The sequence below is a fragment of the Acinetobacter sp. CIP 101966 genome, from assembly GCF_000369725.1.
GTDB lineage: Bacteria > Pseudomonadota > Gammaproteobacteria > Pseudomonadales > Moraxellaceae > Acinetobacter > Acinetobacter lwoffii_Q.
In genome coordinates, this window is record NZ_KB850160.1 from 62,629 (window position 1) to 177,971 (window position 115,343).

General features: G+C 42.7%; 107 protein-coding genes, 1 rRNA gene, 3 pseudogenes and 2 riboswitches (1 of these 113 running past the window's edge). Of the genes and pseudogenes, 51 read left to right on the forward strand and 60 right to left on the reverse strand.

The window, feature by feature from the left end; all coding sequences use genetic code 11:
* Position 1 precedes the first annotated feature (1 nt).
* Positions 2-116, forward strand: a 5S ribosomal RNA gene (rrf, locus tag F891_RS06350).
* A gap of 396 nt (positions 117-512) precedes the next feature.
* Here rrf and F891_RS06355 read toward each other — a convergent pair.
* From F891_RS06355 to F891_RS06380, 6 genes are all read right to left on the reverse strand, one after another.
* Positions 513-1,094 carry a lytic transglycosylase domain-containing protein gene (locus F891_RS06355; protein ID WP_004647111.1) on the reverse strand — a complete coding sequence of 194 codons (582 nt, stop codon included), beginning with the start codon at positions 1,092-1,094 and terminating at the stop codon, positions 513-515.
* Positions 1,095-1,218: 124 nt separating this feature from the next.
* Positions 1,219-1,710 (reverse strand): GNAT family N-acetyltransferase, encoded by a 492-nt coding sequence (locus F891_RS06360; protein WP_005262770.1) that lies wholly within the window; start codon positions 1,708-1,710, stop codon positions 1,219-1,221.
* A gap of 113 nt (positions 1,711-1,823) precedes the next feature.
* Positions 1,824-2,876, reverse strand: a complete 1,053-nt coding sequence (locus tag F891_RS06365; RefSeq protein ID WP_005262771.1) for an acyl-CoA dehydrogenase family protein — start codon at positions 2,874-2,876, stop codon at positions 1,824-1,826.
* A gap of 23 nt (positions 2,877-2,899) precedes the next feature.
* Positions 2,900-4,186 (reverse strand): acyl-CoA dehydrogenase family protein, encoded by a 1,287-nt coding sequence (locus F891_RS06370; protein WP_171066352.1) that lies wholly within the window; start codon positions 4,184-4,186, stop codon positions 2,900-2,902.
* A 246-nt stretch (positions 4,187-4,432) separates the two neighbouring features.
* Positions 4,433-5,809: an ABC1 kinase family protein gene (locus tag F891_RS06375; RefSeq protein WP_004280475.1), complete on the reverse strand. Its 1,377-nt coding sequence runs from the start codon at positions 5,807-5,809 to the stop codon at positions 4,433-4,435.
* 160 nt (positions 5,810-5,969) lie between these two features.
* Entirely contained in the window at positions 5,970-6,278 is a 309-nt protein-coding gene (locus F891_RS06380; protein ID WP_004647105.1) for a hypothetical protein, read from the reverse strand.
* A 200-nt stretch (positions 6,279-6,478) separates the two neighbouring features.
* Between F891_RS06380 and F891_RS06385 the strand changes: the two genes are divergently transcribed.
* The 6 genes from F891_RS06385 to F891_RS06410 all read left to right on the forward strand — a co-directional run bounded on the left by F891_RS06385 (position 6,479) and on the right by F891_RS06410 (position 12,586).
* A complete protein-coding gene (locus F891_RS06385; protein WP_004647104.1) occupies positions 6,479-6,865 on the forward strand; it encodes a lysozyme inhibitor LprI family protein in 387 nt (128 codons plus the stop codon).
* Positions 6,866-7,068: 203 nt separating this feature from the next.
* Positions 7,069-8,076, forward strand: coding sequence for a 50S ribosomal protein L3 N(5)-glutamine methyltransferase (gene prmB / locus F891_RS06390; RefSeq protein ID WP_005246127.1), 1,008 nt, complete (start codon positions 7,069-7,071; stop codon positions 8,074-8,076).
* Between the two features lie 13 nt (positions 8,077-8,089).
* Positions 8,090-9,184 (forward strand): chorismate synthase, encoded by a 1,095-nt coding sequence (aroC, locus tag F891_RS06395; protein ID WP_004280471.1) that lies wholly within the window; start codon positions 8,090-8,092, stop codon positions 9,182-9,184.
* A 66-nt stretch (positions 9,185-9,250) separates the two neighbouring features.
* Positions 9,251-9,772 carry a GNAT family N-acetyltransferase gene (locus tag F891_RS06400; protein ID WP_005246131.1) on the forward strand — a complete coding sequence of 174 codons (522 nt, stop codon included), beginning with the start codon at positions 9,251-9,253 and terminating at the stop codon, positions 9,770-9,772.
* 125 nt (positions 9,773-9,897) lie between these two features.
* Positions 9,898-10,806, forward strand: coding sequence for an AEC family transporter (locus F891_RS06405; RefSeq protein WP_005262773.1), 909 nt, complete (start codon positions 9,898-9,900; stop codon positions 10,804-10,806).
* A gap of 312 nt (positions 10,807-11,118) precedes the next feature.
* Positions 11,119-11,206, forward strand: a riboswitch (glycine riboswitch).
* Positions 11,207-11,341: 135 nt separating this feature from the next.
* Positions 11,342-12,586: a D-amino acid dehydrogenase gene (locus F891_RS06410; protein WP_005262774.1), complete on the forward strand. Its 1,245-nt coding sequence runs from the start codon at positions 11,342-11,344 to the stop codon at positions 12,584-12,586.
* Positions 12,587-12,668: 82 nt separating this feature from the next.
* Here the strand turns inward: F891_RS06410 and F891_RS06415 are convergent, their stop codons facing one another.
* Entirely contained in the window at positions 12,669-13,322 is a 654-nt protein-coding gene (locus tag F891_RS06415; RefSeq protein WP_005262775.1) for an A1S_1983 family putative colistin resistance protein, read from the reverse strand.
* A 100-nt stretch (positions 13,323-13,422) separates the two neighbouring features.
* Between F891_RS06415 and ispF the strand changes: the two genes are divergently transcribed.
* Positions 13,423-13,911: a 2-C-methyl-D-erythritol 2,4-cyclodiphosphate synthase gene (gene ispF / locus F891_RS06420; protein ID WP_005262776.1), complete on the forward strand. Its 489-nt coding sequence runs from the start codon at positions 13,423-13,425 to the stop codon at positions 13,909-13,911.
* 2 nt (positions 13,912-13,913) lie between these two features.
* Here ispF and F891_RS06425 read toward each other — a convergent pair whose 3' ends face one another.
* From F891_RS06425 to F891_RS06435, 3 genes are all read right to left on the reverse strand, one after another.
* Entirely contained in the window at positions 13,914-14,438 is a 525-nt protein-coding gene (locus F891_RS06425) for a protein tyrosine phosphatase family protein (protein ID WP_005262777.1), read from the reverse strand.
* Between the two features lie 64 nt (positions 14,439-14,502).
* Positions 14,503-15,594 carry a 3-deoxy-7-phosphoheptulonate synthase gene (locus F891_RS06430; RefSeq protein ID WP_174766804.1) on the reverse strand — a complete coding sequence of 364 codons (1,092 nt, stop codon included), beginning with the start codon at positions 15,592-15,594 and terminating at the stop codon, positions 14,503-14,505.
* Between the two features lie 127 nt (positions 15,595-15,721).
* Complete coding sequence (locus F891_RS06435; protein ID WP_005262778.1) at positions 15,722-16,612, reverse strand: sulfite exporter TauE/SafE family protein; 891 nt, start codon at positions 16,610-16,612, stop codon at positions 15,722-15,724.
* 387 nt (positions 16,613-16,999) lie between these two features.
* Between F891_RS06435 and lpxB the strand changes: the two genes are divergently transcribed.
* Entirely contained in the window at positions 17,000-18,172 is a 1,173-nt protein-coding gene (gene lpxB / locus F891_RS06440; protein WP_005262780.1) for a lipid-A-disaccharide synthase, read from the forward strand.
* A 2-nt stretch (positions 18,173-18,174) separates the two neighbouring features.
* Here lpxB and F891_RS06445 read toward each other — a convergent pair whose 3' ends face one another.
* Positions 18,175-19,125 (reverse strand): AraC family transcriptional regulator, encoded by a 951-nt coding sequence (locus tag F891_RS06445; protein WP_005262782.1) that lies wholly within the window; start codon positions 19,123-19,125, stop codon positions 18,175-18,177.
* 187 nt (positions 19,126-19,312) lie between these two features.
* Between F891_RS06445 and F891_RS06450 the strand changes: the two genes are divergently transcribed.
* A complete protein-coding gene (locus tag F891_RS06450) occupies positions 19,313-20,527 on the forward strand; it encodes an alkane 1-monooxygenase (protein WP_005262783.1) in 1,215 nt (404 codons plus the stop codon).
* Positions 20,528-20,581: 54 nt separating this feature from the next.
* Here F891_RS06450 and F891_RS06455 read toward each other — a convergent pair whose 3' ends face one another.
* On the reverse strand, positions 20,582-22,405 hold the full coding sequence (locus F891_RS06455; protein WP_005262786.1) for an acyl-CoA dehydrogenase: 1,824 nt from the start codon (positions 22,403-22,405) through the stop codon (positions 20,582-20,584).
* A 78-nt stretch (positions 22,406-22,483) separates the two neighbouring features.
* On the opposite strand from F891_RS06455, the gene F891_RS06460 reads away from it, so the two are divergent.
* Complete coding sequence (locus F891_RS06460; RefSeq protein ID WP_005262787.1) at positions 22,484-23,464, forward strand: GlxA family transcriptional regulator; 981 nt, start codon at positions 22,484-22,486, stop codon at positions 23,462-23,464.
* Positions 23,465-23,470: 6 nt separating this feature from the next.
* Here the strand turns inward: F891_RS06460 and F891_RS06465 are convergent, their stop codons facing one another.
* Entirely contained in the window at positions 23,471-24,673 is a 1,203-nt protein-coding gene (locus F891_RS06465; protein WP_005262788.1) for an MFS transporter, read from the reverse strand.
* The gene (locus tag F891_RS06470) at positions 24,670-25,113 is read right to left on the reverse strand and encodes a MarR family winged helix-turn-helix transcriptional regulator (RefSeq protein WP_005262789.1); all 444 of its coding nucleotides are present in this window, start codon (positions 25,111-25,113) and stop codon (positions 24,670-24,672) included. Before F891_RS06470 ends, F891_RS06465 begins: the two co-directional genes overlap by 4 nt.
* Positions 25,114-25,378: 265 nt before the next feature.
* Between F891_RS06470 and F891_RS06475 the strand changes: the two genes are divergently transcribed.
* From F891_RS06475 to F891_RS17825, 3 genes are read left to right on the forward strand one after another with little or no spacing between them, the layout of a single operon-like run.
* Positions 25,379-26,824 carry a cytochrome ubiquinol oxidase subunit I gene (locus F891_RS06475; RefSeq protein ID WP_005262790.1) on the forward strand — a complete coding sequence of 482 codons (1,446 nt, stop codon included), beginning with the start codon at positions 25,379-25,381 and terminating at the stop codon, positions 26,822-26,824.
* On the forward strand, positions 26,821-27,825 hold the full coding sequence (gene cydB, locus F891_RS06480) for a cytochrome d ubiquinol oxidase subunit II (protein ID WP_005262791.1): 1,005 nt from the start codon (positions 26,821-26,823) through the stop codon (positions 27,823-27,825). The genes F891_RS06475 and cydB overlap by 4 nt, the downstream gene beginning before the upstream one ends.
* A gap of 9 nt (positions 27,826-27,834) precedes the next feature.
* On the forward strand, positions 27,835-27,942 hold the full coding sequence (locus F891_RS17825) for a hypothetical protein (RefSeq protein ID WP_004647088.1): 108 nt from the start codon (positions 27,835-27,837) through the stop codon (positions 27,940-27,942).
* A gap of 87 nt (positions 27,943-28,029) precedes the next feature.
* Here F891_RS17825 and F891_RS06485 read toward each other — a convergent pair whose 3' ends face one another.
* Positions 28,030-28,641, reverse strand: coding sequence for a thermonuclease family protein (locus F891_RS06485; protein WP_005262794.1), 612 nt, complete (start codon positions 28,639-28,641; stop codon positions 28,030-28,032).
* Between the two features lie 168 nt (positions 28,642-28,809).
* A complete protein-coding gene (locus F891_RS06490) occupies positions 28,810-29,727 on the reverse strand; it encodes a LysR family transcriptional regulator (RefSeq protein WP_005262796.1) in 918 nt (305 codons plus the stop codon).
* A gap of 94 nt (positions 29,728-29,821) precedes the next feature.
* On the opposite strand from F891_RS06490, the gene F891_RS06495 reads away from it, so the two are divergent.
* From F891_RS06495 to F891_RS06525, 7 genes are all read left to right on the forward strand, one after another.
* Positions 29,822-31,063, forward strand: coding sequence for an acyl-CoA dehydrogenase family protein (locus F891_RS06495; protein WP_005262799.1), 1,242 nt, complete (start codon positions 29,822-29,824; stop codon positions 31,061-31,063).
* Positions 31,064-31,114: 51 nt separating this feature from the next.
* Positions 31,115-32,236, forward strand: coding sequence for a phosphotransferase family protein (locus tag F891_RS06500; RefSeq protein ID WP_005262800.1), 1,122 nt, complete (start codon positions 31,115-31,117; stop codon positions 32,234-32,236).
* Entirely contained in the window at positions 32,233-32,931 is a 699-nt protein-coding gene (locus F891_RS06505; protein WP_005262805.1) for a histidine phosphatase family protein, read from the forward strand. Before F891_RS06500 ends, F891_RS06505 begins: the two co-directional genes overlap by 4 nt.
* A 52-nt stretch (positions 32,932-32,983) precedes the next feature.
* The gene (locus F891_RS06510; protein ID WP_004280440.1) at positions 32,984-33,727 is read left to right on the forward strand and encodes an SDR family oxidoreductase; all 744 of its coding nucleotides are present in this window, start codon (positions 32,984-32,986) and stop codon (positions 33,725-33,727) included.
* Between the two features lie 410 nt (positions 33,728-34,137).
* Positions 34,138-35,196 (forward strand): fatty acid desaturase, encoded by a 1,059-nt coding sequence (locus F891_RS06515; RefSeq protein WP_005100136.1) that lies wholly within the window; start codon positions 34,138-34,140, stop codon positions 35,194-35,196.
* Positions 35,197-35,412: 216 nt separating this feature from the next.
* Positions 35,413-36,123, forward strand: a complete 711-nt coding sequence (locus tag F891_RS06520; RefSeq protein ID WP_005262806.1) for an SGNH/GDSL hydrolase family protein — start codon at positions 35,413-35,415, stop codon at positions 36,121-36,123.
* A gap of 32 nt (positions 36,124-36,155) precedes the next feature.
* Positions 36,156-36,740, forward strand: coding sequence for a uracil-DNA glycosylase family protein (locus F891_RS06525; RefSeq protein WP_005262807.1), 585 nt, complete (start codon positions 36,156-36,158; stop codon positions 36,738-36,740).
* Between the two features lie 86 nt (positions 36,741-36,826).
* Here F891_RS06525 and F891_RS06530 read toward each other — a convergent pair whose 3' ends face one another.
* From F891_RS06530 to F891_RS06540, 3 genes are all read right to left on the reverse strand, one after another.
* Positions 36,827-37,309: a hypothetical protein gene (locus F891_RS06530; RefSeq protein ID WP_005246160.1), complete on the reverse strand. Its 483-nt coding sequence runs from the start codon at positions 37,307-37,309 to the stop codon at positions 36,827-36,829.
* A 160-nt stretch (positions 37,310-37,469) separates the two neighbouring features.
* Positions 37,470-37,907, reverse strand: a complete 438-nt coding sequence (locus F891_RS06535; protein WP_005262808.1) for a hypothetical protein — start codon at positions 37,905-37,907, stop codon at positions 37,470-37,472.
* Positions 37,908-38,075: 168 nt separating this feature from the next.
* Positions 38,076-39,632, reverse strand: a complete 1,557-nt coding sequence (locus F891_RS06540) for a phospholipase D family protein (RefSeq protein ID WP_005262809.1) — start codon at positions 39,630-39,632, stop codon at positions 38,076-38,078.
* Positions 39,633-39,753: 121 nt separating this feature from the next.
* Between F891_RS06540 and F891_RS06545 the strand changes: the two genes are divergently transcribed.
* The 3 genes from F891_RS06545 (at position 39,754) to F891_RS06555 (ending at position 43,176) form a co-directional block, all read left to right on the forward strand.
* Entirely contained in the window at positions 39,754-40,866 is a 1,113-nt protein-coding gene (locus tag F891_RS06545; RefSeq protein WP_005262810.1) for an S-(hydroxymethyl)glutathione dehydrogenase/class III alcohol dehydrogenase, read from the forward strand.
* 208 nt (positions 40,867-41,074) lie between these two features.
* Positions 41,075-41,605, forward strand: coding sequence for a hypothetical protein (locus tag F891_RS06550; protein WP_005262811.1), 531 nt, complete (start codon positions 41,075-41,077; stop codon positions 41,603-41,605).
* A 521-nt stretch (positions 41,606-42,126) separates the two neighbouring features.
* Complete coding sequence (locus F891_RS06555) at positions 42,127-43,176, forward strand: 3-deoxy-7-phosphoheptulonate synthase (protein WP_005262812.1); 1,050 nt, start codon at positions 42,127-42,129, stop codon at positions 43,174-43,176.
* 618 nt (positions 43,177-43,794) lie between these two features.
* Here F891_RS06555 and F891_RS06560 read toward each other — a convergent pair.
* The gene (locus F891_RS06560; RefSeq protein WP_005262813.1) at positions 43,795-45,129 is read right to left on the reverse strand and encodes an ISNCY-like element ISAba32 family transposase; all 1,335 of its coding nucleotides are present in this window, start codon (positions 45,127-45,129) and stop codon (positions 43,795-43,797) included.
* Positions 45,130-45,311: 182 nt separating this feature from the next.
* On the opposite strand from F891_RS06560, the gene F891_RS06565 reads away from it, so the two are divergent.
* A complete protein-coding gene (locus F891_RS06565) occupies positions 45,312-46,244 on the forward strand; it encodes an IS5-like element ISAlw1 family transposase (RefSeq protein ID WP_004278954.1) in 933 nt (310 codons plus the stop codon).
* A 71-nt stretch (positions 46,245-46,315) separates the two neighbouring features.
* Here F891_RS06565 and F891_RS18275 read toward each other — a convergent pair whose 3' ends face one another.
* On the reverse strand, positions 46,316-46,873 hold the full coding sequence (locus F891_RS18275) for a hypothetical protein (protein WP_005262814.1): 558 nt from the start codon (positions 46,871-46,873) through the stop codon (positions 46,316-46,318).
* Between the two features lie 578 nt (positions 46,874-47,451).
* Here F891_RS18275 and F891_RS06575 point away from each other — a divergent pair.
* Positions 47,452-48,651, forward strand: coding sequence for a PilT/PilU family type 4a pilus ATPase (locus F891_RS06575; RefSeq protein ID WP_005262816.1), 1,200 nt, complete (start codon positions 47,452-47,454; stop codon positions 48,649-48,651).
* 75 nt (positions 48,652-48,726) lie between these two features.
* Here the strand turns inward: F891_RS06575 and F891_RS06580 are convergent, their stop codons facing one another.
* The 10 genes and pseudogenes from F891_RS06580 to F891_RS06625 form a co-directional block, all read right to left on the reverse strand.
* Positions 48,727-49,902 (reverse strand): MFS transporter, encoded by a 1,176-nt coding sequence (locus tag F891_RS06580; RefSeq protein ID WP_005262818.1) that lies wholly within the window; start codon positions 49,900-49,902, stop codon positions 48,727-48,729.
* A gap of 240 nt (positions 49,903-50,142) precedes the next feature.
* A complete protein-coding gene (gene gcvH / locus F891_RS06585; RefSeq protein WP_005262825.1) occupies positions 50,143-50,517 on the reverse strand; it encodes a glycine cleavage system protein GcvH in 375 nt (124 codons plus the stop codon).
* An 82-nt stretch (positions 50,518-50,599) separates the two neighbouring features.
* Entirely contained in the window at positions 50,600-51,628 is a 1,029-nt protein-coding gene (locus tag F891_RS06590; RefSeq protein WP_005262827.1) for an AraC family transcriptional regulator, read from the reverse strand.
* 459 nt (positions 51,629-52,087) lie between these two features.
* A complete protein-coding gene (locus F891_RS06595) occupies positions 52,088-53,941 on the reverse strand; it encodes an ABC transporter ATP-binding protein (protein WP_005262829.1) in 1,854 nt (617 codons plus the stop codon).
* A 226-nt stretch (positions 53,942-54,167) separates the two neighbouring features.
* The gene (locus F891_RS06600) at positions 54,168-55,421 is read right to left on the reverse strand and encodes a mechanosensitive ion channel family protein (protein WP_034436448.1); all 1,254 of its coding nucleotides are present in this window, start codon (positions 55,419-55,421) and stop codon (positions 54,168-54,170) included.
* Between the two features lie 187 nt (positions 55,422-55,608).
* Positions 55,609-56,145 (reverse strand): DUF2058 domain-containing protein, encoded by a 537-nt coding sequence (locus F891_RS06605; protein ID WP_005100165.1) that lies wholly within the window; start codon positions 56,143-56,145, stop codon positions 55,609-55,611.
* A gap of 15 nt (positions 56,146-56,160) precedes the next feature.
* Positions 56,161-56,863, reverse strand: a pseudogene (locus F891_RS06610) (YoaK family protein).
* 42 nt (positions 56,864-56,905) lie between these two features.
* On the reverse strand, positions 56,906-58,102 hold the full coding sequence (sstT, locus tag F891_RS06615; protein ID WP_005262831.1) for a serine/threonine transporter SstT: 1,197 nt from the start codon (positions 58,100-58,102) through the stop codon (positions 56,906-56,908).
* 328 nt (positions 58,103-58,430) lie between these two features.
* The gene (locus F891_RS06620) at positions 58,431-60,179 is read right to left on the reverse strand and encodes a SulP family inorganic anion transporter (protein WP_005262832.1); all 1,749 of its coding nucleotides are present in this window, start codon (positions 60,177-60,179) and stop codon (positions 58,431-58,433) included.
* Between the two features lie 216 nt (positions 60,180-60,395).
* Positions 60,396-60,713, reverse strand: coding sequence for an ArsR/SmtB family transcription factor (locus tag F891_RS06625; RefSeq protein WP_005262833.1), 318 nt, complete (start codon positions 60,711-60,713; stop codon positions 60,396-60,398).
* Between the two features lie 281 nt (positions 60,714-60,994).
* Between F891_RS06625 and cysK the strand changes: the two genes are divergently transcribed.
* The 4 genes from cysK to F891_RS06645 all read left to right on the forward strand — a co-directional run bounded on the left by cysK (position 60,995) and on the right by F891_RS06645 (position 65,558).
* Positions 60,995-61,993 carry a cysteine synthase A gene (gene cysK / locus F891_RS06630; RefSeq protein ID WP_005262834.1) on the forward strand — a complete coding sequence of 333 codons (999 nt, stop codon included), beginning with the start codon at positions 60,995-60,997 and terminating at the stop codon, positions 61,991-61,993.
* Positions 61,994-62,178: 185 nt separating this feature from the next.
* Positions 62,179-64,878: a heavy metal translocating P-type ATPase gene (locus tag F891_RS06635; protein WP_155756695.1), complete on the forward strand. Its 2,700-nt coding sequence runs from the start codon at positions 62,179-62,181 to the stop codon at positions 64,876-64,878.
* Positions 64,875-65,285: a Cu(I)-responsive transcriptional regulator gene (gene cueR / locus F891_RS06640; RefSeq protein ID WP_005262836.1), complete on the forward strand. Its 411-nt coding sequence runs from the start codon at positions 64,875-64,877 to the stop codon at positions 65,283-65,285. The genes F891_RS06635 and cueR overlap by 4 nt, the downstream gene beginning before the upstream one ends.
* A 78-nt stretch (positions 65,286-65,363) precedes the next feature.
* The gene (locus tag F891_RS06645) at positions 65,364-65,558 is read left to right on the forward strand and encodes a heavy-metal-associated domain-containing protein (RefSeq protein WP_005100179.1); all 195 of its coding nucleotides are present in this window, start codon (positions 65,364-65,366) and stop codon (positions 65,556-65,558) included.
* 94 nt (positions 65,559-65,652) lie between these two features.
* Here F891_RS06645 and F891_RS06650 read toward each other — a convergent pair whose 3' ends face one another.
* Entirely contained in the window at positions 65,653-66,258 is a 606-nt protein-coding gene (locus tag F891_RS06650) for a TetR/AcrR family transcriptional regulator (RefSeq protein WP_004280405.1), read from the reverse strand.
* A gap of 499 nt (positions 66,259-66,757) precedes the next feature.
* Between F891_RS06650 and F891_RS06655 the strand changes: the two genes are divergently transcribed.
* Positions 66,758-68,539, forward strand: a complete 1,782-nt coding sequence (locus F891_RS06655) for an acyl-CoA dehydrogenase C-terminal domain-containing protein (protein WP_005262839.1) — start codon at positions 66,758-66,760, stop codon at positions 68,537-68,539.
* Positions 68,540-68,622: 83 nt separating this feature from the next.
* Positions 68,623-69,792, forward strand: coding sequence for a thiolase family protein (locus F891_RS06660; protein WP_005262841.1), 1,170 nt, complete (start codon positions 68,623-68,625; stop codon positions 69,790-69,792).
* Positions 69,793-69,981: 189 nt separating this feature from the next.
* Here F891_RS06660 and F891_RS06665 read toward each other — a convergent pair whose 3' ends face one another.
* Positions 69,982-71,049, reverse strand: coding sequence for a zinc-binding metallopeptidase family protein (locus F891_RS06665; protein ID WP_005262843.1), 1,068 nt, complete (start codon positions 71,047-71,049; stop codon positions 69,982-69,984).
* Positions 71,050-71,525: 476 nt separating this feature from the next.
* Between F891_RS06665 and F891_RS06670 the strand changes: the two genes are divergently transcribed.
* Positions 71,526-72,272 (forward strand): IS5-like element ISAba31 family transposase, encoded by a 747-nt coding sequence (locus F891_RS06670; RefSeq protein ID WP_005262844.1) that lies wholly within the window; start codon positions 71,526-71,528, stop codon positions 72,270-72,272.
* Positions 72,273-72,278: 6 nt separating this feature from the next.
* On the opposite strand, the gene F891_RS06675 is transcribed toward F891_RS06670, so the two are convergent.
* The 6 genes from F891_RS06675 to F891_RS06700 are packed head-to-tail and all read right to left on the reverse strand — an operon-like array spanning position 72,279 to position 75,372.
* A complete protein-coding gene (locus tag F891_RS06675; protein WP_005262857.1) occupies positions 72,279-72,668 on the reverse strand; it encodes a 2Fe-2S iron-sulfur cluster-binding protein in 390 nt (129 codons plus the stop codon).
* Positions 72,669-72,674: 6 nt separating this feature from the next.
* Positions 72,675-73,007, reverse strand: a complete 333-nt coding sequence (locus F891_RS06680) for a non-heme iron oxygenase ferredoxin subunit (RefSeq protein ID WP_005100194.1) — start codon at positions 73,005-73,007, stop codon at positions 72,675-72,677.
* Positions 73,004-73,774, reverse strand: a complete 771-nt coding sequence (locus F891_RS06685; RefSeq protein WP_005100196.1) for an SDR family oxidoreductase — start codon at positions 73,772-73,774, stop codon at positions 73,004-73,006. The genes F891_RS06680 and F891_RS06685 overlap by 4 nt, the downstream gene beginning before the upstream one ends.
* Complete coding sequence (locus F891_RS06690; RefSeq protein ID WP_005100197.1) at positions 73,771-74,295, reverse strand: flavin reductase family protein; 525 nt, start codon at positions 74,293-74,295, stop codon at positions 73,771-73,773. The genes F891_RS06685 and F891_RS06690 overlap by 4 nt, the downstream gene beginning before the upstream one ends.
* Before the next feature lie 47 nt (positions 74,296-74,342).
* A complete protein-coding gene (locus F891_RS06695; protein WP_155756696.1) occupies positions 74,343-74,717 on the reverse strand; it encodes a hypothetical protein in 375 nt (124 codons plus the stop codon).
* A complete protein-coding gene (locus F891_RS06700; protein ID WP_005262866.1) occupies positions 74,632-75,372 on the reverse strand; it encodes a PAS domain-containing protein in 741 nt (246 codons plus the stop codon). The genes F891_RS06695 and F891_RS06700 overlap by 86 nt, the downstream gene beginning before the upstream one ends.
* Positions 75,373-75,747: 375 nt before the next feature.
* Between F891_RS06700 and F891_RS06705 the strand changes: the two genes are divergently transcribed.
* Positions 75,748-76,635 carry a DMT family transporter gene (locus F891_RS06705; RefSeq protein ID WP_005100202.1) on the forward strand — a complete coding sequence of 296 codons (888 nt, stop codon included), beginning with the start codon at positions 75,748-75,750 and terminating at the stop codon, positions 76,633-76,635.
* A gap of 49 nt (positions 76,636-76,684) precedes the next feature.
* Here the strand turns inward: F891_RS06705 and F891_RS06710 are convergent, their stop codons facing one another.
* From F891_RS06710 to benE, 6 genes and pseudogenes are all read right to left on the reverse strand, one after another.
* Complete coding sequence (locus F891_RS06710) at positions 76,685-77,548, reverse strand: IS982 family transposase (RefSeq protein WP_004729973.1); 864 nt, start codon at positions 77,546-77,548, stop codon at positions 76,685-76,687.
* Between the two features lie 146 nt (positions 77,549-77,694).
* On the reverse strand, positions 77,695-78,474 hold the full coding sequence (gene pcaD, locus F891_RS06715; RefSeq protein WP_005262868.1) for a 3-oxoadipate enol-lactonase: 780 nt from the start codon (positions 78,472-78,474) through the stop codon (positions 77,695-77,697).
* 59 nt (positions 78,475-78,533) lie between these two features.
* Entirely contained in the window at positions 78,534-79,739 is a 1,206-nt protein-coding gene (gene pcaF, locus F891_RS06720; RefSeq protein WP_004731114.1) for a 3-oxoadipyl-CoA thiolase, read from the reverse strand.
* 133 nt (positions 79,740-79,872) lie between these two features.
* The gene (locus F891_RS06725; protein ID WP_004731112.1) at positions 79,873-80,529 is read right to left on the reverse strand and encodes a 3-oxoacid CoA-transferase subunit B; all 657 of its coding nucleotides are present in this window, start codon (positions 80,527-80,529) and stop codon (positions 79,873-79,875) included.
* A 19-nt stretch (positions 80,530-80,548) separates the two neighbouring features.
* A complete protein-coding gene (locus tag F891_RS06730; RefSeq protein WP_004731110.1) occupies positions 80,549-81,220 on the reverse strand; it encodes a 3-oxoacid CoA-transferase subunit A in 672 nt (223 codons plus the stop codon).
* A 37-nt stretch (positions 81,221-81,257) separates the two neighbouring features.
* Positions 81,258-82,286: pseudogene (benE, locus tag F891_RS06735) on the reverse strand (benzoate/H(+) symporter BenE); the annotation flags it as partial.
* A gap of 61 nt (positions 82,287-82,347) precedes the next feature.
* On the opposite strand from benE, the gene F891_RS17330 reads away from it, so the two are divergent.
* Positions 82,348-83,438 (forward strand): IS4-like element ISAba1 family transposase gene (locus F891_RS17330; RefSeq protein ID WP_085940413.1). Its coding sequence is split into 2 segments (ribosomal slippage): positions 82,348-82,888 and positions 82,888-83,438, totalling 1,092 coding nucleotides; the frame shifts between segments, so codons are not numbered across the junction.
* Here F891_RS17330 and F891_RS17335 read toward each other — a convergent pair.
* The 8 genes and pseudogenes from F891_RS17335 to F891_RS06780 all read right to left on the reverse strand — a co-directional run.
* Positions 83,401-83,667, reverse strand: a pseudogene (locus tag F891_RS17335) (benzoate/H(+) symporter BenE family transporter); the annotation flags it as partial. The gene F891_RS17330 and the pseudogene F891_RS17335 sit on opposite strands and share 38 nt — an antisense overlap.
* A 58-nt stretch (positions 83,668-83,725) precedes the next feature.
* On the reverse strand, positions 83,726-84,511 hold the full coding sequence (benD, locus tag F891_RS06750; RefSeq protein ID WP_005262877.1) for a benzoate diol dehydrogenase BenD: 786 nt from the start codon (positions 84,509-84,511) through the stop codon (positions 83,726-83,728).
* Between the two features lie 17 nt (positions 84,512-84,528).
* Positions 84,529-85,545, reverse strand: coding sequence for a benzoate 1,2-dioxygenase electron transfer component BenC (gene benC / locus F891_RS06755; protein ID WP_004731105.1), 1,017 nt, complete (start codon positions 85,543-85,545; stop codon positions 84,529-84,531).
* 93 nt (positions 85,546-85,638) lie between these two features.
* Positions 85,639-86,130 carry a benzoate 1,2-dioxygenase small subunit gene (gene benB / locus F891_RS06760; protein WP_004731103.1) on the reverse strand — a complete coding sequence of 164 codons (492 nt, stop codon included), beginning with the start codon at positions 86,128-86,130 and terminating at the stop codon, positions 85,639-85,641.
* On the reverse strand, positions 86,127-87,515 hold the full coding sequence (gene benA, locus F891_RS06765; RefSeq protein WP_004731101.1) for a benzoate 1,2-dioxygenase large subunit: 1,389 nt from the start codon (positions 87,513-87,515) through the stop codon (positions 86,127-86,129). Before benA ends, benB begins: the two co-directional genes overlap by 4 nt.
* A 71-nt stretch (positions 87,516-87,586) precedes the next feature.
* On the reverse strand, positions 87,587-88,507 hold the full coding sequence (gene catA / locus F891_RS06770) for a catechol 1,2-dioxygenase (protein ID WP_004731099.1): 921 nt from the start codon (positions 88,505-88,507) through the stop codon (positions 87,587-87,589).
* A gap of 154 nt (positions 88,508-88,661) precedes the next feature.
* Positions 88,662-88,952 (reverse strand): muconolactone Delta-isomerase, encoded by a 291-nt coding sequence (gene catC / locus F891_RS06775; RefSeq protein WP_004647036.1) that lies wholly within the window; start codon positions 88,950-88,952, stop codon positions 88,662-88,664.
* Between the two features lie 13 nt (positions 88,953-88,965).
* Complete coding sequence (locus F891_RS06780) at positions 88,966-90,075, reverse strand: muconate/chloromuconate family cycloisomerase (protein WP_005262881.1); 1,110 nt, start codon at positions 90,073-90,075, stop codon at positions 88,966-88,968.
* A gap of 115 nt (positions 90,076-90,190) precedes the next feature.
* Here F891_RS06780 and F891_RS06785 point away from each other — a divergent pair, with 115 nt between their 5' ends.
* From F891_RS06785 to F891_RS06795, 3 genes are all read left to right on the forward strand, one after another.
* Entirely contained in the window at positions 90,191-91,102 is a 912-nt protein-coding gene (locus F891_RS06785; RefSeq protein ID WP_004731096.1) for a LysR family transcriptional regulator, read from the forward strand.
* Between the two features lie 230 nt (positions 91,103-91,332).
* Positions 91,333-92,706, forward strand: coding sequence for an MFS transporter (locus F891_RS06790; protein WP_004731093.1), 1,374 nt, complete (start codon positions 91,333-91,335; stop codon positions 92,704-92,706).
* Between the two features lie 108 nt (positions 92,707-92,814).
* On the forward strand, positions 92,815-94,164 hold the full coding sequence (locus F891_RS06795) for a DcaP family trimeric outer membrane transporter (protein ID WP_004731092.1): 1,350 nt from the start codon (positions 92,815-92,817) through the stop codon (positions 94,162-94,164).
* Between the two features lie 48 nt (positions 94,165-94,212).
* Here the strand turns inward: F891_RS06795 and F891_RS06800 are convergent, their stop codons facing one another.
* Positions 94,213-95,634, reverse strand: a complete 1,422-nt coding sequence (locus F891_RS06800; protein ID WP_004731090.1) for an aminotransferase-like domain-containing protein — start codon at positions 95,632-95,634, stop codon at positions 94,213-94,215.
* Positions 95,635-96,012: 378 nt separating this feature from the next.
* Between F891_RS06800 and F891_RS06805 the strand changes: the two genes are divergently transcribed.
* The 4 genes from F891_RS06805 to F891_RS06820 all read left to right on the forward strand — a co-directional run bounded on the left by F891_RS06805 (position 96,013) and on the right by F891_RS06820 (position 100,785).
* Positions 96,013-97,650 (forward strand): long-chain-fatty-acid--CoA ligase, encoded by a 1,638-nt coding sequence (locus F891_RS06805; RefSeq protein WP_004731088.1) that lies wholly within the window; start codon positions 96,013-96,015, stop codon positions 97,648-97,650.
* Positions 97,651-97,948: 298 nt separating this feature from the next.
* The gene (locus F891_RS06810; protein ID WP_034439364.1) at positions 97,949-98,971 is read left to right on the forward strand and encodes a flavin reductase family protein; all 1,023 of its coding nucleotides are present in this window, start codon (positions 97,949-97,951) and stop codon (positions 98,969-98,971) included.
* Positions 98,972-99,013: 42 nt separating this feature from the next.
* Positions 99,014-100,180: a fatty acid desaturase family protein gene (locus F891_RS06815; RefSeq protein ID WP_004731085.1), complete on the forward strand. Its 1,167-nt coding sequence runs from the start codon at positions 99,014-99,016 to the stop codon at positions 100,178-100,180.
* Positions 100,181-100,434: 254 nt separating this feature from the next.
* Entirely contained in the window at positions 100,435-100,785 is a 351-nt protein-coding gene (locus F891_RS06820; protein ID WP_004731081.1) for a hypothetical protein, read from the forward strand.
* 69 nt (positions 100,786-100,854) lie between these two features.
* On the opposite strand, the gene F891_RS06825 is transcribed toward F891_RS06820, so the two are convergent.
* Positions 100,855-101,583 (reverse strand): HAD family hydrolase, encoded by a 729-nt coding sequence (locus F891_RS06825; protein ID WP_004731079.1) that lies wholly within the window; start codon positions 101,581-101,583, stop codon positions 100,855-100,857.
* 281 nt (positions 101,584-101,864) lie between these two features.
* Here F891_RS06825 and F891_RS06830 point away from each other — a divergent pair, with 281 nt between their 5' ends.
* The 4 genes from F891_RS06830 (at position 101,865) to uca (ending at position 108,142) form a co-directional block, all read left to right on the forward strand.
* Positions 101,865-102,758, forward strand: coding sequence for a LysR family transcriptional regulator (locus F891_RS06830; RefSeq protein ID WP_004280389.1), 894 nt, complete (start codon positions 101,865-101,867; stop codon positions 102,756-102,758).
* A gap of 207 nt (positions 102,759-102,965) precedes the next feature.
* Positions 102,966-103,077, forward strand: a riboswitch (guanidine-I (ykkC/yxkD leader).
* 28 nt (positions 103,078-103,105) lie between these two features.
* On the forward strand, positions 103,106-103,843 hold the full coding sequence (locus F891_RS06835) for an urea amidolyase associated protein UAAP1 (RefSeq protein ID WP_034439367.1): 738 nt from the start codon (positions 103,106-103,108) through the stop codon (positions 103,841-103,843).
* An 11-nt stretch (positions 103,844-103,854) separates the two neighbouring features.
* Positions 103,855-104,517: an urea amidolyase associated protein UAAP2 gene (locus F891_RS06840; RefSeq protein WP_005262889.1), complete on the forward strand. Its 663-nt coding sequence runs from the start codon at positions 103,855-103,857 to the stop codon at positions 104,515-104,517.
* 4 nt (positions 104,518-104,521) lie between these two features.
* Complete coding sequence (gene uca, locus F891_RS06845) at positions 104,522-108,142, forward strand: urea carboxylase (RefSeq protein ID WP_004731069.1); 3,621 nt, start codon at positions 104,522-104,524, stop codon at positions 108,140-108,142.
* Between the two features lie 23 nt (positions 108,143-108,165).
* Here uca and F891_RS06850 read toward each other — a convergent pair whose 3' ends face one another.
* The 5 genes from F891_RS06850 to F891_RS06870 form a co-directional block, all read right to left on the reverse strand.
* Positions 108,166-108,648 carry a TIR domain-containing protein gene (locus tag F891_RS06850; protein WP_004731067.1) on the reverse strand — a complete coding sequence of 161 codons (483 nt, stop codon included), beginning with the start codon at positions 108,646-108,648 and terminating at the stop codon, positions 108,166-108,168.
* Positions 108,649-108,653: 5 nt separating this feature from the next.
* A complete protein-coding gene (locus F891_RS06855) occupies positions 108,654-109,334 on the reverse strand; it encodes a hypothetical protein (protein WP_005262892.1) in 681 nt (226 codons plus the stop codon).
* Positions 109,331-110,299 (reverse strand): IS30 family transposase, encoded by a 969-nt coding sequence (locus tag F891_RS06860; protein WP_081398964.1) that lies wholly within the window; start codon positions 110,297-110,299, stop codon positions 109,331-109,333. The genes F891_RS06855 and F891_RS06860 overlap by 4 nt, the downstream gene beginning before the upstream one ends.
* 101 nt (positions 110,300-110,400) lie before the next feature.
* Positions 110,401-111,174, reverse strand: coding sequence for an SIR2 family NAD-dependent protein deacylase (locus F891_RS06865; protein WP_005262893.1), 774 nt, complete (start codon positions 111,172-111,174; stop codon positions 110,401-110,403).
* A 6-nt stretch (positions 111,175-111,180) separates the two neighbouring features.
* Positions 111,181-111,720: a toll/interleukin-1 receptor domain-containing protein gene (locus F891_RS06870; protein ID WP_004731058.1), complete on the reverse strand. Its 540-nt coding sequence runs from the start codon at positions 111,718-111,720 to the stop codon at positions 111,181-111,183.
* A 156-nt stretch (positions 111,721-111,876) separates the two neighbouring features.
* Here F891_RS06870 and F891_RS06875 point away from each other — a divergent pair, with 156 nt between their 5' ends.
* The 5 genes from F891_RS06875 to F891_RS06890 all read left to right on the forward strand — a co-directional run.
* Positions 111,877-112,251, forward strand: coding sequence for a type III-B CRISPR module-associated protein Cmr5 (locus tag F891_RS06875; protein WP_034439534.1), 375 nt, complete (start codon positions 111,877-111,879; stop codon positions 112,249-112,251).
* 488 nt (positions 112,252-112,739) lie between these two features.
* Positions 112,740-112,871, forward strand: a complete 132-nt coding sequence (locus F891_RS18400; RefSeq protein WP_004647016.1) for a hypothetical protein — start codon at positions 112,740-112,742, stop codon at positions 112,869-112,871.
* On the forward strand, positions 112,864-113,307 hold the full coding sequence (locus F891_RS06880) for a CopG family ribbon-helix-helix protein (protein ID WP_004731054.1): 444 nt from the start codon (positions 112,864-112,866) through the stop codon (positions 113,305-113,307). The genes F891_RS18400 and F891_RS06880 overlap by 8 nt, the downstream gene beginning before the upstream one ends.
* An 11-nt stretch (positions 113,308-113,318) precedes the next feature.
* Entirely contained in the window at positions 113,319-115,127 is a 1,809-nt protein-coding gene (atzF, locus tag F891_RS06885; RefSeq protein ID WP_004731053.1) for an allophanate hydrolase, read from the forward strand.
* Positions 115,124-115,343, forward strand: the start of a protein-coding gene (locus tag F891_RS06890) for an ABC transporter substrate-binding protein (RefSeq protein WP_004731050.1). It continues 803 nt past the right edge of the window; only the first 220 of its 1,023 coding nucleotides appear in the window; it begins with the start codon at positions 115,124-115,126; the stop codon falls past the right edge of the window. Before atzF ends, F891_RS06890 begins: the two co-directional genes overlap by 4 nt.

Genomic DNA, 115,343 nt, shown 5'->3' on the forward strand with positions numbered 1-115,343 from the left:
TGCTGGCGACCATAGCAAGAGTGAACCACCTGATCCCTTCCCGAACTCAGAAGTGAAACCTCTTAGCGCTGATGGTAGTGTGGGGTTACCCATGTGAGAGTAAGTCATCGCCAGCTCATTATTCGAAAATCCCCCTCCGCTAAGGCAGAGGGGGATTTTTTTATGTGGGGGATTTTAGATAAGATATTTAATATATCTATCTCAAAGCTGATCAGATTCTTCTGAGGCAGATGATTCCTGTCAATTTGTTTGACCTATTGAGATCTGTAAAGCTAGCACTATAAGAGTTTATAAGCTGATCTTGTAAATTTTGGCACATAAAAAACCAGCGAATCGCTGGTTTTTTATGGCAGGGTATTTTACCGAACACGCATATCACAACTGTAGTTAATATTTTCTAAATATGCTTTCATAGCAGAAATTTCAATAGGTATTATTTAATAACTACTAATTATCAAAGCTTTACATCAAATAGCCTAAGCATTATTAATTTAATTAGCTTAAATCAGTAATTATAGAGAGTCTTTCAGCATTTTTTTATGCTGTTTTACTTGTTTGGCATAACGTTTACCTTGTTTACGCATTTTACGATTATTTTCATAACCCGATGGACCTACATTATAATAGGCAAGCGCTTTCTTCCAGTCACCGGATGATTGATTATATTTAGAAAGAATATATGTACCACATTGGATATTACTGCTTTCATTGTATAAATCACCTGGACAAGTTTGTTGCCAATATCTCGGAATCACTTGCATCAAGCCTACCGCACCTGCTGGCGAAGTTGCCTGGCTACGATAAGTAGATTCCTGACGGATCATAGCCGCCACTAGAAGCGGATCTACACCCTGATTTTGTGCATGTTGAACAATTAAAGGTGAAACACGATTAGCTGTACTGGATGGGGTGGAATAAGCAGTTTGAATGCCTTTAGATAGTTTAGCTGCGCGCTTTTCTACCGGCCCTCCGCCCAAGGATGAGCAACCCACAAAAAGAAAAGTGCTCAATAAAATAGAAGAAAATTTAAAAGAATGAGAATTAAATAGTGAACGTTTAGATTTAATTAGATTGAATAAATGAGAAAAAAACAAACTGTGAATTCCATGCCTGAATAAACGTATTTCGATGTTAGGCAGCCTATATACAAGAGTCAAGCTTGCTGCTGATGAAAGCACTTTATTAATGTACAAATTTTATCTATTTACTAAAAAACCTCTAAGTTGAAAGGGTTTTCAGCATCCAGATTTCACAGGCTTCACTATGTCCGGTATTGCCTTCAGGCTGATCAAGATGCTGAAAACCTAATTTTTCATAGAGTTTCACCGCTTGCCAAAGCGCTTTAGTTGTTTCTAGATAGACTGACTTAATTTGATGAGTCTGTGCAAATTCAAAGGATAATTCTAAAATTTTCTTGGCAAAACCCTGCTTACGAATTTCAGGTAAAAAGTACATTTTCTGAATTTCTAAAATAGTTGCATCACCTTTTAATGGCGCAATTCCACCACCCCCGTAAATTTTATTTTGTTGATCCACAACAACCCAGTAAGCTGATTTCGGCTGTTGATAAACTTGATATAGCTCATCTAGAATAGAATCGCCTACTGCGAAACCAGATTCTGCTGCCAGCCCAAACTCTTGGGAAACACGACGAATAATGCTTGCAATTTGGGCATTATCTTCAGGCTGAATAGGACGAATAGAGTACATATAGAACTGATTTTATTTTGAAAAAACGATGAATTTTTATAACCTTAAATCCTTAAAAAATCCATCGTTTAATCAACTCATGTAAGTTTAATTCGCTATTTAATGAGCAATCATTATTTTAATTCGCTCGATGATTTTCCCAACTCCCGACGGGCAATAATCAGTTGTTGAATTTGCTGGGTGCCTTCAAAAATATCCAGAATCTTGGAATCACGTGCCCATTTTTCCAAAAGTTCAGTTTCGTTATAACCAATGGCTGCTGCCAGTTCGACACATTTTAAGGTAATTTCATTACCGATCCGACCGGCCTTGGCTTTGGCAATAGATGCTTCACGTGAATTTGGTTTGCGATTATCGGCCATCCAGGCGGCTTTTAGCATCAGTAAGCGTGCTGCTTCCCATTCCGCTTCCATACGATAGATTTGTGCTGCGATATTAGAGCTTTGTAAATACGGTGTGGCATAAGTGGAGTCCAGCTGATCCTTAAAAATCTCCTTGATGCGTTCCAGCGAGGCTTTCGCACAACCAATTGCCATGGCTGCAACCAGCGGGCGAGTATTATCAAAGGTTTCCATCACGCCAGCAAAGCCTTTAGCAACATCGATTTCTGCATGACCGAGCAGGTTTGCTGCAGGTACTCGACAGTTGATAAAGCTAATCGTGGCAGTATCGGATGATTTAATCCCTAATTTATGTTCCAGTCGTTCAACCTTCATTCCTGGAGTACCTTTAGTCACCACAAATGATTTAATGGCTGATCGTCCCAGTTTTTTATCCAAAGTTGCCCAAACGACTACTGCATCAGCACGTTCTCCGGATGTTACAAAAATTTTCTCGCCATTCAGAATATAGTCATCACCGTCTTTGGTCGCAGTGGTACGAATCGCAGCGGAATCTGAACCACAACCTGGCTCGGTAATCGCCATGGCTGCCCAAGTTCCATGAAAACGGTGCAATTGCTCCTCGTTGGCAACAGCTGCACCAGCATTCATGCCTTCACTACCTTGGTTCATGCCATCGACAACAGAAGCGAGCATGTCTAGCTCTATCGGATAAGCATGTTCAGCCTTGTCATATTTACGTGAAATCGGACGCAAAACATTGAGGGCAACTTCATGTGCTTGATCAATCAAAAGCTTAAATTTTTTTGGAGTTTGTAGATTCATTATTGTTCTTCTTTATGTTCTGATCAGGCATGCAAGCCAGAATGGAGAATGGCAGTGGCTCTCAGGTCTCTATACCAGCGTTCTACCGGATGTTCTTTGGTAAAACCATGACCACCCAAAATTTGTACACCATCGGTGCCGATTTTCATGGATTTTTCTGCACAGAGTAGACGTGCCAAATAAGCCTCACGATGAAAAGCTTGACCAGATTCAGCCAGGCTGGCGGCATTCAGGATCAGCATTTGCATCGCGTCAATTTCAATGGCCATATCGGCAATCATAAAGGCGACACCCTGACGATGGGAAATCGGTTTACCAAAGGCAATACGTTCATTGGCATATTGCACACAGTATTTTTTGACTGCTTCACAGGCGCCCACTGCCATCGCACACCACATCAGATTGCCCAAATCTACGAATGCACGATAATCAAAATCTTCATCACCCAGACGATGTGCCGGAGTATCTTCAAATTTGAGCGTAACGGTTTGAGTAGCTTTTAATCCCATAGCCGGCGATTTTTTTGCAGTAACCGTAATGTCGCGTTGCACCACAAAGACCTCAGCTTTTCCGTTTAGATCAGCACTGACCAGATAGAGATCGGCACTTTCTCCGAAGAGCACTAAGGTCTTTTGACCCCGAATCAGATAATGTCCCTGATGTGCAACAGCCTTGGTTCTAAGTTGCTCCGGGTTAAACGCTGCTGTTTCTTCCTGCACTGCAAAGGTGGCCTTTAACTCAGGATTCTCTGCGAAAGCGCCCAGATATTCTGACTGAATCTGCTCTGAGCCCCAGCGGGTAATGGCGTTAATGAAACTAAAAGTCGAAAGTAAGCCAGCCGTCAGACTGAAATCACCCTGAGCCAAATGTTGAGCGATTAAAATATTGCTGACAATATTCTGTTCCGATGCAACGCCCCCCAATGCTTCAGGCAGGGCATAGAAATTCAAGCCTAAATCAGTGCTGTATTGCCAGAGTTCATGGGGGAATAGTTCATGCTGATCTGCATCATGCGCCAAGGGATATAGCACCTCTTGGGCAAATTGCTGCATGGCATTACAGGTCATTTGCTGTTCTTCAGTCAGGTTCAGATCAAATAAGGATTTAGACTGATGCGGCAGACGCTGTTTTTGAATCTTCTGGCCAGATTTCAGGATTTTCTGGGTTTGACTCAGTGTTTTGAATCCTGCTTTTGAACTTTGATAAAGTGATTTTTCGACAAATTTACGCAGTTTTAATTGATCTAATACTTCGCTGCCCGCGATTTTGGTCAGTATGGATAAGCCAAATCCTTGGGCTTTATTCACCATATTACTCATTCTGATTATCCTAAAGGTGTTGTCACGTTATTTTTTTTAATACTGACATGCACTCAGAGATAAAACCATGTCATCCCTGACACGAATGATTGACAATTTTTAGGTTTCGGGGATTGAAGAAATGGAGGAATAAATTAATGAAAAATAAAAGAAAGATAAAAATATAAAAAATCGAATATGTCTAAAAATTGACCCGAATGACAAAATCATCCGGGTCTTTTTGATGCAGATTTTATTTTAAGAGAGATGATGTCTAATCATGGCACGCACATTGGTTTTGGCATCAATCACGGTCATAAAGGTATAGGCACCAATAAATTTACGGCTAATAAACATAAATTCTTTGGGTGGAACACTGAAATAACGTGAAGCCATAGATCTCGATGCCTGTTGCATCACACGGCTATGCAGCTGGCTTTTTTTCCAGTCATAGCGATTATGTTCATCCATGATGCCAGCTGGCAATTCTTGATTATTTAGCGGTGAACTAAACGCTTCGGTGGCCAGTAAAAAGACTTTGGCCATATCCGGTTTGATGCTTTGCGGAATCGAATCAAAAAACTCATAACCAGTCATCGCCTTGACCATCATATCCGAGTCATGATGATAGCCTGCCTGGATCAGGTTACGCGCAACACTGAGCAGATGCTGGTCAAACTGGCGGATCGCGCCAAAGTCGAGCAGAATGATCTTGTCGTGCACATCTGCGCCATTGCCCAGACGAACCAGATAATTACCAAAGTTCGGATCGGTTTGCATCTCGCCCCATTCGAAGATTTCACGCACTGCAATTTCCAGTGACGCTTCACCTAACAGGTTGCGGCGTTCTTGGGGCAGGGATAACATTACCGGGCTATTGATCGGCACACCACGTTCAAAAGTCATGCATAGCACACGATCTGAGCAATATTCATTAATAATGGTTGGGACGATATAACGAGGATCATCTTTTAAACGCGCCGCAAAACGACGCGTGGTATCTGCTTCAATCTGATAATTTACTTCACGGTGCATCATCTCACGGACTTCATCGAACCACTGGTCGAATTCGCGGGTCTGCGGCACGATGCGAGTCAATTTCAGCATGTTTTTAAACAGGCTCATATCCGAATCAATGGCTTCTGCCACACCCGGATACTGAATTTTTAACACCAGTTCCATGCCATCAGATTTTCGGGTAGCGCGATGTACCTGTGCCAAAGAAGCTGTGCCCAAAGGTTCATGATCAATGGTGAGATCGTCGAGTTTAGAGCCGAGTTGTTGCTGTAATTGGGTCTTGATGGCTGGCCATGCCAATGCTACCGTCTGATTGTTCAGAGTATTGAGGGCCTGAGTGACTTCTTCTGGCAGAAAATGCTCACCGTACAGCGCCATCATCTGGCCAATTTTAACGATAGACCCTTTCAGCTTGCCAATTTCTGCTACCAGATAATCGGCCTGTTCTTTCATGGCTTTTTTACGTTTTTTTTCTTTTTCTTCTTCGCTTGAGAACATGGAGCTTGCACTAGAAGCCGCCCAACGCGTGCCTGCCAGCAAGGATGCCTTTGCGATCGATAAGCGTCGATCCATAGAGGAGGTTTTCAGTTGTTTAAGCTTATCGTTCTGATCTGACATGTAAACTCGATCCTTTCATCATCAGCATGAAGCAGAATAAATCATTGTAAGGGATAGTAGCGTTTCTGCACGTATTAAAAAAGTTTAAGCCGCTGAATTCATAGTAAAAGCTAGGCAAGCTTTCATTTATTCACCAACTTGTATCAGTTTAGACAGGGCATTATGCCATTTGAAATTGGATTTTTAATTCGGATCGTTGTTGTAACTGTTGTTTATTTGTTTGAATATGTTGATGAATCAGGCGCTGTACGCTGTCATGCATGAAGCCCAAAGCATAGCCTTTTACAATCACAATACTTGGCAAGCCAAAAAACAGATATTTAGCATCGTCCAATGTCGCATTGGTAAATACGCCATGTTGCATTAAGGTCGACTGCAAAAATACCTTTTCTTGCTGCACCTGACTGGAGGCTTTATCATTCCAGTAATTCTGGCGCATCGCCATAAGATTATTGTGCTTATAGCTCATAGATCTGGGCTCATTTGAAGATTGAATGCGGATTATATGTGGGTCATGTGCCAATTTTCAATTGTGCAACTGTTTAATCTTTCATTCCGAGAAAGGCATAGGATTTTTGTCTGGACTGCGTTAATATCAGTGGATAATTTAAACAATATTGATTGTTAAACATTTATTGGGATTGTACCGGTTTCGGTCAAGGGGAAGTTATGCGTCTTGCATGGTTTTTAGTTGCAATTTTTGTGGGTACTGCGGTTCAGACACAGGCTGCTGTTGGGTATTCCAAGGAATATACACAGTGCATGAATTTTAGTTATGGTAATACACCCAAAGCGGAAAAATGCCTGGAAAAAGAGCTGAAAGTTCACAATAAACGTCTGAAGAAAAACTATAAAACTTATCTTAAATTGAATCCGAACCAGACCGCCGCCATTCGCAGTCAGCATGTATTGTGGGAGCGTAAACTGTCCCAGCAATGTAACTTTAGAATGTCAGGAAAATATGCCAAGCAGCAACAGGGTCAATGTATGCTGGCTTTGATCATGGATCAGGCTAATCTTTATCAATCTCGTTCTTATGCGTCCGGTTTTCGATAAATCATCATAGTATTAGTATCGGCATTTAACAGAAACATCCCTGAATAAAGTAAACATTTATCTGCATAATCGCTTACAAAAACAGGAATTTTATAATTTTTGTGGGCGTAGAGAATTCGTGTTTTTCATGCTTTAGCATTATAAAAGCAGGCAAAACAAGGTATCATAAGGCGTTTAAAAAAATGACCTTGGAGACGCCTTAAGTGGATCGACCGACTATTAGCCCTGAACATATGCAGGAAGCCGCTGAAAATTTAACCACCATTCGTGATTTTATTCGTTTTGGTGTGACAGCATTACGTCAATACGATGCACATTTGGGCCAAGGCACAGAAGATTATTTTGCTGAAAGTTCAGCGCTAGTGCTGCAAACCCTGTCGCTAGAATGGAAAGCGGACGCTGAAATTTTAGATGCCAAATTATTACCAAGTGAAAAAGCCGAATTTTTAAGTCTGCTGGAACGCCGTATTAATGAAAAAGTACCAACTTCATATTTATTGAACCTGGCTTACTTCGACGGTAAACCTTATTACGTTGATGAGCGCGTGCTAATCCCTCGTTCACCGATTGCTGAACTGATTCAGAACCGTTTTGCCCCGTATTTCCTAGGCGAACATGGTCAAATGGGTGAGGCAGTCAACAACTTGCCGGAAAACCCGAATCCAAAGACGCCTCAACGTATTCTAGATATGTGTACCGGTTCAGGCTGTATCGCGATTGCCTTGGCTTATGCTTTCCCTGAAGCGGAAGTGGATGCGACTGATATTTCCAAAGAAGCCTTAGAAGTTGCGCAAATCAATACTGAGCATCATGACAAGCAATATCAGATCGCATTGCTTGAATCGGATTTGTTCGAAAAAATTCCAGCCGAAAATCAATACGATTTAATCGTATCTAATCCGCCGTATGTCGATGCGGAAGATATGGCGGATTTGCCTGAGGAATTCCATCATGAGCCTGAGCTTGCGCTTGCTGCAGGTCAGGATGGTCTGGATCTGGTACGTAAAATGCTGGCTCAAGCTGCAGATTATCTGACTGAGAATGGCCTGATCGTGATCGAAGTGGGTAACTCAGAATGGGCAATGCGCCAAAACTTCAATTCGGTTGATTTCTACTGGTTGCAATTCCAGAAAGGTGGTACGGGTATCTTTGCATTGACTGCAGAGCAATGCCGTACCTACCGTGATTTATTTATTCAGTCTATTGCATAAGGAGTCGTTTGACATGGCAGGTAATAGTATAGGGCAACTGTTCCGTGTAACGACTTGTGGTGAATCTCATGGTGTTGGCCTGATGGCCATCATCGATGGGGTTCCACCCGGCATTGAGCTGACTGAAGCTGATTTGCAAAAGGATCTGGACCGCCGTAAGCCGGGTACATCGAAATTTGCAACCCAGCGTAAAGAACCCGATGAAGTAGAAATTATTTCCGGTGTGTTTGAGGGTAAAACCACGGGTACTTCAATTGGTTTGTTAATTCGTAATACGGATCAAAAATCGAAAGACTACGGCAATATCGCACAAACTTTCCGCCCGGGTCATGCTGACTATACCTATACCCAAAAGTATGGTTTCCGTGACTACCGTGGCGGTGGTCGTTCAAGTGCGCGTGAAACGGCAATGCGTGTTGCAGCGGGTGCCATTGCCAAGAAATTCCTTTTTGAGAAATTTGGCATTGAGATTCGTGGTCATGTAACCCAAATCGGTACAGAAAAAGCAGAAAAACTGGACTGGAATGAAGTTCCAAACAATCCGTTTTTCTGTGGTGACGTGGATGCAGTACCACGTTTTGAAGCGCTGGTCACGTCTTTGCGTGAGCAAGGCACCAGTTGTGGCGCTAAACTCGAGATCATTGCATCTAAAGTACCTGTGGGTTGGGGCGAGCCTGTATTTGACCGTTTAGATGCAGATATTGCCCATGCCATGATGTCGATTAATGCCGTTAAAGGTGTAGAAATCGGTGATGGCTTTGGCGTCGCTGAACAGTTTGGTCATGAAAGCCGTGATGAACTCACCACAGAAGGCTTCCTGGCCAATCATGCTGGCGGTATTCTAGGTGGTATTTCTAGCGGTCAGGACATTCGTGTTGCGATTGCCTTGAAGCCAACTGCGTCTATTACCACGCCGGGTAAAACCATCAATATTGAGCGTGAAGATACTGATGTACTGACCAAAGGCCGTCATGATCCTTGCGTGGGCGTGCGTGCAACCCCGATTGCTGAAGCGATGCTGGCGATTGTGCTGATGGATCACTTCATGCGTCACCGTGCGCAAAATGCCGATGTAGTTGCGCCATTTGCACCGATTGAACCTAAATAATTTGCTTTAACTTTAAAGTGAAATTGTTTTAAAGTCAGACTCCGGTCTGACTTTTTTATTTATAAAATGAATCACTATAAAAATATACGATTGGCAAGCAAAGCTGATATTCAGCAACTTACCATACTAATTAATACAGCTTATCGTACTCGGGGTGGATGGACCACAGAAGAAGGAATGATCCAGGGTGATCGTATTCAAGAACAACAGTTATATGAATTGCTCAATTCAGCAGATTTTCAGCTGTTTGTGTTGGAAATTGAAAATAAGCTTCTTGGTTGTATTGGCGTGAGCTTAGGGCAGCAAGTAGCAGAGATTGGAAGCTTTGCTGTTGCACCTGCTGAGCAAAACTCGGGTTATGGCAAGCAATTATTGGACTTTGCCGAATCCCATATTTTCGAAATATTTAAGAAGAACGTGATTCAGATGTCAGTGTTAAATGTTCGTACTGAACTGTTGGCATATTATCAGCGCCATGGCTATCAGCTGACTGAAAAGATTGAAGCATATCCACTGGGTCAAAAGCTCGGAGAACCTTTGATTCCGTTACATTTACTGATTTTAGAAAAAATCATCAGATCAATATGATTAGTTGGTGAAAATTCAAGCTTTTTGCTACTTAAATTGAGTGGTGAAAAAGCTCATCAATATGCTAAGTTTTCTGTTCAGTCTAAGCGGCTTAAGATTAGGCAGAAAACAGACCAGGATGTCACATGCTGCATATTATTTTAACTTCTTTATTTCCCCTCATCGGACTGATCAGCTTTGGTTATCTGCTTAAGCGTAGGCAATGGTTGAGTGATGATTTTTGGCGAGGCGCTGAAAAGTTAAATTATTATGCATTGTTTCCGGTAATGCTGTTTTTAAATCTGGCCACTGCCAAGATTCAAATGAATGTCATTCAGGATGTAGTACTGGTCGTATTTAGCATCATGGCTGTGGTCAGTATTGCGCTGTATATCTTGCGCCAAATTTACCGAATTTCCTATGCGCGTTTCGGCGTCTATGTTCAAGGTTTACTGCGCTTTAATACCTATATTGGCCTTGCTGCTGTCAGCGCCTTATTTCAGCAGCAGGGTATGACTATTTTCGCTGTGATCATGGTGCTGTGTATTCCTTTGGTGAATATCTTGTCAGTGCTGGCATTTACCCGTAGCCACGATATGCAGCTGAAAAAAATCGTCCTGGATTTGTCTAAAAATCCATTAATTTTAGGCTGTATAGTGGGTGGTTTATTTAATCTTTCCGGTTTGTCACTCTGGACTGGAACAGAGCAGTTCCTTAAACAGATTGCACTGTGCAGTTTGCCGCTCGGTTTGATGTGTGTGGGAGCAGCCTTACAGTTTCAGGGTTTTCAGCGTGATGTATTGCCACTCAGCCTGATAACCTTTGGTCGCCTGTTCGGAATGCCGCTGATTGCATTTTTAGTGTGTAAAATTTTCCAGATTGATGCATTAACTACTCAGGTATTGGTCTTGTTCTTTGCACTTCCTACCGCCTCAGCTTCGTATGTCTTAACCCGGGTGTATGGTGGCGATAGTGAGTTAATGGCTAGTATTATCAGTGTACAAACAGTGGTCGCAGCAGGAAGCTTAGTACTGATGCTTTCTTGGATTATCTAAAATTCTAGAATAAATGATAAAAGTCTAAATTTTGCTTTGGATGACATATACTTTGAATTATTAAAATAGCCTAAGCAAATGTTGAGTTCTATTTAAGCGCCAAAATTAAATAAGTTCTGGAATTTTATAAAGGATAGAACTTGCTCATTTTACTTAGGACAGCAAAATCTAAAAATTTGATATCTAGGCAATATCCTCCATCACCCATGTATGCTCTTAATTAAAAAGAATCACAGATAAATTCACGTGAATTAACATAAATAAAAACTGTGTTTTTCCTAAAAATGGTATATAAATTGCTCATGATAATAAAACATTATTGCAGGAGAGAGATGCTTCTGCATTCGCCGAAGGAGCAAGTTCCCAGGAAACTCTCAGGCAAAAGGACTGTGATAATGGATAAAAACTCTGGAGAGAAGTGTTCAATCACTCACCGAAGGGGAAGGTGGCCGCATTGATGTGCAATGTATCTACCGAAGCTCTCAGGTACACATGACAGATGGGAAAAGACATCAATATAATCAAGGAGGTGTCTATGCGTCATGTCGTGGTGATTGGGGCCGGTATTACCGGAGTAACCACAGCTTATGAGCTGGCACAATCAGGCTATCAAGTGACTGTGGTTGATCGGCATCTTTATCCGGCAATGGAAACATCCTTTGCCAATGGCGGCCAGCTTTCTGCCTGTAATGCCGAAGTATGGAACCAGAAAGCCACGGTACTCAAAGGCATCAAATGGATGTCACAAAAAACCGCACCACTTTTGCTCAATCCTTCTTTCAGTGTGCATAAATACAGCTGGCTCATGGAATTTCTGGGCAATATCAAACATTATGAAGCCAATACCCGAGAGACTGTACGGCTGGCTTTACTGGCAAGAGCACGCTTATTTGAAATTGCCGAAACAGAAAATATTGATTTCAATTTAGAAAAACGTGGAATTTTACATTTTTATCATAACAAGACAGATTATGATGTTGCGATCAAAGTCAATGATCTGTTGTGTAGCGGTGGTCTGGAGCGCAATGCCATTTCCAATGCAGAAATCAAGCAGATCGAACCTGCATTAACTGGCGATTATTATGCAGGATTTTACTGTCAGAGCGATGCCACCGGGGATATTCATAAATTTAGTACCGGTTTGGCCAAAGCCTGTATGCAAAAAGGCGTGAAATTTGAGTTTGGTCAAGATGTTTTTGTTGTTGATCATCAGGCTCAGAATATTCGGGTTAAATGCAAACCTAGTACTGAAAATGTCCATTCCTCTCCAGAGGATGTTCTGGAAATTAATGCAGATGCCATTGTGGTCTGTGCAGGGGTTGGCAGCTATCAATTGGCTGAAATATTTGGTGAACGAGTCAATGTCTATCCAGTCAAAGGCTACTCGATTACCGTGCAACTGAATGATGAGCAGAGCCAGAACAACGCACCTTGGGTCAGTCTGCTAGATGAAAGTGCGAAAATTGTCTTGTCACGCCTAGGCAAGGATCGTTTGCGTGTTGCAGGAACAGCCGAGTTTAATGGCTATAACCGGGATATTCGTGCTGACCGAATTCAACCTTTAATTGACTGGACCAATCGTAATTTTGACCTGTGTACTGAGCATGTCTTGCCTTGGGCAGGCTTACGCCCCATGATGCCAAATATGATGCCTGTGGTACGTCGTGGCAAACATGAGCGAGTCTTTTACAATACCGGACATGGTCATCTGGGCTGGACTTTATCAGCTGCAACGGCCGCAATGATCAGTCAGGAAATTGCGCAATACTATCCAGCTTAAATTGATAGCCCGCTTGCGGGCTATTTTTTACACCAAAAATCTCATTTTATATGACAATAAATTATAATATTTTGAAACTAAATCAATCATATAGTCGATAAATACCGGTAAAACGTTCACAGCCTTTTTGCTGGCTACTGACCGCTAAAATGGCTTTACTATAATTAAATTCATAGCGGCAGTCATTTTCGTTATCGGTGATCTGGTTTTTTGTCTCAGGCGTAGTATAGGCTAAAAAAGGAACGGTCTGCTTCTCGGTCCGGTTATTTGGATTACGATAGGCTAGGCCTTCAATCTTGATCCGGTCTTTGGTCAGTTGATGAATCTTGAGATGTACAGGCTGCTTGGCGATTTGTCCCTGTTCAAACTTAATATAATGCTGGGTCAGACTTTGATTCAGTGAAATATAGACATTTAAATCATCTAAACGCCATTCGAATTGCTGTTTAAAACAGTCTAGCGTTTTGCACTGCTGTAAACGCGTGGCCCATAATTGTTGGCTATCTTGCAATAAACGCACAGGTGCATCAGTAATCAGAAAAGCAGTAAAGTATTGGTCTGTGAGTTTTTCACGAGATTCAGCCAGCGATGCTGAGCAGACTTTATCCATGGCAGCCTTTTTTTTGCTGTCATCGCTACAGTTTAGTGTGATCGCTGAGCTACCCGTAGAAATCATCCCCAGAACGAGCATCAGGCCAATTATTTTCAACATATTTATATCAGTTTTCAGTAGCATGATCGCTTATACTTTCACTGTGTTACGCTTGGTCTAACTATAGCGAAATAGAAAGCAAGTGTACAAGATTTCAATGGGCTATTTCTAAAGGATGTATAAGGTGATCGCACAAATTCGTATTGGCCAGGGTCTGGATGTGCATGCATTTGAAGAAGGTGATTTTGTCACTCTGGCAGGTATTCAAATTCCGCATACTCACGGTCTGAAAGCACATTCGGATGGTGATGTAGTGCTGCATGCACTCTGTGATGCTTTGTTGGGTGCTTTGGCGCTTGGAGATATTGGCCAGCATTTCCCTGATACAGATCCTGAGTTTAAAGGTGCAGATAGCCGAGTACTACTCAAGCATGTCTATCAGCTAATTCTGGATCGTGGTTATCACCTGAATAATGCCGATATTACCGTGGCTTGTGAACGTCCAAAACTGGCGAAATACAATCTGGCGATGCGTCAAAGTATTGCAGATGTCTTGGATGTTGATGTGACACAAATCAGTATTAAAGCCACCACCACTGAACAGTTAGGTTTTACCGGTCGTCAGGAAGGCATTATGTCCATGGCAACCGTGTTATTGAGCCACAGTAAATAAAATCAGGCAAAATAATTTGGATTAATCAAGGAAAGTTCCAGTTCCTGAGTTGCTTTACGGCCTTGTAGCTGTAGGGCAACTGCATGCATTAAACCGGTCCAGGTTTCATTCGGTTCCCAGATCTGATGCAAGTGTTCTTGTGCTGTAGGCAGATCCATATCCATATAGTACTGACGATATAAGTACATCAGACAGCTGACATGGTAGTTTTGCGAACAATGTACCCAGACCATTTGCTCTTTTACCAGATGATCAATCAGATCCAGTACCAGCAGGCATTGATTGTCTGAAGGGGTTTCCCAGGAAATCGGAACCTGAATATAGTTCAGTCCCAGCTCAAGGCAAATTTTATCTTCATGTGGCAGATACTGTTCGCTATCGGTTAGCGCCACATTGATGACAGTAGATACACCGTATTCTTTCATCAGCTTTAATTGGGCAGTGGTCGGTTGACCGGAGCTAAACAGATGTTCGTGTATGAACTGAAAATTCTCAATCTGGCTTAATGCCGTTTCAATATCATTCATCAGATAAATTTTCCTTGTTCTAGAAATGCAAACGCCATCTTGGCGATGGCGTTGGTCAGATCATTTAACGATTAGGTAAAATGTCTTTCAATGCCTCATGCATGTCGAGTAAAACTTTTTCAGTCGTTTCCCAGTCGATACAGCCATCCGTAACGGATTGACCGTATTCCATATCATTCAGGTTCGCCGGAATGTCCTGACGACCACCCTTAAGATGACTTTCTACCATAATACCAACAATTGACTTGTTTCCATCAAGAATTTGTTCGGAAATGTTTTTAAGTACAAGTGGTTGCAGGTACGGGTCTTTGTTAGAGTTGGCGTGGCTGGCATCAATCATGATCTTGGTGCTGACTTTGGCCTTGGCTAGAGCAGCTTCTGCATCGGCAACCGAGCCTGCATCGTAGTTCGGCTTGCCATTACCACCACGCAACACCACGTGCGCATATGGGTTACCTGAAGTACGAATGACAGCCACCTGACCTTGATCATTTAGACCGAGAAAGCTATGGCCATGTTTCACAGATTGCATCGCATTGGTCGCGACCGTTAAACCGCCATCAGTACCATTTTTAAAGCCGACTGGTGAAGAAAGACCAGAAGACATTTCACGATGGGTCTGGCTTTCTGTGGTACGTGCACCAATTGCTGACCATGAAATCAGGTCTTGGTAATACTGTGGCGAGTTTGGATCAAGTGCTTCAGTGGCACATGGCAAGCCCATTTCATTCAGTTCAAGTAATAGCTTGCGACCGATACGCAGACCTTTTTCAATATTGAATGAATCATTCATGTCTGGGTCATTGATCAGGCCTTTCCAGCCTACGGTAGTACGCGGTTTTTCAAAATAAACCCGCATCACGATGTATAAGCTGTCTTTAACTTTTTCGCTCAGCACTTTTAAGCGCTCAGCATATTCATGCGCCGCCGCTGGATCGTGAATAGAACAAGGGCCAATTACAACGAACAGGCGTTTGTCTTCACCATCCAGAATTTTACGAATCGTTTCACGACCATGCAGTACGGTTTGATAAGCAGTTTCAGTCAACGGTAACTCTGCTTTAAGCTCGGCAGGGGTTACAAGAGGGATCATGCTGTGGATATTCACGTCATCAATATCTGATGCTGAAATAGGATTTGACTGTTGTGTATTCATTGCCGTCACTGGTTCGATCATACAAAAGGTTGTTTAATAGCCCGAATATAACATGAATGATGCGTCACTTTGTTATAAAAAAGATGAATACTTCTTTGAAAAAAAAGTGATGAATCGGATAGTTAACTTAAACGGACGGGGAATTTTGGCTCACAATTATCATTGCTGTTTCAGCAGGTTGAGCCGGTTTTGATTTCACAGGATTAATCATGAAATTCACGCCCAGCGCAAATAGGGTAATACCTAAAATTTTGCGGATCAGTTTTTCCGGCATACGTGAGCTGAGTAAAGTGCCGACAATAATCGCCGGAATAGACCCCACCAATAACCACATGAGCAGCATGAAATCGACGTTGCCTGAAGACATATGACCCAGCCCTGCGACCAGTGTCAGTAATACCGCGTGCACCACGTCAGAGCCAATAATACGAATCATCGGCAGATTCGGGAACATCACTACAAGTGCCATGATACCAAATGCACCGGCACCCACTGAAGATAGCGTGACAAATATGCCCAAGATAATGCCCATGATGATGATAGCAACGCGCTTTTCTTTGGCTTGCAGCTTCACTTTTTCCAGATCCTGCGTCATATCCGGTAGTTCTTGTTTTCTGTATTTATTAAAAAGATTTTCGATCTGGGTGCGAAACAGAATGGATAAGCCGGTAATAGTCAGCATAAAGCCCAAGACCATGGTCAGAACGGCTTTGTAATGCGTCGATTGGCTCAGATAGTTCTCGAGTACCCAATGCGTTGCAAAAGATGCGGGAATACTGCCAACGGCCAGCCAGATCACAATCGGCCAGACAATATTCATTTTCTTGGCATGCACAAACGAGCCACAGAATTTAGAAATCGCGGCATAGAGCAAGTCAGTACCAATCGCGATATGCGGTTCAATCCGGAATAAACTGATAAGAATTGGCGTCATTAATGAACCACCACCCACACCGGTGACACCTACACAAAAACCTACCAGAACGCCTGCTAAAATAAATTCAATCGGACCAAACATGCATATATGCCAAAATCAAAAAACGAGCATATCTTATGACTTTTGGATATAAGTCGTTGTCTTGATTATTGATTTACTTATGCATAAAAAAGATAAAGCTAGGTGAAGAATATTAGCTGATCTTTCATGTTTATTCACTGGAGTATGTATAAGGTGCGAATATGATGATTGATTTTAACTGCCCGATTTAACCCATTTTTGTCTAATTTAATGTAGCTGTAAATGTCGATTTAATTCTTGTTATGCAAGCTCGATCATTGACTAAGTCATTCTAAACGGTGAGTTTCTTAAAATGAGAAGATGCTTAAGCTTCTTCCGGAATAGCCACAGGATTATGTTAGAATCCAGATTCAATAAATTTCCATGCGGATCTGAGAGGAAACCCACTTGCTAAATCGAAAACTTAAAATTGGAATCGTGGTCGGTGAAGTTTCTGGAGATACGCTTGGCGCAAAATTGATTCGCCGTTTTCGTGAGCAAGGCATTGATGCTGAATTTGAAGGTATCGGTGGTCCACAAATGATCGCGGAAGGTTTTAAAAGTTATTATCCGATGGATATTCTGTCGGTGATGGGCATTGTCGAAGTTTTAAAAGATATTAAAAAACTTTTTGCTGTGCGGGATGGTCTGGTGGAAACCTGGACTAAAGATCCGGTCGATATTTTTATCGGGATTGATGCGCCTGATTTTAACCTGCGTTTGTCAAAAACCATTAAACAAAAACAGTTACCGATTAAAACCGTGCAATACGTCAGTCCTTCGGTCTGGGCATGGCGTCAAGGCCGTATACATGGCATTAAAGCCAGTATTGATTTGGTGCTGTGCCTGTTTCCATTTGAAAAAGCGTTCTTTAAAAAATGGGATGTTCCTGCAGCTTTTGTCGGACATCCGCTCGCTAGCCAATTGCCGCTTGAAAATCCAATTCTGGAGGCTCAGACAGAATTAGGCCTAGACCCAGATCAGAAATATATTGCATTATTACCGGGAAGCCGCCGTGGCGAGATTGAGCGTTTGGGACCTTTGGTTCTGGATGCAGCTAATATTCTGCATCACAAATATCCGGATTATACCTTTCTGATTCCTGCGATTAATGATGCACGCAAGCAGCAAATCGAAAGTTTACTGGCCACTTATCCTGAGAGCTTAAAAACCCAAATTCGCTTGATGGAAAATACCAGCGCTGAATCCAAAATTGGCCGTCAGGTCATGAATGCGTCCAATATTATTGCACTGGCGTCTGGAACTGCAACGCTTGAAGCGATGTTGCTGCACCGTCCGATGGTGACTTTTTATAAATTGCACTGGCTGACCTATCGAATTGCCAAATTACTGGTAAAAATCCCATATTTTTCATTACCAAATATAATTGCTGGCAAAAAAGTGATTCAAGAACTCATCCAATCCGCTGCTACACCTGAAAATCTGGTAGCTGAAATTGAAAAACTGATGGATATTGAAGCAGCGCAGATTCAGGTTATGCAGCATATCACCATGCACAAGCAGCTACTTTCTGGCAATAGCGAAGATCCGGTCACAGCAGTATTGGCATTAGTCCAGTAATTTTAGTCTGGTAATAAAGACTGGTTCTTCTGACAATTCAGCCGGTATTGGGTCGGCGTCTGTTCAAACTGTTTTTTAAAACTTTGACTAAACGCCGTCTCGGATGAATAACCAACCAGATAAGCGATCTGCTGGATACCAAATCCACTATTTCTCAAATATTGCGCTGCCAGACGCAGGCGGTGCTGTTGCAGATAGGCAAGGGGCGGTTCACCGACAATCTGGGTAAATAACTGGGCGAATTTGGAACGTGACATATGACATTGTTCGGCCAGACTTTCTACAGTCCAGAATTGTTCAGGTTTGCCATGAATCGCTGCCAGTGCATTGGATAGTTCCGGATGCGAGAGCGCATTTAGCCAGCTCGAGGCATTTTCCAGGTTTAAAATATAATCACGTACGCATTCAATCAGTAAAATACTGACCAGATGATCCAGAATCTTGTCACGTCCGGGACGAAGCTGCTGGGTTTCCAGTGCCAGAAACTGCAAGCCAACCTGTAACCATTCTGGCGCCGTATCACCCAGAATATGTTGAATATGCAGGTATTTAGGTAATGCACTCAAAAGAGGTTTGGCCATCTGGATATCCAAGCTAGAACGAATAGCCAGTATGAAACTATGCTCCGCCGAATTTTCCCGATTGAGATCAACACATTGCTGTGCATTGCTCTGAAAATAAGGATTAATCGCATGGTGCTCAGAAAAATCGGCATTGTCTGGGCAGGAAACATGATGGGAGGAACCTGCGGGTAATAGCACCAGATCACCTTGTTGCAGCTCCAGTCGATCACCATTCATGAACTTTAATTGCGCCTGTCCTTGTAACAGGATATAGGCCAGCATAAAGGGTTCATGTTGATAGTCAAAGCCGCCCGGATGAAATACATTCAGATAAAGATATTCCGATTTTTCCAGATGAATATCATCAAAAATTTTACTTAAAGCATCCATGCCTAACTCTATTCTTCTGTTTTATTTCATTTAATTGACTATAAATTTTTTAACTTTGTGATTTTAGGCCAGAATTTGGCAGCATGTGCCAAAGACGCTGACATAGCTTTTCTGGACGTTGAATACTGTTCGCTACTGCTGAAATAATCAACTATAAGTGCAGAGTAACATAAAAAAGGAAGTCGCAATGAATGCCCCTGCACAAATCCAGAAAGCGCAGTTTACGCAGGAAGCGTCGGCACTAAAAGGTGTCAAGCTGGATAAAAAACGTTTTGGCTGGTTGCTCAGCCCAGGTCTGCCTGTGATCGGAATGGGAATTCTGGCCGGTTATCATTTTGGTCCCAAAGCGACTAAAAAAGTCTTTGCCATGGGCGGACTATTATTACTGCACGTAATCATTCCGACTCTGGATGCCCTGATTGGCGATGATGCCAATAACCCAAATGATGAGCAGATCAAGGCACTGGTTAACGATCCTTATTATGACCGCATTGTAAAAGCATTTATTCCCTTGCAAATGGCAGCCAATGCCTTTGCCGGTTATGTCGTAAGCCGGCCAAATGTGTCTTTGCTGGATCAGGTACTGCTTGGAGTTTCTATGGGTGCGATTAATGGTGTGGGGGTGAATACCGCACATGAACTCAGCCATCGTCCCCAGAAAAAAGACCATTACTGGTCTCATGCCAGCCTGATGCCTTTGGGCTATAACCATTTCCGGATCGAACATCCTTATGGACACCATAAACGGGTGGCGACACCAGAAGATCCGGCATCTTCAAAAATGGGTGAATCTTTTTACCGTTTCTGGCCACGTACCGTAATAGGCGGATTAAAATCTGCAATCCAGATTGAAAAAAGACGGCTCGAGCGTAAGGGACTGAAATTCTTTAATCAGGAAAATGAGCTGTTTCATGGTTGGGCCATGAGTGCCGGCTATCATGCCTTGATGCTAAAGGCGTATGGCAAGAAAATTATTCCTTATACACTGACACAGGCATTTTATGGCGTTAGCCTGTTTGAGATTGTGAATTATATCGAGCACTACGGACTGAAACGTGGACAGAAAGCGGATGGCAGTTATGAGCGAACCTTGCCGGAACATAGCTGGAATAACAACAATATCGTAACTAATCTGTTTTTGTATCAGTTACAACGCCATTCTGATCATCATGCTTTTCCAAGCCGTCCATTTCAGGCGTTGCGGCATTTTGATGAAGCGCCAGAATTACCCAGCGGTTATGCAACCATGCTGATTCCAGCCTTGATTCCACCTTTATGGTACAAAATCATGGATCAGCGGGTATACCAGCATTATCAGGGCGATTTAAGCAAGGCCAATATTTTGACTTCCAGGCGTGCCAAGCTGTTTAAAAAATTTGGTGTAAATAACTCTACCGCTTAATGAATTACAAAATAAAAATGCGCCGATAAAGGCGCATTTTTTGATTAATTCTGCCTAGAACCAGTCGGCTTGCATATTCAGGCAAGTATCATCTAGATTCATCAGTAATTTGGCCTGATGTTCAATTTCAGGGAGTTCCCAACGAATAAAATATTGAGCTGCCTGAATTTTCCCTGCCAGAAAAGTCTGATCTTCTGCATGCGAAGATGTGCCAAACTTGAGTTGAGCCTGATTTGCCATTTCCAGCCATAGCCAGGATAGGATGGTTTTACCCATCATATCCAGATACAGTCCTGAATTGGCCAAAGCCTCATTGACTTTGCCTTGATGCAAGGCCTGGCCTAAAATCTGTGTAGTCTTTTGCACAGTGGCAAGATGCTGTTTATAGATCTCTGCCAGTTCCACTATCTTCGGTTCATGAATCTCTGACAAGGTCTTCTGGATGCGCTGCATGAGCAGATTGAGCCCTTTGCCATTGTGTTGCCAGAGTTTACGACCCAGCAGATCCAGAGATTGAATACCGTAAGTTCCTTCATGAATCGGATTGAGCCGGTTATCACGGTAACATTGCTCCACCGGATATTCACGGGTATAACCCGCGCCGCCCAAGACCTGAATGGCCAGATCATTGGCTTTTGGACCATAGGCAGAAGGGAAGGATTTAACCACCGGGGTGATGAGATCAAGCAGAATGGCACTATCTTCATCTTGAGCTGCCTGATGTTCATCAATTAATCGGGCTGCAAATAAGCAAAGTGCCAGCGAACCTTCTACATACGACTTTTGCGCCAGCAGCATGCGTCTGACATCGGTATGTTCAATGATATTCACTGGTTTCGAGTCAGGTGTTTTTTCATGAACTGGCCGGCCTTGCGGACGGTTTTTAGCATAATCCAGAGATTCCAGATAGCCACGATAACCAATCATGGCTGCGCCTAGACCGACACCCACACGTGCTTCATTCATCATCTTGAACATATATTTTAAGCCATGACCGGGTTCACCAATTAAATAGCCTAAGCAATTATCATTTTCTCCAAAGCTTAAAACTGTAGATGTAGTACCTCGATAGCCCATTTTGTGCAGTAAGCCAGCCAGCTGTACATCATTAGCTTCACCGAGTGAACCATCCTCATGAGTTCTGAATTTGGGTACGATAAACAGGGAAATTCCTTTCACGCCTTGCGGCGCATCCTGAATCCGCGCCAAGACCAGATGCACAATATTTTCGCTAATGTCCTGATCGCCACCCGAAATAAACATTTTCTGGCCTTTAATTTTATAAATTCCATCTGCCTGAGGAATGGCTTTAGTGGTCAGATCGCCCAAAGAGGAACCTACATTCGGCTCTGTCATGGCCATGGTGCCAGCAAAGCGGCCACTCAACATATGCGGTAGGAATATTTGCTTTTGTTTTGGGGAGGCAAAAGCCTGTATCAGGTTCGCCGCAGCGGCCGTTAGAAAAGAATAAGCCACGGTGGACGGATTGGCCGACATAAAATAAGCATTGCAGGCCATATTCACCAAAGTGGGCAGTTGCATGCCACCATCTGCATAATCATGCTGGGCGCAAAGCAGGCCGGCATCGGCAAACTGTTGCCAGGCTGTCTTCACTTCATCAATGGTTTTGACCTGTTTGCCATCAAAGTTCGGTTCTTGTTGATCAGCTTTGGCATTATGCGGCGCAAAATAATCAGTCGCGATACCTTTTGCCGTTTCCAGAATACTGTCGAAAGTATTTTTGTCATGATCCTGATAGCGTTGCAGTTTAGTCAGCGCTTCAAGTTTGAATACGTCATAAAGCTGGAAATGCAGATCTTTATCATTAATCAGTTGGGTCACGGTACTATCCTGAATGTGCAATCCTTGAGATAGCATCAAGACTAGCAGTTGCTTTTATTGAGGAGGATTGTCAATAATGACATGAATCGGGTGAAAAGTGACAAATAGAAAAATATGCAACAGGTGGTGATTTTAGGCTTTGATGGGGCTCTGGCTTCGGCCATTACGGGTGTGGTCGATTTATTTGCCATGGCCGGCGTAAGCTGGAACCGGATCCAGCAGCAGGATGTACAGCGCCTGTTTAAGGTGAGTATCGCCAGTCCGGATGGACACCCGATTCGGTGTATCAATGGGCTGCAGTTGCAGGCACATGTTTCTTATCAAGAGATTCAAACTGCAGATATTCTGGTGGTGCCGACCATTGCTGCACCGATTCAGGATGTATTGCAACAGAATCCAGAACTGATTCATTTTTTAAAATCTGCACATGCAGAGGCGACTTTAATTGCAGGAAACTGTACGGGGAATTTTTTTCTGGCAGAAGCAGGCATTTTAGATGACCGGATTGCAACAACACATTGGGGTTTTCAGGAAGTGTTTCGTTCACGCTATCCTAAGGTGAAACTGAATGCCGATCTGATGATTAGCCGGGATCAGAATATCTATTGTGCAGGTGGAGGCCTGGCCTGGTTTGACCTGGGTTTGCATCTGATTGAGCGCTTGTATGGCTTTGAGGTGGCCATGCAATCGGCTAAATCTTTCGTAATTGATTACCGCCGTGATAGCCAGTTGTCTTATTCATTGCTGAATATTGGCCAGCCGCACCATGATGAACTGGTACAAAAAATCCAGAACTGGCTAGAGCAGCATTTTCATGAAGATTTTAGTTTGAACCAGCTGGCAGAGCAGTTTAATGTGACTGGCCGGACCCTGATTCGACGCTTTAAACAAGCCTTAGACATACCGCCCAATCAGTATCTACAAGCGATCCGGATTGAGGCTGCCCGTAAACGACTGGAAGAAACCGATCAAGCTGTGGATGTGATCATGCAAAATGTCGGCTATCAGGATCCAAGTTCATTCCGCCGTTTATTTCATAAAAAAACCGGTCTGACGCCGTTGGAATACCGGCGCCGGTTTAGCCGACGCTTTTAAAAGCGCTTAATGAGAAGGCTGTACTTTTCCCACTTTACGGCCATGCAGAAGGTAATACCAAACCAGGCAGCTCAGGGTGAGCAGCGCCGAGAACAGATAAAGCTGACGATAACCAATCTGATCCAGCAGCATACCCAGGAAATACGGGCCAAAACCAAGACCGGCATCCAGGGCAATAAAGAAGGTTGAGGTTGCTAGACCCATACGCTGCAATGTTGTACTTTTCACCGCAATGGTTTGACACACCGACTGGATATTCCCAAAACCAAAACCGAGTAACGCTGCACTAGAGAGTAACATCACAGAGTTTTGTGCTTGGCTTAAAAGCAAAATCCCTAATGCCATAATCACAATGGCAGGATAGATAATGATATTTTCACCTTTACGGTCCATTAAAGGGCCAGTAAAAGGACGGGATAGTAGAATGGCAAAGGCATACATTAAGAAAAAGAATGATGCGGCTTCTACCAAATTGATTTCTTTGGCATAAAAGTGAATAAACGACAATATACCTGAATAACACGTTGCCACCAGCAGTACAATCAGTGCAATCGGTAGCGCATTCGGTTCAATATACTGAGCCAGTTTGCTGGTGCTTTGCGGAGTAGAGACTGCTGACGAATGACTTGCCTTAAGGCGTGGTGGCTGGATAAATAGCCCACAGATCAGGCAGCTGAGCGCAACAATACTGGTAAAGATGAAAATTACCTGATAATTAAAATTTGTCATCAGCCAGATTCCGACAAAGGGACCAATCGCTGTGCCAAGGGTGCTGCTCATGCTGAAATATCCAATTCCTTCACCACGCCGTGTGGCAGGAATGGTCTGTGCAATCACTGTACCCAGTACAGTAGAAGCCATACCCATCATAAAACCGTGTATCAGGCGGATACCCAATAAAACTTCCAGCTTGGCCGGAATCATATACAGTCCGGAAAAGAGCAGAAAGCCAGTCAGGCCAATGACAAGCGTATTTTTCAAACCCAGCCGATTCAGTAATTTTCCGATCAATAATCGTCCAAATAACGTACCCACAATAAACAGACCGGATACCAGACCGGCTTGAGCAGTCGACGCACCTAACTCAGCAACCGAGTAGCCGACAATCACAATCACCAGCAAGTAGAACACCAGAACCAACTGGAAATTCACCAGACTGATCAGGATAAAATTGGGCGTCCATAAAGGCGTTTCTTGTTCTTGGCTCATTGAGGTCTGTCCTGAGATGAGGAATGTAACTGCTGAATGAGTTGCATTAAGGTATTTTTACTGCCTTCAAGATCATCTGATTCAATGTGCTCAAGCAACTGATCTTCAAATGCATCGATCTGTTTGGAACACATCGCAAAGGTCTCAATTCCTTGCTCACTCAACTTGAACAGCTTTTGACGTTTGTCTTCAGTTTCGAGTTGGGCAATCAGATCGAGTTCAACCAGTTGCTGAATCCGCTTAGTAATACCGGGCTTGGATACATTGAGATAACTGGAAATGTCTGCCAGCGTGCATTGTTGCTTTGACTGGATGACGTATAACACCTGCCATAAGGAATAATTTAATTGAGATGACAACAAGATCGTATTGATCTCATCGCTCATCAGGCGTGCGCAGCGTAATAGCAGTGTACGGAGTCGGGGAGATTCGGAAAACATGGGGTTAGTTAACCTGGGTAACTAAATTTACGCCTAATTTACGCCTGTTTTATCCAAAGCTCAAGAGAAGACTTTTAAAAATTATTCAGAGCAATATTTTCTCTGCTAACAGCATTTACACAGTTTAACCTGATTAAAAAATAATCAACAAAAGACTACATACTTTTTATAACAGCCACGCCTAAGCTAGCCATGTCACTAGAAAAATTCATGACTTAAAAATTGAAGGGCAAAGATGCCAAATAACAATGCATAGGTGAAGCTTATGACTCTGGGTTTAACTGCATTAGAGTTAGCACGAATACAGTTCGCCTTTACTGTATCTTTTCATATCATTTTTCCGGCAATTTCTATTGGCTTGGCCAGCTTTCTGGCCATTCTGGAATGGCGCTGGCTCAAAACCCAAAATCCGATTTTTCAGGATCTATTCAAATTCTGGGTGAAAATTTTCGCTGTGGCATTCGGGATGGGTGTCGTCTCTGGTGTGGTCATGAGCTACCAGTTTGGAACCAACTGGAGTGAGTTTTCCCGGGTGGCAGGCAGCGTGACTGGACCTTTATTGGCCTATGAAGTACTCACCGCTTTCTTTCTGGAAGCGGGCTTTCTGGGCATCATGTTATTTGGCTGGGGGCGAGTGGGACCAAAGGCGCACTTTTTCTCGACCTTGATGGTTGCGATAGGCACCTGTATTTCCATGTTCTGGATTCTATCGTCCAATAGCTGGATGCAGACCCCACAAGGCTTTGCGATTGAAAATGGCCTGATTGTTCCGCAAGACTGGCTTGCTATCGTGTTTAACCCATCTTTCCCTTATCGTCTGGCCCATATGGCCATGGCTGCCTTTCTGGTTTCCGCCTTACTGGTCGCTGCTACAGCCGCATGGCACCTCATCAAAGGCCGTCGTGATGCACTGGTCAAGACCTCATTTTCCATGGCGATGTGGCTGCTTCTGGTACTTGCGCCCTTACAAGTCGTTGTCGGTGATATGCACGGTATTAATACCCTTGAACATCAGCCAGCCAAACTTGCAGCCATGGAAGGGCACTGGGAAACCAATCATGACGAAGGCATGCCCTTATATCTCTTTGGTATTCCAGATATGGAGGCCGAAGAAACCAAATATGCAGTCGCAATTCCCAACTTGGGTAGCCTGATTCTAACCCACTCGATGGATGGAAAGGTTACAGGACTTAAAGACTTTGCGCCTGAAGACCGGCCGAATTCGCTGGTGGTGTTCTGGAGCTTCCGGATTATGGTCGGACTCGGCGTATTGATGCTGTTACTGGCGTTATGGGGAGCGTGGGCACGTACCCGTGGTCGCTTTTATGAGTCCCGTGCATTGCACCGATTTGCCCTGATTATGGGACCTTCCGGATTTATTGCCATGCTTGCGGGATGGTTTACCACAGAAGTCGGCCGTCAGCCTTGGGTAGTCTACGGCATCATGCGAACCAAGGATGCATTGTCTCCGGTTTCCGCTGAACAGGTGGGGCTGACCCTGATTATTTTTGTAGTTGTCTACTGTGTGGTATTTGGTATCGGAATTTACTACATGTTGCGCCTGATGCACAAAGGCCCGGATTTTATTCATACCCGACCAGATCATGAATCAGATAGCGATGTGGTTCAGGCCTCGCGTCGACCATTAAGTAGTATTCGCGAACGTATCGAAGAAGTTCCTGAACAACCGGATCAGGAGGACAAAAAATGATTGATTTATCATTAATCTGGATTGTGATTATTGGTTTGGGTGTATTGATTTATACCATTCTCGATGGTTTCGATCTGGGCATCGGCATCTTGTTTCCTTTCTTTCCGCATCAGGATGAACGTGATGTCATGATGAATACCGTGGCTCCGGTCTGGGATGGCAATGAAACCTGGATGGTACTGGGTGGTGCAGGGTTATTTGCAGCTTTCCCACTTGCTTACTCGACCGTACTCTCGGCACTGTATATGCCAATTATTCTGATGGTGGTTGCCTTGATTTTCCGCGGCGTGGCTTTTGAGTTCCGCTTCAAGGCAAACCGCAGTAAGCATTGGTGGGATAAAGCCTTTATCGGTGGTTCTGCGATCACCAGTTTCCTGCAAGGCATGATTTTAGGCGCCTATATTCAGGGCATTGAAACCCGAAATGGTGTCTATGTTGGGGGTGGTCTGGACTGGCTCACTCCATTCAGTATTTTCACCGGAATCAGTGTGGTGGTGCTCTATGCGGCATTAGGCTGTGGCTGGCTCATCTATAAAACCGGAGATGACTTACAAGATCGAATGTTTAAACTGATGCCTAAGCTGATTATTGCCTTGCTGATCATATTGGGTGCTGTCAGTATTTATACGCCGTTGACTCATCCTCAGATTGCTGAACGCTGGTTTAGTCAGCCACAATTTACCTATTTTATGCCAGTTCCAGTTCTGGTTCTGCTATTTACCTGGCTGGCCTTACGTGCCTGTAAAAGACGTAGTGAATTAGGCCCATTTACCTATATGCTTGTTCTGGTTTTCCTTGCTTATACCGGATTCTTGATTAGTCTATGGCCATATATTATCCCGCCGAGCGTGACTATCTGGCAGGCAGCAGCGCATGAAAATAGCCAGCTATTTGCCTTGATTGGTGCCTTGATCCTGATTCCTATTATTGTGATTTATACGGGTATGTCCTATTGGGTATTCCGGCATAAGGTCAGGGTCGGCGATGATGGCTATCATTAAGGAGTGGTCATGAAAGGCAAACAGGCATTATGGTTTGTAGGATTATGGCTGGCAGGATTTTTAACGCTGGCCCTGATTGCTGGCGCATTCCGCTTTCTGGTGCATTTGGCTTATTAAATTAGTAAAACTAAAAAAATGAAAAAAGTGATCTGAATGTCCTGATCACTTTTTATTATTTGCCATTTATCTTTGATAAAACCAAATTTACGATTTTACCTGTTTACGATACACACTTGGACGTACAGGACGAGTATGTTTCCAAAGGCCTTTTTTCTGTTTCTTGGCTTTATTTTGCAATTCCATCATATAGCGTAAATGGTTTTTATCCTTGATATATTCTTCATAGACCCACGCTGCACCACGTTTGACAATCTCTTCATTGATATTTTTGCGATAGCGGTAGACCACACCGACACAGCGGCCATAACGGTCAATGTCGGTAATCTTGACCCGAACCATTTTATTATTCACCATGCTCTTGACCAGACGCTGCGATTCCTTGCCATAGGCTTGTGATGATTCAGGGGCATCGACAAAAGCAAAGCGCAATTTGGTCTCAGAGCGACGAATGTTAAAACGGTAGCAGGTGAGGGTATCACCATCACTTACGGCTTTTACACGGCACCAGTATTTTTTGCCTTTCTTAAAAGGGCGGAAAACATCTTTTAAATAAACTGTAATTTTATGCAGCAGATAATAAGAAAAACATAGCAATACTAAGCCCAGCACAATTTGCCAGGTGATGGAGAGATTTAACAAAGGCAAGATCCAAATCAGCAAAACCAGCTGTAAAATCACAGCTAAAAGTCGAGCCATTTTAGAGCAAAGCCAGTAGATCTACGGATTAAAAGCTAATCACTCAGTGTTTAGTTTTGTACCAGCTAAAATAGCCTAAGTATATTTTTCTGGCGAAAAGATGAATCTGCAAACATCTAAACTTATATATAAAATAGCCTAAGCAATTTAAATTTCTTTATAAATAGCCTAAGTAAAAATTTTATAAATTTCAGCTCTCAAAAATTGATGTCTCTTATTCTCGTGCAAATCCTTATGCCAATATATCCCCATATTAATTTTCGGCAGTTCCACAGGGACTTCAAAAATATTTAGACTGGTAGCCAATTGTAAATGTACCAATACATTTTTAGGAATAGTCAACATAGCTGTCTTTTGTTGTTCCAAAATTTGCAGAGCAGTTGAGTAATGCTGACAGCGTAAAAAAATCTGTCGTGAATATTGTTTACGGCTTAAATAAATATCCTCAACTAAAACGCCAGTACGGCGTGATGACACGCCAATATGAGGTGAGGCAAGATAAATCTGCTCATTCATTTCTGTTAATTGTGTACACACTACAAATTCATCTTGAACCAGACGCTCAAACTGGATTTTTTCAGCAATGTTTTGTTCCAGATCTATGACAAAATCGACCTGTTGAGAGGCGAGGTCTGCTGCTATATTTTTACGGTCCAGCTTCATGCTGCTAAGTTGAATTTCCAGATTGAGTTGTTGAAAGTGCTGAACCAGTCTGGGAAAGATCATTGGCTCAATTTCATCATGTACGGCAATTTTCAAACTCTGAATCATTTCCGGTCTGAAGTGCTGATGCTGTATTGAAATATTTTGAATCGCAAAAAGTGCATTCTTCAGCTCAGGATAGATCTGTTCCGCAAACGGCGTAGTTTGCATTTTGCTGCCAGTACGTACAAATAAATCATCCTGTAAATGCTGTCTTAAACGTTGTAAAGCATGACTGGCAGCAGACTGGCTAACTGATAAAATCTGTGCAGCTTTAGAAATACTGTTCTGCTCATAAATTGCCATAAAAAGCGGATAAAGGTTAATGTCGATACGATGAAAATTTCGCAGGTCCATGACTGTTTTAGAATGAATGCTATGCATAATAATGTATGGAGTAAAATCATTTTATTCATAATAGGTTTTGGGTTAAGGTGTTGTAAAGCGTATGAATTAGAATATTTAGAGGGATAAAGAGATGTTTGAGCTTTCAGCACGTGCACAAGATTATTTAAATAGAACCAAAAAATTTATTGCTGAGGAAATTGAACCAGTTGAAGCTGATTTCTGGCAGCAAGTTCATGAGTTGAACCAAGGCGGCGACTGGACCAAATGGCAATGGCCTGCAGAACTGGAAAGCTTAAAAGCCAAAGCCAAGGCAGCTGGCCTTTGGAATATGTTTCTCCCTTGTCCTGAACTTGGCCAGGGTTTATCGGTTCAGGAATATGCACATATTGCCGAACTTTCAGGTCGTAGCCTGATTGCACCAGTCGTATTTAACTGTAATGCGCCAGATAGCGGCAATATGGAAGTATTGTGGCGTTATGGTTCTGAAGAACAGAAACAGCAATGGCTGAAGCCACTATTAGAAGGGAAAATCCGTTCGGTCTTTTGTATGACTGAACCTGCAGTTGCATCCAGTGATGCCACCAATATGCAGGCAACGGCGGTAATTCAAGGTGATGAGATTGTTCTGAATGGTCGTAAATGGTGGTCATCAGGTCTGGGTGATCCAAATGCCAAAATCATTATTTTTATGGCACATACTCCAGATGAAACAAAAGACCGTCATCATCAGCATTCCATGGTTTTAGTTCCAGTCGATACTGCAGGCGTAAAAATCGAACGGATGCTTCCAGTCTTTGGTGACTATGATGCACCACATGGCCACGGCGAAGTCAGCTTTGATAATGTTCGTGTTCCAGTTTCGAATTTTATTGGGGGTGCAGGTCAAGGCTTTGAAATTGCCCAAGGTCGTTTAGGGCCAGGCCGTATACACCATTGTATGCGTTGTATCGGTGCTGCTGAAAAATCATTAGAGTTGATGATTGACCGTGGTATGAGCCGTAGCGCATTTGGCAAAGAAATTTTAAAACTTGGCGGCAATCTGGAACGTGTCGCGGAAGCACGGGTTGCGATTGATCAGGCCCGTCTTTTGACCTTGTATGCTGCCTATAAAATGGATACTTTAGGGAATATGGCGGCACTGACTGAAATTTCTGCAATTAAAGTCGTTGCGCCAAGTGTGCTGGAAAAAGTCGTCGATATGGCCATCCAGATCCACGGCGGTGCCGGTGTTTCTCGAGATACACCATTAACCGGATTTTTTGCCCAGGCACGTGCCTTGCGTTTGGCCGATGGTCCAGATGAAGTACATAAGGGCATGATTGCCAAACTGGAACTGGCAAAACGTGGCTACAGTACACGCCACAAAAAATAAACTGGCTTAAATAGAAGATTGCAACGTATTAAAAAATTTTAAGGAAAAATTATGGCGGTTATTGATGTAGGTGGAGCAGTTCGTCAAGGTGAAGAACTGGATGTACAAGCCATCACCAATTGGTTAATTCAGCAAAATGTGAATGTTGAAGGCCCTGTGCAAGTGACCCAATATTCAGGCGGAGCTTCAAACTGGACCTACCGTTTACAGTATGCCAATGCCGATTTAATTTTACGTCGTCCGCCGCACGGTACCAAAGCCAAATCTGCACATGACATGGCACGTGAATATCATGTGCAGAAAGCCTTGGCTGAACATTATCCTGTGGTGCCTGAAATGGTGGCGCTTTGTCAAGATGAATCGGTCATTGGTTGTGATTTCTATGTGATGAAACGTCTGGAAGGAATTATCCCTCGCGCCAAAATGCCACCTGAGCTGCAGCTTACTGAATCCGATATCCGAACTTTATGTATCAATGTGATTGATAAACTGATCGAACTGCATCAGGTGCCTTATCAAGGGACCGAACTTAAAAATCTCGGTAAGGGTGAAGGCTATTGTCGCCGTCAGGTCGAAGGCTGGGATGCTCGTTATGAAAAGGCCAAAACGCTGAATGTTCCATCCTTTAAATATGTACGCAACTGGCTGAAAGACAATATTCCTTCTGATTTCAAAACCTGTGTGATTCATAATGACTGGCGTTTTGATAATGTCATCTTAAATCCGGAAAATCCGACTGAAGTGATTGGTGTACTGGACTGGGAAATGGCAACCCTCGGCGATCCGCTGATGGACCTAGGTTCTGCCTTGGCTTATTGGGTGGAAGATACTGATAATGCCATCTTTAAGGCAACACGCCGCCAGCCGACCAATCTAAAAGGTATGTTTACCCGTAAAGAGGTCGTAGATTATTATCTTGAAAAAACCGGTTTGCAGCCTGAGAACTGGACATTTTATGAGGTGTTTGGTGTATTCCGTCTCGCGGTCATTGCCCAGCAGATCTATTATCGTTATTACCATAAACAGACTAATAATCCAGCATTCAAGGATTTCTGGGTGGTGATTCATGCCTTGCATATTCGTGCCTTAAAACTGATTGGCAAGCAAAAACTGGAAGCCAATGAGATTGCACAAAAGTATGTGCTTAAATTTAAAGAGATAATGCCAAAATGACCACTATTTACTTGATCCGGCATGGCCAGGCCTCTTTTGGCGCAGAAAGTTACGATCAACTTTCGCCCAACGGCGAGTTACAGGCAAAGCTTTTGGGTCGCTATTTTGACGAAATCCTGAAAGAAGCACCTTATGTGGTGGCTGGCTCCATGCAGCGTCATCAACAGACAGCGCAATTATCACTGGATGAATGTTTTCCGGAAAGCGAGATTTTGACCGATATCGCCTGGAATGAGTTTAATCATCAGCAGGTATTCGCCCGTTATGAGCCGCGCTTTAATCAGCCTGAATTGCTGAAACAGGATGTGTCAGAACATGAAAATCCACGGGATTATCTGAGCAAGATTTTTAGCGGTGCAATTGCCCGCTGGACTGGCGATGATTATCACCATGAATATGATGAATCATGGCCAAATTTCAAAGCACGCGTGGAAAGCGGCTTAGAAAATCTGTGTGACCAGTTGTCCAAAAGCCGTCCGCGCTATGCAGTGGTCTATACCTCAGGCGGTGTGATTTCTGTTGCAGTGGGTAAAATTCTAGGGCTGAGCCCGGAGAAAACCTTTGCCCTGAACTGGGCGATTACCAATACCAGTATCACGACACTACGTCTGGTGGGTAATGAACCGCAACTACTCAGTTTAAATGAACATCATTTTATTAAAGCACAGCGTCCAGACTTATTGACCTGGATTTAAAATGAGATTGAAAACCTAATACGCTAGAAAAATAAAGGAATAGGGTAAATACATGGCTAAAACAATTTTAATTACCGGTGCAAGTTCAGGGATCGGCGCCGGTATGGCACGTGAATTTGCGAAAAAAGGCTATAACCTGGCGATTTGTGCACGTCGTTTGGAGCGTCTGGAAATCTTAAAGCAGGAACTGGAAAGCCAATATGGCATCAAAGTCATTGCCAAAACACTAGATGTCACCGATTACGATCAAGTGTTTGAAGTGTTTCGTGCTTTTAAAGAAGACTTTGGCACCATTGACCGAGTTATTGTGAATGCTGGTGTCGGTGAGGGCCGCCGGATTGGTAAAGGTAATTTTGCTATCAATAAAGCCACGGTTGAAACCAACTTTATTTCGGCATTAGCACAATGTGAAGCTGCAGTTGAAATCTTCCGTGCACAAAACTCTGGCCATCTGGTGATGATTTCATCTATGAGTGCAATGCGCGGTATGCCAAAACATTTAACGGCTTATGGTGCAAGTAAGGCCGGCGTGGCTCATTTAGCGGAAGGCATTCGAGCTGAATTGATCGATACGCCAATAAAAGTGACCACCATTTTCCCAGGATATATTCGTACTGAAATTAATGAAGGGGCAAAAAAGCTACCTTTTGAAGTAGATGAAAAAACTGGTTCGCGTTTATTGGCAGCAGAAATTGAAAAAGCACCAGTTAAGGCTTATGTGCCGAAATGGCCTTGGTTGCCACTCGGTCTAGCCATGAAAGTATTACCACTTAAACTGGTGAACAAGTTAGGTTAAAAGCGCTCTTAGATCTATAAAAAGAGAAGCTAGAGCGCTTCTCTTTTTATTTTTTTATGACAAACTGAGAAAAATTTCTGAATCAGTATTTTTTTCTAAAAAATGTATAGCTTGAATTTACAAAAAAGCGAAATCTTATAAATCCTAATATATTGATTATTAAAATAAAGTTTTAAATTATCAAAAATTATATTTTTATTTTATTGATGAATTTGCAATTAAATCAATTACTTTTAAATTTTCGTTTCATGAGAAAGACCATCTTTTACTTTTCCTAATTTTCGCCAATTTTAAGAACTTTTCCAAACTGTCCAAAACTTAGACATACTCACTCTAAAAGTGGAAAGATAACTTCTCTTTTTTAGAATTTCCTTTAATGTACAACCGTTCAGAAATTAAAGGTTGTCCATATGTCTACATCTGCGGATATGACTGACCAGCAGCGAATCTCCAAGGTCAGAAGTATCGTTACCCAGGCCGGGGAAGAGGTGCGTGCTCGTTATCCCATACTCAAACATCAGAACTTTATAGGTGCGAGTATTTTAGGCTTTGCCTGGGCAGGCATGATTGCATGCGCGGTAGCATATGGAACAGGTTATCTCTCAGCATGGTTTACCATTCCCTTGATTGCGATTTTTGCGTCATTGACCCATGAATTGGAACATGACCTGATTCATTATATGTATTTCAAAAAAACACCTTGGGCACATCATCTGATGCTGGCACTGGTCTGGTTGGCACGTCCAAACACCATCAGTCCGTGGGCACGTCGTCGTTTACATTTGCATCATCATAAATATTCAGGCACTGAACATGACCTGGAAGAACGTGGCATCAGTAATGGTATGCCTTGGGGCATTCGCCGAATTCTGGTCATTAGTGACCAGTTGATGTCAGTGTATCTGCGTCCATTTCAGATGTTTAAGATGATTCATCTTTTTCTGGAAAAACAGCCTGAAAAAGAACGTAAAATTGCCATGATTTCTCAGTTATTCGGCTTTTTACCTCTCAGCATTATTTACTATGGATTGTGCTATCTGTTTGTGGTTTTTCATGGTTTAAATGCCATTGCACCGCTATTTGGTTATGAGATGCTCTGGTCACAAGGTATTGTCAACACGATGCCGATCGTGAATCTGCTGGCAGTCATCTGGGTGATTCCGAACTTTATCCGTTCTTTTAGCTTGCAGTTTGTCAGTTCAAATATGCATTACTATGGCGATATTGATCCACGTGATGTGATCAAACAAACCCAAGTGCTCAATCCATGGTGGATGGTCCCGTTCCAGTTATTCTGCTGTAATTTTGGTTCGACCCATGCGATTCATCACTTTGTAGTCAAGGAGCCATTTTATATCCGTCAACTGACGTCTAAAACGGCGCATAAAGTAATGAAAGAAGTGGGCGTGCGTTTTAATGATGTGGGAACCTTTAAGCGTATGAATCGCTGGAATGACTATAAAATCTAAGCTTTGATTGTCATAAAAATCCCGTTTTTAAGCGGGATTTTTTTATATTTATCCTTTGTGATTTACCCAAGGGCAAGATGTATAAGCCTGTATTTTGCAAGAATCCTATCTTAGTTAAATTTAGGTGAACATGCATTTAAAATGACTGTTGAGAAAATAGTTCAAAAGAATAAACTCAGGTAAAATTAAGTATATCCCTATATAAATTAGCCCGCTATGTTGCTGAAAGCCGCCACCATTGCCTTGATTCCTGCACTTGTCATTCAGGGTAATCGTGTCAAGAAAAATACCCTAAGACTGCCGGAACCTGAAGGTGCACGTGAAGGTCAAACCGGAACCGGCAACAAACTGTCTCTGCTGATTTTAGGGGATTCGGCAGCAGCAGGTGTAGGAGTAGAACATCAGGATGACGCATTACTGGGTGCAATTCTGCATGAACTGAAAGATGACTTTGAAATTGACTGGAAATTACAGGCCAAAACAGGCGATACCAGCTCAAAAGTAATTCATGCTTTGAACCAAATAGAAGTCCAGCACTATGATGTAATCGTCACGTCGGTTGGCGTCAATGATGTGACCAAACTGATGCCTGCTGATATTTGGATTCAGAAACAGGAACAGCTTTATAGCAAAATCCAGCAGAAATTTAGACCGAAACTGATCATTGCTGCCGGTGTTCCGCCAATGAATATGTTTCCGGCGCTACCGAATCCTTTAGCCTGGCTATTTGGCCAGTATGCTAAACAGATGAACCAGCAACTGGAAAAATTTGTGAATCAGCAAGTGAATATGCAATGGATTGAATACGATATTGAGAAGTATCGTGCCATGAATTTACAAATGGCTGCAGATGGTTTTCATCCGAGTAAGGAAGTTTATACACTTTGGGGACAAGAAGTGGCTGGCAAGATTCGGCAGACCTTCTAAAATAGTTGAAATCTCTCAATTTAGTTAATTCTATGTCTGATATTGAAACCCATCCGTTACCGCCATTTTTACCGCCCAATGCCAAGTTACTGATGTTAGGTAGTTTTCCGCCACCTGCAACGCGTTGGAAAATGAACTTTTATTATCCGAATTATCAGAATGATATGTGGCGGATTTTTGGACTGATTTTTTTTGAAAATAAAGATTACTTTTTAGATCTACCCAATAAAAAATTTCAGGAACAATTAATCCGGGAGTTCTTAACAGAAACGGGGATTGCAATTTTTGATAGTGGCTATCAGATCCGGCGTTTAAAGGGCAATGCTTCAGACAAATTTTTGGAAATTGTAGTACCCACCAATATTGAGCAACTGCTCAGCCAAATGCCGCAGTGCAATCATATTATGACCACAGGCGACAAGGCCACAGACACCATGATGCTGTCTATGCCTGAAGGGACTTTAAAGCCGAGTATTGGTCAGCCAAGTCAGGCTCATTTTGTCGGACGTGATCTGTATTTATATCGCATGCCTTCATCTTCTCGAGCATATCCGGTTTCTCTGGAGAAAAAAGCCGAAAGTTACCGATTGATGTTTGAACATGTGGGTCTGGTTTAATATTTAATCCAATAATCAGATAAAATGGTTAAAGAGGTTTTAGGCTACAGACAAGACATAAACTTACTATTTGTAAGTTGGTGGCTTTATTTATTCATATTTGGATATTCAACCCAGCGATGGCTATTAATTTTAATCTCCCGGACATGATGAAAGCTGGACCAGATTAACTGGCTACCTTTGGTCCATTTTAAAGCTCGAATACGCGACTCCACCTGCTGTATTTCCTCAGGTGAGGCCGGACGTAAAGGCCCAATTTCTGCATATAAGCGTACTCCTGGATAACGCTTAAATTTACCTTTAAGCAACGAATGAAACCAAAACAGTTTGCTACTGTTCACAGCCTGTATGCAGGCCATCGGCTGATGCTGTAAATTTTCAGAAAAAGTAGTGGAATAAGTATCAAAAAAGAAACCCGTACTGGTCTTTTTGTTGAGAAATATAGTTCCGATCGGAGTAATGCTAGGCAAACCTTTAGAGTTGACCGTTGCAATAGAGCAATGCATGGCAGCCCGTTGTGCATCAGCGACCACTTGGCGAATCTGTTGCCATTCACTCTCAGAAATCATGTCGTGATTCTCTTTTTATTTTTTATAAATTTTATAACAACTTATTTAGCTTGGCATTGCCTGAAAAAACTAAAACTACGGCAGTTTGATCAATCTAAATCGTTATTCAGATTATAAAAAAGAGCCACATGGGCTCTTTAAAAAATGCAAAATGCGGCGATTAGCCATCGTATTCGACATAATCCCACAAATTTAAACGTGCTTTAATTTCATGACGGATCTCAGGCAACATCGGCAAAAGAGTACCATCAATCCATAAGCTCAACGCTTGGGTAGAGAGTACTTGCTGCTGTTCATCGACCAGTTGTGCACCTTTCAACATAATTCCGGTCTCATCAGTGGCTTCGGTTTCTACACCTTTAAATAAAACCTGTAATTCATAACCGCTATCCTGAATCAGCCATTCCAGTTCGAGCTGAATATTTTCACTGGATTTCAAAACCACCTGTCCCTCGACCGTATCGGAGTCGGACAGACAGTCATGTTCCACCCGAATTTTGGCCAAATACCATTCTTGCTGGGATAAATCATGGAGGGTTTTTACAGGCGTCAGAATATCACTGAACTTAAACTGACGGCTTAGATCAAAAAATTGCATGGGAGTGGAGGGCGAACAATCGCAAAATACGAGAAAAATGTAATTCTAAAGTAAGCGCAATAGACTGTAAAACCCTTTAAACGATGATTGGACTAAGTTAATTTAAGCGGTCATTCTCAAAATACAGGCTTTTCATGTCGTCGTAATTGTGAGGTCATTCTAATGTCATTACATTAACCATTCACCGGGAAATTTCGTCACCAGATTCATCATAAAACGCTGGAATTTTGTAGTTTCCGGATCATGTAAATGCTGAATACTACGGCCATCGTTTTGATGTTCCAGCCAAATCATTTCATTTTTTTCGTTCAGTTTAAGTTGATAAGCCACGCGTGGTAAGTACTGATCCATCGCACTGGCAATTTCCTTCTGAAAATCTTCCGATTCAATGACCAGACCGACTTCGGTATTCAGATAGGCTGAACGCGGATCAAAATTAAATGAACCGACAAACACCATGCCATCCAGATCAAAAAACTTGGCATGCAAACTGGAGCTATTTTTGTTTTTAGCCGGGATGATGTCTCCGGTCATAATTTCATACCAGGTCCGTTCCGGACGGACAATGTAGGGTTTAAATTCCCAGAGTTCGATGCCACTTTTCAATAATTGCTGACGATATTGCTGGTAATAGGCATGCACTGCGGCCACATCATTGGCCTGAAAAGAGTTGGTCAGGATTCTGATTTTCACACCTTGTTGCGCACGGCGGGTTAAATAGTCGGCCCCTTTTTGCGTGGGAATAAAGTACGAGGACACCAGTTCCAGATGTTTTTTTGGCTCACCCATTAATTCAAGCATATGGGTATAAATATAATCGCCATTTTGGGCATGAGGACGGGCTTTTGCGGGACTATCCGCAACAAAATAAGCTGGCGCCCAGTGAATGGGTTGTTTTTTTAAGTGTTGTTCGACTTGCTTCTGGGCAATGCCCACCCGGCGTTTGAGTTCAGTTTCATCAACATCTTCACGTTCAAATTCAGTTCTGAGCCTTTTGAGCATTTCAGGATGGCCGGCATCATTTAGCACCTGTCGAACGTCATAACTCAGATCATCATTCCAGAAGTTAATAAAGGTCTGATTGGCATCTGTTACGCTTTGCCCCGCGAAGAATATATCAACATCGGTGAATTGAAAATCTTCACTGGCATCAAAATATTCACTGCTGATATTCCGGCCACCGGTCACGGCTGCAGTTCCGTCCGCAATGATCAGTTTATTGTGCATGCGATGATTAACCTTTTTCATCCGGAAACCATAATCCAGCGCACGTAAATGACGAAATTTATAGGGATTAAAAATCCGGACTTCAAAATTTGGATGTTGGCTTAGAGCAAGAAGCTTGTCATCAAGCTGGGTGCCATTTTGATCATCAATCTGAACCCGCACTTTGACACCGCGATCGGCAGCTTTGAGTAATTGAGACAAGATCATATTGCCAATATAATCATCCTTCCAGATGTAATATTGCAGATCCAGATGATATTTGGCCTTGTTAATCAGGTGCAGACGTGCTGCCATACTCATAAAACCATCATAGAGCGGCAAGAAAGCCGTTTTACCGCTATTGATCTGCTGTTTTGAAAGTTGATTGTCGATCCAGTGCGCCGGTCGAACCGGCGTGATTTTCGCTTCTTCAGCAGTATTGGGAGCCAGTTCACAGCCAGAAAGCATGATGCTAAAAGTAAAAATGCTCAAACATACAAAGGGCGAAGGTTTAGTCATTGATGTTCCATTAATTATAGGATCTTTTATTCCTTATCTGGTGATGTTAATAGTTGAATCTCCGAATAGAAAGAGGTTACTGTTAGTCATCTGTAAATCAGCAAAAAAAGGACAGTTTTACATGAAATCACGTGCAGCAGTTGCGTTTGGTCCAGGCCAGCCATTAGAAATTGTAGAAGTGGATGTTGCTCCACCAAAAGCAGGTGAAGTACTGGTAAAAATTAGCCATACAGGCGTGTGTCATACCGATGCATTTACCTTGTCTGGTGAAGATCCTGAAGGTGTATTTCCTGCAATTTTAGGTCATGAAGGTGCGGGTGTGGTTGTTGAAGTCGGTGAAGGCGTCACCAGCCTGAAACCGGGCGATCACGTGATTCCGCTTTATACTGCTGAGTGCGGCGAATGCTTGTTCTGTAAGTCAGGTAAGACCAACCTGTGTGTTGCTGTGCGTGCGACCCAAGGTAAAGGTGTCATGCCAGATGGTACAACCCGTTTCTCTTATAATGGCGAGCCGATCTATCACTATATGGGTTGTTCAACTTTTTCAGAATATACCGTGGTTGCTGAAGTTTCTCTGGCAAAAATTAATCCTGAAGCCAACCATGAGCATGTCTGCCTGCTGGGTTGTGGTGTGACTACTGGTATTGGTGCGGTGCATAACACGGCGAAAGTTCAGGAAGGTGACAGTGTTGCAGTATTTGGTTTAGGGGGTATCGGTCTTGCTGTAGTGCAAGGCGCACGTCAGGCCAAAGCCGGTCGCATCATTGTGATTGATACCAATCCGGATAAATTTGAACTGGCGAAACAGTTTGGTGCGACAGATTTCCTGAATCCAAAAGACTATGATCAGCCGATCCAGCAAGTGATCGTCGAAATGACTGGTTGGGGTGTAGACCATTCATTCGAATGTATCGGTAATGTAGATGTAATGCGTTCAGCACTAGAATGTGCGCACCGTGGCTGGGGTCAATCAGTGATTATTGGAGTAGCCGGTGCAGGTAAAGAAATTTCAACCCGTCCATTCCAGTTAGTCACAGGTCGTAAATGGATGGGTACTGCGTTTGGTGGGGTGAAAGGCCGTTCACAATTGCCGGGAATGGTAGAGCAATCCATGAAAGGTGAAATTCAACTTAAGCCTTTTGTGACACATACCATGCCATTAGATCAGATCAATGAAGCTTTTGACCTGATGCATGAAGGCAAGTCGATCCGTACAGTCATTCATTTTGACTAAGCTGTTTTAATCTAAAAAAGACCTGTACCAAGCCGGTCTTTTTTATGCGGCTTTCACTTGATTCAGGATACATTAGTGCATGAAAGCCTCACAGAGAGTCACTGAAACAACACACGCCTGCTAATGTCATTACATGCCAGATGCTTATATTAAATAGGACGTATGAAAATACGTGATAAAACCATTTTAAAGAATAAGGATAAGCTCTATGTCGAATGATAATTTTGATCGTGATGTAATTAAGAATGCGCCTAAAGATGTCCGCGATGATTTAAATGCTGATCCAATTACGGGTGAACCTGGCGCACATCCTGTAGGTACAGGTGTAGGTGCTGCAGGTGGCGCAGCGGCAGGTGCAGCCATTGGTGCTGCAGGCGGTCCAGTCGGTGTCGCTGTTGGTGGTGTAGTCGGTGCTGTTGTTGGTGGTCTGGCAGGTAAAGGTGTAGGCGAAGCTATAAATCCAACAGAAGAACAGGCTTACTGGCGTGATAATTCGATCAATACGCCATACTATTCAGATGCTCGTACCACCTATAGCGATCTGGATTATGACCGTGATTATGATACGGCCTATCGAGTTGGTTATGAAAACCGTGGCAGCTATGATGCCCATACTCGTTTTGAAGACGTAGAACCTGATTTGAGATTGAAATGGGAACAAATGAAAGGTCAATCACGTTTAAACTGGGAACAGGCTAAATTTGCAGTGCGTGATGCCTGGAATCGTGTTTCAAGTTAATTTTTAATCTTCGGATTAAAATGAAGTTTCTTTGGTAAAACCCGCGATAAGTTTGTGGGTTTTACCACTTTTAGTGATATATATCACGCTTTGATGAATCGATAAATAAAAGTAGAAAAGTTAATAAATATTTTTTTATATTTAATGCTTGTCAAATGGTCCCAGAGCGCGTATTTTAATTTCAGAATCACATTTTATGAAAGACATAACATGTTAAAGCAACCTATCATTTCAAACGCATATTTTTATTTCTGGCAGTTTAGCTAATTGCCTGAATGCGTTTGGGCAATGAAAAGGTTGCCCACCAGTTTATACCTGATCGGCAACCCTGATCAGGTTTTTTTATGCCTTTCATTTTTTACAATATTTTGGAGACAGCCATGACAAACTTTAACTATTCATACTTTAACAACTTTTATTGGTCTTATTTTAGTCAGCTAATGACACTCACAACACCTTCGATTAGACCCATAACGCTCAAATAAAAGTTTGGACTGATTGCCAGTCCCAGGATTAAAGTCATGAATACCCCAAATACATCACAACAACATCATGCTGAAAGCATTTTAATTTTACCTCAGCAGCTTAAGCAGCAATTGCCACTGTCTCCGCAATTGGCCAGCCAAGTCGCTGAACATCGTCAAATCATTCAAAATATATTAGAAGGCAAGGATCATCGTTTGATGGTGGTCACCGGCCCATGTTCCATTCATGATGAAGCTTCGGCGCTAGACTATGCAGAAAAATTAAAACAGCTTCAGTCACAGCTATCTGATCAGATTTTCCTGGTGATGCGTGCTTATATCGAAAAACCGCGGACTACCGTAGGCTGGAAAGGTTTCCTTTACGATCTAAATCTGGATGGTTCATCCAATATGCAATTGGGCTTGGAAAAATCTCGTGACTTATACCTAAAAATCATTGAAATGGGTCTGCCCATTGCCTCTGAAATTCTTAGCCCGATGGCAACTGCTTATTTCGATGACTTATTAGCTTGGGGTGCGATTGGCGCACGTACCAGCGAATCGCAAATTCATCGCGAAATTTCCAGCCATATGCCGTACAGCATCGGTTTCAAAAATGGTACTGACGGTTCGATCCAGATTGCATTAGATGCCATTCAGTCTGCCTCTCATCCTCATCAATTCCTGGGGATGAGCCAGTCTGGTTTACCATGCATTTTACACTCGCAAGGTAATCCTAAAGCACATTTGATTTTACGTGGCTCGAATAGCGGACCAAATTACCAATTGTCAGAAATTGAGAAAATCCGGGCCAAACATCAGATCGACTTACCGGCATTGGTGATTGACTGTAGTCATGGCAATAGCTCAAAAAATCCGATGCTGCAGCCTGAAGTATTGGAGCAGATCGTGGCAGAACGCTTACAGACCAATGTTCGTGGCGTAATGCTAGAAAGTCATCTTGTTGACGGCAACCAGAAAATTTCTGAGCAAATGACTTATGGTCAGTCTATAACTGATGGATGTCTGGGCTGGACAAAAACCGAACAACTATTGTTAAATATGACTGACTCACTACGGCTCGAAGGTTTGAAGCGTAGTGCTTAAAACTGAATGATGTCTTTCCTCAATTGATTGGGGAAAGACAGAATCGGATGAAGCCGATCAGCGCATCTCCCAGATGCTTAAACTAGCTCATCACAGCGTTTGAAAATAAAAATAATGATTAGAACGATTTTATAAATTGAATAAAAATAATTAAATTAAAAAATAAACAATAACAATAATTTATTAGAGGTCTTGCTTCAGCTGATTCTACACGGCTGACCAGTCATGATCTCAGGAATCTCGATATGTATACAACCGAATTGCTCGATGAAGCACGTAAATTTATGCACCATATGCTAAGCGTAATACGGACTCCAATAATGAACTGCGCTTGCAAATCAAATTGAAAAGTAATCGTCTTAACCCAGTTTTGCAGGCGGAAAGTACTCAAATATCTATGCTTGAGCAGTCTAGATCACGCACACTTTCTACCGATTAATACTGAGGATCTGGGCAACGCATAATTTGGCTAAAAACGTATGGCCAATGTCACTTTTAATGTTAGGTGGCATAATCAATGCCAGAGTCTGAAAGCGGATATTTCTATTTTGGACTTACAAGGGTTGTTATTCACCAATTAAAATGTCTATGCGATAAACCATTTAAAATGTCCTGTTTTTAACCACAAGAGTCAAGCACAGGATTTAACTTTCTTTGTTCAATAACAGCTTTCTGAGCTTTACGACTCGGCATACTTTTCTTGAGACGGGAACGTTTATTCTGTTTTTCCAACTCTTCATGCTGTTGCTGAATATGTGCCAGAACTGTACCTAACCGTTTATTCTCAACGATCTCATTCTGCTGTAGCCCAGCTAATTTATTGAAAATGCTGTAGTTGAGCTTTCGTCCCTCGTGCATGAGAGCCACAGTCCCATCCGGGTACTCCAGAAATGAAATATATTGCCCAACAAGCTTATGATTCAGCTCTATCGGTTCAAGCAGATAAATACATTTGTCATAGGTCAGGGTCAGATTCTTGGTGACCTTACGCGGTTCCTGCCAGGTAAAAATATCATCCAGTTCAAGATGAGATTCGGTTAATGGCCGATGTAAATTCTTTGAGTTTCGCGCACACTTGGCAAACTTCTGATTGAAATGCTCAATAAAGCAGGGCAGCCAGGCATTTGCCTCGGCAATTGAACAGATACCTTCTAGGCGCATTTCCTTGATCAGGCGATCCTGGAGTGTTCTATTGGCACGTTCCACACGGCCTTTGGCCTGGGGTGAGTTGGCGAAGATAATATCAATATTTAACTCATTCAGAATCCGCCCAAATTGCGTGATCTGGCTATCTTGGCTCGATTTCTGATTCACTCGGAATACCGAGTGTTTATCGCTATAAAACGCTAAAGGCTTGCCGTATTGCTCAATGTAGGCTCGGGTTGAAAGCATATAATCAAAGGTCGTTTCAGCCTCACAAAAGCGCAGATGCAACAGCTTTCCAGTGGCGTCATCGATATAAACCAGCAAGCAGCATTTGGAAGCTCGACCTTCAAACCAGTCATGATATGAGCCATCAATCTGAATCAGCTCACCGAAGCAATCCCGGTTATAGCGGGGCTGATATGGACGTTTCAGGCGCTTGGATCGAGGAATCCAGAGGTCATTTGCAGTCATCCAGCGACGAACCGTTTCTACCGGGATATGCAGGCCAAACATGCTGCTGAGCTTCTCATGAGCCAATGTAGGACCAAAGCCAAGTAAATGTTCAGAAATAATGGAAAGACATTCTGATTTTAACAGGACGTCATGGCGACGATGACCCGGTTGACCACGACTGGCATGTGCCATACCTGAGACACCATCTTGATTGAGTTTCTGCAATAACCGGGTAATTTGACGGGTGGAAAGATTCAGGATTTCAGCAGCACGGACCTGGGTAATACGATGATCTCTAACGTCTTGCAGAACTGCAAGACGTTGAATTTCTTTATCAGACATAATGATCAGCATTTATATTTTATATCCAGTCCATGGTGATAAAAACCATCATAAACCAGACATTTTTATTGGTGAGAATATAGACACTTTAAATGGGTTCTAACAAGGGCCTTTCGTATAATCGCCATTATGTTAAATGGGGCTTTGTTGCACAAAGCTGTTCGTAAGGTCTAATTCAGCAATATAATTTCCGAATGAAGAAGCCTCCACCTAATATCTACCGTACAATCAACTGGTCCAAATACAATCAAGCCTTAATTAATCGAGGAAACATTTCGATTTGGTTTGATCCCAAGACTCAATGGTACGCTCAACCCAAAGGTAAACATGGTCGAAATCAAACTTATTCAGATACAGCCATCCAATGCTGTTTAATGATTAAATCCTTATTTCGACTCTCTTTACGTATGGTCACTGGCTTTGTGAAAAGTCTCATTAAGCTTTGTGGTTTAGATTGGACAGCGCCAGATTATTCCACCATTTGCAGAAGACAAAAGCATATTGATCTTGTAATTGGCTATCAAAAAAGTAGTGATGGACTACATCTACTTGTCGACTCTACTGGTTTAAAGTTTTTAGGTGAAGGTGAATGGAAACGCAAGAAACATCAGCCTGAATATCGTCGCCAATGGCGAAAACTTCATATCGGTATAGATGCTGAAACCCTACAAATACGATCAGTTCAACTCACGACCAACAATGTGAGTGATTCGCAAGTCCTTGGTGATTTACTAAATCAAATCCCATTGGATGAACAGATTGATTCAGTCTATACAGATGGGGCTTATGACACAAAACAATGCCGTCAGGTCATTGCAGATCGGCAAGCGCATGCAGTGATTCCACCTAGGAAAAATGCGAGACCTTGGAAAGATACAAAAGTTCATTCGCGAGAGCGAAATGAATTACTTCGAACAGTTAAGCATTTAGGAAGAATAATATGGAAAAAATGGTCAGGTTACCATCGGCGCAGTTTGGTTGAAACCAAGATGCATTGCATCAAATTATTGGGGGATAAACTCAGTGCGAGAAACTTTCAAAGCCAAGTCAATGAGATTCATGCACGTGTGGCAGTATTAAATAAATTTACGGAATTAGGCCGACCTCATACCCGAGTTGTGTCTTAAATTTGACTAGCTCAGAGTAGCTTTAATTTTAAATCTTTGTGCAACAAAGCCGTTAAATGGCACTAAGCATATTAATTTTGTCTATATTTACGATTATCAAATATGTTCATAAATATTAATGTAAAGAATACCATGAGGGCATATTGCAAACTAAAAGCAATAGCAGAAATATAAGGATGTGCGAAACTGTTTAAGTAGGTAAGAGTATCGCCTTTGCGCCATTCTTTATATGGTGGGAGAGGCTCATCATTAATAATAAACCAAGTCAGGTTCATTAGGCCTAAAGTAAAACAGAAAAATACAATGCCAAGCCAGCCATTGATAGACTGCTGGTTCTTATTTAATGTTGCATAATGCTGACGTATTTGTCTTACATATTTGGCTGGTAGTGGGTGTCTTAAATAATTAATAACAATAAGCCCAATCACGAAAAAATTACATATTGCAAAATAGTCATTTAGAAACTTATGTTGGCTTGAAATCGAAGAGTCAATTGTGGTCGGAAATAAGCCCTGAAATGAGAAATCAAAACTGACTATGACTAATGCGATTACAGTGGGTACAAGATAAAAATAATAAAATGGTGCTGTAACATCTAAATAATATAAAAAAGCTGATTTTTTTTTCATAGTTTTTGGTGATTTCGTTTAAGTTTTCCTAAAATTAACATAATACACGTTATACGAAATTCTCTATTTTATTTTATATAAATCATATTTTTATAGTCAAATAAAAAGCCTAACTTAGCTGAATCGGGCTTTTTTAATAATTTACCAAGTTTCACGCCTGTTATTTGAGCAAAGTTCCACGATTTTATTCAATTTTCATAAACATTATCCTATTTTTCATAATTCATTATTACATCTAATAGAACCGAAATTGGTACATAAAAAATAGGGGAGTTGGTAATCATAAAGAAAGAAAAATAACATTCTATATGTCGCAAATGACAAATAATGAATCGTCTAACAGAATTCAACCTTTAAAATTACAATCCTATTTTTTTTGGCAGAGTTGCTTTAAAAAGCTTGAATACTTCTACTTAATTTAATTTTTATTGAAGTAGGTCACATAAATATTAAAAAATATTTTCTTTATAAATCAAATATATTTGAGCATATTTATAAAACGCTGCACAATGAAATTAAAATATTTGGCATAAATCTAAGATTGAGATTTGTGCAGTTGTGCATTTCCGGGGGAAAAGATGTTCACGGCAGAATTGTTGGACGAAGCAAAAAAATTCATGCATCACATGCTGACCAAGGTGGTGGAATATGGCGGTTCAGATTTATTTATTACGGCTGATTTTCCACCGAGTATTAAACATCAAGGCTTAATGAAACCTTTTGGACAGCAGGAACTCACAGCTGAAAAAACCAAGCTGTTTGCCTACAGCCTGATGAATGATAAACAGCGTAAAGAATTTGAAACTGAACTTGAGTGCAATTTTGCCATCAATGTGCCGGGCGTTTCCCGTTTCCGGGTAAATGTGTTTGTGCAACAACTTAATGTCGGTATGGTAATTCGTACCATTACTGCAGAAATTCCAAATTTCCAGAAGCTGAAATTACCGGAATCGCTGAAACATGTGATTATGGAAAAACGTGGACTGGTACTGGTAGTCGGAGGAACGGGTTCAGGTAAATCAACTTCACTCGCAGCCATGATTGACTACCGAAATGAAAATTCAGCAGGGCATATCATTACCGTAGAAGATCCGGTTGAATATGTGCATAAACATAAAAAATCCATGATTACTCATCGTGAAGTCGGAGTGGACTGCCATTCTTGGCATAATGCACTGAAAAATACCTTGCGTCAGGCTCCGGATGTAATTCTGATCGGGGAAATTCGCGATACTGAAACTATGGAACATGCGATTGCTTTTGCGGAAACTGGCCATTTGTGTTTGGGAACTCTGCATTCCAATAATGCCAACCAGACTTTGGATCGGATTATCAACTTCTTCCCTGAAGAACGCCGGAATCAGTTATTGATGGATTTGTCTTCAAATATGAAGGCAATTATTTCACAGCGTCTGATTCGGACTCAAGATGGTAAAGGCCGTCGGGCAGCGATTGAAATCATGCTGAATACGCCTTTGATTTCCGACCTGATCCTGAAAGGCGAGTTTCATGAGCTGAAAGCCATTATGGCTAAATCCCGTGAACTGGGCATGCAGACTTTTGACCAAGCCTTATTTGATCTGTATAACCAAGGCGCCATTTCCTATGAAGAAGCTTTGCGTAATGCCGATTCTACCAATGAGTTACGCCTGCAGATCAAGCTGAAAAGTAACCGACAGGACAGTACTGCACCAGCTAGTGAAGCAACCCAATTCACCATGATGCAAGATCCAAAAGCGGATGAGAAAGAAGCAGAGAATACTTCGGTGTCAGAATAAACATTTACTCAAAAAATCACAGGCAGAATTTTCTGCCTGTTTTTATTTATCTTATTTATTATTCAATCCATAAAACTAGACGGTTTTACGTTGCACCACCAGCTTAAAATAAATAATACTGCTTAAGGTTAAAATACCGCATAGCATAAAAGCAAACTGATAACTGTAAGCTGCAATGATGGCACCAATCAGCAGTGAACCGATGGCAATCCCCAGATCATAAAAAGTATAAAAAGTTGAGGTTGCATAGCCAATTCGATGCTTGGGCGCACGTTGAATCGCCAAGGTTTGAATACACGGTTGCACACTGCCAAAGCCCACGCCAACCATGACTGCAGCCAGCATGAATCCCCATAAAGTCTGAATCTGGCTAAGTAAAAATAAACCCAAACTAAAAGCCACCAAGGCCGGATAAATCACATACTGCGGACCTTTACGATCATAAATTTTTCCGGTGATCGGCCGTAGGCTCATCATGGAAATGGTGAAAACCACAAAGAATAAACCCGCATAAGCCATTAAATCCTTGCTGGCTGCAAATGGCGCGATAAAGGACATAATGCTGGCATAAGAAAATGAAATTAGCATAGCCAGTACCGCGACAGGCAGCACTTTCTTTTCCACAAAATCATTCAGCTCAAGCGATGTTTTGTTGTTGGTATTTTCGATGATTTTTTCAGGCTCTTTGACCGGAATCAAAAAACAGAAGGCAAATCCAATAAAAACCAAGGTGATCAACAGCATGCTGACCTGAAAATAAGACCAGTGTTCAATCAGGCTCAAGCCTATAAATGGACCTAAAACAATCCCCAGATTAACCGACATGACAAAATAGCCCATGCCTTCGCCTTTACGTTGCTCCGGAATAAACTGGTTCACCACAAGCACACAAACTGTAGTCAAGATACTGAACCAGATGCCGTGTAAGAAACGGATGATAAACAGAATCGTGAGCTGATCTGCCAACAGATAAGTAAGTGAAAATAAGCTAAAGAACACTTCAGAAATAATCAGGGTTTTACGCACCCCGAATTTTTCGATAATTAAACCGCTAAAAGGTCGCACTGCAATGGCAGATACCATAAACAAGGTCATGGCCAGACCTGCCTGAGTCAGGTTGCCGCCTAATTCTTTTAAGATGTATATTGGCAAAATTGTGGTTTGTGCAAAATAGAAAATAAATAAAAATAGGTTGTTAGCCAAACAAAGCACAAATGACTTGGTCCATAGTGGCGCTGCAATGGCGTTCATGATTTTCCTAAAATGATATGCTGTAAGACGCTGGGCTCAGCATGGGAAATTATTGTTATAAATAAGCGCGAGCTATCTAGGAGCGAAGGAGATATGAGCAAGACTTTAAGAAAAATAAGTGAAAAATACAATGATATTTCATGATAAATGCATGAAATTTAATTTGAACTAGGAAATGTAACGCTTGATCTTTAATAAAAAAATCAGCCCGGAGGCTGATTTTTTTAAAGTTAAAATGGCTTAGAGGCCAGCTTCATATTCTGTATTGGAAAGCAGCTTTTCGACATCTGCCATATTGTCTGGCTTGATTTTATAGATCCAGCCTTTGCCGTATGGGTCATCATTAATAAAATCAGGATCATCTTCAAGATCAGGATTGATTTCAACCACTACACCAGACACCGGCGCATGAATATCAGAAGCTGTTTTTACTGATTCAACCACGCCAGCTTGTTCGCCTGCAGTGATATGTGAAGCAAGATCTGGTGCTTCGACATAAACCAAATCACCTAACGCATCCTGTGCATGGTCGGAAATACCGGTCACAACAAGATCACCCTCAATGCGCGCCCATTCATGTGTACTTGCGTACTTTAATTCTGCAGGATGATTCATTGATAACTCCTTAAAAATCTTAAGATCATTTTTGACATGTTTTATACATTCTTTTTAAGCAAAACAAAAGGCTTATACTCCCTTATAAATAAGGATCTTTGCGCCAGTTGCTCGGGCTGCGACCACTCCAGCGTTTAAACGCCCGACTAAAATTGGCGACATCACTATAACCCAGTTCATCGGCAATCTGTTCCAGGGTAAAATCTGTCCGGGATAATAACGAGGTGGCATGCCGGTAACGCACTTCATCGACCAGGGTAGAAAAGGAGGTGCCTTCGGCGGCGAGTTGACGTTTTAAGGTGCGGTCAGACATGTGCAAGCGATCCGCCACACTTTCAATACTGAGATAGTGTTGCTCAGCATGGGTCAATATATCCCGGACACGCATGGCAATCCGGTGCCGTTCACCCAAGGCAGAAAGTTCTGTTTCACACTGGTTAATTGCAATCTGGCTGGCAATTGGATCGGCATGTACCAGCTTGTTCATCAGATAGCTTTTATCAAAACTCAGAATTAAATGCGGCTGTTCAAAGCGGAACTGATGGGTAGGGAACTTCGCCATAAAGCGTTCGAAACCTTCAGGCTTCTTAAAATCGAAGTCGATTTCTCCCGTTGCATCGTTAATGCCTGTAATCGCTTTGGCCATACTGATCAGACCAATCATTAAAGCAATTGAAATTTCGGTGCGCAGAGGTTCAAGCTGAATATCGGTTTGCAACTGCACCGTGGCTTTGGCGTCAAAGGTTGAGAAAAATAATTGCAGGAAGGGTAAACGGAGTTGAATAAATCGGTTCGCCAGTACCAGCGCATCGGTAATATTATTCGCCGTCATAATGGCATAGCCAATAAAGCCATGAATCGAGATCCGCATCTGTGTGCCAAGATGATAACCTAAGGTCGGCTCTCCGGTCAGTTTCAGGGCATATTTGACCAGTTCATTGGCGACAGGAGTTGGAATACGAAAATCAGGATCTGCCAACTGTTCACTGGTCAGGCCAAAAGGTTGGAAAAGCGACTCATTGTTATAACCCCAGCGGGAAATGACATCGAGAAGCAAGAGACCGTAAACACCTGGAATTCCTTGGTCTTGGCGTGGAGCAATTGTTTTCATGCGCGATCCGTTGCACTCATTCAAATTTTTTTATTTATAAATAGATATTGGCATGAAGCCACCAAATTTTTCATTAAAATTGTTGGACAAAATTTTGGCGATTGTGATTCTGCCACTGGCAGATTAGCCTGAATTCAGCATTAAAATCAATTTAAACCACATAATTTTATTGATGAAATTAAAATTATTTTATTGAATAAGTCGCATCCCAGCATCTGTTTGCTCAGGACAGGACGATTGGTCTAGTTTTATTAATCATTGAACAGGACTTCTTCAGAGAGCTTTCAGAACTAGAGAGAGATGTCATTTCATAAGATACCAGATAGATGGCAACTTGCTGTTCATCTGTAGAGAAAATTTTACAAAGAAAGGTCTGGGCAAAGTTTTCCTTTTTCCAGACCTGTTTAATATTAAGGACGAGCAAATCATTAGAAGTTTTGAAATCTTCTAGAGATCATATTATTCATGATCTTTTGATGCTTTGACCTGTTGCTGAATCAGCATGCCACCAGTTTGACGCTGCCAAAGTTGGGCATAGATGCCATTTAATGCCACCAGTTCATCATGCGTGCCTTGCTCGGCGATTCGACCTTGATCCAGTACAATCAGACGATCCATCTGGGCAATGGTAGACAGGCGATGCGCAATTGCAATCACGGTTTTACCTTGCATCAAGTCGTCCAGACTGTTTTGAATTGCTGCTTCGACTTCAGAATCCAGCGCACTGGTCGCTTCATCCAGAATCAGAATTGGGGCATCTTTCAGGAACACACGAGCAATGGCAATCCGCTGACGCTGCCCCCCGGAAAGTTTCACGCCACGTTCACCGACATAGGCTTCATAGCCTTTTTTGCCACGCAAATCCGTCAGATTAGGAATAAATTCTTCTGCTTTGGCTTTACGCACAGCTTCAAACATTTCTTTATCAGTCGCATCTGGACGACCATATTTAATGTTTTCCGCGACAGTGCGATGTAGCAGTGAAGTATCTTGAGTCACTAATGCAATATTCTTGCGCAAACTGTCCTGAGTCACATCGTCAATATCCTGACCATCAATCAAGATACGACCCTGGTTAATATGATAAAAATGCAGCAACAGTTGAATCAGGGTAGATTTCCCTGCACCTGAACGGCCGACAATACCAATTTTTTCACCTGGGCGAATGGTCAGATTAAACTGATCAATCACGTTTTTATCATTATAGGCAAAGCTGACATTTTCGAATTTAATTTCACCGTGATTGAGCTGTAGCTCTTTGGCACCCGGTTTATCTTCAATGGCAATTTTGCGGCCTAAAGTTTTCATACCATCCTGAATGGTACCGACATTTTCAAACAGGGCAGAGGTCTGCCACATCATAAATTCGGCAATACTGTTCAGTTTCAGTACCATTGCTGTAGTTGCAGCAATAATGCCCAGCTCGGCCTGACCTTCCATCCACAACCAGATCGCGGTACCCAGTACGCCGCCATATAACACTACACTCAGCAGTAAAATACTGATTTCGTATTGAGCACCCAGACGCATCTGTTTATATACCGTTACCATAAATTCCTGCATTGAGGTCTTGGCATACTGACTTTCACGGCCGGCATGAGCAAACAGCTTCACGGTCTGAATATTGGTATAGGCATCCGTAATACGCCCGGTCATGACGGCACGGGCATCCGCTTGAGCATTGGAAATTTTGCTCAAACGTGGAATGAAATAACACGCTGCACAGATAAACAAAGCTAGCCAGACCATCAATGGAATGATCAGCAAGGGTGAAATTGCACCTAAGACAATATTAATCGTGATGAAATAAATCAGCACATACGCCAGCATGTCACCCAGAATGACCCAGAATTCGCGTACTGCCAGAGCCGTTTGCATGACTTTGGCAGATAATCGTCCGGCAAAATCATTGTGGAAAAAATCCAGGCTCTGTTTCATCAGCAGATTATGAAAGCGCCAGCGTAAACGCATCGGGAAATTGCTATACAAAATCTGATGCTTAATTAGGGATTGGGCGCTAGCGAAAAAAATATTGGCCAGAAGAACAATACTCAGTAAGGTTAAATTGCTAGCATGCTGTTCCAGAAAAGTATCGGGCTGGCTTTTACTGAGCCAGTTCACCAGCTCACCAATTTTTGAATACAGAAAAGCTTCGAAGCTGGCAGCACCGGCAGTACACAGTACCAGAATCAGCAAATAACGGCGGACTCCATAGGCTGCCTGCCAGACAAATGGAAAAAACTTGGTCGGTAAAGGTTGGTTCAGATTTTTGGTGGGATAGGGGTCAACCAGTCTTTCAAGCCATCGAAACATTATCGTACTCTTATCATGCATTTTGCTTTTCGGGAATTATAAAGGATTCTGTTTTTTTAAGCCCGTAATTGGGTGAAATTGCCACAAAATGATTCACTCAATTAAAACTTGGATTATAAAAATTAAACTAAAGCCAGATTTATGCCAGTCAGGTTTTAAATAGATGAGGAAATAAAAAAGCCTGAAATGCAGCAGCACCTCAGGCTTGAGATTGGATGACTTGTGTTTAAGTAATAATAGAAGACGGTTGAGTAAATGCTTCCTTTAAATCAAGACCTGAAGGCGCTTGATACACTTTTAAACCAAATTCCGGAATAATCGCCAGCAGATGATCCATGATATCAGACTGGATATTTTCATACTCCACCCAGGCGGTGGTATTGGTAAAGGCATAAATCTCTAGCGGTAAACCCTCACTGGTTGGCTGCAATTGGCGCACCATCAGGGAATGATTTTTACTAATGCCCGAATGCTGTTGCAGATAAAACTCTACATAAGCACGAAAGGTTCCTAAATTGGTAAGACGGCGCTGGTTATATTGCGAATGATGGCTCAGTTGCAGGTTAAATTGTTCCAGTTCCTCTGATTTGGTATTCAGGTATTGATCCAGCAAAATAAAATTTTTCAGCTTATTCTGTTCTTCAGCCGACATAAAATGTACGCTGCTTTGATCAATATGAATCGAGCGCTTGATCCGGCGCGCACCGGCTTCCTGCATACCACGCCAGTTTTTAAAGGTATCCGTCACCAGTTTATTGGTCGGAATCGTGGTCACTGTTTTATCAAAGTTCTGTACCGTAATGGTATGTAATGACATATCAATGACATCGCCATCCGCGTTCAGCGAGGGCATTTCGATCCAGTCGCCAATACGCACCATGTCATAGGATGAAATCTGAACCGACGCCACCAGCGACAAAATGGTATTTTGAAAGACCAGCATCAACACCGCGGCCATGGCACCGAAGCCAGCCAGCAAGGTAAAGACATCCTTTTTCAGGAAAGTGCCGAGAATCATCAGGCCACAGACAATAAAGATAATCAGCTTGACCAGCTGCAAATAACCTTTAATCGGTTTGTTACGTGACTTGGGATTACGCTGATAGACCAGGTTAAAAATATTCAGTAATTCACCAAGAGCTAAGGCAATCGTCAGGAAAATAAAAGCCTGTGCCCCCATTTGCACAAAGGACTCAACCTTGTCAGATAAATGCGGTACCGTGGTAATCCCGTTCATGATCACGACTGCGGGAACAATATTGGCAATCCGGCGAATCACGCTATGCTCAGCAAAAATCTGATTATTGGCAAAAGGCATTCTGGAAATCAGTTGACGTATTCCGCGTACCACAATCTGTTTGGCAAATAGATTGGCAAGAATCGCCAGTAAAATCACAATACTCAGTGAAGATAGCATTTCCAGCCATGGGTACTGATCTGCCCATTCTTGAATATTCCGAATAAAATTAAACTGTTCCAAACGATCTTTCTCTTTAATCAAAAAATTAGGTCAAGTTTATAGTTTTGGATCAGATTTTTTAATATTGGATAACTTTTTAAAACATATCTATTGGTGCAAATCATTCAATAAAAGTCCATACAAATAAAAAAACCGGCGAATTCGCCGGTTTCTAATCTTCGATATTTCAGTAATGATATCGCGATGCTTACCACATCAAATCATCAGGAATGACATAGGCTGCATATGGATCTTCTTCATCGGTGGTTTCTTCATTTTTCTCTGAATTATTCACAATGATAAAGCCCTGCATTTTCGCATTGATACGATCTGCCAGAGCTTTAGGCAAGAAAGCATAGCTGTCATTTTCACGTGCAATCACCAGACTGCCTGCCACCAGTGCATTATAGATCTGCTGGTTTAAATAGACCTTTTTGATTTTGCTGTCATCAATGAACTGATACACCGCATCGCCGTCAGTATCACGGATTTTGTGCTGATTAATCATTTGCATGATTGCGGCTTTCAGTTCTTTTTCCTGCAAAGCTGCTTTTTTCTCTAGCTCAATCGCCTGATCTTTGGCCATTTTTTGCTGTTTGTCTTGTTCAATCTTGGCCTTGATTTCAGCCTCGGTACCGTCACCGGTGCGTTTTTCATGCACAGCCTGTTTAGACAGTTTTTTGGCTTTTTTATTATCGACCAATCCTGCCTTTAACAATTGTGCCTGCAATGCATTTTTAACCATGAGAATGTCCAGATATTAGTCGTGTTGATGTCGATAACGTAAATAAATCACCCAATACGTGAGACTGAGAACCAGACTCAGCACTGCCGGGATCAGGAATGCATTTAATTTTAAATAAGGATATAGCCAGCTGGCAAGAATGCCACCGCTTAAAAAACCGAACAAAATAAGCAGATGCAGAACTACGCGTCGTGATTCTACCTCTAAACCGCGCAAACGGTAGCCCATCGCCAAGCCGAGGTCGGTGAGTACGCCAGATAAATGCGTGGTGCGAATAATGGCGCCTTTATAATGGCTGACCATGGCATTTTGCACGCCCATGGCGACACAGGCCCATAACAAGGCATAGCGCGGGAAATAGGGCAATAATAACCAGCAGATCAAAATAAAAATAGCCACCAGGCTTAAAGGGTAACCATAAAGCTGCCCCAGGCGAAAGTGACTATTTCCAAGAATCAGCCCGCTATAGGATGAACCAATGACATAGCAGAGTGTGACCAGAAAGAGATACAACATCTGTTCTGGTTGCCAGTTCAGCAGGGCCATGGCCAGCATGCTGACATTACCGGTCATATGTGAAACAGACTGGTGCAGTACCGTCACCAGCCCCAGGACGTTAATCATGCCGGCATTGACCGCAAGAAAAAACGCCCCTAACATTGACCGCAAGAAAAAACGCCCCTAATTGTACCCAGGTAGGTAAACGCTGTAATGGCATAACAACATCATTGGCTAAACATATTGATTAATCAATATAAAATCAATTTGATGCGCGGTCTACTGCTGCAGTAAATAAAACATCGGTCGATGAGTTTAGCGCGGTTTCAGTAGAATCCTGCAATACGCTGATCACCATACCAATGGCAACGACTTGCATGGCGATATCCGAAGAGATCCCGAACAGGCCGCATGCAACTGGGATCAGTAACAATGAACCGCCTGCAACACCAGAAGCGCCACATGCCGAGACGGTTGCCACCACAGAAAGAATGAGCATGGTGGTAAAGTCGACACTAATCCCCAAAGTATTCACAGTCGCCAATGACAAGACGGTAATGGTCACAGAAGCACCGGCCATGTTGATCGCAGCGCCTAAAGGAATTGCGATACTTGAAGTCGATTCCTTGACACCCAAACGTTTTGCCAAGTCCAGATTGACTGGAATATTGGCTGCCGAACTACGGGTAAAGAAAGCGGTAATGCCACTTTCGCGCAAACAGGTGAACACCAGTGGATACGGGTTGTTACGCGTCATTAAGGCAACCAGAAGCGGATTAATCACCAGTGCAACGAAAGCCATCGTTCCGAGCAACACAGCAAGTAAATGTGCATAACTGGTCAGCGTGTCTAGACCAGATTCAGCAAAAGTCACCGCAACCAGACCAAAAATACCCAAAGGTGCAAAGCTGATCACTAAACGAATCACATAATTCACTGCAAAGGCTGCATCATTTAAAAGCGTTTTGGTACTATCAGATGCATGACGGAAAGCAATACCCAAGGCCACTGCCCAAGCCAGAATACCAATAAAGTTTGCTTCAGCAATCGCAACGACCGGATTGGTAACAAAACTGAGCAGTAAATTCTTCAGGATTTCTACCAGACTGCCAGGTGGCTGTAAGTCAGCTTGTGCAGCGATATCCAGAAACAGCGTACTTGGAAATAAGATACTCGCAACCACGGCGCTCAGTGCAGCAAGGAACATACCCACTGCATACATGATCATAATCGGTTTGATGGGGGTGTTGGATTGACCCACCTTAAAATTCGCGATAGAAGCTAACACTAAAATGAAAACCAGAATCGGTGCAACAGACTTCAAGGCTTTAATAAACAGGTCGCCCAATAGGCTTAATGAGGGAGTAGCTTCGGGAAATACCACAGCCACACCCACACCTAAAATAATGGCGATGATGATTCGAGAGACTAAGCTCATGCGCATAAGGGCAGAAAACATAAGGTTGCCTTGTGAAAATTACGAGGGCTAAATTTGGGAAAAAGTTGCGCTATTTTATACTTAATTTAAACAAGGCTTAAAATATATTTTCATATAAAAACCAAGATATTGATATTATTGATGTATTCCAAAATTAATTGCTTTAAAACAGCGCTTATATTGAAGAAAAACTTCCTAAAATGATGAATAAATCAGCGCTTTTAAAATTGTATTCATGAAATAAATATCAAAGTTAAATAGATAAATTCAAATTATATTTGAAAATTTAAAAAAGTTGGAACTTATGACCGGTTGGAATTTCCGGCCATAAGTTCAAGTATCTGCTGTCTTAAATTGTATAATCTTTATGCTGCTCAAAGATCTCTGGCGCCAGATCCTGAATCGCCTGAAAATGGGTCAGATAAATGCGCCCGCTCAGATGCGTCATCAATTTAGAAGCTTGCAGCTTGTCCATGACCGGACCTTTGACTTCGGCAAAATGCAGGCGAATATCCAGTTTGGCCAGTTCCTTATTTAAATCTTCCAGCATTTCCAAGGCACTCAGATCAATCGCACTGATGCTGGAACAGTTGATAATCACATGTTGTAGCTGGTCATTCAGGCTGATCTCATTGATCAGATAACCTTTGAAGCTATTGGCATTCAGAAACGTCAGATTCTCATCAATCCGCAGTGACAGCACCCGATCGGAGGTACTGACCTGATGACGCTGAATATTGCGAAAATGCTGGGTTCCTTCGACCAGACCGACAACCGCAATATGCGGCCGGCTGATTCGCCATACCATCAGCACAAAGGTCGACACGATCCCAATAATCAAACCGGTGGAAATATCAATCAGGACCACGCCGAGAAAAGTAATCCACATGGCAAGGCCATCTGCCTTGGAATAGCGCCAGGCATCAAAAAATGGCTGAAAATTAACCAGCTTCCAGATGGAAACAATAATCGTCGCGGCCAGAATGGTCAGCGGCAGATCTTCAAAAAATCCGGTAAAGAACAGGCTCACGAAAATAATCAGAATCGAGGATAAAACACCGGCCATAGGTGATTTGGCACCGGCATCGGCATTCACCACCGTCCGCGACAGGCTGCCCGTCACAGGAAAAGCTGAACTCACGCCTGCACTGATATTGGCCAGACCGAGCGCAATCAGTTCCTGATTACTGTTTAAATGACTGCGTTGCTGTAAGGCTGTCGCTTGAGCAATCGATAGTGACTCCACAAAACTGATCATGGCGATCATGCTGGCACCCGGTAACAAGGTCATCACCAGTTCCCAGTTCCAGTGTGGAAAAGACAAGGGTGGAAAACCGGAAGGAATTGCACCGACCGTTTTAATGCCCTGAAGCTTTAAATCCAGAAAGACAATCGCCGCAATCCCCAGACACACCAGAATCAGCGGCACTGCACGTACCAGAAAATCTGTAGAACCGATCCGGCTTTGTGCCGCCTGAGATTTTAATAACTTGGGCAGATAGATCAGCAGACCGATAGAGAACAGGCCGAAAATCAGGCTCGGCACGTGCAGCAGCGGGAAATATTGCAGCAAACTGCTGACAAACTCCGGAAGGTTATTGGCTTTTAAAGGAAGATCGACCAAAAACTTTAACTGCCCAAACGCAATCAATAAGGCAGAGGCAATAATAAAGCTTTGAATCACGGGATGACTGATCAACTGGATCAGAAAACCAAAACGGAATAATCCCAAAAGCAGGGAAATAATCCCGACCATCAGTGCCAATAAGGTCGCAGCTTCGATATAGACCGGTGAGCCGACTTCAAAAAGTGGATTGAGCGTAGCAAAAGTCATCATGGAAATGATGGCTACCGGGCCAATCGATAAAGTCGAACTCCCACCGAGCAGGGCATAAATGATCATCGGCAGGATGCTCGCATATAAACCCATGATCGGCGGCAATCCTGCCAGCATGGCATAGGCCATCCCTTGAGGCACCAGCATTGCCACCACAATCAGGGCGGCTAGCACATCGGACTTAAATTTGACCGGCGTGTAGTGGCTTAACCATGCCCAGGCAGGCAGTCTATGCAGAAGTTTAGACTTGGAATTTTGCATAAAAAGGTCTAAATCACAAATATAGATATATTATGCACAAATTCTGCTAAGAAGTCTTAGCTGGTCTAGATTCTTGATGAATCATGTTTAAAATGAAACATCTGGGTCAGTCGTAGATCATTTAAAAAACTCTATGATCGTGATCTTAGTGGTGTAGAACGACCTCAATAAGAGTTTAAAGAAACTTATCTTGATGACTGAAAAAATAAAGATTCTTTATTTAGCTGGATTGCCACAATACAATTGATAAAGGGTATTTAAGACCACAATCAAATTTTGATCTTTAATTGAATAATAAATCTGTTTACCATCGCGTCGGGTATCTACTACATCACTTTTACGCAGCATCATGAGCTGCTGAGAAAGAGTGGGTTGTTTAATCTGGGTAATTTCCTCAATTTCTGAAACATTCAGTTCCGCTTGAGACAGATGACATAAAATAAGAAGACGGTCGGTATTGGCCAGAGATTTTAAAATGCCGACGACCTGTTCTGCTGAATCGCGCATAGTCGTGATTTCAAAATCGGTTTTCATTCAATATGTCCATTATAAAGTTACAGCCCGCTAATTATACGGGTCTTAGCCCGTAATACCTTGCTAAAAACAGTTAAGTTTTATGGTTTTTAATGAATTGAATTATCAATTAAAATTATATTTTAAATATTGATAGATAAGATAAATTTATTGCATAGTGTAGAAAGTATTTTAGTTCACATTCGTGCAATGAAGTGCAAGTTTCATCAAACATCTACAAAGCAAAAAAATGCTTGTATGATGTTTAAGCGACTTGAACCAATAACATTAGGGATATCATCATGAGTACAGATTCAGCTTTTCCAACACCGAATAATTTAGGTATAGCGGTTTATAGTAATAATGCAGACGCGATTGGAAATACACCGCTTGTTCGTATTAATCGTGTGATTTCCGGTCCAGCCACTGTACTTGCGAAAATTGAAAGCCGTAATCCGGCCTTTTCAGTCAAATGTCGTATTGGTGCAGCATTAATTAACGATGCAGAAAAATCTGGCAAGCTCAAACCCGGCATGCATATTGTCGAGCCAACCAGCGGCAATACCGGTATTGCATTGGCTTTTGTTGCGGCAGCCAAAGGTTATGACATTACTTTGACCATGCCTTCAAGTATGAGTATCGAACGCCGTAAGGTGGTGAAAGCATTGGGTGCCAATCTGGTTTTGACTGATCCGGCCAAAGGCATGAAGGGCGCGATTGAAGAAGCACAACGTCTAGTCAATGAAAATCCTGAACTATACTACCTGCCACAACAGTTTGAAAATCCGGCCAATCCTAAAATTCATGAAGAAACTACAGGCCCAGAAATCTGGGAAGCGACTGCGGGCAATGTCGATATTCTGGTCGCAGGTGTCGGAACGGGTGGAACTATTACCGGTATTTCACGTTACTTTGAAAAAGTAAAAAATAAGCCTTTATATTCAGTGGCGGTGGAACCCGCTGAGTCTGCGATTATTGGTCAGGCCAAACGCGGTGAAGACATTACACCTGGACCACACAAAATTCAGGGGATTGGTGCCAACTTCATTCCGGGCAATCTGGACCTAGACCTCGTTGATGAAGTGATTGCCATTAATAGCACAGATGCAGTCGAGTGGGCACGTAAAACGGCAGCTCAGGAAGGTATCCTGGTCGGCATTTCAAGTGGCGCGGCTATGGCAGCAGCGGCACAATTGGCGGCTCGCCCTGAAAATGCCGGTAAAAATATTGTGGTGATTTTGCCAGACGGTGGTGAACGCTATCTGTCTTCGATCTTATTTGAAGATATTTCTGCCGAATAACATTGATGCATTTTATATTTTAAATACTGCCATACAAGCCCGAAGTCATCTTCGGGCTTTTTATTGGGTGGTTTTAAATCGCAGCAGGACGCTGCATTATTTTTAAAATAGTCAGATGAAAGACTTGACCTTACCATGATGGGAATGTTTAAGCTATAAGCTCAACAGTGAGTTGAAGCATGGAGATGGGCATGGCAGAACAAGACAGCAACCGCTTATATGAACAGCAGGTGCAGATTGGCGGTATGACCTGCGCCTCCTGTGTAGCTCGGGTGGAAAAAGCCTTGAAAAAAATTGAAGGCGTGGTCGAGGCGTCTGTCAATCTATCGACTGAAAAAGCTTTTATTAAAAGCCAGCAGCCAATTGCTGCCGCTGCGCTGGTTCAAGCAATTGAAAAATCCGGTTTTGATGTACCGACGCAACAGTTTGATTTAAATATTGAAGGCATGACCTGTGCATCCTGTGTGGCTCGCGTAGAAAAAGCCCTAAAAAAAGTGGAAGGCGTGCTGGATGCACAAGTGAATCTGGCCACTGAAAAGGCGCATGTGAGTGCGATCAACTCTGTACCATTGTCCAAACTAACTCAGGCAGTGCAAAAAGCCGGTTTTGATATTCAGAGCAATCGGATTGAACTGGCTATTGAGGGTATGACTTGCGCTTCATGTGTGGCACGGGTTGAAAAAGCTTTATTGAAAGTAGAAGGTGTCAGCGAAGCACAGGTCAATCTGGCCACCGAAACTGCCTGGGTGAAAGCCTCACATTCCCAGATTCCGGCCTTGATTGCTGCGGTGGAGAAAGCCGGTTATCAGGCCACAGTAAAATCCGGTACGGATATGTCGGCAGATAGTCATGGTGCTTTTCAGGAAAAGAAAGCCAATGAAACGGCACAACTGAAACGAGATTTATGGCTTGCAGTCATTCTGACAGCACCTGTATTTATTCTGGAAATGGGCTCGCATCTGATTCCGGCATTTCATCATTTTATTGCCCATACGCTGGGAACCCAGAACAGCTGGTATCTGCAGTTTGTACTGACCACTTTGGTGCTGATTATTCCGGGACGGCGTTTTTATCAGCATGGGATTCCGGCACTATTGCGTCTGGCACCGGATATGAACTCGCTGGTGGCCGTTGGAACCATTGCCGCATATGGCTTTTCCTGTATTGCGACCTTTTTTTCGGAGCTGTTACCGCAGTCCACTGTGCATGTGTATTTTGAAGCGGCCGCCGTTATTGTCGCGCTGATTTTACTGGGGCGTTATCTGGAAGCCAAAGCCAAAGGTAAAACCTCGGAAGCGATTCAGTATCTGGTGGGCTTGCAACCGAAAACGGCACGGGTAGAACAGAATGATCACTGGGTTGATCTGGCAATTTCCGATGTGCAACAAGGAATGTTGATTGAAATCCGTCCGGGTGAAAAAGTCGCTGTCGATGGTGAAGTCGTTGCCGGACAAAGTTATATTGATGAAGCGATGATTAGCGGTGAGCCTTTACCTGTGGCCAAACAGGCTGGTGATCAGGTTGTCGGCGGTACGGTAAACCAGAACGGAACCTTGCAAATCAAGGCGACTAAGGTCGGCCAGGATTCGGTACTGGCGCAGATTATTCAGATGGTGGAACAGGCACAAGGCTCAAAACTGCCGATTCAGGCTGTGGTCGATAAAGTGACTTTATGGTTTGTGCCGGCTGTTATGGCACTGGCGGCCTTGACCTTTATGGTCTGGTTCCTGTTTGGGCCTGAGCCGAATCTGACCTACGCCTTGGTAAATGCAGTCGCCGTACTGATTATTGCTTGTCCATGTGCGATGGGACTGGCAACTCCTACCTCAATTATGGTCGGCACTGGCCGTGCAGCAGAACTGGGCGTGCTATTCCGTAAGGGTGAAGCTTTACAGTTGCTGCAACAAACCAAAGTCGTCGCGCTAGATAAAACTGGAACCTTGACTGAAGGAAAACCATTGCTGACCGACTTTGAAGTCACCGCTGATTTTAATCAGCAGACCGTATTACAGCTGGTGGCTTCGGTGGAGGCCAAGTCAGAACATCCGATTGCCCACGCCATTGTTCAGGCTGCTCGCGAGCAAGAGCTGGAACTGATGGACGTGACGGATTTTGATTCAATTACTGGTGCAGGGGTCAAAGCACAGGTGTCCGGTCAGCAACTGCATATTGGTGCAGAACGTTTGATGCAGGACTTGGGCTTAAATGTCGATCTGTTTAGAGACACTGCACAAAAGCTCGGTGATCAGGGCCGCAGTCCTTTATATGTAGCGATTAATCAAAAGCTGGCTGCAATTATTGCCGTAGCCGATCCGATTAAACCGACCACTTATAGCGCGATTCAGGCCTTGCATGACCAAGGTCTTAAAGTGGCGATGATTACTGGTGATCATCAGCATACCGCGCAGGCGATCGCCAAACAGTTGAAAATCGATCAGGTGATTGCGGAAGTTTTGCCGCATGAAAAAGTCGATGCAGTACGACAACTCCAGCAGCAATACGGCGTGCTCACTTTTGTTGGGGATGGAATCAATGATGCACCGGCATTGGCCCAGGCCGATGTCGGTATGGCGATTGGAACCGGTACCGATGTCGCGATTGAAGCAGCCGATGTGGTGTTGATGTCAGGCAATTTACAGCATGTGGCTACAGGCATTGGTTTAAGTCAGGCGACCATGCGCAATATTAAACAGAACCTGTTTTGGGCCTTTGTCTACAATATTGCCTTAATTCCGATTGCCGCGGGTGTGCTTTATCCATTTTGGGGTATATTGTTATCGCCAATGTTTGCCGCAGGTGCGATGGCGTTGTCCTCCGTGTTTGTCGTCAGCAATGCCTTGAGATTAAAAGCCTATCAACCGGTGCAGTTTAAGGAGTCAGTATGATGAATATTGGTCAGGCGGCAAAACGTTCTGGCATCTCTGCGAAAATGATTCGTTATTATGAAGACATTGGTTTGTTGCCGGCTCCGAAACGCAGTGATACAGGTTATCGGGTTTATAGTGATGCGGATATTAAAATCTTAAGTTTTATCCAGCATGCACGTGAACTGGGATTTTCTTCAGAGCAGATGAAAGAATTACTCGGCCTGTGGCTGAACAGCTCACGCCAAAGTAGTGAGGTCAAACAGTTGGCACAAAAACATATCCAGTTTTTACAACAGAAAATTGCCGATATGCAGCATATGCTATTAATTTTACAGCAATCGGTTGAGCAGTGTGCCGGCAATGAACAGTCCGATTGCCAGATTTTAAAACAGATTGAACAGGGTATCATTCCTGGGCAGCACTGACCTGATCTTCAATTAAATTTAGGTTAAATATAGTCTGCTGAATCCTATAAACTTTAAACCGATCCTATGGAGCTAAACATGAAATTCCGTATTGAAAACATGACCTGTGGTGGCTGCGCGCGCAGTGTCACGGCTACGATTAAAGATCTGGATGAAAATGCTACTGTGAATATTGATGTGGCGACTAAGCTGGTTGAAGTTGAATCGACAGTCAGTGAGTCTGAGATTGTTGCAGCTTTAACCGAAGATGGTTTCCCGCCTGTGGCAGCCTGATCGTTGTCGTGTTAGATCACTCTTAATGATCATATGAAATCATACAGCCAAATAAAAAATGCCTGATCGAATCAGGCATTTTTTATTTTAGTGATTATACCGATGAGATTTTATCTGGCGTCATCAGCGCCTGATTAATATACAGCTTAATCAGACGTTCACGTGACCCAATCGCTTTTTGGTAATTGGTCGAATTTAATAACAGCGAAGCGCCATAGGTGACTGTCCAGATATAAGACAAATAATCGCGAATCGACATGGCACTTTCTAAAGCCACCAGATAATCATGGGTGATGTCTTTAATCCGGATAATCCGTTCTTCACGAATACGATAAAGCTCCTGAAATAATTCTTTCAAATTTTTCTCGTTATTGGTTAAACGCTCTTCAATGACATGCAACAGGATGGTTCGGTTTGAATTGAGCATGTGATAGAGCATATATTGTGAAACATAATTTTTAATATCGTTATTATGCTTTTTTGATATTTCTAGAATTCTTTTTTCATTCAGAATAATCAGTTCTAAATATAACTGGTTCTTGCTTTTAAAATGTTTGTAGATGGTTCCTTTTGCGATGTCCAGTTCACTGGCCAGCTCACTCAGGGTAATGTCCTGATTATTATCCAGTAGCAGGCTTTCCGCCATGCTTAGGATCTTCTCTTTACGAAGAAGGAAGTTCTGCTGTCTTACAGTCGTCATCTTCTTGGTCCATACTTTTCGAAAAAGAACCTTTCAAGAATATGCAATTTTGCACGCGATGGCTATAAAACTAAGGTCGTGATATTTATCTCATTTTGTATATTTATGCAGCAACTGCTGACAAATAAAAATAGCGATGCTAAGCGGACAGAAATATTGTCAAGAAAACTGAACCCTAGAGATCAACTTTGCTAAATAAAATTCCATTTTCAGTATAATTATTTTATTGTTTCAGCGCACGAAGCTAAATCCTTTGACTGTTTTAAGCCCATATTCATCAGGGTTTAGTACGGAAAGTAGATCAATATTAAGCTGGCATATTCAGTCACTTATACTGAACATAAAGACGTGATTTTCAATGCAACTTTATGAATCTAGATATAGATTTAATACTGCAGGAATTGGATATCACGATTTTAAAATGGCCTGCCTGGATTCTAATGAAAATTAGAAAATATTTGGCAACAGGATTGAGTATCACCCTTTAAGGAATTTAAAAATGCCGATTTATAATGCGCCGCTAAAAGACATGGAATTTATTTTAAATGATGTATTTCAAGCTGAAAAATTTTGGCAAGGTAATGAAAATCTTGCACATTTAGATATGGCAACGGCAAATGCAATTCTGGAAGAGATGGCCAAATTCTCGAAGAATGTTATTCTTGACCTGAATCGTCCTGCTGATGAAGAAGGTGGTGCTCAGTTTAACAATGGTGTGGTGACAACACCCAAAGGTTTTAAAGAAGCTTTCAGACAGTTTGCTGAAGGTGGCTGGGTAGGCTTGGGTGCGCCTGAAGAATGGGGCGGACAAAACATGCCGAAGATGCTCACGGTTCTGGCGGATGAAATGATCTGGAGCACCAACCCATCTTTTATGCTTTATCCACTACTCACTGTGGGTGCAGGTATGGCGATCAATGACCGCGCCTCACAGGAACAGAAAGAAACTTATTTACCAAAATTCTATACGGGTGAATGGTCAGGCACCATGTGTCTGACTGAACCACATTCCGGCACAGATCTTGGCATTATCAAGACCAAAGCTGAACCAAATGAAGATGGTTCGTACAATATTACCGGCACCAAAATTTTTATTACCAGCGGTGAGCATGATCTGAGTGAAAACATCATTCATCTGGTACTGGCGAAAACACCGTATGCACCAGCAGGTTCACGTGGTATTTCATTATTTATTGTGCCGAAATTCCTGGTCAATGCAGATGGATCACTGGGTGAGCGTAATGCAGTATCTGCCGGTTCAATCGAACATAAAATGGGAATTAAAGGCTCGGCGACCTGCGTCATGAACTTTGACGGCGCCAAGGGCTATATGGTTGGCAATGAAAATGAAGGTTTGGCCGGCATGTTCGTGATGATGAACTACGAACGTTTGTCTATGGGAATTCAGGGCATTGGTGCAGCAGAATTTGCCTACCAGAATGCGGCACAATATGCGACGGACCGTTTACAGGGCCGTGCATCAACTGGTGCAAAATCTCCAGAAAAACCAGCCGATTCAATTCTAGTCCATGGCGATGTACGCCGTATGCTGCTCAATGTACGTGCTAACAATGAAGCTTCACGTGCGTTTGCGGTGTATGTAGGTCAACAACTGGATATTACCAAATACTCAACCGACCCTGAAGCGGTGCGTAAAGCGACTGACCGTGTGGCGCTGTTAACGCCAATCGCCAAAGCTTATTTGACCGACAAGGCACTGGATTCTGCACTGGAAGCGCAAATGTGCTTCGGTGGTCATGGCTATATCCGTGAATGGGGCATGGAACAGTGTATTCGTGACCTGCGTATTTCACAGATTTATGAAGGCACCAATGGCGTGCAGGCGATTGACCTGATTGGGCGTAAAACCACCAAATGTAATGGGGCTTATATCGCGGAATATATTGCTGAAATCCGTGAATTTGCCCAAAATTTAGATGATTCATTGACGATTAAAACGGCGACATTAGAAGCCTGCCAGCAACTTGAAGATATCACCAAATTCATCGTCGAGCAGTCTAAGCTGAACCCTGATTTTGCTAATTCGATTGCTGTCGATTATTTACATGCGGTTGGGCTGCTCAGCTTTGTCTATATGTATGCGCGGATTAGCAAAGCCGCCGCAGCCAAAGACGATAGTTACTTCCAGAACAAACTGGTACTGGCCAACTATTATGTGGCCAAAGTACTTCCGGATTTGAGTGCACGAATTCAGCGTATTCAGGCCGGTGCGGAACTGGTCATGCAATTGCCTGAAGCATATTTTACCGCACAGGCTTAACCCGCAATGATTGCGAAGGACCAGCCCTACAGTGCTTTGGCTATGTAGGGTTGATAACAATGATGAAAAAGGATGAAACTAAAATGATCGTAATTGTAGATGCAGTACGTACCGCGATGGGCGGTTTTCAAGGTTCATTGTCAAGCTGTACCGCGCCAGATTTGGGTGCTGTGGCAATTAAAGAAGTAGTGGCACGTGCAGGTCTGTCGGCCAATGATATTGATGAAGTGATTATGGGCTGCGTTCTTCCTGCTGGTTTAAAACAGGGTCCGGCACGTCAGGCCATGCGTCAGGCGGGTCTACCGGATTCCACGGGGGCGACCACGATTAATAAAATTTGTGGTTCTGGTATGAAAGCCGTGATGCAGGCAGCAGATGCGATCAAAGCCGGTTCAGCAGAGATTGTGGTTGCAGGCGGGATGGAGTCGATGTCAAACGCACCCTATTTAATGGACAAGGCACGTGCCGGTTTCCGCATGGGACATGGCAAAGTCATTGATCACATGTTCCAGGAAGGTCTGGAAGATGCGGAAACCGGTCTGTCGATGGGAATTCTTGCTCAGGAAATGGCGGATAAAAAGGGCTATACCCGTGAGCAGCAGGATGACTATGCGATTGGCTCATTAAATAAAGCCGTGACCGCCGTCCAGCAAGGCTTCTTTAAAGATGAAATCGTGCCGGTCACTGTCAGCAGCCGTAAAGGTGATGTGATAGTAGCGCAGGATGAACAGCCTTTAAATGCCAAAGCAGACAAAATTCCAACTCTGCGTCCAGCGTTCAAAAAAGACGGAACCATTACTGCGGCAAATGCCAGTTCAATTTCAGATGGTGCTTCAGCACTGGTGATCACATCGAGCGAAATTGCTGCACAGCGTAATTTAAAACCGCTAGCTAATATTCTGGCCTATGCCAGCCATTCACAGCATCCTTCAGAATTTACCATTGCACCAGTTGGTGCGATTGAAAAAGTCCTGAAAAAAACGGGTTGGGATGCTCAGGATGTCGATCTTTGGGAAATCAACGAAGCGTTCGCCATGGTGACTATGTTAGCCATTGATGGTTTTAAACTTGATCCAGCAAAAGTGAACATTAATGGCGGTGCTTGTGCGCTTGGTCATCCATTGGGTTCTTCTGGTTCCCGTATTATCGTGACCTTGATTCATGCCTTAAAACGTACTGGTGGTAAGAAAGGAATTGCGTCCTTATGTATCGGTGGTGGTGAAGCGACTGCGATTGCTGTGGAACTGGTTTAAGCCCATCTTAAATCGTATATTCAGGTAGCAAACTAATACTGATTCATTCAAAAGTTGCTGCTCTTGGTTCGCCAGGAGCAGGGATTCTTTAAATCATATTAATTTTTAAAATACACAATAAAATCCATATTTTCAGACTTTGCTGATCCCATTCCATCACTGGTTTTACTATAAAAATTACTTTTTAAATTATTTAAAAACTTTTTCCAGCACATGCCGGTGAATAAATCGTAACTTGTCTTTAACCGCTTCGCTCAGCTTGAACGGGTAGGCATCTTCCAGGCCCATACAACGGTTTAAGGCATTCAGATTAAAGGTCAAGGTAACCCAGTTTTCCAGAATATGTTCAAAATCCTGTCCACCAATCGGGCATTCTTTAAAATCCATGCTGGCCAGATAGCTGCCATTTCCTTCAACACGCATACCACCATAGTAGGCAGTTTCCAGTGTTTCCATCATATGCAGATAGTGCGCCCAGGTTTCTGCCCAGTCTTCCCAGGGATGGGCGGTAGCATAAGCACTGATGTACTTTTCCTGCCAGTTGATTGGCGCGCCTTCATTATAATGGCGTTCAAGTGCCTTGCCATAATCCTGCCGCTCATCGCCAAAATACTGACGGAATTCATCTAGCAATTCCGGATGCATATGTTGCATGAGCGCAAAATAATAATGGCCACTTTCATGACGAAAATGACCCAATAAAGTCCGGTAGTTTTCACCCATATTTACACGTGTAGTTTCACGATAAACAACATCAGCTTCAATTGCATTTAGGGTAATGACACCATTAGCATGACCAATTAAAACAGGCTTATCTTCTTGAGGCAGGAGAAAATCAAATCGCAGACCAAATGTATCATCTTCAGACTTTTTAGGGCGTGGTATCATGTTCATGCGCTGGGCTAAATACAGGAAACGGCGTTTGGCTTCTTCCAGTCGAAACCAGTAAATCAGGTTCTCGGAATTTTCCAGATCAGGAATGACATGGGTAAGCTGACAGGATTCACAAAATTCCTCGTCTTCATCGCTGGGGATCATCCAGTTGCATACCTGATAATTTACATAATTGTGACAGGGTTTATAACTGGCATGTTGGTAGTTCTTGGCGATTGGAACCCATCGCTCAGCACTCTGTTTTTCGAATGCGCATAGCTCTTTTTCCGAAGCGATATAACCGATCGGTGACAGACAGTGATCACAAACTGATTTGTAAAAAAACAGCTGTTGCTTGCAGACGGCACATTCAAAATGTTTCATTAAACTCCCTGTAGGGAAGCGAACGACCTAAAATGTTTATCGATGATGAACACGAAAAAAGGTTCAGAATGCCTACCTAAATTTCTTCCTGATAAAGAAACATCATAAAAATTTCATTGAAAATTCTATATGGATGAATTGTAAATATAGGCTGCTTGATATTAAATGAAACATCAATTGAATCTTTGTTTTAATAAAAAAGTATAGTTAAACAAGCTTTTAAATAAATAGATTTTTAAATAGAGTGAGTTGCCATCTTAAAAACACGGACGGACAAGGCCTATTGAAGGATATTACCGAATATTTCGACTGGTTTTTAAATTTAGGGGAAGTCCATTCAAGAACAGCTAAAGCAGCTAACTTTTAATAAAAATAACTTTTTTAATGTATACAACTTAGGGTGTGTTGACACTTTTAGCTTAAAAAAATAGCGAAGTAGTAAAATCAAATCGCCAAACCCAATTTTACTATTCGCTATGCCTCGTACCATGCTGACAGATCAACACTGGCAAAAGTTGAAAGTTATTCTGCGTAATTTATCCATTCACCACAACTCAAATTTACGCAATTTTATTGAAGCTATTCTCTATAGAATTAGAACAGGCTGTCCGTGGCGAGATATTCCTTGTTGTTTTGGTCATTCAAACTCTATTTTCAAACGTTTTAATCGTTGGTCAAGCAGCGGTAAGTTACTTAGATTATTCAAATTACTAGCCTCATGCCCCGATATGGAGTGGATTTTTATTGATGGCTCTCATGTACGTGCTCATCAACATTCTGCCGGTATAGCGAATCAATCTATTTCTAAAAGTGTAGGAGGAAACTCCTCAAAAATACATTTGATTGTTGATGCACATGGCAATCCTATTGATTTCATGATTACCGATGGAACCACACATGATGTTAAAGTTGCACTTGATTTAATATCAATATTAGATTTAAAAGAGACAAAAGTGGTATGTGCAGATAAAGGCTATGATTCAGAACCACTGCGTGAACAGATCAGGAAAACAGGGACTAAAGCGAATATACCAAAGAAAACAAATAGCCAATCGAACAATGACCATATGGACTGGTGTTTATATAAAATCAGGCATTTAGTTGAAAATATGTTTTGTAGATTAAAGCAATTTAGAGGAATAGCTACTCGATATGACAAGCTCAAAAGAAATTATCAAAGTTCTGTTGCTTTAGCCTGTATATTTTTATGGCTACCTTTATAGGGTTAATTATGAACAGTAAATGTCAACAGACCCTAAATGAATTTCTAGAATATCATGGGTAATCGGTTGCACATGCTTGAGCTTCACGGCTTGCTGTTTTGGCAAAATTTTAGGCGTGCACTGTTCATCTACACGAACCTTGATCACACAGTCCGATTTTGGCCGGCACTGGCAAGCCAAAACACGTCCTTTACGTTTGTCGCGATCAGACAACCCGGGTGCATCTATCCACAGGTTTTCAACCTCACCCGACAACACTTCAATTTTACAGGTGCCGCAACCACCGGCATTGCATTCATAAGGCAAGCCTAAACCTTCACGCAAACCGCCGCGCAGCAGAACATCGTCTGCTGCACATTGAAATTGCCCCTGTACTTCAATCTGAATTTTATGCATAGGACATTACTCCACCAAATAGACCTGGCCATCACGTACAAATGAGGTGTAAGTTTTGAGTGGAATACTGCACGGTGCACCACACGGCTCACCGGTTTTAATATCGAAAGCACCGGCATGGAACGGACATTCCACTTCGCAGCCATCAACTTCACCATCGGCTAACGATGCGTCGCCATGGGTACAGGTATCATCGGTGACGTAAAATTCACCATCTTCCAGATGGAATACCGCCAGTGGCGGATAGCCCTCAATGATGACTTGCAAGCCTTCACCTTGTTCAACGTCAGAAGTCAGGCAAAGAAATTTTTCTGCAATATTGGTCATTTGAATATTCATGCGCTCAACTCCTCAATCGGTGAATCGGTTGCTTCAGGTCCAAGCGTGTGATAACCGCCATCGGCATGGATCACACTGCCAGTCAGTAATTTCGCTTTTGGACTACAAAGCAGACTTAGAGCTTCTGCCACTTCTTCTGCATCGGCAATACGACCAAGAACGTGGAAACGGCCAGCCACACGATCGGTTTTAGGACGGTCATTGCCTGAAATCATCTGCATCGGTACAGACCAGGTCCATCCCAAAGACAAGGCATGCACGCGAATACCATCAGTGGCTAAATCGAGTGCCATACTTTTGGTTAGCTGTTCCAGTGTGGCCTTTGATGCCGGATAAACCCAGCGCTCTTTTTGGGCAATACGGGCACTGACACTACTGATATTGATCACTGCAGCATCTGAACTCACTTTCAGCAATGGGCGGCAGGCCTGTACCAATGCAGCATGACCAAAAACGGTCACATTAAAGGTATTTTGCCAATCTTGACGTGTCGACTGGGATCCATGATCTTCATACAGACAGGCCAGATTCACCAGAATATCGACTTGCGTCAGCTTACCTACCAAGGCCTGAATGCTGTCATCACTGGCCAGATCTAGATATTCAAAGCGAGTTTGGGTTTCATTCGCGACCTGTTGGCCTTGTTCCTGATTAATATCAGCAATAATGACGTCGGCACCCAGCCCCTTTAATTCTTTAACCACTGCTTGACCAATGTGAGTCGCTCCTCCAGTGACCAGAACCACTTTATTGTTCAGATCGGTCATGAAGCCTCCTTATATTGTGGCCATTCACTAAACTGTCCTTTGCAGAACAGCAATGGACGCTGATTGCTGTGACGGCATTGCTCAATTTTTCCAAGAAAAATCTGGTGATCGCCGGCTTCAATCTGCTTTTCATTTTTGCAAACAAACTGCACCACACACCCTTCCAATACGGGCGCTTTAGACTGTTCAATATTCCACACACCATGCTGGAATTTATCGGCAATGGGCTTGGCAAAGTTCAGACCAACGTCCTGCTGGTCTGCACCCAGAATATTAATGGCAAAGTATTCTGCATTTTCAAAAACCGTACGGCTTGGTGAATGATTCACCAGACTCCATAACACCAGCGCAGGATCTAATGACACGGAACTAAATGAATTAATAGTCAGTCCGACAGGTTGCTGCTGTTCATCCAGACAGGTGACAATCGCGACACCTGTGGCAAAACCGCCGAAGGCCTGCCGAAGCGCCTTCGCTTCAGCAAGATCAACATCCTGCCATAACACTTCAGGCAGCTGCATGATTAAAATCCTTGCGTGATAGGTATTCTTTTGCGCCTTCTTCACCATCAACGGCTGGCCAGAAACCAACGTGGATGGTTGAAGTGCCCCATAAAGTCATCAGCAATGACCCTGTTTTGTGCTGCTGCACCCAGAACCTGAAGCAGGCTTTCACTTGGCGGATTCAGCAACAAATTGGTAAATTCAGTGGTATAGCGGCCTGAATATTCCCAGAAGTCATCAAAGACTTGTGTCATCCATTCAGCAGTAAAGGCTTCATCACCATGCGCCAGAATAGCCTGTAAATAATGCTCCACCATACGGGTGGCATTATTCGCTCCCTGTCCGGCAATCGGGTCATTGACCATCACTGTATCGCCGATGCCCCAGATTGCAGCGCCATTGTCCCGGATGGTCGAGCAGGTTGCGATAGGTTGCTTCATGGTGCCGCCACTTCCCATTATGGTGCAGAATTTTATAATGCAGTACTCCAATCGCCTGTTCAGCCGGTTTTTTAAATAACAGTTGCCGGACTTTAATCCGGTCATCCGGATGAATAACACTCAGCACATTTTTATTTAAAACAAAGCGGTCACGATAACCCAAAATACGTTGTAGAGAAGGGCTGGCATACAGCAGTTTGCCTTGCAGGTCCAGAATCGCGATGCCATCGCCCGAGTTTTCCAGCAGCATCTTGAAATACTGATCTTTAGACTGCAGCTGATACTGATATTTCTTGATTTCGCTAATGTTGCGAACCAAAGCCAGTAGCTTGGGCTGATGCTCAATTTCGACCGTTTTCAGGCAAACTTCAACGGGAATCTGCCGTTGATTCTGTGCCTGAATAATCCATTCAAATGTAATTGCTTCATGGCTGGCAGCTTGTTGCACCTTTTTTAAGGCATGGTGAAAATCAAAACCATGGCTATGCGCACTGATTTTTTCTACACTCATGCTGGTTAATTCAGATTTGCTGTAACCGGTCAGGTCTTCAGCTGCTTCATTGACGTCCATGAACTCGACACTGCCGATATCATGCACAAAAATGGCATCACCCGCCTTATCAAAGATGGTTTGATAATAATTTAAACTGGTCATTCTCATTCCTTACCTGAGATAGCATCCGGCGATCTGGTACAGGGGTATTCGTCTTCACTGATGAATACTTGTTGTTATTGCATTTCATATTGGAGCAAAGTAAAAAAGAGTTCAATTACACTTCAGGTCTAATTACATACTTTAAACATATAAAATAAATACACACTGCACACATTAGCCTAGCAAGGTTTGACTAAGCAAAATTAGTACCATTGTCACGTTTTAAAATGACTGATAGATCATATTGTTTTTTAGCTGGAATCTTTCCAAATTAAGCCAAACTTTCTGCTATTGGCCAGCATCCTATTTTTAATTAGTCAGTCCTTTTGTTAAGACATAGAATTAATTCACTTTTGTAGTAATAGCGATCAGTAGATGGCATTCAGCTGGATTTTTTTCACTTTAATTGCTGCATTTATGCAGGCTTGGCGCAACGCCTTTCAAAAACAGCTCAGCACCACGGTCGATGTGTGGGGAGTCACCCTGGCACGCTTTATTTTCGGTTTGCCATTCGCTGCGCTTTACCTGAGCAGCCTGTATTATTTCAAGCCAGTTGAAAGTGTGATTCACTTCACGCCCAAGTTCTGGGTCTATGTGGTGATTGCGGGTTGCAGTCAGATTTTAGCTACGGCGCTGATGGTACAACTGTTCAAGCAAAAAAATTATGCCGTTGGGGTGGGGCTGGCGAAAAGTGAAGCCATTCTTGCAGCCATTATTGGCGTGACCTTTTTAGCAGATCATTTGTCATTCCTGGCCTGGATTGGTGTGGCGCTGGGCGGATATGCGGTATTTTTATTGAGTAAAGGCCAACAGGTCAGCGGGTTTTCAGCGAGAACATTGGCGATCGGGATTGGCAGTGGATTAAGTTTTGCCATTACCTCGCTTCTGGTACGCGAAGCCAGTCTGGAATTAAGCACTTTACCCACCTTGCATCGTGCGGCCTGGGTGCTGTTAATGGTGATCAGTTTTCAGTGCCTGAGTATGCTGCTTTACCTCAGCCTATTCAGTCGCCAGACTTTAGTGGCCATGTGGCAGCGTCTGGGCTTAACTTTTAAGGTGAGTGTGTGCAGTTTTATGGCATCACTCGGCTGGTTTACTGCCATGAGCATGATGAGTGTGCCGGTCGTGAAAACCTTAGGACAAATTGAGATTCTGTTTAGTATGCTGATTTCGGCATATTTCTTTAAAGATAAACTGGCACGTGCGGAGCATTGGGGACTAGGCTTGGTAGTGATTGCGGCGATTCTAGTAATCTGGGCCTGATGCAGCACTAATTTTTTAAATCTAAGTAACCTGAGTTCGATGAAATATTTTAGCTTTTTAGCAAGTTTTGGAAAGTTGGCTTATTTGGATTTAAGCAATAAGCCACTATAGCAGCCATAATATTCACCATAAAGTTATTCACCGAACGATGACGTGAATGGTCAATTTGATGTAAGTTTTTTAACTGATCATTCACTGTTTCGATCAATCCTCTTCTGCAAAGCAATTGTTTTTCTTCTTCAGTTTGGATGGGTTTATTTTTCATATTCTTGCGTGACGGGGTTAATAGTCTGAGCCCCCTTGCTGCTAAAGCTTCAGTTTTTGCTTTACTCAGATAGCCTTTATCGCCCAGTAAAATACCTTTTAACTCTTGGGTTAAAGATTCAAGTACAGCAACATCATGAACACTTCCCGATGTAATCTTGAGATTAATAATTTCACCCAAGTTGTTGATAACAATATGGACTTTAAATCCATAAAACCAACCTGTGCTACTTTTACCACGACCAGCTAAGCCTTTAAATACACGATGTCTTTTAATTCTAAGATTATGGCAAACGACCAATTTAGTCGAATCAATAATACAAATTCCGGTATCTTCTCCTTTAACTTGATGGAAGAAACTACTCAAAGCTTGCAAACAACGCGGCATAATTTCAATAAAACGATTGTAACTAAGAAGCTTGGGAAAAGCTGATTTCCAAAATGGGATGATCATATGACAATAAAAATATTTGAAAAATCTAAACCCGGATTTATGAAATAAAATGACAATGGTCATGACTTCAGACAAGCTTAAAGCTGACTTTTTCATTGTTGTTTTTTGATCAGAAATTAGAGCTTTCTCTAAAGATTCATTAAACTTTTTGCAGAAATCATCCAAGATACAAAATAATTCGGTAATATAGTCCATGAAAAAGCCTTGCTCTGAAATGTTTTGTCTTCGTAACCAAGATATTACAGATGCTAAGGCTTTTTTTTATTTATTTTTTATGTCGAACTCAGGTTAAGTATAAAAAAGCCACTGATCAACAGTGGCTTTTTCTTTGCATTTATTGTTTAAGCTGCAATAAATTTCTGAACTGCCTGATTAAAGGCCTCAGGTTGTTCCACATTGGAAATGTGCGAGGCATTGATTTCAAACAACTGGCTTTGTGCAATTTCAGCTTGCATGGCTTGACCATCTGCAACAGTCGTTACGGGGTCTTGCTGACCGGCCACAATCAGTACCGGCACTGAAATCGTTTTGATCTGTTCACGTAAATCCGCCTTAGCCAAAGCTTCGCAACAACTTGCATAACCTTCCGGGCTGCCAGCTCCAAGGTCGTTTGAAAGTTCTGCAACTGTCGCTGCGTTGCTTTGGATAAAGGGTTCGGTAAACCAGCGTGATGCTGCAGTTGATGCAATCGGTGCCAGACCTTGTTCACGCACCAACGCGGCACGTTCCAGCCAGGCTTGTTCCTGACCAATCTTGGCAGCAGTATTGCAAATAATCACGTGGCTAAAACGTTCAGGCTTGTTAATCGCTAACCATTGACCGGTTAAACCGCCCATCGAGATACCACAGAAAGCGGCTTTCTGGATGTTCAGGTGATCCAGCAGATTCACTACATCCTGTCCTAGCTGGTCCAGGCTATACGGACCTTGTGGTGCAGAGGAAGCGCCATGACCACGAGTGTCATAGCAAATGACAAAATAGTCTTGCTGGAAAAATTCAATTTGTGGTTGCCACATGCTGAATTTAGTACCCAATGAATTAGAAAAAAACAGGGCAGGTTTGCTGGCATCACCAAAGGTCTGGTAATTGATCTGGGCATCGTTGGATGTAAATGTTGGCATTGAAATCCCTCCCGACCTCCCTTTAAAAAAGGGAGGAGGTTTATCTTTTTAATAGGTTGTTAGACGCGTTCAATAATCAAAGCGATGCCTTGACCGACACCAATACACATTGAACAAAGACCGTATTTACCGCCAGTTTGTTCCAGCTGGTTGAGTGCGGTTGTGACTAAGCGTGCGCCAGATGCACCAAGTGGATGGCCCAAAGCAATTGCACCACCATTCGGATTGACTTTCTCTGAACCATCTTCAATGCCAAGGTCACGAGTACAAGCCAAAGCTTGTGCTGCAAAAGCTTCATTCAGCTCGATCACATCCATCTGCTCTAAAGTCAGACCGGTTTGCGCCAGTAATTTCTTAATGGCAGGTGCTGGACCAAAGCCCATGATACGTGGTTCAACACCAACGACGGTTGAACCAATAATTTTGGCACGTGGTTTTAAGCCATGTTGAGCAATTGCTTCATCAGACGCGATCAACAGGGCAGCTGCACCATCGTTAATCCCTGAAGCATTACCCGCCGTTACCGTCCCCTCTGCTTTCACCACAGGCTTCAGTTTTGCCAGAGCTTCTGCAGTGGTAGATGCACGCGGATGTTCATCAGTATCGACAACCACCGGATCGCCTTTACGCTGTGGAATCACTACAGGAATAATTTCATTTTTATAGAAACCTTTGGCCTGTGCTGCTGCAGTACGTTGCTGGCTGGTCAAGGCAAACTTGTCCTGGTCTTCACGGTTGATGTTGAACTGTTCCGCCAGATTTTCAGCCGTTTGCGGCATGGTTTCTACGCCGTACATTTCTTTCAGTTTCGGATTGATAAAACGCCATCCCATGGTGGTGTCTTCAATCTTCTGGCTACGGCCATACGCCGTTTCTGACTTGCCCATCACGAATGGGGCGCGTGACATGCTTTCTACACCACCAGCAATAATCAGATTCGCTTCACCGGCTTTAATCGCACGTGCTGCCATTGCGATGGCATCCATCGATGAACCACACAGGCGGTTCACGGTCGTCGCTGGTACCTGATAAGGCAAACCTGCAAGCAGAGAAGACATACGACCGACGTTACGGTTGTCTTCACCGGCCTGATTGGCACAGCCATAGATCACGTCATCGACCTGTTCCCAGTTCACACTTGGATTACGTTCCATCAAAGCTTTAATTGGCAGCGCACCTAAGTCATCTGCACGGACAGGCGCGAGACCACCGGCATAACGGCCGAATGGGGTACGGATGGCATCGATAATATATGCGTTTTTCATTGTGTATTTGCTCACATATTTAAAAGAAGAAAACTCCTCCCTTTTTAAAGGGAGGTTGGGAGGGATTTAATGAAGTAGTTTTATTCCTCAAATCCTCCCTAAATCCCTCCTTTAATAAAGGAGGGACTTCCCCTTAATTTGATTGAGTCGCATCAATCAGTTTGGCACCAGTCAATGACTGCAATTCTTCAAATGACAGACCTTCAACTTTCTCAATCACTTTCATCCCTTCAGGGGTGACATCAATCACGCAGAGGTCGGTATAGATACGGTCGACACATTTCAAGCCAGTAGCCGGATACGTCAGTTCAGCCACGATTTTTGGCTCGCCTTTTTTGGTCACGTGGTCAGTCGTAATAAAGACTTTCTTCGCGCCCACAGCCAGATCCATCGCACCGCCGACTGCTGGAATTGCATCCGGTGCACCGGTATGCCAGTTAGCCAAGTCACCATTTTCAGCGACCTGGAACGCGCCCAGTACGGCGATGTCTAAGTGACCGCCACGCATCATCGCGAAAGAATCACCATGATGGAAGAATGAACCGCCTTCAAGTAAAGTTACGAATTCTTTACCAGCATTAATCAGCTCAGGATCGCGGTCTTCTTCAGCAGGAGGAGGACCGAAAGCCAACAGGCCATTTTCAGAATGCAGGAAGACGTCTTTATCGCTTGGCAGGTAGCTGGAAATCTTGGTCGGTAAACCAATACCGAGGTTCACATAAGCGCCATCAGGAATATCTTGTGCCACACGTTCAGCGATCTGGTCACGGGTCAGTTTGCTATAGCTCATTATTTATCTCCGATGCCAATTATTGTGCAGGTTTAACTTGAACAACGTGTTGAACAAAAATTCCCGGGGTGATGATGTGTTCCGGATCCAGTGCACCCAGTTCAACCACTTCAGAAACTTGAGCAATCGTCACATCCGCAGCCATCGCCATAATCGGGCCGAAGTTACGCGCAGATTTACGGTAGACCAGATTGCCCCAACGGTCGCCTTTAGAAGCTTTAATTAAAGCAAAGTCAGCTTTAATTGGATTTTCTAAAACGTAGTCTTTACCTTCGTAGTTCATGGTCGGTTTGCCTTCAGCCAGCAAAGTACCAAAACCGGTAGGCGTGTAGATTGGACCTAAGCCCATACCTGCTGCCTGAATACGGCAAGCCAGATTACCTTGCGGCACCAGTTCCAGTTCGATCTTGCCTGCACGATAGAGTTCGTCAAATACCCAGGAATCTGACTGACGCGGGAAAGAACAGATAATTTTACGCACAGCGCCCGCTTTAAGCAGTTTCGCCAGACCATAATCGCCATTACCGGCATTATTGTTGACAATAATCAGGTCTTTAATACCCAATTCGATCAGACCATCAATCAGTTCAGCAGGCTGACCCGCTGTACCGAAACCACCGATCATAATGGTAGAACCGTCCTTGATCTGGGAGAGTGCTTCTTTCAATGATAATGAACTTTTATCTATCATAATCTGGTCCTTACATATCCTAAACTGATGGATGTCTTTAAACTCGTTTTGAATCTGATGCTGTAACCGGAACTGCGTTACGGTTTTTCTGTGACAGCAGAAAATGTGCTACCAGGCCAATGCAAATTCCCCAAAAGACTGAACTCAGTCCCAAGAAATGCATGCCGGAAGCAGTCGCTAAAAAGGTGATCAGTGCTGCATCACGTTGCGACTCTTTGCCCATGGCCACGGAAATGTTGGTGGCAATCGCACCCAGTAATGCCAGTCCTGCCAAAGCCGCAATTAATTCTTTGGGCATCAGGCTAAAAAGCATGACAATGCTGCCGGCAAATAAGCCGCCTAAAATGTAAAAAAGCCCATTCGCCACACCAGCGATATAACGCTTTTCTTTCAGCTCGTGGGCATCTTTCCCCAGACACAAAGCAGCTGTGATCGAGGCCAAGACAATCGTGATACCACCTACACAGGCCACTGCAAGCGAGGCAATACTGGTTGCACTAATAATTGGCTTGGCGGGCATGTCATAACCACTGAGTTTGATAATCGCCATTCCCGGTAAAAACTGGCCAGATAGGCTGACCAGAATCAGGGGAAGGGCCAGATTCAGGGTGGAACTCCAGGTCCATTCCGGTGCAATAAATTGCGGAATCGCCAGACTGAAATCTGCCGTGACCGGGTTAATCTTGCCCAGCAGCATGCTTAAAACCACACCGGCAATCAGCACCCAGACCATGGCATAACGTGGACTGAAACGCTTGGCCAGCAAAAATACCGCCAGCATGCCAAAGACGATATAGGGCATGGTATCGGTCGCGGTGAACAGCCCTAAACCAAACTGCAGTAAAATCCCTGCCATCATCCCGGCAGCCACTTCCTGGGGAATCCAGGACAGCAACTTGTCGAAATAACCGGTAATCCCAATGAAAAAAATCACCACGGCAGAGGTGATATAGGCAGCAACCGCTTCATTGAGCGAAATGTCGGGAAACAGCGTGACTAATAAAGCCGTTCCGGGCGCAGACCAGGCGGTGACGACAGGTATTTTGTATTTAATTGCTCTGTACACGACAAAAATAGATAACTCATTGAAATAATGTCATAATAATTGTTTTCTAACGACGAATACTATGACACATCTCAATGAGTTATATCTTATCTTAAACAAATATCTAAAATGGAACAAGTCACATTTAAAGTGCTTTGCGCTCATCATGCTTGTGATTATTTTAAAGCAAACATGTAATCTTTCTTCTGCATCTAAAGCCTTGCCCATCAAGTGCTTACCACAATCATTTTATCGACGTATGCAGCGCTTCTTTGCAGGTCAGTATTTTGATTATCGTCAAATTTCTCAGTTGATTTTCAATATGTTTTCATTCGACCAAGTGCAACTGACTTTAGATAGAACCAATTGGAAATGGGGAAAACGAAATATTAATATCCTGATGCTCGCAATCGTTTATCGTGGAATAGCGATACCTATCCTTTGGACATTGCTTAATAAACGTGGAAATTCAGATACGAAAGAGCGTATTGCTTTGATTCAACGCTTTATAGCCATTTTTGGTAAAGACCGTATTGTGAATGTGTTCGCAGACAGAGAGTTTATCGGTGAGCAGTGGTTTACATGGTTAATTGAACAAGACATCAACTTCTGCATTCGTGTTAAAAAAACTTCATTGTCACCAATCATTTAGGAAAGAATCATAAAATTAGTGATTTATTTCGCCATCTTAAAGTTGGTCAAATTGAATGTCGTAAACGACGGATTTTGGTTGGTCGGGTGAAACTATATATAAGTGCACTACAGTTAGAAAATGGAGAGCTTTTACTCGTCGTTTCTCCTCAGTTTAATGCCAATGCTATTCAGGATTATGCATTACGCTGGGAAATTGAAACCTTATTCAGTTGTCTCAAAGGACGCGGGTTTAATCTTGAAAATACGCGCTTGACAGACCCTAGACGAGTGAAAAAATTGATTGCGGTGTTAGCTATAAGCTTCTGTTGGTGTTACTTAACGGGTGAATGGCAACATGATCAAAAAAAAGCGATAAAAATAAAGAAGCATGGACGACTCTCAATGAGTTTATTTCGCTATGGTTTAGACTATGTTCAAATGGCGATTCAGCGTTTAATTGGTTTTGGGAAAAAAGAAGAGTTTAAGGAAATTTTGGCAATTTTAAGAAGGCAGAACCCTGATAGGATAAGGGTTCTGTGAAATTTGTCGTGTACAGAGATTTAATTGATAAAAAGATACCTGCGAGCGCAGCACCAATAGAAATTCCCCAAATCCATGAAATCATCATGTCCGGGGAAACTTGGGCTTGCTGCGCCGCCTGGAAAAAAATGATCAGTGGCCCCGAATAGGAGATCAGGACTGCTAAAAATCCTGCAACAGTGGCTGAAATGGACCAATCATTTTTTAATGTCTGAAACAGGGTGTTCATTGGTGATGTGCCTCCTTGCGTCGAACCATGAGCCTGTTAAAAATCGTGATGATCAGGATTAGCCCTGATCACCACCACCGACCGGTACTACTGTACCTGTCATATAAGATGATTCATCCGAAGCCAGGAATACAATTGCATTCACTTGCTCCTGAATCGTACCGTAGCGTCCCATGAAAGTACGGTCAATGGTCTGATCAACCACTTGCTGCATCCATTGTTTTTCAGATTCAGTCAGTGGATTGGCATTGCGCGGTACTTTACGTGGTGGTGCTTCAGTACCACCTGTCGCGATTGCATTGACACGGATTCCGTCTTTAGCATGTTCAAAGGCAAGGGAAGCGGTCAGGCCGTTCACACCACCTTTCGATGCCGAATATGGCACACGGTTAATGCCGCGTGTCGCAATAGAAGACACGTTTACAATGGTACCTTTCTGATTTTTAATCATTTCCGGAAGTACTGCACGGCAGCACCACAAGGTCGGGAACAATGAACGGTTCACTTCCTTGATAATTTCCTCTTCAGAAAATTCCTCGAAAGGTTTCATCCAAATCGCGCCACCGACGTTGTTGATGAGCACATCGACACGACCATAGGTTTCTAGCGCTTTTTCAACGACTGATTGAGCACCAGCAAACGTTTCCAGATTGACTTTGACCGTAATCGCATCACCGCCAGTCGCTTCAATTTCAGCCAGAACTTCTTCTACATAAGGGGAAAGGTCAGCCATGACGACTTGGGCACCTTCGCTCGCCACTTGCAGCGCGACACCGCGACCGATGCCTTGCGCGGCACCCGTCACGATTACAACTTTATTTTCAAATCTTTGACGGTTAGACATTGAACAAATTCCCTCTATTAGTTGGCAGAGAATTTTTCAAACAGGAAGCTTGCAGGTTTAACGCCTTCAGCATCTAACCAGCCGCGAACCGCTTCTACCATTGGTACTGGACCACACAGGTAGACATCTACATCACCGTCATTCAGCCATTCATTTTCGATATGACCGGTCACATAGCCTTTACGCTCATGTGCAGATTCTGGGTTAGCAACCACTGTGCGGTATTCAAACCACGAGAATTTGTCTTGCAGTTCGTTCAGTTTTTCAATCGCTACCAGGTCAAAGTCATTGGTCACACCAAATACTAAACGCACTGGATGCTCTGAACCTTTTTCTTCCAGCACTTGCAGCATCGACATGAATGGTGCGATACCTGTACCACCCGCTAGCATCAAGACAGGGCGGGTCACAGGGCGCAGGTAGAAGCTACCAAATGGACCAGTAAAGGTCATTTTGTCGCCAGCTTGGGCATTGGCACTCAAGAACTCACTCATTTTACCGTTTGGCACGTTACGTACCACAAAGCCGGTTAAACGGTTGCCTGGTTTAGAGCTGAATGAATAAGAACGGGTTTCAGTTGTACCTGGAATACCCACGTTCACATATTGACCCGCAAGGAAGTGAATGTCTGGTTGACCTTCATCTAACTGAATATCAAAGGTAATGGTCGAGTCAGACAGGTTTTCGACACGCGCCAAAGTACCCTGGAATGCGTGAATTTCAGTTTTACACACTTCCGAAGAGGCCTGAATCTGAAATACGGCGTCTGAGGTTGGTTTACATTGGCAAGCAAGAATGTAGCCTTCAGCCGCTTCTTCAGGCGTTAATGCATCTTCAATATAAGTTTCTTCAGGCATGTCAAATGAACCTGATTCACAAAACGCACGACACGTTCCACAAGCACCATCACGGCAGTCCAAAGGAATATTGATCTTTTGACGGTAAGCTGCATCAGACAGGGTCTCGCCTTGGGCAACAGAAATAAAACGTGTAACGCCATCTTCAAATTGAAGTGCAACATTGTGGTTTGACATGGCTGAATATCCTATATAAATCTTTGTAACTGGACCTTTCAGCCAATTTTCCATCTGGCTGAAAGGTTTTACCTGGCTGTAATAAAAACAGTCTTAAAGGTGATAGATGTCGATAACCTGATTGATGTAATCATTTTTCAGTACCACGTATTTGCTTAAAATCTGTGGTTTATCGCCTGAGAAATCGATTTCATAACGAGACATACCGAAGTAGCTGTAACTTGTTTTGTAACGGAAACTCAAGGTGTTCCAGTTAAAACGTACAGTGGCCTTGTCGCCATCACGTTCAACAACTTCAATATTGCTGATGTTGTGGCTGGTACGTGTATCCGGCATGGTGGCAGATGAGCGTTCAGTCTTGATCCGGAACACGCGGTCTTCTAAACCTTGACGGTCTGGATAATAAATCAGGGAGATTTCAGACTGTGGATCTGTAGTCAGTTTGTCGTCGTCATCCCAGGCTGGCATCCAGAAAGAAGCAGTAGGGGCATAACAAGTTAACCAGTCATCCCATTGCTCATCATCCAAAAAGCGAGCTTCTTGATACAGGAACTGCGCAATATTTTCTAAAGTGATGTCGCTCATGCGTTTTCTCCTTCAGTAGATGCTGCAATTTCTTTTTCAGTCGCAATGCCTTTTTTGATCAATTCTAACCAGTACTGGTGCTGAGCCAGGTATAGACCTTCATCTTCAGTTTTAATACCAGACAGTTTTGGTTTTAAACCGATTTCATTGGCAGCATCGTCCGGGCCTTGGATCCAGTGTTTAGAACCACGGCACATGTCGTTCCATTCCAGCGCGATACCGGCATAACCTGCCTGACATGCACGGAATTCTTCAAGATCGTCTGGGGTTGCCATACCTGATGCGTTAAAGAAGTCTTCATACTGACGGATACGACGTGTACGTGCTTCCGGCTCTTCACCTACAGGCGCGATACAGTAGATCGTCACTTCAGTCTTATCGACAGAGATCGGGCGCAGGACACGGATCTGTGAACCGAACTGATCCATGAAGTAAACGTTTGGATAGATACACAGGTTACGTGAACGTTCGATCATCCACTTCGCCATGGCTTCGCCATATTGCGCAGTGTATTCATCTTTCTTGGCAAAGTTAGGACGGTCTTCAGGGTTAGCCCATTGAGTCCAAAGCAGCATGTGACCGTGTTCAAAACCGTAAGAACCACCGCCTTGTTTGCCCCATGAACCCGCGCTCATGGCACGGATGTTATCGCCAGCTTCTTTCTCTTTACGTTGCTGAGTGGTTGCAGCATAGTTCCAGTGTACAGCAGACACGTGATAACCATCAGCACCGTTTTCAGCAGTCAACTTCCAGTTACCTTCATAGGTATAAGTCGAAGAACCACGTAAAACTTCCAGACCTTGTTCAGACTGATCCACGATCATGTCAATGATTTTAGTCGCTTCACCCAGGTATTCTTCCAGAGAAGGAACATCCGGATTCAAGCTACCGAACAGGAAACCTTTATAGTTTTCAAAACGGGCAACCTTTTTCAGGTCATGTGAACCGTCTTTGTTAAAGCAGTCTGAATAACCCGCTTCAGCCGGATCTTTGACTTTTAATAACTTACCTGAGTTATTAAACGTCCAGCCATGGAATGGGCAAGTATAAGTTGCTTTATTGCCTTTCTTGTTACGGCACAATTGTGCACCGCGATGCGAACAGGCATTGATCATGGCATTCAGTTCACCTTGACGGTTACGTGCAATGATGATCGGCTGACGACCAATATAAGTAGTATAGAAGTCGTTATTGTTTGGAATCTGGCTTTCATGTGCTAGATAAACCCAGTTACCTTCAAAGATGTATTTCATCTCAAGGTCAAACAGGGCCTGGTCTGTAAATACTGAACGGTGTAGTTTAAATTCACCAGATTCATAATCATCAACCAGTAATTCGTCAATGCGGTCTAAATGGCTGGTGTTAATTACGGGAATACGAGGCATGTCCTTTCTCCGACTTTCCAAGGGGGAAGTCAGCGGGATATATCTCAAGGCATATCCCGCTTCTTAATGTATTAAGCGCTAGCGCGGCGACGATCAACTTCAGTAGAAGGTACGTTTTGTTTCTCTTTCACAAGTTCAATATCAAATTGAATGTGTTTGAAAGGACCGTTTAGACCACGTTTTGCAATTTCAGCTTCATCAGTCACGTCAACCGCAGTTGCCACCAGGCCTTCACGAGTCGCGAATGCAAAGTCATCCCACAGGTATTGGTCGCCTTCAATGTTGAATTGAGTAGTCAGTTTGCGGTAACCCGGTGCAGATACGAAGTAATGTACGTGCGATGGACGGTTACCGTGACGGCCTAATTTGTCCAGTACAAACTGGGTGGTACCTTCTGGAGGGCAGCCATAACCCACTGGCATTGTAGTCAATGCAGTATATTGACCATCGGCAGCGGTAATGATGCTGCGACGCAAGTTAAAGTCAGACTGTGACTTGTCAAAGAATGAGTAGTTACCCAGGCTGTTTGCATGCCAGATTTCAACTTTGGCACCTTCAACACGGTTGCCGTCAGTATCCGTCACTGTACCTTCAATGATCAGCGTCGGGATTTTGCCTTCTTCAGAACCATCATCCATACGCGCAAAGCTTACAGTTTCAGGTGCGCCAGCGACATAAAGTGGACCTTCAATCGTACGTGGCGTACCGCCAGTAATACCTGCTTTAGCATCTGCTTCATCAGCACGTAAGTCTAGGTAATGCTCCAGACCCAAACCTGCAGCCAATAAACCTAATTCGTTCGCTTGACCGGCATCAGTAAAGTATTCCAGGCCTTTCCACAGTTCTGACTGGGAAATATCAAGATCTTCGATAGCCTGGAAAAGGTCGCCCAATAAACGCACAACAACTTGTTGTACACGTTCATCTACAGGACCTGTCGCTGTATCAACGTTCATTTGCTTAACTAATGCATCAATTTCTTGGCGATTCATACTATTGCTCCTAAAGTATGTCTTTCATCTTTTAGTGGCGCACTTTTTTAGCTTTCATTGGCTGGCTAAATCTGGCTGGCCACAATCCTTGTTGAGGTACCCTCTGTTTTCGATTCGGAAGGGGAATCCGGTGACTCCCAATCCGCTAATTTAATCAACTGTCGTCATCTCGAACTGAAGATGGGTGACGGTTTAATGCCATCACTTCAATATTCATATAAGGATAGAGCGGCAAGCCTTGTAACAGGTTGTGCAACTCTTCATTGCTTTCAACATCAAAAATACTGATGTTTGAGTACTGGCCCGTGATGCGCCAGATATGACGCCATTTGCCTTGACGCTGCAATTCCTGCGAATAGGCTTTTTCAACAGCCTTAATTTCGTTTGCCTGTTCAACTGGCAGGTCACGTGGAATGTTTACATCCATACGTACGTGAAAAAGCATGGGTTTCTCCTAATTACTGACGACGCAAGTTGTCAATCTTGTTTTCATCCAACTCAATCCCCAGACCTGGTCCTTTCGGAATCTCAAGTTCAAAGTTTTGATAGTTGAGTGGGGTTTTCAAAATATCTTCAGTCAGCAGTAGAGGACCAAACAGCTCGGTACCGAACGCCAGACTTTCAAAAGTAGAGAACACATGTGCCGAAGCAATTGTGCCTACCGGGCCTTCCAGCATGGTGCCGCCATACAGGTCAATACCTGCAAGTTTGGCAATCTTGCCTACTTCGCAACCTTCAATCAGGCCACCCGACTGGGCAACTTTGACTGCAAAAACAGATGAACCGTTTTGTTTGGCAATCTCATACGCTGAGTGCGGGCCCATTAACGATTCGTCTGCCATGATGGCAACATCAAAACGTCGGGTCAGACGGCGCATGGCGTCCAGGTTATCAATTGCACATGGCTGTTCAATCAGATCAACACCGCCATCTTGCAATAACTTAATGCCTTTAATCGCCTCCAGTTCTGACCAGGCACGGTTCACATCGACACGGATCGAAACGTCTTTGCCTAAGGCTTTCTTAATTGCCAGCACATGTTCAACATCTTCTTCTACCGGACGAGAACCGATTTTGAGTTTGAAAATGTTGTGACGTTTTGCCGCAACCATTTTCTCTGCTTCCGCAATATCTTTTTCGGTATTGCCAGAAGCCAATACCCAAAGAACTGGAATACTGTCACGTAAGCGGCCACCGAGGACTTCGCTTAATGGCAAACCTAAACGTTGTGCCTGAATGTCTAAAAGTGCAGTCTGAATCGCACATTTGGCAAAACGGTTACCATTAATATTCTTTTTGATTGCTTGTAATGTCTGTGCAACATTTAAACCGGATAATGTTTTTAAAAGAGGCGCAAAATAAGTTTCAATATTAACTTTTACGCTTTCCGGGCTTTCATCACCATAACCTAAGCCACCGATAGTTGTTGCTTCACCCCAACCGATGTAACCATCTTCAGTGGTGATTTTGACCAATACCAGGGTCTGGGTTTGCATCGTCGCCACTGCCATCTTGTGAGGGCGAATGGTTGGAATTTCTACCAGCAAGGTTTCAACTGACTTATACATAATACGGGTTCACATTCTTGCTTTAATGCTTTGACTTGATATACCTTAAAAGAATAATGTTGATTGGTCTAAGATCGATTTAGCATCTTTTTATACTTTAAAGGTATTTAGAGCCATGGAACTCAGACATTTGCGTTACTTCGTTGCCGTCGTCGAAGAACAAAGTTTTACCAAAGCGGCAGAAAAACTGTTTATTGCTCAACCACCTTTGAGCCGACAGATCCAAAATCTAGAGCAAGAGCTCGATATTCAGCTATTTGAGCGTGGTAGCCGTCCGCTAAAAACCACCGAAGCCGGTCAATTCTTCTATCAGCACGCTGTTAAACTTTTGTCTAATGCTGAAGAAATAAAATCGATGACCAAACGGATTGGCATTGCTGATCGCACCATAACCATCGGTTTTGTTGGCTCTTTATTGTTTGGTTTGCTGTCACGGATTTTATTTTTATTTAAGCAGCAGCATCCTTATCTCAAAATCGAGATGATGGAAATGAATACCTATGAACAGATTCAGGCGCTGAAAGAGGGAAGAATTGATGTCGGTTTTGGCCGTTTAAGAATCTCGGATCCTGCGATAAAACGCGTGTTATTACGTGAAGAAGGCCTAGTGGTGGCGGCTCATTCAAGTCATGTACTGGCCCATCGTGAAAATATACATTTATCTGAACTGGTTGATCAGCATCTGTTCTTATATCCGAATACTGGAAAGGCAAATTTCTCGACCCAGGTTCGTGGCATATTTTCCGAGTATGGTCTGGAGCCGAAAAATATCCGGATTGTCCGTGAGTTACAGCTGGCACTGGGCTTTGTCGCTGCCGGAGAAGGCGTCTGCATCGTACCGGAAAGCGCGCAAAACATTAAATTAGCCCATCTCAACTTTGTACCTCTAGCAGATGCTTTTGCAGTGAGTCCTGTCTTTATGGCGATGCGCAATATGGATGAAAGCGAATACATCCGTTACCTGTTTGATGCTGTGTATCAAGTCTATGATCTTGAAGCGCTAAAATACGATCGATCGGTATTTTAATCGCTAAAAATCGTGTGAATGATATAGCACTAAAAACCGATGAGGACGCTATAAAAACAACCTGTTTTACAAAACATCATGATTGAATAATATATTTATTAATTAATTGAATAGTTTAATTTTACCCAGACCTTATAGGTATAAAGCCATGCCTATTCAGTTTTAGACATTTTTTCCTATTTTCTGCATTGTGAGCAGCATAAGTTGAACTTCACAATTAGGAGGTGGAGATGTCTACAAATAAAGTGAATATAAATACGCTGATTGATGAAGCGAAATTCACACCCTTTCACTGGGGTGTTTTGATCTGGTGTTTGCTGATCATTATCTTTGACGGTTATGACCTGGTCATCTATGGGGTGGCATTGCCGCTACTGATGCAGGAATGGTCGTTAAGTGCAGTGCAAGCGGGAATGCTGGCCAGTACTGCCTTATTCGGGATGATGTTCGGTGCCATGAGTTTCGGAACCTTGTCCGATAAACTTGGCCGTAAAAAAACCATCATGATCTGTGTGGCCATTTTTAGTGGATTTACTTTTATCGGTGCCTTTGCTACATCACCAGTCGAGTTCGGAATTTTACGTTTCCTGGCTGGCCTTGGAATTGGCGGTGTCATGCCTAACGTCGTGGCATTGATGACCGAATATGCGCCTAAACGCATCCGCAGTACATTGGTTGCCCTGATGTTTAGTGGTTATGCCATTGGCGGGATGACTTCTGCACTATTGGGTGCATGGTTGGTGCCACAATTTGGCTGGAAAATCATGTTCCTGCTTGCAGGCGTTCCATTACTCATCTTGCCGATTCTATGGAAATATCTGCCAGAATCCCTGATGTACTTGACCAACAAACAACAGACGGCTCAAGCACACGATATTATTCAAAAGATCTCTCCAACACAGGTCATCACCAGTGACACCCAATTTGTACTGAATGAAGTACAAAAAGGGGATGAGGCGCCATTAAAAGCACTCTTTCAACAAGGCCGTAGCTTCAGTACCTTTATGTTCTGGCTGGCATTCTTTATGTGCCTGTTGATGGTCTACGCATTGGGTAGCTGGTTGCCAAAACTGATGATTCAGGCAGGTTACTCGCTGGGTGCAAGTATGATCTTCCTGTTCGCCCTGAACATTGGTGGAATGGTAGGTGCCATTGGTGGGGGATATCTCGCAGATAAATTCCATATCAAAAAAGTGCTGACTATCATGTTCTTATGTGGTGCCATTGCATTAATTCTGCTTGGATTTAACAGTCCGCAATTCGTTCTATATACCTTGATTGCTGTGGCAGGCGCTGCAACGATTGGCTCACAAATTCTGCTCTATACCTTTGTGGCGCAGTATTATCCATCGACGGTACGTTCTACCGGTATGGGCTGGGCATCAGGTATTGGACGTATTGGTGCGATTGTGGGGCCGGTACTCACTGGTGCTTTATTAACCATGAATTTACCACATCAAATGAACTTCTTTGCAATTGCGATTCCTGGCGTAATCGCTGCGCTGGCAATTTTCCTGGTGAACTTAAAAACTTCCGTAGATGGCCAAGCCCTTGCAACACCTGATGTGAAGCCGAATCCATTGGCAAAAGAAGCGACACATTAAGTTAGATTTCAATCAATAAAGATAATATTCCCAATGATATAGATCGCCATCGTAACGGGTGGTGATCTGTTGCTAGAATCGAAACGCATAATAAAAAGCGAGTTTAGGATGAACACGACACAATTATTTAATCAATCAACAATCATATTTAAGCGCACAGTTCTGATGAGCATGATGGCAATGAGTTTAGGGGGCATCAGCTTATCGACTCAAGCACAAACCTCAGCTCAGTCGAATCAGCAGGAAATTGAACAACTGCGCCAAGAAGTTCAGGCTCTACGCGCCCTAGTTGAGCAACAGCAAAGACAGACGGCCGTGGTCACAGCACATGTTGCAGCAACACCTGCTCCAGCAAGCAAACCTGTCATGAAAATTGCCAGTGGTGCCGAATTTAATCTTTATGGAAATATTCGTGCCGATGCCTCTTATCAGGCTGAAGGTGGTTCAGCAGCACGTATGTATAACCAGATTAATGCTGTACCTTTAGAAGGTGTCGGTGAGCGTAGTGATGAATTTAAATCTACTCTGGCTGCAACCCGTTTAGGCATGGATTTTAAAGCACCAGTCGGTGCTGGAGATAAAGCTTTAAGCGGTAAAGTTGAAGTAGATTTTCTGGGTGGCGCAAGCTTTGATAACTTGCGTATCCGTCATGCTTATATCAGCTATGCCAACTGGTTGATCGGTCAAACCTGGTCGAACTTTGCAGTGCCAGATTATATTCCAGAAACTGTAGATGCATTGGTTTATGCTGGCGGTTCAATTAAACGGACGCCACAAGTTCGTTATACCAGCACAATCAGTCCTGAAACCAATCTGGTATTTGCAGTAGAAGATCCTAAAGATGCAACCATTACTGGTATTAAACAACGTCTACCTGCTTTAACAGCACGTTTAAATCATAAATTTGCTGATAATCTTACAGTCAGTGCCCGTGCGATGGGGAATGAAAAGCGTGTCAATGAAGATGAAAAAATGGCATGGGGTGTAGGTTTAGGTGCCAAGTATGATATTGTACCGGGTACAACGCTCAAAGCTGATTATTACCATGTTAAAGGCGATAGCAGCTTTGTGTCTTATGCAAATACGGGTGTAATTACCACTGCAAATGGCGATTTATTACAAAGTGAATTTGATTCAATTTCGGTCGGCCTAACCCAGCAGTTTAATGACAAATTGCGCGGTACATTGGGTTATGGCTATATGAATTTTAGTAATGATCAAGACTATGTCAATGCACTAATCGCCTCAACTCCTGCGGATGCGACACAATCTAATGCGACCAAGGCTAATAAAGACTTATGGCAAGCTTGGGCGAACGTTTTCTATAGTCCAACCAAGCCTTTAAGTTTCGGTCTAGAATATGTCTATGGTGAACGTGAGGCATTAGGTGCAGCCACGAATGGCAGCACTAAGGGTGAAGATAACCGTATCAATGCGGTTGCCATTTACAATTTCTAAGACTTCTTTGCATAAAAGCGTCTGATCTGTAACAGAATCGTGGATGAATTAATCCGCGCTTTTGCTATTTTGAAGAATGGTTTCTGTCAGTAGATTGACTGCATTTTCGATCTTGGCTGTCCATTCAAACGAACAGTTCAGGCGAATATAATGTTGGCTGGCAGGCTCCGGCTTAAACAGCAGTGCAGGGGCAATTGAAATATGCTGTTGCAGCAATTGTTCATAGAGCTGCTGGGCATCGACTTCTTTAGGTAATTCAATCCAGAGAAAATAACCACTGGAATAATAGTAAATTTCACAGATGCTTCCCAAACGTGCTTTAAGTTCTTGATAAAATTTCTTTTTATATTTTTCCAGATGCTGCCTTAAATGCCGCAAATGTTTTTCATAATGATGATGTGAAATAAACTCGACCAGTGCATTTTGCAGTAAGGGGCTGACCGTTAAAGTGCTCATGAGCTGTAAGTGCTGAATGGCATCGGAAAATGGACCGGCATACACCCAGCCGACGCGTGCGCCCATTCCCAGCGTTTTCGAAAATGAGGCACAGTGCAGCACCATATGATGCCGGTCAAAATATTTAACCGGTAACGGCTTGGCTGCACCATAATTTAGTTCCTGATAAACATCATCTTCGATTAAATACACCTGATATTCATACAAGAGTTCCGCAATTCTTTGTTTGATTTCAGAACTGACGGTAAAGCCAATCGGATTATGGGCATTCAGCATCAGCCAGCACACCTTGATCGGATACTGTTTTAAAGCCTGTTCAAATGATTCCAGATCAAAGCCAAACTGTGGATGTTCCGGAATCGTAATCACCTGTAATCCCAGACGCTCGGCTGCCTGCCAGGCACCATAAAATATGGTTTGCTGTAGCAGAATAAAATCACCGGGTTGTGTTAAGGCCTGTAAAGACAGATTCAATGCTTCTAGTGCACCGGATGTAATGACAATGTCATCTTGATTGCAGGTAACTCCTTGTAATTGATAACGGTTAGCAATCAGTTGCCGCAAGTTTTGATTGCCGGGCGGCATATGATTCTGGTTGTTATAACTGCTTTTTCTTTTGGCCTGCTGCGCCAGAATCTGCATAAATTTGGCGTTATATAACAGCTCTGCATTGGGAAAGGCAGAACCAAAAGGCACAATCTCTGCTGACTGAGTCGATTTTAAATAATTAAATACCACCGAATTGATTTGAATTTTAGGATTTAAACCAATCTGGGCGGACTGTTTGCTATTGAGCAGAGCTTGAGTGTGTTCTGCAACGTAATAGCCCGATTTGTCTTTGGCATAGACCAGACCTTGTGCTTCAAGTTCCTGATAAGCATTGAGTACCGTCATCAGGCTATAACCAGATAATTGGGTCTGTTCGCGAAGTGAAGGCAATTTTTCATGTGCCTTCCATACACCGTTTTCAATCATCTGACGGATATTCTGTGCCAGTTTTTCAGACTTATACATACACTTTCTTGAACTAAAACTGTTCTAATTATTTTGATTTATAGCATATTTTAGGATGCTTAATATAACAAAAGGGAGGAATAGGATTATTGACATTCTATTTTTAAGCTTGAGTCTTGATGCACGACAATTAAATTGAAAATCAGGTCTCAAATTTTCTGTGGAAATTTTATCTCTACATAAATCATATTCCCATTTTTATACGCCTCAGTCACTTGGCTTAATTTGTCACAATTCGATACTTACAAAGTTAGATTTCCTTGCTAAATTCAATCCACATGATGATAAAAAGTAAGTTACGGTTTCAGACCGAGCCATCATGCAACTATAAAAACGATACGCAAATACGGACCAATAACAAGCACAAAGGAGTGGAAAATGCTCGGAAATATGATGTTTCAGCCTTTACTGATCAGCAGCATGATTGAACATGCAGGACGCTATCATGCCGATACCGAGGTAATTTCCAAAAATACCGATACCACTATTACAGTGACCAATTGGGGAGAAATTCACCAAAACTCGAAACGTTTTGCCAATGCATTACAACAACTCGGCTTGGCGCAGGGAGATCGGGTCGCGACTATTGCCTGGAATAATCATCGCCATTTAGAGTCCTGGTATGCCATTTCTGGCAGCGGCCTGGTCTGTCATACCATTAACCCGCGCTTATTTCCGGAACAGCTCATTTTTATTATCAATGATGCTGCGGATCGCGTGGTGCTGTTTGATAAAACATTTGTCCCTTTAATTAAAGCCGTGAAAGCGCTGTTGACCTCGGTCGAGCATTTTATCTGTCTGGATGCGGCTGATCCGGCAGTTAGAGAAGCGATTCCAGAAGTTCAGTTTTATGATGATCTGATTGCCGGCCAAAATGCAGATTTTGAGTGGCCAACACTTGATGAAAACTCGGCAAGCTCGCTGTGTTATACCTCGGGAACCACGGGCAATCCCAAAGGTGTGCTGTTTAGCCATCGCTCTACGGTATTACATAGCTATGCCATCATTTTACCGGACTCATTAAATGTCTCGGCTGCCGACATTATGTTGCCTGTGGTGCCGATGTTCCATGTGAATGCGTGGGGCACGCCGTATGCCGCTGCAATGGTCGGATGCACTTTGGTTCTTCCTGGACCGGGTCTGGATGGTGTAAGTCTGGTCAACCTGATTGATACCTATCAGGTTTCGGTAGCACTTGGCGTACCGACCATCTGGCAGGGGTTGATTGCAGCCGCAAACCAGTCAGGTTCCAAACTGGAAAGCCTAAAACGGAATGTAGTGGGCGGATCGGCATGCCCACCGGCCATGCTAAGAGCGTTCAAAGAACAGTTTAATTGTGAAACGATCCATGCCTGGGGCATGACGGAAATCAGCCCACTGGGTACGGCAAATCAGCTCAAGACCAAACATTTGCATCTGTCTGATGAAGAAAAATTACAGATTCGGCTGTCCCAAGGCCGTCCGCCATTCGGGGTTGACCTACGTTTGACTGATACAGAAAAAGGGACGCACGAAATTGAACGTGATGGACAGACCACAGGAAATTTACAGGTCAAAGGGCATTGGGTCATCAGCCATTATTTCGGCAAGGAAGAATCAGCTTTGACTGCTGACGGCTGGTTTGATACCGGCGATATTGCTACGCTGGATCAGGATGGCTTTATGAAACTCAGTGACCGTTCTAAAGATCTAATCAAGTCTGGCGGAGAATGGATTTCATCGGTGGAGCTGGAAAATATTGCCATGGGGCATCCGGAAATTGCGATGGCTGCCGTAATTGCCGCCCAGCATCCTAAATGGGATGAGCGCCCGGTATTGATTGCCATTAAAAAACCGGATAGCCAGCTAAGTGAAACTGATCTGCTGGAATATTATGCGGACAAGGTAGCCAAATGGCAGATTCCAGACCGAGTCGTATTTGTTGATACGATCCCACTCAGTGGTACTGGTAAAATGCTGAAAAAGGATCTGCGTGAATTATATGGGACTATTCTTTTGGAGCAGGCAGCAGGTTAAAGCGTCATTTAATCTGAAAATCCCAACATGAAGTTAAAAAACTGATCTCGAATAGAGGTCAGTTTTTTTATGTACAGGCTAAGCAGCGTTGTCTATTTAAAAATGCTTTTTCTCAATCCATATCGCCTTGATCGCTACTTTTAGACGATATTGTCCGACAAAAAGTCATATTATATGGCTTAGGCACATAATTTGACCTGTATTGACATGGTCTGAATGTGAAAATTCTTTATCCTGAGCAATATAATAATTAGACAGTTGTACATTAATGAAGCTGTCTGCGGATAAGGGGATAAAAATGACAAGCATGCCAACCTATCAGCCGCATTGGATCCGGGAAGATTTCATTGATTTTATTGGTGAAAAAATCCATCCAACCTGGGCAATTAAAAAAGTTAAGGCTGCCGTTATGGGCATTCAAGCCATCAGCCCTGACTTTTTCAAAATTCACTTACGTCCAAATCATAATTTTAAAGCCAAGTCATTTCAGGCCGGACAGAATATTGCAGTGACTGTTAGACTCGATGGCATACGACATCAGCGACATTATTCTGTGGTGACGGTATTGAAAAATGGTGATCTGATCATTGCGGTTAAACAGCAGGGTAAAGTGTCACGTGCCTTAAGTCTGATGCAAATTGGTGCGGTGGTTGAAATATCTCAGCCCCAAGGTGAGTTCACATTGCAAAAATCCACCCAGCCGATTTTATTCCTGGCTTCAGGTAGTGGTATTACCGCCATTTACTCCTTGCTGCAAAAAGCAGTCATTCAGTCTCTGGAACAGATCGACCTGATTTATTTCACTCGAGATGATGCCTTTCATGCTGAACTGAAAACATTGGCTCTTATGCATCCAAACTTGAAATATCACCATTTCAATACCGTGGAACACCAGCAGCATCTGACGCAGAGCTTATTACAAAAGCTGGTGCCAGACTTTGCAGAACGAAAAATTTATGCTTGTGGCTCCGCCGGGATGATGAAGGCCGCACTTCGCATCGTTGATAAACTGGAATTGAAATCCAATTTTCATTGGGAATATTTCCAAATTGTGGTCGATGAAAAAATTAAAGCACAGCCGGTACGGTTTTTAAGATCGCAGCAGGAATTTCAAGCCCAGTCCAACTTACTGGAAAGTGCCGAAAAATCCGGCTTGAGACCAGCGCATGGCTGCCGAATGGGTATCTGCAATACCTGTTCCTGTACCAAAGTCAGTGGTTCGGTACGAAATGTCCTGACCGGTGAAATTGATCATGGTAATAATACCCAGATCAAACTGTGCATTTCTCAGGCAGTGAGTCCTGTGGTGATTAATTTATAAACTATTGATAAGCCATTAATTAAACTATAAGAAGGTGCTCCCATGAATATGCAAATTGATTTTAAACGACATAGCAAAAGCCAATTTCTTAGTCCTGAACAGATTGAGGAATTCGGTGCCAAAGTCGATGCGATCCGCCGCGAGGTCATGGATGATCTGGGGGAAAAAGACGCCGAATATATTTATAAAATCCGCAACTTTGTCCGCTATAGCGAAATTGCCTCACGTGGCATGCTGATGTTTGCCGGTTGGTTGCCACCGGTATGGCTGGCGGGGACAGGTCTGCTCGGTCTTTCCAAAATCGTGGAAAATATGGAACTCGGTCACAATGTCATGCATGGCCAGTTCGACTGGATGAATGATCCGAGTCTGAACGGTGCGACCTATGACTGGGATACGATTTCAACCGGCGATGACTGGAAATACACGCACAACTATATTCATCATACTTATACCAATATTGTCGGGATGGATCATGATGTCGGTTATGGCTTGATTCGAGTCAGTGAATCGCAAAAGTGGGAACCACGTTTCCTGTTCAATATTCCACTGGGCATTCAGTTAATGGTGTTTTTCGAATGGTATGTTGGCTTGCAACGCCTGCATCTGGAAGATGTGATTGCTTATAAAACCAAGACCTGGAAAGAAGTCTGGGAAGAAGCAGCACCTTTGCGCCAGAAAATGCGCCGTCAGGTGTTAAAAGATTATGTATTTTTCCCGATCATTGCCGGGCCAAATGCCATTCCGGTATTTACCGGAAATGTGGTGGCCAATGTGATTCGCAGTCTATGGGCTTCTGCTGTTATTTTTAACGGTCATTTCACGGAAGATGCTGAAACCTTTGAAATGGACAATACCGACAATGAAACCCGTGCCGAGTGGTATTTACGCCAGATTCGCGGTTCGAGCAATTTTAGCGGTACCGAATGGTTGCATATACTGAGTGGTAATTTGAGTCATCAGATTGAGCATCATCTATTCCCGGATATGCCAGCGAACCGTTATACGGAGGTTGCTCCAAAGGTCAAAGCACTCTGTGCAGAATATGGCATTCATTATAACGAAGCCAGCTTTATGAAACAGTTTTCTACCGTATGGGTAAGACTGGCTAAATGTTCTCTACCGAATCACTGGACTGAGCAGGTGGTTGAAAAAACCCATGCTGTCAAATCTGTATTCAACTACTTTAAAGCGAAACTATTGTCATAATTCTTAAGTGTTACTTCTTCACCATTTTGGTACTCCTCAATAGATTTGGATGGTCTCTTGAGGATTTTTTTCTTTATCAGATTTAATATCATTAAAATCCTCCTGTTTATGAATAAAATATGGATATAGATTTCAAAAAATGACGAAAGCAAAACAGATCCAGTACTGCTGAAACGCTTTGCCTACAACAACCTGCTTCAGCCCTAAGGGCTTCTCTCTATAATGGCCGCGTCGTTACACTCAAGGTCTCAGTTTTGAAATATCTTAAATATTTTTCAGCAATTCCATTATTAGTACTTTTAACTGCTTGTAATACCACTGAAGCGCCAGCACCAGATTATCAGGGCAATTGGAAAAACACCGTGGAAAATCCAAAACTTGAAAATATTCTGGTTATTTCCAAAAATGGTGAAAATTATCTGATTACCAATACGATCAAAGATAAGGAAACCGGTAAAACCGAGAAAAAGAATCCGATGCCCGCTGCAGTGAACGAAAATGGCATGCTTCAGTTGAACGCAGGTGCAGGTATGGTCGATTTCGCAATCGATGAGAAAACCGGAAATCTGGTTGGTTCTGGCTCAATCTATAAAAAAGCCAAATAGGCAGTAAGATTTTTAAGCCACAAATAGTATTCAAGATGTCATGAATAAGGATATTTCATGGCATCTTTTTTAGTGGATGTTGTTATTGAATGAACTTAATAATTCAGCAAAATCCTCGACAAAATAATTCGCTTTGGCTTTGATCAAATCTATTTCATGAGCGGAGTGCTGATCATAAATTGCCACCACCTCGATACCTGCATGATTTGCTGCTTCTACACCGACCAAAGAGTCTTCAATAATTAGACATTCCTCAGGTCGAAGGTTAAACACTTGCAAAACATTCAGGTAAACCTGGGGATGAGGTTTAATGTTCTGGACATTTTCACGGGTGAGAATCAAGGAAAAGTCCTCATCAAAGCTGATTTTAGAATTAATATTTCGATTGTTATCCTGATAGCGCTGTACATTGAATAAACTGGTGGTTGTGGTTAAGGCCAGAGATATTTGTTGCTGTTTTAAAGCCTGAATCAGGAGGTCTGCCTGAGGTTTTAACTCGACGATATCATCCAGAAAATGTCGGGAAATACTATAACGACGATTTTTTACTTCTTCTTTAGCTGGTTCAAAACCGTATTGTTCTTTTAAAAATCCACAATATTCCAGATAAGGATCTGACCTATGTCTCAAGGCGGTAAGTTGAAGATCGCGCTGTTGCTGAATCTGAATCTCATGTAAATCGACTTTTCTGTTGGAGAGCTCATCAATCAGGGCTGCATCTACCTGATTCCAGATGCCTACAGAATCAATCAACGTACCATCTAGATCAAAACAGACCAGCTTTTTATCCTGAAACATATAAGATTTCTCTGTATTTTTACCATTTATTCGGTGGGGCTGAGTATATCGCATACGATTTAAATGTTTAACTGACCTGAGCAAACCGGGCTGGAAATTTTACGCTAAGGGACTTTTTAATGGATTTATTCACCTGTTAAAAGTATTTATTTACGGAAAATTACAGCGAGTTTAATCCTGAAAATAGTTGCGAAGTGTTATATTTTAATCTGACCCTCAATAGACTTATGCGGATGAAAGACCTGTCCGAATGATGAGAAAGTTAAAGGAAATGTATTTCTGTGTTTGAACTTGACTGTAAATTGCTCAGTATTTTTTATTATGTCTATAAATTTAAAAACGTATCTCAGGCAGCCGATCATTTAGATATGAGCCAGCCAGCGGTGAGCAATCTGCTGAATAAAATTCGCCAGCATTATGGTGATCCTTTATTTTTACGTATTGGCAATGAAATGCTGCCGACAGACCTGTCCAAACAGCTCTTTCCCTTGGTCAGTGAAGCACTGAGCAAAGTTGAAGCCATTAATAACTTTACTATCAATTTTGATCAGGTCACTTCACAGCAGCGCTTTACACTGGCAATGACTGATGTATCGCATCTGGTACTGTTGCCAAAAATTTCACAGTATCTGAAGCAGCATGCGTCCCATATCCGTCTGAATGTGCGTCCGATTACGTCAGAAACCAGCTATCAAATGGCCAATGGCGAGATTGATCTGGCTTTGGGCTTCTTGCCAAATCTGGAGAATGGCTTTTATCAGCAGAAACTGTTTGAGCAATATTATGTAGTGATCGCGGCGAAAGATCATCCGCGGCTCACGGGTGACAGCATCACGACCGAAGAGTATTTACGTGAAACGCATATCGATATTGATGCCGGGATGGGGCATTACCATATTGAAAATGAATTGCTGAATCTGGAACTTAAGCGTGACATTCTAATGCGTCTGCCAAGTTATCTGGGAGTCGGACTGGTAGTGCAGGAAACCGATGCGATTGCGACCGTGCCTTATTATTTGAGTGAAGTCCTGTTATCACGTGGCAATCTCAAGATCTTTAATGCGCCAATTGCGTTCCCGACCTATTCCGTAAAGCAGTATTGGCATATGTCCTGTCATCATAAAACCAGCCATCAATGGTTACGCAATATGCTGCATGAGATTTTAAGTAAATAACTCTACAACTTAAATAGTTTGATTGAGTTCTCATCTCTAGATTTTAAACTCCCGGTTCAAGCCGGGATTTTTTTATTTTGGTACATCTTGATGCCTTTTTCAGAGCCTTGCACCTGAAGTGATCAGTTCCATCTCAAAAAAAAAGTATTACGAATATAAAAAATAGTATTACCAGTTTGGCACGTCCTTTGCATCTATCTACTCAATCATAAAGTGATCTAGGGTTCCGATACATGAAGATTCATGTAGGTCTGCGACCGAGAGTTCACGGCTTAAGTTTCAAGCTCAAGCTACACGGAGGGATAAAAGCCCGGGAGGTAAACCGTACAAGATTGGGATGGATGCATATGAGCACAACTACTTATCACGAAGATCAAGTCCTCTGGACTGAACGTTTACCGGGTGGACACCACTGGTCAGCACGCATCCAGCGTGGCGCAGTTTTACAACTTAAATCTTTAGGCGCAAATGCTAATGTTTCACTGTTTTGTGTGAATAGCGAAGATAAGCTTGAAGCCTATAACATGCCAGACAGCTTAAAAGGTCAACACAGCGCATTTTTAAGTACAGGGCACATTTTGGCGTCTGATTTAGGTCGTGCGATGATCTCGATTGTTAAAGATGACCATGGTTGGAATGATGCCTTTTGTGCGCCAAGTACCGCACAGCAAATCGAACAACAGTTTGGTAAGCAAAGCTTCCAAGATGCGCGTAACGACATGTACCGCAACGGTAAAGACAGCTTGCTTTTAGAGATGACCAAATTTGGCTTATCGGCGACCGATCTTAGCAATACTTTAAATCTATTCTCTAAAGTGCAACCAGATGACAACGGTAACTTGTCTTATGTCGTATCTGACAATACTGATCAAGTAATTGAACTACGCTTTGAAATGGATTGTTTGGTGTTTTTATCCAGCGCACCACATGCACTCGACAATTCTAATGAATATGCACCAGCCGATATTCAGCTCTCACTCTTTAAAGCACTGCCTTTAGGCGACACCGATGTCTGCCGTGACTCATGCCCGCAAAATCAGCGTGCGTTTCAAAATAATAACCGCTACTACGCTTTAACTGCTTAAGGGGAATGATCATGACTGCACTCGTAAACCCAACACAAAATCATGAAAAATCAGTACTTAGCGAAGTTTGTCCTGCCGGTGAAGCATGGATGTGTGAAGTCAAAAAAGGCCAGTATTTCCGTATTGTTGATCTTGAAGGTAATCAAGCGGTGGATACTTTGTTTATTTCCGCACATAACCCTGAAGAGCGTTATAGCGCAACCGATACTTTGGCGATGAACCGTCAAATTTATCTAGAAAAAGGTACGACTTTATATACCAACTTTGGCAATAAAATTGCGAGTATTCATGATGACAACTGCGGTCGCCACGATACTTTAGGCGGTGCATGTTCATGTGAAAGTAACACGGTTCGTTATGCGCATGATAAATATCCAATGCACAGTTGCCGTAACAATTTCATGATTGCATTGTTACAACATCCGATTGCGAAAAAGCATGGTCTGAATGTGCGCCATATCGGTCCAAATATTAATTTTTTTATGAATGTACCTGTAACTTCAGATGGTCACCTGAAATTTGATGATGGGATTTCTGCACCGGGCAAATATGTGGAAATTAAAGCTGAGATGGATTTGATTGTGTTGATCTCAAACTGCCCACAACTAAATAACCCATGTAATGCCTATAACCCAACAAAAATTCAACTGATTGTCCGTGAAGGCGAGGTATAAGACTATGACTTTAAAATATGGGTTTAATAAAGTTCTCATCGCCAACCGTGGTGCAATTGCTTGTCGTGTCATCCGTACCCTTAAAAAATTAGGCATCCAATCGGTTGCGGTGTATTCGGAAGCAGATCGTGATTCCTTGCATGTGACTTTAGCTGATGAAGCGGTCTTTATTGGTGATGCACCTGCAAGCCAAAGCTATCTGAATGTCGATAAAATCTTAGAAGTGGCCAAATATACCGGTGCGCAAGCGATTCATCCGGGCTATGGATTCCTGTCTGAAAATGCCGAATTCTGTAATCTCTGTGAAGCACAAGGCATTGTGTTCTTGGGCCCAAATGCCGAGCAAATGAAAGCATTTGGTCTGAAACACACTGCACGTGAATTGGCGATTCAAGCCAATGTACCGTTATTGCCAGGTAGCCAATTATTGGCTGATGAAGCTGAAGCCCTGCTTGAGGCTGAGCGTATTGGCTATCCTGTGATGCTGAAAAGTACCGCAGGTGGTGGTGGTATTGGCATGCGTTTGGTGTGGAATGCGGAGGAGCTGAAAGAAGCTTATGCAACCGTGTCTTATTTAGCGCAAGCCAACTTTAAAGATGCAGGCCTTTACTTAGAAAAATTCGTACAAAATGCTCGTCATATCGAAGTGCAAATCTTTGGTGATGGCAACGGTTTAGTTCTAGCACTGGGCGAGCGTGATTGTTCGGTGCAACGTCGTAACCAAAAAGTCATTGAGGAAACGCCTGCACCACATTTAAACGATACGCAACGTGCCTATATTCAAAATGTCGCGATTCAATTGATGCAATCGGTGAATTACCGCTCGGCAGGTACAGTTGAATTTGTGATGGATACCGACACCCAAGAATTCTATTTCTTGGAAGTGAATACCCGTCTACAAGTAGAGCATGGTGTAACCGAGCAAGTCTTTGGTGTCGATCTTGTTGAATGGATGGTGACTTTAGGCAGTGGTGATTGGGTTGCACCGACATCAAAACTTGAGTCTCAAGGTCATTCGATTCAAGTTCGTCTCTATGCCGAAGATCCAATCAAAAACTTTCAGCCAAGTGCAGGGCTTTTAACGCATGTTGAGTTTGATGCCAATGTGCGTAATGAAACATGGGTAGAAACAGGTTCAAACGTGTCATCTTTCTATGACCCGATGATTGCCAAAATCATTGTGACAAGTGAGACCCGTGAATCGGCAATCCAAGCCATGACCGATACATTGGCTAAAACCCAAGTGGCGGGCATTGAAACCAACCTTGAATATCTACAAAACATTATCGACTGCAATGTCTTTAAAGCCGGTACGCAAACCACACGTTTTTTAAATACCTTTGAGTGGAAAACCCAAAAAATTGAAGTGCTCCAAGCGGGTATTCAAACCGCTGTGCAAGATGTCACTGGTCGTTTGGGTTACTGGGATGTCGGTGTACCACCATCAGGTGCGATTGATCCGCTGTCTTTAAATGTGGCAAACCAACTGTTAGGCAATGCACCAAATACCGCAGGTTTAGAATGTACCTTGCAAGGGCCAAGCTTAAAATTCCATTGTGATAGTCAAATTGTGCTTGCAGGTGGTGATATGCTATCGACCTTGGATGGCGTAGCCGTTCCAATGTGGCAAACCGTGAATGTCCATAAAGGTCAAATTTTAAAATGTGGCAAGATCGCCACAGGTTGCCGTACCTATATTGGCATTAAAGGCGGTCTGAATGTGCCTGAATACTTAGGCTCACAAGCGACCTTTACGCTTGGTCAGTTTGGCGGTCATGCAGGGCGTAACTTGCTCATTGGCGATATGCTTCCAATCACGGCATTTACATCCGATGAAGTGAATGCATTAAGCGAAGATCAAATCCCGACATTCTCAAATTCTTGGGAAATTGCGGTGATGTATGGTCCACATGGCGCACCTGATTTCTTTACCAAAAACGACATTGATACTTTCTTTGCCAATGAGTTTGAAATTCACTTTAACTCAAGCCGTACTGGTATCCGTTTGATTGGTCCAAAACCTGAATGGGCACGTCAGGATGGTGGTGAAGCGGGTCTGCATCCATCCAATATTCATGACAATGCCTATGCCATTGGGGCGATCGATTTCACTGGTGATATGCCAATTATTCTTGGGCCTGATGGTCCAAGCCTAGGTGGTTTCGTGTGCCCTGCGGTGGTGATCAATTCTGAGCTGTGGAAATTGGGTCAGCTCAAAGCTGGCGATAAAGTCAAATTTGTCCCTGTGAGCTATCATCAAGCCAAACTTTTAAATGAAAAATATCATGCGCAATTAAATGCACAAGATACACAAGCGGTCACCTTTGATGAATCGTTCTATCCTGAAATCAGCACGCTGAAATCTGCCATTTTAGATACTTTAAAAGGTCAAAATGGCACACCTGATGTGGTGTATCGTCCTGCGGGAAACAACTATATGCTCGTTGAATATGGCGAGTTGGTTTTAGATTTAAACCTGCGTTTCCGTATTCATGCCTTGATGCAATGGGTCAAAGATCAAAATATTCAAGGCATTATCGATCTGACTCCGGGTATTCGTTCACTGCAAATCCATTTTGATTCGACCCAGCTCGATCAGATTGATTTATTGCGTATGCTTCAAGTCGCTGAAGAACAACTGCCTGATGTGACCGAGATGCAAGTGCCATCACGTACCGTGTATTTACCGCTTGCGTGGGAAGATTCACAAACGCAATTGGCTACTGAACGCTATATGCAAACCGTACGTCCAGATGCGCCGTGGTGTCCGGACAATATCGAATTTATCCGTCGTATTAACGGCTTAAAAGACAAACAAGCTGTGAAAGATGTAGTGTATAACGCAAGTTATCTGGTCATGGGCTTGGGTGATGTGTATTTGGGTGCACCTGTAGCAACGCCACTTGATCCGCGTCAGCGTTTAGTCACCACCAAATATAACCCTGCACGGACATGGACACCTGAAAACGCTGTGGGGATCGGCGGTGCATATATGTGCGTGTATGGCATGGAAGGTCCAGGCGGTTATCAGTTTGTCGGTCGTACTTCGCAAATGTGGTCACGTTATCGCAAAAACCCTGACTTTGAGCAAGGTATGCCGTGGTTATTACGCTTCTTTGACCAAATTAAGTTTTATGAAGTCTCTGAATCTGAGCTCATGCAGATGCGTGAGGACTTTAAAGCAGGTCGTTTAAAACTACGTATTGAAGACGGTGTACTCAACCTCAAAGAATACAATGACTTCTTAACGGAAAATCAAGAATCTATTTCTGCCTTTAAAGCGGTACAACAAGCCAACTTTGATGCGGAGCGTAAACGTTGGCATGAAGCAGGGCTTGCAGAATATGTCTCTGAAAGTCTAGATGCAGTGGATGATGGTGAAGGTGTTGAAGTGCCTGAGGGTGGTTGTGCGGTGGAATCGCATATGCCGGGTTCAATTTGGAAAATTGAATGTCAGTCGGGTGATATTGTGGAAGAGGGTGCAACGCTTGCCGTGATTGAAGCCATGAAGATTGAGATTCCGATTGTTGCGCCTGAGCGTATGAAGGTTGAAGCAATTACTATTGAAAAAGGGCAAACGGTGAAAACGGGGCAGGTGTTGTTTACGTTGGCACCAGTGGCTTGATGATTTAAAAATAAAAAGACCGCTTAGGCGGTCTTTCTTCTTTGAATTGCTCTTTCAATCCAACTTTCAATATTTAATCTAATGTTATTATAAGCATCTGAAGGATTAGGATCATAACAATCCACGTAATCAGCAAAATTATTATTATTAAGTGTAAATTCAGAAAATGGATTTTTCCCTTTAACTGATATTCCATTTCTTGGACATTTAATATTATGTATATGTATACCTAAAACGGCTTTACCTAACTCCCAAGCACGTTGTATTTCATATTTTACCCATGGTCTATTTGCTGTCTGTGAACCAATCAGAACGATTAAACAGTTTTTGTATTTAAGTTGATTATCAATCCAATTTTTTATTGCGGTATCACCATTGCGTTTTAGGGTTTCCCAGTCATTAGCAGAAACGGGCGTATTACCCTCTAAAGCTCCAATATTTCGAACTTGTTGAACTCTCATTGCATCATTATCATAATGAAAACTATAAAAGACCTGTCTTTTCATAAAAATTAAACCTTTTGAAGTAAGCTAATTGCTTTTAAAATATTTGAAATTAAATCATCGCTAGAAACATCGGCATTATTTATTTCTTTCAAAGTGTCAATAAAATCAGAATTTTCTGGATAATATTGACTAAAATCCTTATTAACTTTTTCCCATAATTTTTTAGAAACAAAACCAGTTATACCAATTGGTATTGGAATTACATTATTTTTGACACACAAATCAAATTCTTCAATCATGCCTTTTGAATCTACAATTGTATCGGATACATCGTTTTTTTTGTTTCCAAAAAAGAAGAGAGCTATCCCAGCTTGGGATATCATTTCTTCTCTATATTTCGTATTTTTCTCGGCAGTTGGATTGATTTGAGGAAATGGTCTTAAAATAAGTAAATCATCCAGGTTTCTATACGCTGAATTTAATTTAAAGTCTAAAGCTCCGTTAATCACTAAGCTTCCTATACCCAAGCCATAACCTGAGATAATTTTGTAATTTTTTTCTGCTAATTTATAACTCAATTTAAAAATTAATTTTTCAGCCTTTTCTTTTCCAAAAGGTTCATAATTTTCAGCCGCACCCGAAATAAAAATATTTTTTCGTTTCACACGATTTTCAATTACTTTAAGTATTTTAGTAATAACTGGATAATCTTCTACTAGGACAGCATGAATACCGGGCGAATTCAAACATGAGGTGCGACAGTTTGAAAAGTCTTATGATAATCAACAAGCTGAGCAAATTTCTCTAATGGTGTAAGCCAATCTAACGCTTTTCTAGGACGAGTATTCAGTGACATGGCAACTTGATTTAAATAATGCTGATCTGCCTGATTTAAATCAATCCCTTTAGGTAAATATTGCCTAATTAAACCATTCATATTTTCGCATGTGCCTTTTTGCCAGGGTGAATGTGGGTCACAGAAATATACATCTATGCCTAAATCTTCTTCAAGTATTTTATGTTCTGCCATCTCGCGTCCACGGTCATAGGTCAACGTTTTACGCAGTTCTGCAGGTAAATATTTCAGAGCTTCAGTTAAAGCCTTGCGCACTGATTCTGCCTTTGCATCAGGTAATGTTGCCAAGATACAGAGCCGTGTATTTCGTTCAATAAGTGTTGCTATCGAACTTTTATTGTCTTTACCTTTAATTAAATCAGCTTCCCAATGACCCGGTATTTTTCTTTCTTGAACTTCGGCTGGGCGCTCATGAATAGTTTTAATATCCTGTAATATAGAATCTTTTTTAGGTTCACCGTTAGCTTTTCGCTTTTTATTTTCATGACGCAGACAGGATAATAAGTCTTTTTTCAACTCACCCTTTGGTAATGCTCGTATCGTTGAATAAATCGTTGTATGGCTTACATTCATTGTTTGATCCAAATCAGGAAATGTCTTTAAACGCTTTGCTATTTGCTGAGGAGACCATAAACAACGGATCGCTTCAACAATAAATTTCCAGAGGATTGAATCGATTTTGAGTTTTCTGTGACCACGTCTACGTCTAGCGAAGGTGTTATCAGAAGCATATTGAGCTTGATAAACGTCATTGATGCTATTTCTTTTAAGCTCACGATAGATCGTACTAGGATGTCTTTTAATGAGTTCAGCAAATTTTCTGGCTGAAAAGCCTTCTTTTCTTGACTCAAGCATTAATGCAGTACGATCTTCAAAGTTAAGATGATGGTATGACAATTTTATATACTCCATAAACCCTTTAAATTAATTAGGTGGTTTATGTCGCACTTCAAGTTTTACTCTGCCCCGTATCTCATGAGATCTTCAATTTTTAAATCCTGTCTTATTTTTGCATATAAGTAGTCTTGATCATCTGAAAAACTATTTTTATCAATCTCTTTAAAAAAACAATAGTGTTTAGGAGTGTTATCTTTTAAGAGAATCCTAATTCTACTTAAAATATAGTCTATGTTAGGGTCATCAAAACTAAATCCTATGAATAAAAAAACTTTTGAAAGTAGGTCACCTCTTAATACTGTTGAAAATAACTCTCTACTATCATGGTAATCTTCATAATCATTTTTTGTTAAAACAGCATTGTGTGGTGCATCTTTATCACCATGCATTTTATAAACTGTAGCATCTTTTTTCTTTATATATCTCGAAAAATCTTCATTAGTAACTTTTTTATCAACTTTCTTTCCATTATTTTCTAAAGTTTTTTCAATAAGTTGATCATAATTTGTTGTCCAATAGGTATCTATATCTAATCTACTTAAAATCTGATGATTTTCACTACCTTTTTCTAAAGTTGTAAATTCATTAATAATTTTCTCGTTAATACGAGTTCTGTTAAATTTATTGGAATGATATTGAGCTATTGAGACTAGGTCAGTTTCTTTATCAATATCAAGATTCAGATCATCAGCTAGATCCCTCAAAAGTTCTTTCCAATTAACAAATCCTAAAGATGCTGATAGACCAGCTCCAGCAAAAATTGCCGCATTACCATCTTGAATAGCTTTAACATATTCATTTATAAATTTTTCTTGTGGTTTGGTAAAACTCATTATTAATTAACCTATTAACCATGTTTTTAAATTTTGACACTCACCATTTGGATACCAGATATAATACTCACCAGAAGAATATAAACTTTCTCTGATATAAGGATAGATTTGAAGATATTCATTCCCGTTCCAAGAAGATGGACTCTCAGTTAATGGTAATAGGGCAATTTTATCTTTTGGTAATTTGAACGGGTCGGCTATACCTATTTCCCAATTACACCATCTTGATGCCAATGCTTCGTTTGTTGCTAACAAAATAAATTTATCATTTAAAGAAATAATCTGATGCTTGATCCTTGTCGCTGTGATTCCATTTGTCTGCTCAGGCATTGTTTCATCTGCCCAATCCACATATATGCTCATTCCTAAATTTTCAAAGAATACTTTTGCTATTTGTACAAACTCTTTGTCCTTATGGGAATGTGATAGAAAAATACTTGTAGTAGAGCTAGCTTTACTAAACTTTCTGCTTTCATTTAAGAATACTGAATCCAGCATACCTGATTGATTACGAGCTACTGTTTTAAATCTATTTTTTGTGAACATTATGATTGATTTCTAAGAGTTTATTTTTATCTATTTTATACAAATTTTATTTACAATTAAATGAAGAAAAAATATTTTTCACCCAAATATCTAATAAGAGATCTTTGAGTTGGTTATCATTTGACTATTGTTTACATGTCTAGGACTTCATCCAAGATAAACAATATTATCCATACATGCTTTGTCGCAAGTATTTCCGACATAAAAAATAACCCAATGGAAGTGGTCACTAATGGTCTTATCGAAACAATATCATTCTTAAAATTACATCAGGTGAATAATTTTCTTGTTAAAATCAAAACAGGAATTTTAAAGGATGAATGGAATATGGCAAAGAATTTACAAGAAATTTTAGGAAAGCGTAGCCTTGAAAGTCAAAAACGAATTTTAGAAAAGGCAAATGAAATTTTAAATAATCTTGTTCAAGAAGATCGTCAATTATTAAAAATTGCAGAAGAAGTTGAAACTGAAAAAACTGTAAAGATAAGTATTAATGACCTACGAGCTCGAGTTCACAAAAACCGCGCTTAAAGAGTTTAATATGTTCAGCCACACTTTGATGCACCCTCGAACCCCAATGGTGCAAAATGGGCTATTTTTTAGCCGCACTTAATAAAATTAAATCATCCTTATTCTGGCTTATATATGTATGTGACCGATTTTAAAAGCATTGTGCTTAAATCTATTCAATTTTATATTGTGGCACGCTTAATGCATTTATTTATATACAACATAAATAGAGGAGAGCAATACACTTGATCACTCATAATCACAAACATCGGTTAACCATTCATGTATAAAAAGAATAGCAAGGACATGAGCATCAAAATGAAATAAACCGGTGAAATACAAAACTTACTTTTGCTTTAGAACAAGCCCCATTTCAATGTTATGGGGCTTTTTTTCGCCCTTTTATATAAGTTTATTCACTTCATCCAAATAACTAAAAATTGGCACGCTTTCTGCATTTTCCTAAGTAATACGAAATTTTGGTTTTGTAATATCCACAGGAGATGCACATGAACAATCCGACATCAAATAAAAAAATGCATCCATGGCTTCACTTTTTGGTTGAGCTGCTCAGCGTACGCGCAGGCTTTCACATTAAACAGTCTTCCCAATACCAACCCAAGGATCAACATCGTGCCTAAACAAAAATTGGCACGGATCAGTATTACCGTGCCAGAAACCACGCTACATGCGATGGATAAAAAAATTGTCGAGCAGCACTATGAAAGCCGTTCGCAGGCCATTGTCGACATGATTAACCGTCACCTGATTGATGATCTGGTGATTCGCGATGAAGTCATGGTTGGCACACTTACTTTGCTCTATGACGTCAGCCTTAAACCGCTGCGCAGTCAGCTGGTCGATCTGCAACAGCAGTATCTGGCACAAGTGATCAATTCACTGCATATCCAGCTGGATGATGAAAAAATTCTGCAAGTCATGCTGATGCAGGGCGCAAGCAGTGACCTGAAAGAAATTAGCGAACAATTTATTGCACTGAAAGGCGTGATTAAAGGGCATCTCGAACTGATGGATGCCGTCATGCCGCCTATTCCACAAAATACCGAACACACTTAAGGAGAACAGCTGTGCACAACTTATGGACTGTACAGGACTGGCAACACGCCTACCAGAATAACAATATCCAGCTCAGTGACCTGATTGAGTATGTTGCCGGGTTGAATAATGACGATCATGCCTGGATTTCAATTGCGACGGCAGCCCAATTACAGGCACAAATTGATGCATTAACTGGTGCAGATACTGAAAGCTTGCCACTTTATGGGGTGCCATTTGCGGTCAAGGACAATATTGATGTTGCAGGGTTCTATACCACAGCAGCATGTAAAGAGGCAGCTTATCTGGCGACTTCCGATGCAACAGCAGTCGCCAAATTAAAAGCTTCTGGCGCGATTGTCGTGGGTAAAACCAATCTGGATCAGTTTGCGACGGGTCTGGTCGGTGTGCGCTCTCCATACGGCGCGGTGAAGAACAGCTTTAATCCTGAATATATCAGTGGCGGTTCGAGTTCGGGTTCCAGCGTGGTGGTAGCCAACGGATTAGTACCATTTTCACTGGGTACAGATACTGCAGGTTCAGGACGTGTACCGGCCGGGCATAATAACATTGTCGGACTCAAACCGACCAAAGGCTGGTTCTCGACTACCGGCCTGATTCCGGCTTGTCGCACTATTGATGTGATTTCGATTTTTGCCTTAACGGTGGATGATGCCTGGCAGGTGGCGCAAGTCATGCAGGGCTATGATGCCAGCGATGATTATTCCCGAGTACATCCTCAGAATTTACCGAGCCAATTTTCAAAAGGGAAAATTGGCATTCCGGATACACTGGAATTTTATGGTGATGCTGAAACTGAAAAAGCATTCCAGCTGGCGATCGCACGTGTACAAAGCTTGGGTTATACGGTTGAGCCGATTGATTTTACTCCATTTCAGCAACTGGCGACTGCACTTTACAATCGCTCTTGGGTGGCTGAACGTACCAGTGCCGTGGAAAAAATGGTGCAACGCGAGCAGACCCATCCGGTCATTGGCCAGATTATTGCGCAGGCCGACAGGTTCAGTGCGGTCGATGCCATGCAGGATGAATATGAACGCGCCCGCCTGAGCCGTGTCATTCAAAATACACTGGCAGATTATGATGCCTTGATGGTGCCTACTGCACCCACCATTTATCGCATTGCAGACATAGAAGCTGATCCTCTGGTGAAAAACAGCCACATGGGTGCTTATACCAATTTTGTCAACTTTGCCGATCTGTCGGCTTTGGCACTACCAAATAGTATCCGTGCCGATGGCTTGCCAACTGGTGTGACCTTTATTGCGCCAGCCTGGATGGATGAAGCACTGGCCAAATTCGGGCAAAAATGGCAGCAGGCAAGCCAGTTGAAGCTAGGCACCTCTGAACGCCCATATGAAAAAACAACTGAAATCTCATCGGGTCACAGCGTAAAACTGGCTGTCGTCGGTGCACATCTGACCGGAATGCCGCTGAATTTTCAGCTGACCACACGTGGTGGCACCCTGATCAAACAGACCCGGACTGCTTCGCATTACAAACTCTATGCTTTAAAAGATACCACACCGCCAAAACCTGGCCTGCAATACAACGCGAAAGGTTGTTCAATTGAAGTCGAAGTCTGGGACATTCCGCGTGCACTGTTCGGGGACATTGTTGCAGAAGTGCCGGCACCATTGGGCATTGGCAATGCCCAGCTCATTGATGGCACATGGGTCAAAGGCTTTATCTGTGAAGGCTATGCACTTGAAGATGCAATAGATATCAGTCATTTCGGTGGCTGGCGCGAATTTATGAAATCTAAACAACTTTCAAATACCAAATTTAAATGTGAATGCATAGGGGAAGTCGCAAAATGATCAAAAAAGCACTGATGTCCGTTTCCGTACTGCCTGCAATCCTTTTTAGTGGCTGTGACAATACTGCTAAAGTACCTGAACCAAATGCCAAGGCAGAAAAAAGTGTGGCTACTCAGCCCATCCGGATTGGTTATAGTGACTGGCCGGGATTTGTGGCCTGGCAGGTGGCGATTGAAAAAGGCTGGCTGGAAGATGCCGGAGTTAATGCCGATTTTA

What these genes read in the sequence shown, in the direction of transcription:
- F891_RS06360 (WP_005262770.1), bottom strand. Translation starts at nt 1,710, where the DNA reads ATGTACTCTATTCGTCCTATTCAGCCTGAAGATAATGCCCAAATTGCA.
- F891_RS06365 (WP_005262771.1), bottom strand. Translation starts at nt 2,876, where the DNA reads ATGAATCTACAAACTCCAAAAAAATTTAAGCTTTTGATTGATCAAGCA.
- F891_RS06370 (WP_171066352.1), bottom strand. Translation starts at nt 4,186, where the DNA reads ATGGTGAATAAAGCCCAAGGATTTGGCTTATCCATACTGACCAAAATC.
- F891_RS06375 (WP_004280475.1), bottom strand. Translation starts at nt 5,809, where the DNA reads ATGTCAGATCAGAACGATAAGCTTAAACAACTGAAAACCTCCTCTATG.
- F891_RS06380 (WP_004647105.1), bottom strand. Translation starts at nt 6,278, where the DNA reads ATGAGCTATAAGCACAATAATCTTATGGCGATGCGCCAGAATTACTGG.
- F891_RS06385 (WP_004647104.1), top strand. Translation starts at nt 6,479, where the DNA reads ATGCGTCTTGCATGGTTTTTAGTTGCAATTTTTGTGGGTACTGCGGTT.
- aroC (WP_004280471.1), top strand. Translation starts at nt 8,090, where the DNA reads ATGGCAGGTAATAGTATAGGGCAACTGTTCCGTGTAACGACTTGTGGT.
- F891_RS06400 (WP_005246131.1), top strand. Translation starts at nt 9,251, where the DNA reads ATGAATCACTATAAAAATATACGATTGGCAAGCAAAGCTGATATTCAG.
- F891_RS06405 (WP_005262773.1), top strand. Translation starts at nt 9,898, where the DNA reads ATGCTGCATATTATTTTAACTTCTTTATTTCCCCTCATCGGACTGATC.
- F891_RS06410 (WP_005262774.1), top strand. Translation starts at nt 11,342, where the DNA reads ATGCGTCATGTCGTGGTGATTGGGGCCGGTATTACCGGAGTAACCACA.
- F891_RS06415 (WP_005262775.1), bottom strand. Translation starts at nt 13,322, where the DNA reads ATGCTACTGAAAACTGATATAAATATGTTGAAAATAATTGGCCTGATG.
- F891_RS06425 (WP_005262777.1), bottom strand. Translation starts at nt 14,438, where the DNA reads ATGAATGATATTGAAACGGCATTAAGCCAGATTGAGAATTTTCAGTTC.
- F891_RS06430 (WP_174766804.1), bottom strand. Translation starts at nt 15,594, where the DNA reads ATGAATACACAACAGTCAAATCCTATTTCAGCATCAGATATTGATGAC.
- F891_RS06435 (WP_005262778.1), bottom strand. Translation starts at nt 16,612, where the DNA reads ATGTTTGGTCCGATTGAATTTATTTTAGCAGGCGTTCTGGTAGGTTTT.
- F891_RS06445 (WP_005262782.1), bottom strand. Translation starts at nt 19,125, where the DNA reads ATGGATGCTTTAAGTAAAATTTTTGATGATATTCATCTGGAAAAATCG.
- F891_RS06450 (WP_005262783.1), top strand. Translation starts at nt 19,313, where the DNA reads ATGAATGCCCCTGCACAAATCCAGAAAGCGCAGTTTACGCAGGAAGCG.
- F891_RS06455 (WP_005262786.1), bottom strand. Translation starts at nt 22,405, where the DNA reads ATGCTATCTCAAGGATTGCACATTCAGGATAGTACCGTGACCCAACTG.
- F891_RS06460 (WP_005262787.1), top strand. Translation starts at nt 22,484, where the DNA reads ATGCAACAGGTGGTGATTTTAGGCTTTGATGGGGCTCTGGCTTCGGCC.
- F891_RS06465 (WP_005262788.1), bottom strand. Translation starts at nt 24,673, where the DNA reads ATGAGCCAAGAACAAGAAACGCCTTTATGGACGCCCAATTTTATCCTG.
- F891_RS06470 (WP_005262789.1), bottom strand. Translation starts at nt 25,113, where the DNA reads ATGTTTTCCGAATCTCCCCGACTCCGTACACTGCTATTACGCTGCGCA.
- F891_RS06475 (WP_005262790.1), top strand. Translation starts at nt 25,379, where the DNA reads ATGACTCTGGGTTTAACTGCATTAGAGTTAGCACGAATACAGTTCGCC.
- cydB (WP_005262791.1), top strand. Translation starts at nt 26,821, where the DNA reads ATGATTGATTTATCATTAATCTGGATTGTGATTATTGGTTTGGGTGTA.
- F891_RS17825 (WP_004647088.1), top strand. Translation starts at nt 27,835, where the DNA reads ATGAAAGGCAAACAGGCATTATGGTTTGTAGGATTATGGCTGGCAGGA.
- F891_RS06485 (WP_005262794.1), bottom strand. Translation starts at nt 28,641, where the DNA reads ATGGCTCGACTTTTAGCTGTGATTTTACAGCTGGTTTTGCTGATTTGG.
- F891_RS06490 (WP_005262796.1), bottom strand. Translation starts at nt 29,727, where the DNA reads ATGCATAGCATTCATTCTAAAACAGTCATGGACCTGCGAAATTTTCAT.
- F891_RS06495 (WP_005262799.1), top strand. Translation starts at nt 29,822, where the DNA reads ATGTTTGAGCTTTCAGCACGTGCACAAGATTATTTAAATAGAACCAAA.
- F891_RS06500 (WP_005262800.1), top strand. Translation starts at nt 31,115, where the DNA reads ATGGCGGTTATTGATGTAGGTGGAGCAGTTCGTCAAGGTGAAGAACTG.
- F891_RS06505 (WP_005262805.1), top strand. Translation starts at nt 32,233, where the DNA reads ATGACCACTATTTACTTGATCCGGCATGGCCAGGCCTCTTTTGGCGCA.
- F891_RS06510 (WP_004280440.1), top strand. Translation starts at nt 32,984, where the DNA reads ATGGCTAAAACAATTTTAATTACCGGTGCAAGTTCAGGGATCGGCGCC.
- F891_RS06515 (WP_005100136.1), top strand. Translation starts at nt 34,138, where the DNA reads ATGTCTACATCTGCGGATATGACTGACCAGCAGCGAATCTCCAAGGTC.
- F891_RS06520 (WP_005262806.1), top strand. Translation starts at nt 35,413, where the DNA reads ATGTTGCTGAAAGCCGCCACCATTGCCTTGATTCCTGCACTTGTCATT.
- F891_RS06525 (WP_005262807.1), top strand. Translation starts at nt 36,156, where the DNA reads ATGTCTGATATTGAAACCCATCCGTTACCGCCATTTTTACCGCCCAAT.
- F891_RS06530 (WP_005246160.1), bottom strand. Translation starts at nt 37,309, where the DNA reads ATGATTTCTGAGAGTGAATGGCAACAGATTCGCCAAGTGGTCGCTGAT.
- F891_RS06535 (WP_005262808.1), bottom strand. Translation starts at nt 37,907, where the DNA reads ATGCAATTTTTTGATCTAAGCCGTCAGTTTAAGTTCAGTGATATTCTG.
- F891_RS06540 (WP_005262809.1), bottom strand. Translation starts at nt 39,632, where the DNA reads ATGACTAAACCTTCGCCCTTTGTATGTTTGAGCATTTTTACTTTTAGC.
- F891_RS06545 (WP_005262810.1), top strand. Translation starts at nt 39,754, where the DNA reads ATGAAATCACGTGCAGCAGTTGCGTTTGGTCCAGGCCAGCCATTAGAA.
- F891_RS06550 (WP_005262811.1), top strand. Translation starts at nt 41,075, where the DNA reads ATGTCGAATGATAATTTTGATCGTGATGTAATTAAGAATGCGCCTAAA.
- F891_RS06555 (WP_005262812.1), top strand. Translation starts at nt 42,127, where the DNA reads ATGAATACCCCAAATACATCACAACAACATCATGCTGAAAGCATTTTA.
- F891_RS06560 (WP_005262813.1), bottom strand. Translation starts at nt 45,129, where the DNA reads ATGCTGATCATTATGTCTGATAAAGAAATTCAACGTCTTGCAGTTCTG.
- F891_RS06565 (WP_004278954.1), top strand. Translation starts at nt 45,312, where the DNA reads ATGAAGAAGCCTCCACCTAATATCTACCGTACAATCAACTGGTCCAAA.
- F891_RS18275 (WP_005262814.1), bottom strand. Translation starts at nt 46,873, where the DNA reads ATGAAAAAAAAATCAGCTTTTTTATATTATTTAGATGTTACAGCACCA.
- F891_RS06575 (WP_005262816.1), top strand. Translation starts at nt 47,452, where the DNA reads ATGTTCACGGCAGAATTGTTGGACGAAGCAAAAAAATTCATGCATCAC.
- F891_RS06580 (WP_005262818.1), bottom strand. Translation starts at nt 49,902, where the DNA reads ATGAACGCCATTGCAGCGCCACTATGGACCAAGTCATTTGTGCTTTGT.
- gcvH (WP_005262825.1), bottom strand. Translation starts at nt 50,517, where the DNA reads ATGAATCATCCTGCAGAATTAAAGTACGCAAGTACACATGAATGGGCG.
- F891_RS06590 (WP_005262827.1), bottom strand. Translation starts at nt 51,628, where the DNA reads ATGAAAACAATTGCTCCACGCCAAGACCAAGGAATTCCAGGTGTTTAC.
- F891_RS06595 (WP_005262829.1), bottom strand. Translation starts at nt 53,941, where the DNA reads ATGTTTCGATGGCTTGAAAGACTGGTTGACCCCTATCCCACCAAAAAT.
- F891_RS06605 (WP_005100165.1), bottom strand. Translation starts at nt 56,145, where the DNA reads ATGGTTAAAAATGCATTGCAGGCACAATTGTTAAAGGCAGGATTGGTC.
- sstT (WP_005262831.1), bottom strand. Translation starts at nt 58,102, where the DNA reads ATGTTTTCTGCCCTTATGCGCATGAGCTTAGTCTCTCGAATCATCATC.
- F891_RS06620 (WP_005262832.1), bottom strand. Translation starts at nt 60,179, where the DNA reads ATGCAAAATTCCAAGTCTAAACTTCTGCATAGACTGCCTGCCTGGGCA.
- F891_RS06625 (WP_005262833.1), bottom strand. Translation starts at nt 60,713, where the DNA reads ATGAAAACCGATTTTGAAATCACGACTATGCGCGATTCAGCAGAACAG.
- cysK (WP_005262834.1), top strand. Translation starts at nt 60,995, where the DNA reads ATGAGTACAGATTCAGCTTTTCCAACACCGAATAATTTAGGTATAGCG.
- F891_RS06635 (WP_155756695.1), top strand. Translation starts at nt 62,179, where the DNA reads ATGGGCATGGCAGAACAAGACAGCAACCGCTTATATGAACAGCAGGTG.
- cueR (WP_005262836.1), top strand. Translation starts at nt 64,875, where the DNA reads ATGATGAATATTGGTCAGGCGGCAAAACGTTCTGGCATCTCTGCGAAA.
- F891_RS06645 (WP_005100179.1), top strand. Translation starts at nt 65,364, where the DNA reads ATGAAATTCCGTATTGAAAACATGACCTGTGGTGGCTGCGCGCGCAGT.
- F891_RS06650 (WP_004280405.1), bottom strand. Translation starts at nt 66,258, where the DNA reads ATGACGACTGTAAGACAGCAGAACTTCCTTCTTCGTAAAGAGAAGATC.
- F891_RS06655 (WP_005262839.1), top strand. Translation starts at nt 66,758, where the DNA reads ATGCCGATTTATAATGCGCCGCTAAAAGACATGGAATTTATTTTAAAT.
- F891_RS06660 (WP_005262841.1), top strand. Translation starts at nt 68,623, where the DNA reads ATGATCGTAATTGTAGATGCAGTACGTACCGCGATGGGCGGTTTTCAA.
- F891_RS06665 (WP_005262843.1), bottom strand. Translation starts at nt 71,049, where the DNA reads ATGAAACATTTTGAATGTGCCGTCTGCAAGCAACAGCTGTTTTTTTAC.
- F891_RS06670 (WP_005262844.1), top strand. Translation starts at nt 71,526, where the DNA reads ATGCCTCGTACCATGCTGACAGATCAACACTGGCAAAAGTTGAAAGTT.
- F891_RS06675 (WP_005262857.1), bottom strand. Translation starts at nt 72,668, where the DNA reads ATGCATAAAATTCAGATTGAAGTACAGGGGCAATTTCAATGTGCAGCA.
- F891_RS06680 (WP_005100194.1), bottom strand. Translation starts at nt 73,007, where the DNA reads ATGAATATTCAAATGACCAATATTGCAGAAAAATTTCTTTGCCTGACT.
- F891_RS06685 (WP_005100196.1), bottom strand. Translation starts at nt 73,774, where the DNA reads ATGACCGATCTGAACAATAAAGTGGTTCTGGTCACTGGAGGAGCGACT.
- F891_RS06690 (WP_005100197.1), bottom strand. Translation starts at nt 74,295, where the DNA reads ATGCAGCTGCCTGAAGTGTTATGGCAGGATGTTGATCTTGCTGAAGCG.
- F891_RS06695 (WP_155756696.1), bottom strand. Translation starts at nt 74,717, where the DNA reads ATGAAGCAACCTATCGCAACCTGCTCGACCATCCGGGACAATGGCGCT.
- F891_RS06700 (WP_005262866.1), bottom strand. Translation starts at nt 75,372, where the DNA reads ATGACCAGTTTAAATTATTATCAAACCATCTTTGATAAGGCGGGTGAT.
- F891_RS06705 (WP_005100202.1), top strand. Translation starts at nt 75,748, where the DNA reads ATGGCATTCAGCTGGATTTTTTTCACTTTAATTGCTGCATTTATGCAG.
- F891_RS06710 (WP_004729973.1), bottom strand. Translation starts at nt 77,548, where the DNA reads ATGGACTATATTACCGAATTATTTTGTATCTTGGATGATTTCTGCAAA.
- pcaD (WP_005262868.1), bottom strand. Translation starts at nt 78,474, where the DNA reads ATGCCAACATTTACATCCAACGATGCCCAGATCAATTACCAGACCTTT.
- pcaF (WP_004731114.1), bottom strand. Translation starts at nt 79,739, where the DNA reads ATGAAAAACGCATATATTATCGATGCCATCCGTACCCCATTCGGCCGT.
- F891_RS06725 (WP_004731112.1), bottom strand. Translation starts at nt 80,529, where the DNA reads ATGAGCTATAGCAAACTGACCCGTGACCAGATCGCTGAACGTGTGGCA.
- F891_RS06730 (WP_004731110.1), bottom strand. Translation starts at nt 81,220, where the DNA reads ATGATAGATAAAAGTTCATTATCATTGAAAGAAGCACTCTCCCAGATC.
- benD (WP_005262877.1), bottom strand. Translation starts at nt 84,511, where the DNA reads ATGTCTAACCGTCAAAGATTTGAAAATAAAGTTGTAATCGTGACGGGT.
- benC (WP_004731105.1), bottom strand. Translation starts at nt 85,545, where the DNA reads ATGTCAAACCACAATGTTGCACTTCAATTTGAAGATGGCGTTACACGT.
- benB (WP_004731103.1), bottom strand. Translation starts at nt 86,130, where the DNA reads ATGAGCGACATCACTTTAGAAAATATTGCGCAGTTCCTGTATCAAGAA.
- benA (WP_004731101.1), bottom strand. Translation starts at nt 87,515, where the DNA reads ATGCCTCGTATTCCCGTAATTAACACCAGCCATTTAGACCGCATTGAC.
- catA (WP_004731099.1), bottom strand. Translation starts at nt 88,507, where the DNA reads ATGAATCGCCAAGAAATTGATGCATTAGTTAAGCAAATGAACGTTGAT.
- catC (WP_004647036.1), bottom strand. Translation starts at nt 88,952, where the DNA reads ATGCTTTTTCACGTACGTATGGATGTAAACATTCCACGTGACCTGCCA.
- F891_RS06780 (WP_005262881.1), bottom strand. Translation starts at nt 90,075, where the DNA reads ATGTATAAGTCAGTTGAAACCTTGCTGGTAGAAATTCCAACCATTCGC.
- F891_RS06785 (WP_004731096.1), top strand. Translation starts at nt 90,191, where the DNA reads ATGGAACTCAGACATTTGCGTTACTTCGTTGCCGTCGTCGAAGAACAA.
- F891_RS06790 (WP_004731093.1), top strand. Translation starts at nt 91,333, where the DNA reads ATGTCTACAAATAAAGTGAATATAAATACGCTGATTGATGAAGCGAAA.
- F891_RS06795 (WP_004731092.1), top strand. Translation starts at nt 92,815, where the DNA reads ATGAACACGACACAATTATTTAATCAATCAACAATCATATTTAAGCGC.
- F891_RS06800 (WP_004731090.1), bottom strand. Translation starts at nt 95,634, where the DNA reads ATGTATAAGTCTGAAAAACTGGCACAGAATATCCGTCAGATGATTGAA.
- F891_RS06805 (WP_004731088.1), top strand. Translation starts at nt 96,013, where the DNA reads ATGCTCGGAAATATGATGTTTCAGCCTTTACTGATCAGCAGCATGATT.
- F891_RS06810 (WP_034439364.1), top strand. Translation starts at nt 97,949, where the DNA reads ATGACAAGCATGCCAACCTATCAGCCGCATTGGATCCGGGAAGATTTC.
- F891_RS06815 (WP_004731085.1), top strand. Translation starts at nt 99,014, where the DNA reads ATGAATATGCAAATTGATTTTAAACGACATAGCAAAAGCCAATTTCTT.
- F891_RS06825 (WP_004731079.1), bottom strand. Translation starts at nt 101,583, where the DNA reads ATGTTTCAGGATAAAAAGCTGGTCTGTTTTGATCTAGATGGTACGTTG.
- F891_RS06835 (WP_034439367.1), top strand. Translation starts at nt 103,106, where the DNA reads ATGAGCACAACTACTTATCACGAAGATCAAGTCCTCTGGACTGAACGT.
- F891_RS06840 (WP_005262889.1), top strand. Translation starts at nt 103,855, where the DNA reads ATGACTGCACTCGTAAACCCAACACAAAATCATGAAAAATCAGTACTT.
- uca (WP_004731069.1), top strand. Translation starts at nt 104,522, where the DNA reads ATGACTTTAAAATATGGGTTTAATAAAGTTCTCATCGCCAACCGTGGT.
- F891_RS06850 (WP_004731067.1), bottom strand. Translation starts at nt 108,648, where the DNA reads ATGAAAAGACAGGTCTTTTATAGTTTTCATTATGATAATGATGCAATG.
- F891_RS06860 (WP_081398964.1), bottom strand. Translation starts at nt 110,299, where the DNA reads ATGCTTGAGTCAAGAAAAGAAGGCTTTTCAGCCAGAAAATTTGCTGAA.
- F891_RS06865 (WP_005262893.1), bottom strand. Translation starts at nt 111,174, where the DNA reads ATGAGTTTTACCAAACCACAAGAAAAATTTATAAATGAATATGTTAAA.
- F891_RS06870 (WP_004731058.1), bottom strand. Translation starts at nt 111,720, where the DNA reads ATGTTCACAAAAAATAGATTTAAAACAGTAGCTCGTAATCAATCAGGT.
- F891_RS18400 (WP_004647016.1), top strand. Translation starts at nt 112,740, where the DNA reads ATGAACAATCCGACATCAAATAAAAAAATGCATCCATGGCTTCACTTT.